This window comes from Streptomyces sp. NPDC097619 (genome assembly GCF_040302735.1).
Classification (GTDB): Bacteria; Actinomycetota; Actinomycetes; order Streptomycetales; family Streptomycetaceae; genus Streptomyces.
This window is the reverse complement of the sequence record NZ_JBEOSD010000014.1, coordinates 1-84,547: the sequence shown is the minus strand read 5'-3', so window position 1 is coordinate 84,547 and position 84,547 is coordinate 1. Positions and strand designations below refer to the sequence as shown.

Sequence of the window (84,547 nt, the reverse complement as noted above, 5' to 3'; positions counted from 1 at the left end):
AGCTCGGCCTCCAAGGTCCTCGAAGAGGAGCCGAGACGAAGCGCGGAACGCGCGCAGTGCCGCGAGGTGCGGTGCCAGGCGTCGCGGGCCAGGCAAGATCCGGAAGACACGGCCTAGCCCGGCCACCGCCGCGCCCCCCGGTGACCCGATCGCCCCACCTGCCCGACCCACCCCTCCCGCACCACCCGTACGGCCACCCGGAACGAGGAGTCCATGCGCACACCCCGCACCCCCCAGGACGCCCCGGCGTCCCGGCTGCCCGCGCCCCCGGCGCGCGGTCGCCGCGCGCACGCCGGACCGCCCGCCGACGAGTACGCCGGCTACGCGGGTCGCCCCGGGGACCGCGCGGGGGAGGGCCCCCGGCGGCCCGGACTCCGCCCCGCCACGGTCCGCGCGAAGATCATCTCGCTGCTGATGGTCCCCGTGGTCTCCTTGCTCGCCCTGTGGGCCCTGGCCGCCGTGGGCACCGCCCAGGACGTCTCCCGCCTCAGCCGCCTCCAGCGCGTGGACGAGCAGATCCGCATCCCCGTCGGCCGGGCCGTCACCGAGCTCCAGGCCGAACGCCGGGCCGCCGTGCGCTACCTGGCCGCGCCCGGCGCGGTGCCGGCGGCCGCCCTGACCGAACGCGGCCGTCGCACCGACACCGCCGTCGCCGCCCTGCGCCTGGGACCCCGGCACACCGTGGCCGACTCCGGGGACCAGCCCCCGGCCGTCGCCCGGAGCCTGCGCGCCTTCGTCGCGGCGGCCGAGGCCCTGGCCGCCGACCGGGCGGCGCTCACCGCCCGCGAGACCGGCGCGGACACCGCCTTCGACTCCTACACGGAGGTCATCGGCACCGCCTTCGCCGTGCAGGGCACCCTCGCGGAGGGCGGCGCCGGCACCGCGGGAACGGCCGCGGGCGCGGCCCGCGACACCGGCTCCCGCGTGCTGCTGGAGTTCGCCCGCGCCACCGAACAGCTCTCCCGGGAGGAGGCCCTCCTCGCGGGGGCCGACGCCGCGGCCGACGCTCCCGGCGGACCGGGGACCCTGCCCGCGGAAACGGTCCGCCGCTTCACCGCCGCCGCCGAGAGCCGCCGCACCCTCACCGAGGCCGCCGCCCCGGACCTCCCCGCCGTCCAGCGCGCCCAGTGGGAGCGCACGGCCAGGAGCAGTGGCTACGCCGCCCTGACCGCCGCCGAGGACGCCCTGCTCGCGCCGGCCCCGGAAAGGGCCCCCGAACCGGCCCCCGCGGCCGGGAACGGAGCGACGACGGGCACCGGCTCCGGCACGGACTCCTCCGACCGGGGGACCGGGACCGACGCCGGCACGGACGGGGACCGCGCGCGGGGGCGGACCGTCCCCGCCGGTTGGGAGGCCGCGGTCGGTGAGGTCGCCGCCGCGATGCGCGCGGTGGAGACCGGCGCCCACCAGGGCGCCGCCCACCGCGTCGACCCGCTGGTCAGCGGGGTGCTGAGCGCCTCCGGCGGGGCCGTCCTGCTGGGCCTGCTGGCCGTCGCCGCCTCGCTGGTCATCTCGGTGCGGATCGGCCGCGGGCTCGTCGTGGAGCTGGTCGCCCTCCGCAACGACGCCCTCGACATCGCCCGCCGCAAACTCCCCTACGCCATGGACCGGCTCCGCGCCGGACAGGAGATCGACGTGGCCGCCGAGGCCCCCGTCGGGCCCCGGCCCGAGGACGAGATCGCGGAGGTGGCCGAGGCCCTCGCCACCGTGCACCGGGCCGCCCTCGACGCCGCCGTGGAACGAGCCGAACTGGCCGGCGGGATCTCCGGGGTGTTCGTGAACCTCGCCCGCCGCAGCCAGGTCCTCGTCCACCGGCAGCTCACCCTCCTCGACTCCATGGAGCGGCGGGCCGACGACCCGGGCGAACTCGGCGACCTGTTCCGCCTCGACCACCTCACCACCCGGATGCGGAGGCACGCCGAGAGCCTGATCATCCTCTCCGGCGCCGCACCGGGCCGGGCCTGGCGCACCCCGGTCCCGCTCACCAACGTCGTGCGCGCCGCGGTCTCCGAGATCGAGGACTACCCGCGCGTGGAGGTGCACCGCCTTCCGGAGGCCGCCGTGATCGGCGGGGCCGTGGCGGACCTCACCCACCTCCTCGCCGAACTCATCGAGAACGCCGCCCAGTTCTCGCCCCCGCACACCAAGGTGCGGGTCAGCGGCGAGCAGGTGGGCACCGGCTACGTCCTGGAGGTGGAGGACCGCGGACTCGGCATGGGCCGCGACACCCTCGCCGAGGCGAACCGGCGCATCGAACAGTCCGAGGGCCTCGACCTCTTCGACAGCGACCGGCTCGGCCTGTTCGTGGTCAGCCGTCTCTCGGCCCGCCACGGCATCCGGGTCCACCTCCGGACCTCGCCCTACGGGGGCACCACGGCCGTGGTCCTGCTGCCCGCCGCGCTCCTCCAAGGCGCCCTGCCGGTCGCAACCCCAACGGCGGGGGCCGCCGGTGACCCGCGGGACGGGAGCCACCGGGGCGCGGACGCGCAGGAGCGCTCCGGGGACGGCCGGTCCGGGGGTGTCGACGACCCGGTCGCCGCTCGCCCGGTGCCGCAGACGGTGGCCTCCGGGGTCCGCGGCGGTGGAGCGGACGCCGACGTGCCCGGTCCCCCGTTCCCCGGCGCCGACCGGCGCCCGGTCCGGCCCGCCGACCGGTACCCGGCCGGGGAAGGGCACGGGACCCGGGGCGGCGGTCACGGCGGGGCGGGCCCGGCCCCCCACGGGCCCACGGGCCCCGCACACCCCGCCGGGACGGGCCCCGAGTCCGCCCGCCCGGACCCGCTGCGCCCGGACCACGGGCCGCGCCCCGATCGCCCGGTGCCCGTGGGAACCCTCCGGGACGGAGTCCCGCACCGCGCCGAGGGCCGGGACCGGGACGGCGACCGGATGCCCGGCGCCGGACCGGCGGGCGGATCCACCGCCCGCGACGCGGCCCGCTCCCCGCGCGCGGCGGGCCCCGCCGGCCACGAACAGGGCACCACCGACCGTGCGGGTTCCACCGGGGCGGCCGATTCCCCCGCCGCCGGTGCCGCCGGTGTCGCCGGGGAATCGCGTCCGGCCACCGTGGCCACCCTCCGGCCCCGCGGCGCGCAGGGTCCCCGCACGGGTCGCACCGGTCCGCCGCCCGCCGCCGGCCCGCAGCGGTCCGGACCCGGTGGGGCCGGGCCGGGCCTGCCCGACCCGATGGGGCCGCTGCCCGCCGGGGTCACCGCCCTGCCCCGGCGGGTCCGGCAGGCCAGCCTCGTGCCGCAACTGCGCGAGTACCACGGCCCGGACGGACCCGGCCCCCGCTCACCCCGGACCCCCGCCGACCGCAGCCCCGAGGACGCCCGGGACCGGATGGCCGCCTACCGCGACGGCTGGGCGCGGGGCACCGCCGAGGACACCCACCCCACCGCCACCACCCGAGGAGAAGACTCGTGATCGAACACCAGAGAAGCGGTTCCGGAGACCCGCGGACCGCCGGTGGACCCGGAGGGGCGCAGCAGGGACCGCTCGGCGCGGCCGGCCGTTCCGGGGAACTGGACTGGCTCCTGGACGACATGGTGGCCCGGGTCCGCGAGGTCCGGCACACCGTGGTCCTGTCCAACGACGGCCTCGCCGTGGGTGCCTCCAGCGCCCTCAGCCGGGAGGACGCCGAGCACCTCGCCGCCGTGGCCTCCGGGTTCCACAGCCTGGCCAAGGGGGCCGGACGGCACTTCCGGACCGGTTCCGTCCGCCAGACCATGGTGGAGATGGACGAGGGCTTCCTCTTCGTCGCCGCCGCCGGGGACGGCTCCTGCCTCGCGGTGCTCAGCACGGCGGCGGCCGACATCGGACTGATCGCCTACGAGATGGCCCGCCTGGTCAAACGGGTCGGCGAACACCTCTACACCCCGCCCCGGTTCGCGGGCGGCCGTCCCCCCGCCGCGGGCTGAGGACGGGACGGCCCATGACCGGCCACGGCCCCCTCGCGGACGGCCCGCGACCCGGCACGGCGCCCGCCCCGGACCGGGCCGCCGCCCCGACCCCGTCATCGCACTGGTACGACGCCGAAGCGGGTCCCCTCGTGCGGCCCTACGCGATGACGGGCGGCCGGACCAGACCCGGACCGAGCGGGGTCCGGTTCGACCTGATCGCCCTCGTCGCGGTGGACCCGGCGGGGGCCGGGGCGGCCGGCGAGTCCCTGATGGGTCCGGAACACCGGGCCCTGCTGGCGCTGTGCCGGGCCGAGACCCAGTCGGTGGCCGAGCTCGCCGCGGACGCCGACCTGCCGATCGGAGTGGTCCGGGTGCTCCTCGGGGACCTGCTGGAGGGTGGACACGTCCGGGTGAGCCGCCCGGTGCCGCCCGCCCAACTGCCGGACGAACGGATTCTGCGGGAAGTCATCGAAGGATTGAGGGCGTTGTGACGGACAGGGAACAGGACCGCACCGGGGAGGACGAGGAGCTCGCGGCCCTCGCCCTGAAGATCCTGGTGGCCGGGGGGTTCGGGGTGGGCAAGACCACCCTGGTCGGCGCGGTGAGCGAGATCCGCCCGCTGCGCACCGAGGAACTCCTCAGCGAGGCGGGGGAGTCGGTGGACGACACCGGGGGAGTGGACCAGAAGACCACGACCACGGTCGCCATGGACTTCGGGCGCATCACCATCAGGGAAGGACTCTCCCTCTACCTCTTCGGGACCCCGGGGCAGGACCGCTTCTGGTTCCTGTGGGACGAGCTCTCCCAGGGCGCGCTGGGCGCGGTGGTGCTCGCCGACACCCGGCGCCTGGAGGACTGCTTCCCCGCGGTGGACTACTTCGAGCACCGGGAGATCCCGTTCGTGGTCGCGGTCAACTGCTTCACGGGGGCCCGCACCTTCGGGGCGCACGAGGTGTCCAAGGCCCTGGACCTGGAGCAGGGCACCCCCGTGGTCCTCTGCGACGCCCGCGACAAGGACTCCGGCAAGGAGGTGCTGATCCGGCTCGTGGAGTACGCGGGCCGGGTGCACGCCGCACGACTGCTGCACGCGGTGGCCCCGCGGGCCGAACAGGTCTGAGCGGCCCGGCCGGACCCGGCCCGCGGTCGGGCCCGGATCCCGACCGGGCCCCGCGGTCAGTCCGCGATGTCCGCGTGGGCGATCACCTTCTCGATCCGGACCCGTACCAGCAGCTCGCCGGGGACGGCGTTGCGGCGCCCGAACGCCTCCGCGTTCTCCTCGCCCATGTAGCGCCCGCCGATCCTGGTGGCCCAGCGCAGCAGCTCCGCCGGATCCTCGTCGATCTCGGCGCGGCCCTCGATGACCACGAACGAGAACGGCGGGCGGTCGTCGTCCACGCACAGCGCCACCCGGCCGTCACGGGCCAGATTCCGCCCCTTGACAGTGTCCTTCCCGGTGTTGAAGACAAAGGAGTCCCCGTCCAGAACGAACCAGACGGGAGCGATGTGCGGGCTCCCGTCGGCACGGACCGTGGAGAGTTTCCCGGTTCGGGTGGAATGCGAGACGAACTCCCGCCATTCCTCTTGAGTCATTCTCTTCGCCATGGGGACATCCTCCTTGCCCGAAAGCCGCTGGTGGGGAAGGCTTGCGGGACGAGCACGCGGGGGCGGGGGCGACCGCGCGGACGGGGAGGCTACGTTCATGGCGCTGGACAGGCAACTCGACTGGCTGCTGGACGACTTGACCAGGCGCGTCCATCAGGTGCGGCATGCGGTGGTGCTGTCGAACGACGGTCTGGTGACCGGTTCCAGCGGCGGCCTCGAACGGGCCGACGCCGAACACCTCGCGGCGGTCTCCGCGGGCCTCCAGAGCCTGGCCAGGGGTTCGGGGATGCACTTCGGGGCCGGTCGGGTCCGGCAGACGATGATCGAGTTCGACGAGGGGATGCTCTTCGTCATGGCCGCCGGCGAGGGCAGCTCCCTGTGCGTGCTCAGCGCCGCGGAGGCCGACATCGGCCAGGTCGGGTACGAGATGACCCTGTTGGTGAACCGCGTCGGCGAGCACCTGAGCGTGGCGGAACGGGCCCGCGCCACGGAGGGCGGCCTCGGCGGACGGGGCGACTTCGGGTAGTTGTCCACAGGCCGGGCGGGCCGTCGTCGCTTTCGGTTACGTTCTGTCGCACCGAGTCACCGTGGCTCGGGGTCCGGGGCCGTCGTGCCCGGGGCCGTGCGACCCGTGGAGTCCGTCATGACCGCGTACCCGTTCCGCCCCGTCCACCCCCTCGTGCGCGCGGCGTGGTCCGCTCCGGCCGCACCCGCACCCGCACCCATCACCGGCGCCGCGTACGGGTCCGTCCCCGCGGCGATCGCGGAGCGGACCTGCACCGGATCCCGGGCCGCCGCCGAGCTCGCGCTGCGCCGCGGCGAGTTCGAGACGGCCGTGCAGCTGGGGCTGGTGCGGACCGCGGCCCGCGGGCCCGACGGGGTCCGCCACTACGCCCGGGCCGAGCTGGACCGGATCAGGGCCCGACCCGGATTCCCCGAGACGCTGCGGGGCAGGGTCCGCACGGTGGGCGCCGCCCCGGGCGCCGCGCTCCTCGGCATCAGCCCCGGCCGGTTCGCCCGGCTCGCCCGCTGCGGGTACCTCACCCCGGTCGCGTACCGGGTCAACCGCTACCGGGCCGTGGTCTGGTGTTACCTGGAACGGGAGGTCCGGGCGCTTGCCGAGCGGCACCCGGTGCTGCTCAGCGGCCGGGCGTCCGAGCGGGACCGGGACCGGATCGCCGCCGGCACGGACCTGCGGGCCAGGAACTGGCGAGGCAGGCACGCCGGCATGCTGCTGGGACAGCGCACCGATCCGTGGGAGCGGGCCGCCGTCCCCGCCTGGCTGCTCGGACCGGCAGCGCTCGCCGCCGCCGTACCCGACCCGGCCGTGCGCAGGCTCCTCGAAGCCCTCGCCCCGGCCCCGCCGTTCGGGCACCCCCGCACCGGCGAGGCCGCCCGCACCGCCGACCCGCTGCTGCGCGCCGCGGAGCCCGACGAGATCGCCTGGTACCGGGCCGGCCTCGGACTGGCCCTCGCCGAGGCCCGGACGGCCCCGACCGCACCGCTCCGGTCAGTCGAAGGAGACCGGGGACAGCGGGCCCACGTACACCCAGGCCCCGTCCTCCCGCACGAACCGGCTGTCCTCGTGGAGTGAACCGGCGTGCCCGCCCTCGCGGTAGTGCGCCCGGAACTCCACCGAGCCCTCGGTGTCGAAGAGACCGCCGCGCCCGGTTCCCAACACCTCCAGCTTCACCCAGCGCTGCTCCGGATCCAGGTCCAGGGAGCGCGGCCGGGTCCCGGCGGCCCAGGAGCGCAACAGGTAGGCGGTGTCCCCGACGGCGAAGGCGCTGAAGCGGGAGCGCATCAGCAGCTCGGCGGTCGGCGCCTGCTGCCCGCCGGAGTGGAAACGGCCGCAGCAGACCTCGTAGGGGGCGGGCAGCCCGCAGGGGCAGGGGAACGGGGCGGAGCTCATCGGAGCCGGGTCATCCCTTCGTCGGTTCGGCGGCGGCGTACGGGCGGAACAGGCCCTCCTGGACCACGGACACCAAGAGGCGGCCCTCCAGGTCGTAGATGCGGCCGCGGGCCAGGCCCCGGCCGCCGTGCGCGATCGGGGACTCCTGGTCGTACAGGAACCACTCGTCGGCCCGGAAGGGCCGGTGGAACCACATGGCGTGGTCCAGGGAGGCCATGTCGAAACCGCGCACCCCCCACAGCGGCTCCACGGGGATGCGCACGGCATCGAGGAGGGTCATGTCACTGGCGTAGGTGAGCGCGCAGGTGTGCACCAACGGGTCGTCGCCCAGCGGGCCGACGGCACGCATCCACACCGCGCTCCGCGGATCGGCGTCCTTCAGCTCCTCCGGGGTCCACCGGAGCCGGTCCACGTAACGGATGTCGAAGGGCTGCCGGCGGGCCATCCGCTCCAGCGCCTCGGGCAGCGCGCCCAGGTGCTCGCGGATCTCGTCGGCGACCTTCGGGAGGCCCTCCGGGTGAGGGAAGTCCTGCCGGGGAGGCAGCTGGTGCTCGATGCTGCCCTCCTCCGGCTGATGGAAGGAGGCGGTGAGGTTGAAGATGGTCTTGCCCTGCTGGACCGCGGTGACCCGCCGGGTGGTGAAGGACCGCCCGTCGCGGACCCGCTCCACCTGGTACACGATCGGCACGCCCGGGATGCCCGGGCGCAGGAAGTACGCGTGCAGGGAGTGGACCGGCCGGTCCCCTTCCGTGGTGCGGCCCGCGGCCACCAGGGCCTGGCCCGCGACCTGCCCGCCGAAGACCCGCTGGAGGGATTCCAGCGGACTGCGGCCCCGGAAGATGTTGACCTCGATCTGCTCCAGGTCGAGCAGGTCGACCAGTCTCTCGGCCGGGTTCGTCGTCATCCCGTCTCCTCCGCTCTCACAGCTGTCCGACCGAGGTGACCCGCACCACGGCGCGGCCCTCCTCGTCGGAGGCGGCCAGGTCGACCTCGGCGCTGATGCCCCAGTCATGGTCGCCGTTCGGGTCGGCGAAGGTCTGGCGGACGCGCCACAGCCCGTGCTCGGCGTCCTCCTCGATCATGAGCAGCTTGGGACCGCGGGCGTCGGGGCCGGTGCCCAGGTCCTCGTACTCGTCCCAGTAGGCGTCCATGGCCTCGCCCCACCGGTCCGCGTCCCAGCCGGACTCCCCGTCCAGCTCGCCCAGCTCCCCGACGTGGTCCAGGGCCGCCAGCTCGACCCGACGGAACATGGCGTTGCGGACCAGCACCCGGAAGGCGCGGGCGTTGGCCGTGACCGGCTTGACCTGGTCGGCCTTCTCCACCGCCTGCTCGGCGGTCTCCTCCTCGGGGTTCGCCAGCTGCTCCCACTCGTCGAGCAGGCTGGAGTCCACCTGCCGGACCATCTCGCCGAGCCAGGCGATCAGGTCCTCCAGGTCCTCCGACTTCAGGTCGTCGGGGATGGTGTGGTCCAGGGCCTTGTAGGCGCTCGCCAGGTACCGCAGGACGATGCCCTCGGTACGGGCCAGTTCGTAGTGGGAGGTGAACTCCGTGAAGGTCAGGGCCCGCTCGTACATGTCACGGATGATCGACTTCGGGGAGACCGGGTGGTCGCCCACCCACGGGTGGCTCTTGCGGTACACGTCGTAGGCGTGCAGCAGGAGCTCTTCCAGCGGCTTCGGGTAGGTGACGTCCTGGAGCCGCTCCATGCGCTCCTCGTACTCGATCCCGTCGGCCTTCATCGCGCCGACGGCCTCGCCGCGGGCCTTGTTCTGCTGGGCCGCGAGGATCTGCCGCGGGTCGTCCAGGGTGGACTCCACCACGGAGACCATGTCCAGGGCGTAGGACGGCGACTCCGGGTCCAGCAGCTCGAAGGAGGCCAGGGCGAAGGTGGACAGCGGCTGGTTCAGCGCGAAGTCCTGCTGGAGGTCCACGGTCAGCCGGATCGTGCGGCCCTCGGCGTCGGGGGCGTCGAGCTGCTCCACGACCCCGCCGTCCAGCAGCGAACGGTAGATCGCGATGGCGCGGCGGATGTGCCGGAGCTGGTTCTTGCGCGGCTCGTGGTTGTCCTCCAACAGTCGGCGCATGGCCTCGAAGGCGTTTCCGGGCCGCGCGATCACCGACAGGAGCATGATGTTGGTGACCTTGAAGCGGGAGGTCAGCGGTTCGGGGTCGGCGGCGATCAGCTTCTCGAAGGTGGCGTCGCTCCAGGCCACGAAGCCCTCGGGGGCCTTCTTGCGGACCACCTTGCGGCGCTTCTTCGGGTCGTCCCCGGCCTTGGCCAGCGCCTTCTCGTTCTCGATGACGTGCTCGGGGGCCTGCGCCACCACGAACCCGGCCGTGTCGAACCCGGCCCGGCCCGCCCGGCCCGCGATCTGGTGGAACTCCCGCGCCCGCAGGGTCCGGACGCGGTTGCCGTCGTACTTGGTGAGCGCCGTGAAGAGCACCGTCCGGATCGGCACGTTCACGCCCACGCCCAGGGTGTCCGTGCCGCAGATGACCTTCAGCAGACCGGCCTGGGCCAGCTTCTCCACCAGCCGCCGGTACTTCGGGAGCATGCCCGCGTGGTGCACGCCGATGCCGTGCTTCACGTACCGGGACAGGTTCCGGCCGAACTTGGTGGTGAAGCGGAAGTTGCCGATCAGCTCGCTGATCCGGTCCTTCTCCTCCCGCGAGCACATGTTGATGCTCATCAGGGACTGCGCCCGCTCCACCGCCTGCGCCTGGGTGAAGTGCACGATGTACACCGGCGCCTGACGGGTGTCCAAGAGCTCCGTGATGGTGTCCGTGATCGGCGTGGTCACGTACTCGTAGGACAGCGGCACGGGCCGGGTGGCGGAGCGCACCACCGAGGTCGGACGGCCGGTCCGCCGGGTCAGGTCCTCCTCGAAGCGCTTCACGTCGCCGAGGGTGGCCGACATGAGGACGAACTGCGCCTGTGGCAGTTCCAGCAGCGGGATCTGCCAGGCCCAGCCCCGGTCCGGCTCGGCGTAGAAGTGGAACTCGTCCATCACGACCTGGCCGATGTCGGCGTGCCGGCCGTCGCGCAGGGCGATGGAGGCCAGCACCTCGGCGGTGCAGCAGATGATGGGCGCGTCGGCGTTCACGGAGGCGTCGCCGGTGAGCATGCCGACGTTCTCGGTTCCGAAGAGCTTGCACAGGTCGAAGAACTTCTCCGACACCAGCGCCTTGATGGGCGCCGTGTAGAAGGTGACCTTGTCCTGGGCGAGGGCCGTGAAGTGCGCCCCGGCCGCCACCAGGCTCTTCCCGGAGCCCGTGGGGGTGGACAGGATCACGTTGGCCCCGGAGACCACCTCGATCAGGGCCTCTTCCTGAGCCGGGTACAGGGAGATGCCCTGGTCCTCGGCCCACGAGGAGAAAGCCTCGAAGAGGGCGTCGGGGTCGGCGGTCGGCGGCAGCTGATCAATGAGGGTCACGCCCCCCATCTTGCCTGGCTTCCGTACGGAAGAGGCAACCGGCGGGGTCGTACGAAGATCACCGGCGGTACGCTGTGCCGTCGAACGGGCCCGACCGAATCCGTCGACGGGGCCCGGACACCACAGACCTGGGGCGGGAACGAGCATGATGGGACCGGCACACTCCCTGTCCGGCGCGGCTGCCTGGCTGGGGGTGGGCGCTGCCATGGCCGCCGCCGACCGCCCGATGCCCTGGCCGGTCCTCGTCGTCGGAGCACTGATCTGCGCGGGCGCCGCGCTCGCTCCGGACCTCGACCACAAGTCGGCGACGATCTCCCGCGCCTTCGGCCCCGTCTCCCGGGTGCTCTGCGAGGTCGTCGACAAGGTCTCCTACGCCGTCTACAAGGCCACCCGCACCACCCGTGACCCGCGCCGGTCCGGCGGCCACCGCACCCTCACCCACACCTGGCTCTGGGCCGTCCTGATCGGAGCCGGGGCCTCGGCCCTGGCCGTGACGGCCGGCCGCTGGGGGGTGCTCGCCCTGCTCTTCGTGCACCTGGTGCTGGCCGTGGAGGGCCTGCTGTGGAAGGCCGCCCGGATGTCCAGCGACATCCTGGTGTGGCTGCTCGGCGCCACCAGCGCCTGGATCCTCGCCGGGGTCCTCGACAAGCCGGGCAACGGCGCCGACTGGCTGTTCACCGCCCCCGGCCAGGAGTACCTGTGGCTGGGCCTGCCCATCGTGCTCGGCGCCCTCGTCCACGACATCGGCGACGCCCTGACCGTGTCCGGCTGCCCGGTCCTGTGGCCGATCCCCATCGCGGGCAAGCGCTGGTACCCCCTCGGCCCGCCCAAGGCCATGCGGTTCCGGGCGGGCAGCTGGGTGGAGCTGAAGGTGCTGATGCCGGTGTTCATGGTCCTGGGCGGCGTCGGCGGAGCCTCCGCCCTCGGCTACCTCTCCTAGCGTCCGGCGCTCAGCGCCCGAAAGCGGGCCCGGCCACCGGCCCCGTCCCCGCCCGAGAGGGACGGGGGCGGGGCCGATACCGGGGGGGGCGGGGCCGGTGCGGGCGGGGATCAGCCGTGCCAGGACCGCCACAGCGCCGCGTACGGGCCGTCCGCGGCGACCAGCTCCTCGTGGCTGCCCAGCTCGCTGATCCGCCCCTCCTCCACCACCGCGATGACGTCGGCGTCGTGAGCCGTGTGCAGCCGGTGGGCGATCGCGATCACCGTCCGCCCGTCCAGCACCCGCGCCAGCGACCGCTCCAGGTGCCGGGCCGCCCGCGGGTCCAGCAGCGAGGTTGCCTCGTCCAGCACCAGCGTGTGCGGATCCGCCAGCACCAACCGCGCCAGCGCGATCTGCTGCGCCTGCGCCGGGGTCAGGGCCGTACCGCCCGAACCCACCTCGGTGTCCAGACCCTCCGGCAGGGCCCGCGCCCAGCCCTCCGCGTCCACCGCGCCCAGCGAGGCCCACAGCTCGGCGTCCTCGGCACCGGCCCGGGCCAGCCGCAGGTTGTCCCGCAGACTGCCCACGAACACGTGGTGCTCCTGGTTCACCAGCGCCACGTGCGCCCGGACCCCCTCCGCCGGCATCTCCGACAGCCGCGCCCCGCCCAGCGTGATCTCGCCCGACCGCGGGGCGTAGATCCCCGCCAGCAGCCGGCCGAGCGTGGACTTCCCCGCGCCCGACGGACCCACCAGGGCCATCCGGGTCCCCGGCGGCACCTCCATCGAGACCCGGTGCAGCACGTCCACGCCCTCCCGGTACCCGAAGCGGACCTCCTCGGCCCGGACCTCACGGCCCGCCGGGGCGACCGCCGGGTCACCGGCGTCCGGCTCGATGTCCCGCACGCCCACCAGCCGAGCGATCGACACCTGAGCGATCTGGAGCTCGTCGTACCAGCGCAGGATCAGCCCGATCGGGTCCACCATCATCTGCGCCAACAGGGCCCCGGTGGTCAGCTGCCCCACCGTCATCCAGCCCCGGATCACGCAGTACCCCCCGATCATCAGCACCGCGCCGAGGATGGTCACGTAGGTGACGTTGATGACGGGGAACAGCACCGACCGCAGGAACAGCGTGTACCGCTCCCAGGCCGTCCACTCCCGGATCCGCCGCTCCGACAGCGCGATCCGGCGGCGGCCCAGCCGGTGCGCCTCCACCGTGCGGCCCGCGTCCACCGTCTCGGTCAGGGCCGCCGCGACCGCCGCGTACCCCGCCGCCTCCGACCGGTAGGCCGAGGGGGCCCGCCGGAAGTACCAGCGGCAGCCCCACACCAGCACCGGCAGCGCCACCAGCGCGGCCAGAGCCAGCGGCGGGGCCGTCACCGCGAGCGCCCCGAAGAGCAGCCCGGCCCAGACCACGCCGATGGCCAGCTGCGGCACGGCCTCCCGCATGGCGTTGGCCAGCCGGTCCACGTCGGTGGTGATCCGCGACAGCAGGTCACCCGTACCGGCCCGTTCCAGCACCCCCGGGGGCAGCGCCACCGACCGGACGAGGAAGTCCTCGCGCAGGTCGGCCAGCATCTCCTCGCCGAGCATCGCCCCGCGCAGCCGCGTCATCCGCGTGAACACCGCCTGCGCGACGACCGCCACCGCGAACAGCAGGGCCACCCGACCCAGGTGCAGCTCCCGGACCCCCGCCGCCAGGTCGTCCACCACCCGACCCAGCAGGTACGGGCCCACCATCGAGGCCACCACGGCCACCGCGTTCGCCGACACCAGGAGCACGAAGGCCCTGCGGTGCCGCCGCATCAGACCGCGCACGTACGTCCGTACCGTCGCCGGTGCCCCCACCGGCAGGGTGGCCGCCGTTTCGGGGGCCGCCGGGTCGTACTGCGGCGGCGCCACGCCGATCATGCCGACTCCTCGATGTCAGAGAGTTCCTGAAGGTCCTTCACCGCGGTGCCCGCCGCCGACCGCGGGCCCGTGCGGGCCACCCGCTGCTCCTCGTCGGTCTCGCGGGTCACCACCGCCCGGTAGCGGGGCTCCCCGGCCAACAGCTCCCGGTGGGTGCCCTCCGCGACCGCCCGGCCCCCGTGCACCAGCACCACCCGGTCCGCGCGGTCCAGGAGCAGCGGCGACGAGGACAGCACCACGGTGGTGCGGCCCTTGCGCAGGGCCGCCACGCCCTCCGCGATCCGTGCCTCCGTGTGCGAGTCCACCGCGGAGGTCGGCTCGTCCAGCACCAGCACCTCCGGGTCCGTCACCAGCGAGCGGGCCAGGGCCAGGCGCTGCCGCTGGCCGCCCGACAGGGACCGGCCCCGCTCGGTGATCCGCGCGTCCATCACGTCCTCGACCCCCTCCGGCGCCGCCTGCGCGAGGGCGTCCAGGACGTCCCCGCACCGGGCCGCGTCCAGGGCCCGCTCCGGCGGTACCGCACCCGAGGCGGGCACGTCGAACAGCTCGCGCAGGGTGCCCGACAGCAGCACCGGGTCCTTGTCCTGCACCAGCACCCAGGTCCGGGCCGTCTCCAGCGGCAGCTCGCCCAGCGGGACCCCGCCCAGCAGGGCCGACGGGCCGTCCGGCTCCTCCGGAGGATGACCGCCCAGCCGGTCGGCCAACCGCCCGGCCAGGTCCGGGTCCCCGCACACCACGGCCGTGAACCGGCCCGCGGGGGCCGAAAGACCCGACTCGGGGTCGTACAGGTCCCCGCCCGCGGGCACCACCGGCACCGCCCCGGCCGGCTCCGCGGACACGGATCCGCCCCCGGTTCCGGCCGCCGGCTCCTCGGTGCGGGTCAGCGCGAGCACCCGGGCGGCCCGCTGCGCGGACGGCCGCGAGAAGGAATACGCCATCGCGATCTCCTCCACCCGCTGGAGCGGGTACATGAGCAGCGCCACCGTGCTGAACACGGTGACCAGCTCCCCGACCGAGACCCGGCCGTCCAGCGCCAACCGCGCCCCGTACACCACCACGGCCAGCATGAGCAGCGCGGGCAGCAGCACCTGCACGGCCGAGATCAGCGCCCACATCCGGGCACTGTGCACGGCCGCCTGCCGCACCTCCTGGGAGGCCGCGCGGTAGCGGCCCAGGAACAGCTCCTCGCCGCCGATGCCGCGCAGCACCCGCAGGCCCGCCACGGTGTCCGAGGCCAGCTCGGTGGCCCGGCCGGCCTTCTCCCGCTGCACGTCGGCCCGGCGGGTGGCCCGGGGCAGCAGCGGCAGCACCGCCAGCGCCAGCACCGGCACCCCGACGGCCACGACCACGCCCAGCGAGGGCGCGAAGAAGAGCAGGCCCGCGCACACGGCGAGGATGGTCACCGCGGCCGCCAGGAACCGGGACACGGCCTCCACGAACCAGCCGATCTTCTCCACGTCGCCCGTGGAGACGGCCACCACCTCGCCCGCGGCCACCCGCCGGGTCAGCGCGGCGCCCAGTTCGGCGGTCTTCCCGGCCAGCAGCTGCTGGACCCGGGCCGCCGCGGTGATCCAGTTGGTGACGGCGGTTCGGTGCAGCATGGTGTCACCGAGGGTGATCGCCACGCCCAGCAGCAGCACCAGGGCGCCGACCCGGGCCAGCCGGCCGCCGTCGCCGTCCACCACCGCTTCCACGCCCAGGCCCACCGCCAGCGGCAGACCGGCCACACCCGCGTGGTGCAGCAGTCCCCAGGCCAGGCTCTTGAGTTGACCGCCCAGCTGGTTGCGGCCCAGCCACCAGAGGAACCGGGGGCCCGAACGCACATCGGGCACTCCGGGATCCGGATACGGAAGATCGCTGATCTGCATGACGTCCCATGACTCGATGAGGGGTCCGAACCGAGTCAGGTTCGCCTTCCGGATCCGCCCGGTGCAATCGAATTTCCACGGTGATGTCCTGGTTGGGGCCCCCGCATCCGCTCCCTGCCCGGCTGTCCCTCAGGCCCCGTACGGGTCCCGGCGGGAGTGCGTGCGGCGCGCGTTCACGGGCGGGTCGCGCGTTCCAGTTCGAGGAGCACCGAGCGGTAGCCGCGTCCGGTGGCACGGTCCATGCCGACCTCGCACATGCGGTTCGCGGACAGGTGCGCGTCGAAGGGGCGGGCCCGCACCTCGGCCGCCTCCCGGGCCGTGGCCGAGGCGGTGAGCTCCGGATGCAGCATTCCCCGGTCCCCGGCGAAGGCGCAGCAACCCGCCTCCTGGGGCACGACGACCTCTTCCGCGCAGGCCGCGGCCACCTCCCGCAGCTGTTCCTCCACGCCGAGGTGCCGCATGGAGCAGGTGGGGTGCAGGACGGCGGAGCCCACCCGCCGCCGCACCTCCAGCCGGGGCAGCAGTTCCTCGGCGGCCCACACCACCGAGTCCACCACGGTCAGTTCGGCGTGCAGGGCGCGGTTGTCCGCCGACAGGTAGGGCACCACCTCGTGGGCGATGCCCAGGGTGCAGGAAGAGGCGTCGACGACGAGCGGCAGCCGGCCGCCCGCGGTCCAGCCCCAGGCGGCCTCCACGATCCGGTCGGCCATCAGGCGGGTGCCGGCCTCGTACCCCTTGGAGTGCCAGATGGTGGAGCAGCAGGTGCCGGTGAGGTCCGGCGGGATCCACACGGGGCGACCGGCCCGTGCCGACACGGCCACCACGGCCTCGGCGAGCGAGGGGCCCGCCTCCTCGCCGCCGGCTTCCGGACCGGGACCGCCGAAGATGCGGTTCACGCAGGCCGGGTAGTACACGGCGTGCGCCCCGGTCCGCTCGGTGGGGGGCAGTGCGCGGGACGCGGCCCCCGGGATCTGGGGCAGCCACTGGGGGACCAGGTCGGGCCGCACGAGCTTGCGGGCGGCGGCCGTCACGGCGCTCAGCGGGGCGTCGCCGAGCCGGGCCGTCAGGGTGTCCGCGGCGGCCACGGCCAGCCGGGCCGAGGTCTCCACCGCCTTGAAGTGCCGTGCCGTCAGCGCGGCCGTCCGTTCCTCGCGGTCGCTGTGCCGGCGGTGCCGGAACTCCTTCATCAGGGCACCGGTGTCGATGCCGACGGGGCAGGCCAGCTTGCAGGTGGAGTCCCCGGCGCAGGTGTCGACGGCGTCGTACCCGTACGCCTCCAACAGCCGGTCCAGGACGGGGGAGCCGGGGTTCTGGCGGAGCATCTCCCGGCGGAGCACGATCCGCTGCCGCGGGGTGGTCGTCAGGTCCTCGCTGGGGCAGGTCGGCTCGCAGAACCCGCACTCGATGCAGGGGTCGGCCAGGGCCTCCACCCGGGGGATGGTCTTCAGCCCGCGCAGGTGCGCCCGCGGGTCCCGGTCCAGCACGATCCGCGGGGCGAGTACCCCGTGCGGGTCGATGATGCCCTTGGTGCGCCACATCAGTTCGGTGGCCCGGGGCCCCCACTCCAGCTCCAGGAAGGGGGCGATGTTGCGGCCGGTGGCGTGCTCGGCCTTGAGGGACCCGTCGAAGCGCTCGACGGTCAGGCGGCAGAACTCCGCCATGAACGCGTCGTACCGGGCCACGTCGGCGGGCCGGGCCGCGTCGAAGGCCAGCAGGAAGTGCAGGTTGCCGTGGGCGGCGTGGCCCGCGACGGCCGCGTCGAACCCGTGCCGGGCCTGGAGTTCCAGGAGGGCCCCGCAGGCTTCCGCGAGCCGGGCGGGGGGCACCGCGAAGTCCTCGGTGATCAGGGTGGTTCCGGGTTCCCGGGCCCCGCCCACGGCCGTCACGAACGCCTTGCGGGTCTTCCAGTAGCCGGCGACCACGGCCGGGTCGGAGGTGAAGGCGTTGGTGACGGAGGGTACCGGCGCCACGAGCTCCAGCCCCTCGACGACCTCGGCGGCCCGTTGTTCGTACGCGCGCAGGGCGGCCTCGTCCGGGGCCCGGAACTCCACGAGCAGGGCGGTGGTGTCGCGGGGCAGTCCGGCCCAGTCGGCGGGCACGCCGGGCACGCTCACCGAGGCGCGCAGCGTGTTGCCGTCCATCAGCTCGACGGCCAGGGCCCCCGCCTCGTTGAAGAGGGGGACGGCCGCCGCGGCGGCGGGCAGGGAGGGGAAGAACAGCAGGCCGGTCCGGACCAGCCGGTCCAGGGGCAGCGTGTCGAAGACGACCTCGGACAGGAAGCCGAGGGTGCCCTCGGAGCCCACCATCAGCCCGCGCAGGATCTCTACCGGGGTGACCCCGTCCAGATAGGCGTCGAGGCGGTAGCCGTTGGTGTTCTTGATCTCGTACTTGCTCCGGATCCGGGCGGTCAGCTCCGGGTCCGCCTCGATCTCCGCCTTCACCGCGAGCAGGCCCTCGCACAGGGCCGGTTCGGCCCGGGCCAGTTCCTCGTCGGCGAGCGGGTCGGCGGTGTCCACGACGGTGCCGCTCGGCAGTACGAAGGTCAGCGAGGAGACGGTGCGGTAGGAGTTGCGGGTGGTGCCCGCGGTCATGCCGGAGGCGTTGTTGGCGACGACCCCGCCGATGGTGCAGGCCACGGCGCTGGCCGGGTCGGGGCCCAGGACGCGGCCGTGCGGGGCGAGGGCGGTGTTGGCGCGGAAGACCGTGGTGCCGGGCCGGATCCGGGCCCGCAGCCCGCCGTCCTCCACCTCCACGCCGGACCAGTGCCGCCGCACGTCCACGAGGATGTCCTCGCCCTGGGCCTGTCCGTTGAGGGAGGTCCCGGCCGCCCGGAAGACCACCTCGCGCTGCCGGCCCTGGGCGTAGGAGAGCACCGCCGAGACGTCGTCGAGGTCCTCGGCGACCACCACCACCTGCGGCACGAAGCGGTACGGGGAGGCGTCCGAGGCGTACCGGACCAGGTCGGAGACCTTCCACAGGACCTTCTCGGGCCCCAGCAGCGCGGTCAGCTCGGTGCGCAGCTCCTCGGGGGTGCCGCCGGCCAGCCACTCGGGCACCCGGTCGGGCGAAGGGCCCGCCACGGACCGCGGACGCAGCGCTCCGGGCTTCGGCTCCAGCAGCGGCATGGCGGCCCTCACCTTCTCAGCAGCGGGGCCCGGACCCTTCGGCCAGAGCCGTCAGCAGCCCGCCGAGCAGTTCGCGTTGGTCGGCGGTCAACGGTGCCAGGATCTCCTCTGCGGCCTCCCGGCGCGCGCTGCGCAGCTGCCTCAGCGTGGCGCGGCCGGTGTCGGTGAGCTCCACCCGGACCACCCGGCGGTTGGCCGCGTCGGGGGCGCGCCGCACGCAGTCCGCCGCCTCCAGCCCGTCGACCAGGCTCGTCACCGCGCGGGGCACCACCTCCAGGCGGGCCGCCAGATCGGCCATCCGCGGGGGCTCCGGGCAGTGCGCCACCGTGCGGAGCAGGCGGGACTGTGCGGGAGTGATCCCGAGGGGTTCCAGCTGTCGCTTCTGGATGCGGTGCAGGCGGCGGGTGACCCGCAGCAGCTGCTCGGCGAGCAGTCCGCCGTCCGGATCGGCGGGGCCGGGCGGGACCGGGACGGGAGCGGAGGTCATGCGGGAACGATATCAGGACCCCGTTCATTGTGAAGATAGGTAACAATGAACTAAGCTCAGTGATGTCGCGTCCGGGTGCGCGCCGTCACGGCCACCTTCGACACCAGCGACTTCAATACCATCAATACATCGACACCGTCGTCACTGAGGAGGCGCATGCGCCCCGATGGCCCCGTCTGGACCCCGTCGTCCGTTCCCCTCGACCCGAGCCGCCCGGCCCCCGAAGCGCCGCCGCGCGAGCTCCGCCGCATCACGCGGCTGTTCCGCCCCTACCGCGCCCGCTTGGCCCTCGTCGGCCTGCTCGTCGGAGCCTCCTCGCTCGTCGGGGTGGCCTCGCCCTTCCTGTTGAAGGAGATCCTCGACACCGCCATCCCCGAAGGGCGCACCGGGCTGCTGAGCCTGCTCGCCCTGGGGATGATCCTCACGGCGGTGGTCACGAGCGTCTTCGGCGTGCTGCAGACGCTCATCTCGACCACGGTCGGCCAGCGGGTCATGCACGACCTGCGCACCGCCGTGTACGCCCGGCTCCAGCAGATGCCGCTGGCCTTCTTCACGCGTACCCGCACCGGGGAGGTGCAGTCGCGGATCGCCAACGACATAGGCGGCATGCAGGCCACCGTGACCTCCACCGCCACCTCCCTGGTCTCCAACTTCACCGCCGTGGTGGCCACCGTCATCGCCATGCTCGCCCTCGACTGGCGGCTCACCGCGGTCTCCCTGCTCCTGCTGCCCGTGTTCGTGTGGATCAGCAGGCGGGTCGGCGACGAGCGCAAGAAGATCACCACGCAGCGCCAGAAGCAGATGGCGGCCATGGCGGCCACCGTCACCGAATCGCTCTCCGTCAGCGGCATCCTGCTCGGCCGCACCATGGGCCGCGCCGACTCCCTCACCCGCTCCTTCTCCGAGGAGTCCGAGAAGCTGGTCGACCTGGAGGTCCGCTCCAGCATGGCCGGGCGGTGGCGGATGTCCACCATCGGCATCGTGATGGCGGCCATGCCCGCACTGATCTACTGGGCCGCGGGCATCGCCCTCCAGTCCGGGGCCCCGGCCCTCTCGGTGGGCACCCTCGTCGCCTTCGTCACCCTCCAGCAGGGGCTGTTCCGGCCCGCGGTGAGCCTGCTCTCCACCGGCGTGCAGATCCAGAGCTCCCTCGCCCTCTTCGCCCGGGTCTTCGAATACCTCGACCTGCCCGTGGAGATCACCGAGCGCCCCGACCCGGTGCGGCTGGAGCGGGCCAAGGGCGAGGTGCGCTTCGAGAACGTCGACTTCGGCTACGAGCCCGGTCAGCCCCGCCCCACCCTGGACGGCATCGACATCGCCGTCCCCGCGGGCACCTCGCTGGCCGTGGTGGGCGCCACCGGCTCCGGCAAGTCCACCCTCAGCTACCTGGTCCCGCGGCTGTACGACGTCACCGGCGGCCGGGTCACCCTGGACGGCGTGGACGTACGGGACCTCGACTTCGCCTCCCTGGCCCGGTCCGTGGGCGTGGTCTCCCAGGAGACCTACCTCTTCCACGCCTCCGTGTCCGACAACCTGCGCTTCGCCAAGCCCGACGCGACCGACGAGGAGATAGCCGAGGCCGCCCGCGCCGCCCAGATCCACGAGCACATCGCGGCCCTCCCGCAGGGCTACGACACCCTGGTCGGAGAGCGCGGCTACCGCTTCTCCGGAGGCGAGAAGCAGCGCCTGGCCATCGCCCGGACCATCCTGCGCGATCCCCCCGTGCTCATCCTGGACGAGGCCACCAGCGCCCTGGACACCCGCACCGAGCAGGCCGTACAGCAGGCCATCGACGCCCTTTCCCGGGGCCGGACCACCATCACCATCGCGCACCGCCTCTCCACGGTCCGCGAGGCCGACCAGATCGTCGTCCTCGACGCCGGTCGCATCGCCGAACGCGGCACGCACCAAGAGCTCCTCGACGCGGACGGTCGGTACGCGGCCCTCGTCCGACGGGACGCCCGGATGGTCCCCGCCACCGCACCCGCCGCCACCTGAGTACCACCTCCGCGCCCGGCATCCGTGTGATCGTATGACCGGAAAACTGTGGTGGTGACCGAAGAGAGCGATCAGTCCGGTTAGCGTGCCGGTATGCGTCGTGAGTACCGATCCCCGCGCCGCCGCGTCCGGCTCACCCGCCGCGGCCGCCTGGCCGCCTTCCTCGGAGCCGTCCTCGCCCTGACCGTGACGGCCCTGCTCCTGCCGGGCCTCCTCCGGGACGAGACCCCCGAACAGCCCCGCCGCCTGCTCATCCCCGAGGGCTGGCGGGCCGGCCAGGTCTACGAAGCACTCGACCGGGAGCTGAAGCTGGCCCCCGGCACGGCCCGCACCGCCGCCTCCAAGGCCGGCCTGGCCCTGCCCGCCGAAGCCAAGGGCAACCCGGAGGGCTACCTCTTCCCGGCCACCTACCCGGTGACCTCCCGCAGCACGGCCGACGGCCTCCTCGCCTACATGGTGGACACCACGCACCGCCGGCTCGCCGCCCGCCCGCTCTCCGACGCGGCCGCGTCCCTCGGCATGACCCCCTACCAGACCGCGACCCTCGCCAGCATCGTGCAGGCGGAGGCCGACACCCCCGCCGACATGGGGAAGGTGGCCCGGGTCATCCACAACCGGCTCGCCAAGTCCATGCCCCTCCAGATGGACTCGACCCTCCACTACGCCCTCGGCAAGCGCACCGTGGACACCAGCCTGGCCGACACCCGCATCGACCACCCCTTCAACACCTACTCCCGGCAGGGCCTCCCGCCCACCCCCATCGACAGCCCCGGCATGGACGCCCTCCGGGCCTCGGTGGCCCCCACCCCCGGCAACTGGCTCTTCTTCGTCACCGTCAAACCCGGCGACACCCGTTTCTCCGCCACCTACCGGGAACACCTCAAGCACGTGGCCGAGTTCAACCGCCTGCGGGCCGCGGCACGCAAGACCTGACCTGACCTGACCTGACCTGACCGGGCGCCGGGCACGGCCCGGTCAGGCGGCGAGGGCCGTCCGCTCGCGGCCCAGCAGCCGCCCGATCTCCCGCACCGCGGCCCGCCCGGCCCGGTTGGCGCCGACGGTGCTCGCCGAAGGCCCGTACCCCACCAGGTGCAGCCGCTCCTCCCGCACCGCACGCGTGCCCTCCACCCGGATCCCCCCGCCCGGCTCCCGCAGCCGCAGGGGGGCCAGGTGGTCCACGGCCGCCCGGAACCCGGTGGCCCACAGGATCACGTCGACCTCCGCCCGGGTGCCGTCCGGCCACACCACCCCGGTGGGAGTGATCCGCTCGAAGGGCGGGCGCCGGTCCAGTACGCCGCTCTCCAGGCCCCGGCGCACCGCCCCGTCCACCAGCAGTCCCGTCACCGAGACCACGCTGCGCGGCGGCAGGCCCCGCCGCACCCGCTCCTCGACCATGGCCACCGCGGCCCGCCCTTCGGCCTCCCCGAAGGGACCCTCGTGGAACACCGGGGGCGTCCGCGTCACCCACACCGTGGACGCGGCGACGTCGGCCACCTCCAGAAGGTGCTGCACCGCCGAACTCCCCCCGCCCACCACGAGCACCCGCGCCCCGGCGAACCCCTCCGGGCCCGGATAGTCCGCGGTGTGCAACTGCCGGCCGCGGAAGGTCTCCTGACCCGGATAGCGGGGCCAGAACGGGCGGTCCCAGGTCCCGGTGGCGTTGATCACGGCCCGCGCCGCCCAGGTCCCGGCCGAGGACTCCACCCGCAGCCGCCCGTCCCCACCCTCACGGACCGCCCGCACGTCCACCGGCCGCAGCACGCCCAGCCCGAAGGCCCGCTCGTACTCCGCGAAGTAGTCGCCGATCACCTCGCTGGAGGGCCGGTCCGGGTCCGCGCCCGTCAGCTCCATCCCCGGCAGCGCGTGCATCCCGTGCACCTTGCCGTAGGTCAACGAAGGCCAACGGAACTGCCACGCGCCGCCGGGCGCCGGGGCGTGGTCCAACACCACGAAGTCCCGGCCCGGTTCGAAGCCCGTCCGCCGCAAGTGGTAGGCGGCGGACAGCCCCGCCTGGCCGGCGCCGATCACGACCACGTCCACCGCCCGGACGGTCCCGTCCGGTGCCCGCACTCCCAGGAATTCGTTCACGGTTCTACCAACCTGCGGGGGTCGCGGGATCTTCCCGGACCGCCCCGGACCCCCGCCGGACCGTCTGGCAGACTGACCCCGCCAACCAAGGCGGCGCAGGTCAGGAAGCCGGTGTGAACCCGGCACGGTCCCGCCACTGTGACCGGCGGCACGCGGCCCCACCGCGCCCGCCGGGAGTCAGACACTGACGCGCCGCCCTTTCCGCACGAACACCGACCAGGGGACGCGGATCCCCCGGAGAGGCCGTCATGTCGCGATCCCGCGCAACCCTGCGCGCACTGGTGTGCGCCGCCCTCCTCACCCCCCTCGCCGCCTGCGGCGGGGCGGACCCGAAGGAAGCCGCCGGACCCGCGTCCGGCGCCCCCGCCGCCGCGGCCGGATTCCCGTACACCGTGGACAACTGCGGGGTGAGCACCACCTTCAAGGCCCCGCCGGCCCGCGCCGTCACCATGAACCAGCACGCCACCGAGATCCTCCTGGCCCTCGGTCTTCAGGACCGGATCGCGGGCACCGCCTACCTCGACGACGCGATCAAGCCCGAGTACCGGGCCGCCTACGAGGGCACGAAGGTGCTGGCCAAGGAGTACCCCTCCAAGGAGATCCTGCTCGGCGCCGACCCGGACTTCGTCTACGGCGGCTACTCCAGCGCCTTCGACAAGGCCGCCGGCCGCGACCGCCCCGGACTCCAGCGCATCGGCGTCAACACCCGCCTCAGCGTGGAGTACTGCACCAAGGGCAAGGTCGGACTGCCCCAGCTGGAGCAGGAGATCACCGAGGTGGCCCGCACCTTCGGCGTGCCCGACAAGGGAGCCGCGCTGATCGGCCGCGAACGCTCCCGGATAGCCGCCGTCCAGACCCGCCTGAAGCAGGCCCCGCGCCCCGCCGTCTTCGTCTACGACTCCGGTGAGGGCTCCGCGTTCACCTCCGGGGGCGGCGGCATCGGCAACGAGATCGTCTCCCTGGCGGGCGGCCGGAACGTCTTCGCCGACCTCGACGACACCTTCGGGGACGTCGCCTGGGAGCAGGTGATCGCCCGCAAGCCCGAGGTGGTCCTCATCTACGACTACGGCGGCACCACCGTGGCCGCCAAGAAGGCCCGCCTCCTCAAGGACCCGGCCCTCAAGGACGTCCCCGCGATCCGCAACAAGCGCTTCGTGGTGCTGCCGCTGTCCTCCGCCGTCGTCGGCGTCCGCGTGGCCGACGCGGTGGAGAGCCTGGCCGGTCAGCTGCACCCCGACGCCCGGTGACGCGGCGCCTGCCCCGGCTCCCGCTGACCCTGCTCCTGCTCACCACCGCGCTGCTCGCCTCCGCCGTGGCCGGACTGGCCCTCGGGCCGGTCCGGATCCCCTCCGGCGAGGTGCTGCGGATCCTCACCTCGGGGGAGCGGACCGGGGCCTTCGCCGCGATCGTCTGGGACGTGCGGCTGCCCCGGGTGCTGCTCGGCGCCGTGGTCGGCGCGGGGCTGGCGGTCACCGGGGCGGTCCTCCAGGCCCTGGTCCGCAACCAGCTCGCCGACCCGTTCCTGCTCGGGGCCTCCTCGGGGGCCTCGGCGGGAGCCGTGGCCGTGATCGTCCTCGGTCTCGGGGCGGGCCTGGCCACCAGCCTGGTCCTGCCCGCGGCCGCGTTCGTGGGCTCCACGGCCGCCCTGGTCCTGGTGTACGCCCTGGCCCGCCGGGGCGGCGGGATGACCACGGGCCGGCTCATCCTGGCCGGCGTCTCCGTGCAGTACATCCTGTCCGCGGTGACCAGCCTGGTCCTCGTGGTCTCCGCGGAGCCCGAGGCCATGCGCTCGATCATGTTCTGGACCCTGGGCGGGCTGGGCGGGGCGCGCTGGGAGGAGCTGGCCCTGCCGACCGCCGCCCTGCTGGCCGGCACCGCCCTCCTGCTCGCGCTGGCCCGGCCCCTGGACCTGCTCCTCGCCGGTGAGGAAGGCGCCCGCACCCTGGGCCTGGACACCGGCCGCTTCCGGGCCCTGGTGTTCGTGGTGACCTCGCTCGTGGTCGGCGTGCTCGTCGCCTACAGCGGGTCGATCGGCTTCGTCGGGCTGATGGTCCCGCACGCCGCGCGGATGGCCGTCGGCGCCGGGCACCGGGCGCTGCTGCCGGTGGCCGCGCTGGGCGGGGCGCTGTTCCTGACCCTGGCCGATCTGGTGGCCCGTATGGCTGCGGCCCCCGAGGAGCTGCCGGCCGGGGTGGTCACCGCCCTGGTGGGCGGCCCGTTCTTCCTGTGGATGCTGCGGCGGTCCACCCGTACCGAGGGGATCACCGGATGACGAAGGGGACGGAAGCGGGCGCCCGCCCGGGTGGGGCGGTGACCCTGGCCGTGCGCGACCTGCGGTACGAGACCGGGGGGCACACCCTCCTGCACGGGGTGTCCCTGGAGGCCGCCGCCGGGGAGACGGTGGGCCTGGTCGGCCCGAACGGCAGCGGCAAGACCACCCTGCTGCGCTGCGTCTACGGGGCCCTGGCCCCCACGGGCGGCCGGATCCTGCTCGACGGGGCGGAGGCCGCGGGGCTCGGGGTCCGGGAGCGGGCCCGCCGGGTGGCGGCGGTGCCCCAGGACGCCCAGGGCACCCTGGGGCTGACCGTGCGCGAGGTGGTCGCCATGGGGCGCAGCCCGCACAAGCGCTTCTGGGAGCAGGACGGCCCCGCGGACCGCGCGCTGGTGGTCGAGGCCCTGGCCCGGACCGGGGTCGGGGAACTGGCCGACCGGCGCTTCGACGAGCTGTCCGGCGGGGAGCGCCAGCGGGCCCTGGTGGCGCGGGCGCTCGTCCAGGAGCCGGGGCTGCTGGCCCTGGACGAGCCCACGAACCACCTCGACGTCCGACACCAGCTGGAGGTCCTCGGGCTGGTCCGGGGGCTCCCCGCGACCGGACTGCTGGTGCTGCACGACCTGAACCTGGCGGCGGCCCACTGCGACCGGCTGTACGTGCTCGCGGCGGGGCGGATCGTGGCGGGCGGCACCCCTGCGGAGGTGCTCACCGAGGAACTGGTCGAGGAGGTGTACGGGGTCCGGGCCCGGGTGGGGGTGCACCCGGAGACGGGCACGCCCGCGCTGGTCTACCTGCCGCTGCCGGGGGCCGGCACCCGGGAGCCCAGCCAGGCGTAGGCCGCCGCCGCGGTGAAGCCGGCCTGCCCCTCGGGGTACAGCAGCGAGGCCCGGGCGAAGGCCGGGTCGGCGGCGGCCTCGGGGGAGTGCGGGACGGCCACGCAGGCCATGCCCGCCGCCTCGGCGGCCAGCACGCCGGGGGCGGCGTCCTCGAAGACCACGCAGTCGGCCGGCTCGACGCCGAGCTGGCGGGCCGCCTCCAGGAAGACGTCGGGGGCCGGCTTGCCGCGCGGGACCTCCTCGGCGGAGACCACGGTGGGGATCAGGGCGTCCAGCCCGGTGCCGGCGAGCACCGCCTCGATGGCGGCCAGGGAGGAGCCGGAGGCCACGGCCATGGGCACGCCCTCGGCCCGCAGCCGCTCCACCAGGGCCCGCATCTCGGGGTAGACCTCGGTGCGGGTCCGGGCCAGTTCCAGGTAGGCGTCGTTCTGCTGCTCCAGCAGCCGCTCCACGGGGGCGTCGATGCCGTAGCGCTCGCGGAGGACCTCCAGGGTCTCCAGGGTGCCGATGCCGATGAAGGCGGCGTGGTCCTCCCAGGTGAAGCCGGAGACCCCGTGGGCCTCCAGGGTGCGCCGTCCCGACGCGTAGTAGTTCGGCTCGCTGTCCACGAGAGTGCCGTCGAGATCGAATATCACAGAAATCATCCGCTGTGCCCGTCCTGCCGGATCTGTCAGTGTCTGCGCTTCCCCACCGCAAGCATCTCAGGATTTCCGGGCGGTCCGTCCCACGGCCTCCACGAGGGGCAGCAGTCGGTGCGGCACGCGCTCGCGCAGGACCATTTCGGTGCGGGTCCGGACCACTCCGGGCAGCCGGATGAGCTGCTGGATCACGTCTTCGAGGTGGGCGTTGTCCCGGGCGACGACCCGGGTCAGCAGGTCCCCGCCCCCCGTGATCGAGAACGCTTCGACGATCTCCGGGACGCCCGCCAGGGCCTCGCCCACCTCGTCCAGGTGCCCCTGGGTGACCTCGACGTGCACGAAGGCCAGCACCGGGTGCCCGAGGGCGGCGGGGGAGAGGACCGGTCCGGTCCCGGTGATCACCCCGGTGCGCTCCAGTCGGTCCAGCCGCGCCTGCACGGTGCCGCGGGCGATGCCCAGCAGCCGGGCGTACTCCCGCACGCTGGTGCGCGGCCGCTCGATCAGCAGCCGCAGGATCCGGGTGTCGAGCTCGTCCACCGCCATGACCGCCGCCTCCTCCGCGCGGGCTCCGGGCCTGCGCGGAGGAAGCCTAGGCGGCGGCGCGTGCGCCGGCCGGGACCCCGCGCGGCGGAGCCCGGTGGGGGCACCGGACGGGGGATCGGCGGGGAACGGTCCGGGGCCCGGCGCGGGAACCGCTCCGCACCGGGCCCCGGACTGTGTCAGGTCGGGGATCAGCCGTTCTCGGGCAGGTCCGCCTCGGCCGGAGCCGGGGCCGCCGGGGCGAAGCCGTGGCGCAGGCCGGTCCTGGCGGGCTTCGTGCCGCAGAAGGCCGCCTCCAGGGTGCCGCCGAGGGCGGTGTTCGCGGCCCCGCGGTTGGAGGTGTTGGCCATGGCGGCCAGGGTGCGCTTGCCGTCGCGGGTGGTGAAGGCGTAGGTGTAGAAGCCCTGCACGGTGCCGGTGTGGCCGTAGACCTGGGTGCCGCAGGTCAGGTCGTAGCGGCGCAGGCCCAGCCCGTAGAAGCGGGTGTTGGTGGTGTCCGTGGGCGTCATGGTGAGCATGGCGTCCAGCTGGGCGGGCTTGAGCAGACGGCCCCGGACCAGCGCGGAGACGAAGGTGCTGAGGTCGGCCTCGGAGGAGATCATCGCCCCGGCGGACTGCGCCCAGGAGACGGTCTGCTCGGTGGAGTCCACCAGGGGCGCGCCGGCCTCGTCGGGGTGCAGGTAGCCGCGGGCGTGCACGCCCTTGATGGCCGTCTTCGGGTGCACGTAGGAGGTGCTCTTGAGCTTCAGGGGCTTGATGATGCGGCGCTCGTACTCCTTGGCCACCGGACGGCCCGTCAGCTTCTCGATGAGCATGCCGACCACGACGAAGTTGGTGTTGGAGTACTTGTAGGAGACGCCCGGTTCGGTGGTGCGGGGCTCCGCGAGCGAGAGGTCCACCAGCTCCTGGTAGGTGAACACGCGGTTGCGGACGGCCTCGAAGCCGGGGACCGTGTGCTCGAACATGACGTTGGTGTAGTCGGACAGGCCGCTGCGGTGCGTGAGCAGGTGCCGGACGGTGATCCGGTCGTCCGGCAGCAGACCCGGCAGGTAGCGGTTGACCGGCTCGTCCAGGGCGACCTTGCCCTCGCCCGCGAGCTGGAGCAGCACCACGGTGGAGAAGGTCTTGGTGACGCTGCCGATGCGGAACTTGGCCTTCGAGTTCATCGCCGCGCCCGTGGTGCGGTCGGACACGCCCTCCTTGAGGACCTCGACCCCGCCGGGGCCCGTGTAGCGGGCCATGGCGCCGGGCGCGCCGGCGGCCAGGGTGTTCTTCAGGGCGGCGGTGATCCCGGCCAGATCGGGGGCCGGGGCCTGGGCGGCGGGCCGGCCGGCGGGGGCGACCGGGGCGGGGGCGGCGTGGGCGACGGTGACCGGGGCCAGGACGGCCGCCACCGCGAGGGCGGTGGCACCGAGGGTGAGACGACGGTCGGCGGGCAGGCGCACGGAACTCCTCGACAAGTTCGGGTAACGGATCTTCCAGGGACCACCACGCCGTGGTGGTGGTCCGCGGTTGCGGAAGATCCGACCCTATGCAAGATCGCCGACGGGTCCGTGCCCCCGCTCAGGCGTGTTCCTCGCGACCGGCGGCGACCTGACCGGCCGCCCGGTCCAGGCTGAGGATGATCCATTCGGCGAGGTCCCGGCCGGACCGCTCGGCCGCGTCGGCCCAGACGGCCTCCCGGTCCGCGGTGGTGCGCAGCTGGAGCCGGATCTCCTCGGTCCGGGACTCCGCGCTCCCGGCGGCGAGGGAGGCGGCCTTGCGCAGGTGCAGGCGCAGGGCGTTGCGGGACCAGCCCTCACGGGCCGCGCGGTCCAGCCAGGCGGCGCGTTCGGCGGGCTCCAGGGAGGCCACCTCGGCGTGGTGCTGGACGCTCAGCTTGGGGTGGCGGGTGGGGGCGGGGTAGCGGCGGGCGATCCAGGCGTAGTTGCGGAGGGTCTTGTAGTCGAGCCCCGTCTCCTCCATGGCCTGCCGGTAGCGGCCCGGGTACATGTCCTGGCCGAAGATGAGCCAGTCGCCCAGCCACCAGCTGGAGGAGTCCGATATCAGGAACAGGTGCTTGCCGAAGCGTTTCCAGTCGGCCAGGGTGAAGTCCGCCGGCAGCGAGAGCCCGGTACGGCGGGTCAGGGCCGTGTTGCCGAGCACGGGACGGGCCGCGGTGCGGAGTGCGGTGGAACCGGCGGGCTTCTCCATGCGAGGTCACTTCTCTTGGGGGAAGGCGGACGGGGTCGTCAGGGGCCGGTCGGGCGCGGTGGGGCCGCGACGGACCGACGTGCGGCCGGGCGGCCGGGACGTTCCGACCTTGGGGGGAGGGGGGCTCCGGCGGCTGCGCCCCCGGTGGGCCCGGGCCGCCCGGCGGACCGGAACAGGGCGTTCCGGGAGGGGTGCGGGCAGCGGGTGGGCTTCATCGGGCGCGTCCTGCCGGGTGGGGGCGCCGCCGCGGGCGTGCGACGCCGGCCCGTCACCCGGGCGCGGCCGAACCGGTCCGGGGCGGGGGAGCCCCCGCGGCACCTCCGTGCCGTCGCGTCGCCGGGTCCGGGCGCACGGGCGGATCCCGTGGCGCGGACGGCCGTCTCGCGTGGTCCCCTGCGGACCGGCCGCATCCCGGAGGATGGGCAATTACTGTGGTCAGGAAGGAGTTTCGCATCGAAATCGGGCTGTGGTCCAGACTTCTCGGCCGCCATTCATCAGCCCGCCATGAATCCGTGGACCGGTCCCGGGATCCGTTCCTTCTTCCGTCGCATTTCCCGCCGTCCGCGGCGCCGGGCAGGGGATTTGTCGAAACGATCGGCCCGCACTCCATGTTCTCCGCTCCCACGCGTTCCCCGGGGCGGGCGCGGCGGCGGCCCACCCCCTGTCACCGCGCGCCGGGAAGGCCCCGGGGAGCTGCCCGGACGCCAGGAACGGAACCCGACCTGCCGGTCTCGCCTGAGGCGGCTCCTGCGTGACGGATGGCCGGATCCGCCCGGCCCGACGCCCGTCTCGGGCCGCGATTCCGGAACCGTTCGGCGTGTCGACCGCCCTGGTCGGGGGTGTCGCCGGGAGCCTTGTCCGGCCACGGCCGGCTCCGCCCCCCGGCGCCGATCCGCACCGCCGCGGATGTCCCGCCGGCGGGACATCCCGTCGACCCGCCGGACCGCCGCCCACGGCACGGTCATTGGCCGGTTCCCTGTGTTCGTCTCGCCATCTGAACACCCGTTCGGGTGGATCGTGCGGAGGTCGGAGGGGTGGCCGGCCCCGCCCGGACGGGTTCCCGTCCGATCGTCGACACCGGCGCCGCGGGAACCGGAGAGGCGTGCGCCACACGACCGGCCCCACGGGCCGTCAATTCCGGGGTCATATATCCGAATCGGCCCAAAAAAGGCCCGCCGATAATCCCGCCCGGCGCCTTCTCCGACGCTTTCCAAGAAGGCGTCCGTGCGCTAGGGCCGAGCGGCCGCTTATCGCATCGGGAGCGGGTCGACAACCGATGTGGCCTGTTGCATGATCCTGGCGTCGAGCGGCACGGGGGGCCGGGGTGACAGGCCGCTGTCCTCATCTGCGCGAGACGGAATCCGGTTCACAGCCGACACGTCCTCGCCCGGATCGTCCGGGCCGCCCCGCCACGCCCACACCACGCCGGACCTGCCCCCGCAGTCCGGTGCGCGACCCCTCGTGACGGACCGATCCCGTCCTCGTACGCACTTCCCCACGGAGCCATGAGCCCCATGTCCCATGCCCTGCCCCTGCTGTGCCTGCCCTTCGCCGGAGCCGGCGCCAGCTTCTACATGCCCTGGCGCTCCTTCGGCACCGAGGGCGTGGACGTGAAACCGATCCAACTCCCCGGCCGGGAGCGCCTGGTGGACCAGGACCCGTACACCGACGTACACCAGGCCGCCGAGGGGCTGCTGCCCGCCGCCCTCGCCGCCGCCGGCGACGGCCCCGTGGCCGTCTTCGGCCACAGCCTCGGCGCGATCCTCGCCTACGAACTCGCGCTCCGGATCGCCGACCACGGCGCCCACCCGGTGGTGCACCTCTTCGTCAGCGGCTCCCAGGGCCCCTGGAACGGCCGCACCGAGCGCGCCACCGGCCTCGATGACGACGCCTTCCTCGCGCGCGTCCAGGAGTTCGCCGGCTACCGGCACCCCGCCTTCGACATCCCCGAGATGCGCGAACTGCTGCTGCCCGCGCTGCGCGCCGACGTCGAGATGCACGAGGCGTACGTGCCCGCCTCCGACCGCCGGTTGGCCGCCCCCATCACCTCCGTCCGCGGGGTCGACGACCACCTCGTCTCCGCGGAGGCGGCGGGGCGTTGGAGCGAGGCCACCAGTGCGGAGTTCACCGCCGTGGACGTGCCCGGGGACCACATGTACCTCGACGCCGACGGCAAGGCCCTGCTGGAACTCATCGCGTCCCGGCTGCGGTCCGGACGGACGGAGGACTGACGTGAGACTCGCCCGCAAGACCGTGCTCGTCACCGGCGCCGCCCGCGGCCTGGGCCGGGCCTGCGCCCTCCGCTTCGCCGAGGAGGGCGCCGACCTCGCCCTCCTTGACGTGGCCGCCGACCTGCCCGACGTGCCCTACCCGCTGGGCACCGCGGACCAGTTGGAGGCCACCGCCGAACAGTGCCGGGAGCGCGGGGCCGCCGTCCTCACCGCCCGCGCCGACGTCCGCGCGCAGGCGGACCTGGACACCGCCGTGGCCGCGGTGCTCGACCGCTTCGGCCGGATCGACGTCCTCCTCAACAACGCCGGGATCGCCGCCCCTTCGGGCCGGGCCAGCCACGAGATCACCGAGGAGGAGTGGCGGGTCATGCTGGATGTGGACCTGTCCGGCGCCTGGCGGTCCATCAAGGCCGTGGCCCCCGCGATGGCCCGGCAGCGCTCCGGCAGCATCGTCAACGTCTCCTCCACCGCCGGGCTCGTCGGCTACCGCTACTTCGCCGGCTACGTGGCCGCCAAGCACGGGCTGATCGGCCTCACCAAGGCCGCCGCCCTCGACTACGCGGCCCTGCGGATCCGGGTCAACGCCCTCTGCCCCGGCCAGGTCCGCGAGGAGCCGACCCTGGAGGGCCGGATGCTCTCCGAGGTGGCCCGCTCCCTCGGAGTGGCCCCCGAGGACCAGGAGGCCGCCTTCCTGGAATCCCAGCCCATGAACGCCCTGGTCGACCCCGAGGACGTGTCGGCCGCCGCCCTGTACCTGGCCAGTGACGACAGCCGCCAGGTCACCGGCAGCGTCGTCACCGTCGATGGCGGGTTCAGCACGAGGTGACCTCCTCCCGCCCCGCCCCCTCCTCCGCCGACCGCACCAGCCAGGAGACCAGCATGCCCACCGCGACCACCCCGACGGCACCCGCCGCACCGGGGGCCGGTACGGCCGCCTTCCACGCCGGGACCGCCTTCGACCACCGCTCCGGCCGCGGCACCCACAGCCTGCTGCGCCGGCTCCCGGACGGACTCACCGCCCGGGAGGCCGCCGCCCGGTTCGCCGCCGCCCAGGAGTCCGGCACCCTGCCCACCGGGCTCCGGCTCTGGACGGAGCGGCTCACCACCCCCGCCGGGCACCCTTCCTCCGAGGCCCTGCGCGACCGCGAGGCCGGCCGCACCCTCGCCCCCGGCGCCCCGCTGCGCGCCCTGCTCCTCGACTACGCCGACGGCGCCGCGGACCTGGTCCTCGTGGCCCACCGCCGGTCCGCGGACAGCGCCCTGTTGGAAGCCCTCGCCGGGCTCCTCACGGACACCTCCCCCGCAGCAACCGGAACCATCTACTCCGGCCTGGTGGCGGCGCCGTCCGCCCCCCGCCCCGTCATCACCGAGGCCGTCCCGCCCGCCTGGGGCCTCGGCGACCCGACCCGGGCCGCCCGCACCGCAACCGTCGCCCTGGGCCCCGTGGAGATCGCCCCGGAGCCCGCCACCGCCGTCCTCGCCGCCGCGGCCGCCCTCGCGCTCGCCCGCTACGGGGAACCGGGCCGCACCCTCGGGCTGCTCACCGCCGACCCGCTGCACGGCGACCGCTACACCACCCTGAGCCTGGACCCCGGCGAGGACACCCCCGTCGGCGAGCTCCTCGGGAGGGCCGAGGAGGCCCTGGCCGCGCCGACCGCCCCCGGCGCCGAACCGCCCGCCCTCGGCGTGATCGTCCTCGGCGGCGACCGGACCGGCACCGCCTACCGCCCCCACCTCGAAGCGCCGTTCCCGCTCACCGTCACCTGGCGGCCCCTGCCGGACGGCACCTTCACCGGCCTGCTGGAGTACAACGAGGCCGCCGCCCACCCCGAGGTCGCGGCCCGCTTCGCCGCCCACCTCACCCGCACCACCGCCCTGCTCGGCGCCAAACCGGCCGCCACGGAGCTCCTCGCGGGCCGGGTCGAGGCCACCTCCGACGAGGAACGCGCCCACCTGCTCGCCCTCGGTCGCCCCCACCCGCTGCCCGCGCACGAGCCCGCGACCCTGCACGGCGCCTTCGCCCGGACCGCCGCCGCCACCCCCGGAGCCGCCGCGCTGTCCGGCCCCGACGGGCAGCTGACCTACGCCGCCCTCGACGCCGCCGCCGACCGGATCGCCGCGGGTCTCGCCGAACGCGGCATCGGCCCCGGCTCCTTCGTCGGCGTCTGCCTGGAACGCGACACCACCCTCGTCGCCACGCTCCTCGGCATCCTCAAGACGGGCGCCGCCTACGTCCCCATGGACCCGCGCTACCCCGCCGAGCGGCTGCGCTACACCACCGGGGACGCCGGGCTCGGCCTGGTCGTCACCACCCTCGACGTCTTCCCCGCCGCCGACGGTCTCACGATCCTCCGCCCCGAGGCCCTGGCCGCCTCCACCGCGGCGGCCCCCGCCCCCGCCGAGGACCCCGACGCCCCCGCCTACGTCATCTACACCTCGGGCTCCACCGGCCGCCCCAAGGGCGTGGTCGTCCCCCACCGCAACGTGACCGCGCTGGTCGCCGCCACCGCCCCGGACCTCGCCCTCGGCGCCGGGGACGTGTGGACCCTCTTCCACTCCAGCGCCTTCGACTTCTCCGTCTGGGAGATCTGGGGCTGCCTCCTGACCGGCGGCAGGCTCGAAGTCGTGCCCTACTGGGTGTCCCGCTCCCCGGAGGAGTTCCACGCCCTGCTCGCCGACCGCGGGGTCACCGTCCTCAGCCAGACCCCCTCCGCCTTCGCCGCCCTGCGCCGGGTCCACCTCGACGGGACCCGTCCGCTCTCCCTGCGGCTGGTCGTCTTCGGCGGCGAACCGCTCGACACCCGCTCCCTGGAGCTGTGGTTCCGGCGCGAACCGCACGACCGCACCCGCCTGGTCAACATGTTCGGCATCACCGAGACCACCGTGCACGTCACCGCCCGCACCGTGACCCCCGTCGACGTGGCCGCCGGCTCCCGCTCCGTGGGCACCGCCCTGCCCGGCTGGACCCTGTCCGTCCGCGACGCCCACGGCCGAGTCCAGCCCCTGGGCGTGCCCGGCGAGATCCACGTCGGCGGCGCGGGACTGGCCGACCGCTACCTGGGCCGCCCCGAGCTGACCGCGGAACGGTTCGTCACCGACCCCGTCACCGGCGAACGCGTCTACCGCAGCGGCGACCTCGGACGGCTCCGCCCCGACGGCGGCCTCGACCACCTCGGCCGCATCGACGACCAGGTGAAGGTCCGCGGCTTCCGCATCGAACTCGGCGAGATCCGCAGCGTCCTCCTCGACGACCCGCGGGTCACCGACGCCACCGTGGTCCTGCACCGCGGCGACGGCGACGCCGCCGACACCCGGCTCGACGCCTACGTGGTGCTGCGGCCCGGCGGCACGGTCCCCGAGGTCCGCGGCCGACTCCGCGGCCTGCTCCCCGAGCACATGCTGCCCGGCACCCTGACGGCCGTCCCCGAGATCCCGCTGACCGTCAACGGCAAGGCCGACACCGCCCGGCTGCCCCGCCCCGACACCCTCCCCGCGGCCGGCGGCACCCCGACCCCCGCCGCCACGACCGCGACCGAGCGCGACACCGCCGCCGCCGTCGTCCAGGTCACCACCACCCCGGCGGCGACCGAACCGCCCTCGGGCGAGCAGTCCGCCGCCACCGGATCCGCCCCCGGCGCGTCCGTGCCCGCCGAACCGGACCCCGTCCAGGCCCTCACCGAACAGGTGCTCCGCGCCTGGCGGGCCACCCTCGGCCCCGACACCGGCCCCGACGACGACTTCTTCGAACTCGGCGGGAACTCCCTCATGGCCGTCCGGCTCTCCGCCGCCCTGCGCCGTGAGGGCCTGCCCCCGGTGCCGCTGCGCGACCTCTACCTCCAGCCCACCGCCGCCCTCCTGGTCAAGCACCTGACGGACCGGCAGACCGCCACCCCCGGATCGGAGCGCCCGTGACCACCGCAGCGCGCCCCGCCCCGCCCCGCGCGGGAGTCTGCTACGACCTGGGCTCCGCCACCCCCAACGACATCGTGGCCGCCGCGCACCGGCTCTGCGAGGTGGTGTTCGTCGCGGACTTCGACCGGCCCGGAGCCGCCGCCGCCCGCACCGCCCTGCACGAGCTCGCCGAGGTCGTGGACCTCACCGGCCTCGACCCCGACGCCCGGATCACCCGCCTCAAGGAGGCGGACCTCTCCGGTCTGCTCACCTACAGCGAGTACCTCCTCGGCGAGACCGCCCGGCTGGCGGAAGGACTCGGGCTGCCCGGCCACCCCACCGCCCTGGTGCCCGCCCTCGTGGACAAGCTCGTGCAGCGCCGGATCCTCGCCGAGGCCGGGGTCCAGGCCACCCGGTGCACCGTCATCGGCGAGGACCCCGCCGAGGCCCTGGCCCACACCGGGCTGCCCGCCGTGATCAAGCCGAGGATCGGCGCGGGCAGCCTGCACACCACCCGCGTGGACACCGCCGAGGAGTTCCTGGCCACCGCCGCGGCCCGGCCGGACGGGCTGGAGTTCGTCGCCGAACAGCTTCTCGTCGGGGACCCGACCGCCGCCGGCGAGGCGTGGGGGGACTACGTCTCCGTGGAGTCCGTCCACACCCCCAACGGCTCCCGACAGGTCTGCGTCACCGGCAAGTTCCCCCTCGCCGAACCCTTCCGCGAGACCGGCATGCTGCTGCCCCACACCCTCGGCCCGGACACCGAGGCCGCCGTCCTCGCCCTGGAGGCGGCCGCCGTCCGCGCCCTCGGCATCCGGCACGGCCTCACCCACACCGAGATCAAGCTGACCCCCGAAGGCCCCCGGATCATCGAGGTCAACGGCCGCCTCGGCGGCTACGTACCGGAGATCCTCCGCCGCGCCACCGGCATCAACCTGGTGCGCGCCGCCCTGGAGACCGCCCTCGGCACCGAGCCCCGCATCCCGCCCGCCCGCCACCGGGGCGTCACCTACCAGTACTTCCTCGCCCCGCCCCCGGTGGCCGGCACCCTCCTCGACGTCGAGGGACTGGACGAGCTCGCCGCCCTGCCCGGGGTCCGCTCCGTCGAGGCGCACGCCGCGCCCGGCCGCCGCGTGGACTGGCGCGAGGGCACCCAGAGCCACCTCGGCATCGTCTACGGCACGGCCCCCGACCACGAAGCCCTGCGCGCGGTCGCCGCCTCGGCCGCCACCGCCTTCCGCCCCGTCCTCGGCCCGGACGCCTGAGCCCCGCGCACCCAGAGATGGAACCGACGATGAACCCCACCCCGCCCGCACCGGGGCCCGCCGCAGCGCCCGAGTACCCCCGCGACGCCACGCTCCACGGGCTCTTCCTCCGACAGGCCGCCGCCACCCCGGAGGCCGTGGCCGTGGAGGACGCGCACTCCGCGCTGACCTACGCCGCGCTCGCCGACCGCAGCGCCCGCCTGGCCGCCCGCCTGGTCGCCCACGGGGTCCGCCCCGGCGACCTGGTGGCCGTGCGCGCCGAACGCAGCCCCGCCTGGATCACCGCCAACCTCGCCGTGCTCCGCGCCGGAGCCGGCTACCTGCCGGTCGGCCCCGCCGAACCCGAACTGCGGGTCGCCGCCCTGCTCGACGACGCCGGGGTCCGGGTGGTCCTCGGAGACCGGGACGCCCGCCTCCCCGACGGCCGCGTCCTCCTCGCCATCGACGGACCCGCCGACGCCGAAGCCACGCACGGCGCGGAAGCCGCTGAAGGCGCGGACGGCGCCGCGGACGGGGCAGGGGTCCTGCCCGACCCCGAGACCGTCCCCGGCCCCGAGGGCCTGGCCTACGTGATGTACACCTCGGGCAGCACCGGCCACCCCAAGGGCGTCATGGTCGGCCACCGCAACGTGGTCCGGCTGGTCCGCGGCACCGGCCCCGGCCGCGCGTACGTGGACTTCGGCCCGCACACCCGGGTCCTGCAGACCGGCGCCGCCACCTTCGACGCCAGCACCTTCGAGGTGTGGGGCCCCCTCCTCAACGGCGGCACCGTGGTCCTCCCCGAGGAGGACGCCGTCCTGGACGCCGACCGCCTCGCCGCGACCCTGCGCCGCCACGCCGTCACCACCCTCTGGCTGACCTCCCCCCTCTTCAGCCGGCTGGTCCGGCAGGACCCGGCGCTCTTCGCGCCGCTCACCGAACTCCTCGTCGGCGGCGACGTGGTGGTGGGGGAGGACGTGGCCGCAGTGCTGGCCGCCGCCCCCGCACTGCGGGTGGTCAACGGCTACGGCCCCACCGAGAACACCACCTTCTCCACCACGCACGTCATCACCCCCGAGGACACCGGCGGCCCGCTGCCCATCGGCCGCCCCGTCGCCCACTCCACCGCGCAGGTCCTCGACCCCGAAGGCGCGCCCGTCCCCCCGGGCCGCATCGGCGAGCTGTTCGTGGGCGGCGACGGTGTGGCCCTCGGCTACCTCGGCCGGCCCGAACTCACCGAGGCGGCCTTCCGCCCCGACCCCACCCGCCCCGGCGGCCGGCTCTACCGCACCGGCGACCTGGTGCGCGAACGCCCCGACGGCGTCCTGGAGTTCCACGGACGCGCCGACGGACAGGTCAAGATCCGCGGCTACCGCGTCGAACCCGGCGAGATCGAGGCGGTGCTCCGCGCCCACCCCGACGTGGCCGAGGCCGTGGTCGTGCCCCGGGTCCGCCCCGGCGGCGACCCCGCCGACCGCTACCTCGCCGCCTACTACACCGAGGTCGTCCCGACCGACCCCCGCGAACTCCGCGAACACCTCGCCGAGCGGCTGCCCCGGCACCTGCTCCCCGGCCACCTGGTGCCCCTGGACGCCCTCCCGCTCACCGCGCACGGCAAGACCGACCGGGCCGCGCTCCCCGACCCGGCGGACCTCTTCCACCTGCCCGCCGAGCACGTACCGCCCCGCGACACCACCGAGGAACGCCTCGTCGCCCTCTGGGAGGCCGCCCTCCCCGGCGCCACCGTCGGCGTCCTCGACTCCGCCTTCGACCACGGGGTCGACTCCCTGCTGGCCGCCGGACTCGCCACCGCCATCGGTGCCGCCTTCGGGACCCCCGTCACCGTCGCCGACGTCTTCCGCAACCCGACCGTGGAAGAGCTGGCCCTGCTCCTCGCCGAGCGGGCCCCCGGACCCGCCGCGCCGGCCGGTCCGCCCCCGGCCCCGCCCGCCGACCACTACCCGCTGGCCCCCCAGCAGTACCCGCTCTTCGTGGCCCAGAGCCGCGACCCGCGCACCGTCCAGTACAACGTGCCGCTGCTGCTGGAACTGCCCGCCGACACCGACCCGGACCGCCTGGCCGCGGCCTGGCACGCCCTGGTCCGCCGCCACGAGGTGCTGCGCACCTCCTTCCATCTCCTCGACGAACCCGTCCAGCGGGTGGACCCCGGCGCGGGCGGGGAACTCGCCGTCACCACCGGGGAACCGGACCTCGCCGCGCTCGTCCGCCCCTTCGACCTGTCCGTGCCCCCGCTGGCCCGCGCCGTCCTGCACACGCGCGAGGACGCCCCGCCCGTGCTGTTCACCGACCTCCACCACCTGGTGGCGGACGGCCTGTCCCTGGGCCGGCTCTTCGGCGACCTCGACGCCCTCTACCGGGGGGAGGAACTCCCCCCGGTGGCCCTGCCCTACCGCGACTACGCCCACTGGGCCGCGGCCGGCGAGGGCAAGGAACTCGCCGAACGCCAGAGGGGCTTCTGGACCACCGCCTTCGAAGGCCGCCCCGCGCCCGTGGAACTCCCCACGGACCGCCCCCGTCCCGCCGACCGCAGCAACGCCGGGGACCTGCTGCCCTTCTCCCTGGGACCGGAGCGCACCGCGGCCCTGCGGGCCTTCGCGGCCCGTCGGGGCACCACCCTGCTCGCCCCGCTGGCCGCCGCCCACGCCGTCTTCCTGGCCCGCGTCACCGGCCAGTACGACCTCACCACCGGCATCCCCGCGGCCGGGCGCACCGCGGCCGGACTCGACGGGGCCGTCGGCATGTTCGTCAACACCGTCTGCCTGCGGCTGGCCTTCGCCCCCGACACCCCCTTCACGGAGCTGACCGCCCGGGCCGCCGAGGCCTCCCGGGAGGCCCTGGCCCACCAGGACCTGCCGTACGGGGAGTTGGTCCGCGAAGCGGCCGCCGAGCCGGTGCCCGGCCGCAACCCCCTCTTCGACACCCTGCTCGCCCTCCAGGCCGGCGCCCTGCAGACCGCGGAGTTCCTCGGGACCCCCGTGCTGCTGCGGCCCCGCCACACCGGCCAGGGCATGGCCGACCTCAACCTCCAGGTGTTCGAGGAGCCGGAGGACCTGTACTGCGAGTGGGAGTACGCCACCGAACTCTTCGACCGCGCCACCGTCGCCGCCTTCCGCGACACCCTCCTGGACGTCCTCGACCGGGCCCTCGCCGACCCCGCCGCGCCCGTCGGCGCACCGGCCGCCCCCGTCGACACCGGACCGGCCGCCGCGCCGGAACCGACCGGCCTCGACTTCGCCTTCTGACCCGCACGCCGAGGAGCACCCCCGTCATGAGCACCCACCTGACCGTCGGACAGCGCAAGATCGCTGCCGCCCAGCGGCCCGCCGCGGCCGCCTTCTGGGCCCGCTTCCTGGCCGGTTCCCGCGCCACCGGGTTCCCCGCCGACCACCCCGCCGCCGCTCGCACCGGCCGCCCCCGCGCCGCCGCGGAGACCGTCCTCGCCCCGGAGACCGCCGAGCGGCTGTACGCCGTCAGCCGCGGCGAGGACACCGCCCTGCACGCCCTGGCCACCGCCGTCGCCTTCGCCCTGCTCCACACCTACACCGGCGAGGAGGACCTGCTCATCGGCCGGCCGCCCACCGGCCCCGAGCCGCTGGCCCGGGTGCTGCCGATCCGCCTCGCCCACACCGGCGCGGACTCGCTGAAGGACCTCCTGGCACGGCTGCGCGCCGTCCTCCCCGAGGTCCAGGCCCACCAGGACTACCCCGTCGAACTGACCGGCGCCGAGACCGAGGTGGCCGTCGCCCTGGCGGGGCTCCACACGCAGGAGGCCGTGGACGCCCTCGCCGCCGACGTGGTCCTGGTGCTCCGCCGCACGTCCGAGGGCGGCCTCGCCGTCGAGGTCCGCACCGAACCCGACCGCTTCGCCCCGGACAGCGCCGACCGCCTCGCCGCCCACTACGTCCGGCTGCTCACGGCCGCCCTGGCCGCCCCGGACGCGCCCCTGGCCGCGGTGGACCTCGCCGACGCCGCCGACGCCGCCGTCACGGCGGCCGCCAACGCCACCGAGGCGCCCTTCCCCTCCGAGTCGACCCTGCCGCAGCTCTTCGCCCGCGCCGTGGCGGCCGCGCCCGACGCCCCCGCCGTCACCGGCGGCGGTCGCACCCTCACCTTCGCCGAGCTGGACCGGGCCACCGCCCGCCTCGCCCGCACCCTGCGCGCCCGCGGCGTCGGACCGGAATCCCTGGTCGGCGTCCTCGCCGAGCGCTCCCCGGAGATGCTCACCGGCATCCTCGCCGTGCTCCGGGCGGGCGGCGCCTACCTGCCGCTGGACGTGTCCCTGCCCCCGGCCCGCCTGGCCTACATGCTGGAGGACAGCAAGACCGCCCTGGTCCTGGCCCAGCCCGCGCACGCGGACCGGGTCCCGGCCCCCGCCGCCGTCCTGGAACTCACCGGGGAACTCCTCGACCCCACCGCCGGCGAGGAGCCCGCGGAGGGTGAGGACGAGTCCGCCGTACCGGCCGGCTCCGCCGGGGACGCCGCGTACGTCATCTACACCTCGGGCTCCACCGGCGCCCCCAAGGGCGTGGTCGTCGAGCACCGCAGCGTGGTCAACCGGCTGCACTGGATGCAGCGGGCCTACCCGATCGGCCCCGGCGACACCGTCCTCCAGAAGACCCCCGTCTCCTTCGACGTGTCCGTCTGGGAGCTGTTCTGGTGGCACATCGAGGGTGCCCGGGTGGCCCTCCTCGAACCCGGCGGCGAGCGCGAGCCGGAGGCCATCGTCGCCGCCGTCGAACGCCACCGGGTCACCACCCTGCACTTCGTGCCCACCATGCTCGGCGCCTTCCTGGACTACGTGGCCGCCACCGGCGCCGCCGACCGCCTGGGCTCCCTCCGCCAGGTCTTCGCCAGCGGCGAGGCCCTGGGCGTGCACCACGTCCGCCGCTTCGCCGAACTCCTCGGCCACGCCGAGCTGATCAACCTCTACGGGCCCACCGAGGCCACCGTGGACGTCAGCCACCACCGCACCGCCGAGGGCGACGCCCTGGTGCCCATCGGCCTGCCCATCGACAACACCCGCCTGTACGTGCTCGACGCGCGGCGCCGCGAACGCCCCGTGGGCCTGCCGGGCGAGCTGTACATCGCCGGTGACGGCCTGGCCCGCGGCTACCTGCACCGCGCCGAACTCACCGCCGAACGCTTCGTGGAGCAGCCCTTCGGGGAGGCGGGCGAGCGCCGCGCCTACCGCACCGGCGACCTCGTCCGTCGCCTCCCGGACGGCTCCCTCGAATACCTCGGTCGCAACGACTCCCAGGTCAAGCTCCGCGGCTACCGGATCGAACCCGGCGAGATCGAGCGCGCCCTCCTCGACGATCCCCGCGTCGGCGACGCCACCGTGCTCGTGCGCACCGGCACCGACGGCCACCAGCGGCTCCTGGCCTGGGTCACCTCCGCCGGCACCCCCGACGGCCCGCCGGCCGAGGAGGAGCTGCGGACCCGCCTCGCCGCGGTCCTGCCCGGCTACATGGTCCCCGCCCGGATCACCGTCCTGGACGCCTTCCCGCTCTCGCCCAACGGCAAGCTGGACCGCGCCGCCCTTCCCGAGCCGGTCACCGAGGCCGCCGGGTACACGGCCCCCCGCACCCCCACGGAGGAGGCGCTCGCCGCCCTGGTCGCCGAGGTCCTGGGCCGCGAACGGGTGGGCGTGCACGACGGGTTCTTCGCCCTCGGCGGCACCTCCATCCACTTCGTGACCGTCCTGGCCAAGGCCCGCCGCCTGGGCCTGGCCTTCACCTTCCAGCAGCTCTTCGCGCACCCCACGGTCGCCGGGCTGGCCGCCGTGCTCGACGAGGGCGGCACCGAGGACGGCCTCCGCCACGAGTTCGCGCCCTTCGAGCTGATCAGCGCCGAGGAGCGGGAGAGGCTCCCCGAGGACGTCGAGGACGCCTACCCGATGTCCATGCTGTCCGCCGGCACCATCTTCCAGAGCGAGATGACCCGCGGCAGCTCCCAGTACCACGACATCATCGGCTACCTCATCAACGCCCCCTTCGATCCGGCGGCGTTCACCGAGGCCGTGCGCGTGCTCGTCGCACAGAACCCGATCTTCCGCACCAGCTACCGGCTCACCGGCTTCACCGACTACCTCCAGCTCGTCCACAGGAACGTGGACCCGCCGCCGGTGTTCATCGCCGACGTCCGCCACCTCGACGAGGCCGCGCAGGAGGAGTGGTACGAGGAGTGGGAGCGCCAGGAGAAGGCCCACGCCTTCGACTGGGAGCACCCCGGCCTGATCCGCCTCCACGTCCACGTGCTCCGCGACGACCTGTACCGCTACAGCATCAGCCAGCACAACTCGGCCCTGGACGGCTGGAGCATCAACCTGGTGCACACCAAGCTGTTCGAGATCTACCACGCCCTGCGCGCCGAGGGCGCCTGGAACGGCGAGCCCGTCCCCAACCACCTCCGCAACTTCATCGGCCTGGAGCGGCAGTCCCTGGCCTCCGAGACCGACCGGCGGTACTGGCTGGACCTGCTCGAAGACCGCCCCCGGACGGTGGTGCCGCGGCTGCGCCCCCGGGACGAGTCCGCCGCCTTCCACGTGGTCCTCCAGGACGTGCCGCTCCCGCGCGGCCTGTCCGACCGCATCGTGGCCCTCGCCGGCCGCCTCGGCGTCCCCGTCAAGACCGTGCTGCTCGCCGCGCACCTGAAGGTGCACGCCCTGCTCACCGGCGAGTCCGACGTGATCACCGGCTACGAGCACAGCGGCCGCCCCGAGGTCGCCGACGCGGAGAAGGCCTGCGGCCTCTTCCTCAACTCGGTGCCCCTGCGGGTGGACCTCGCCGACGGCAGCTGGGAGGCACTGGTCCGCCAGGTCTACGAGGCCGAGAGCTCCTTCCTGCCGCACCGGCGCTACCCGATGGCCAAGATGAAGCAGGACCTCCAGACCCAGGTCCCCCTCTTCGAGACCGTCTTCAACTTCACGCACTTCTACTCGCTCAAGGCGCTCCGCGCGCTCCCCGAGTTCTCCCTGCTCGACGTGCGCGCCGTGGCCATCACCGAGTTCCCGCTCCGCTCGGAGTTCTCCCGCCACTTCTACACCGACGAGGTGCAGCTCAGCCTGCACTACCACACGGACGCCTTCGACAACGAGCACATCGTCCGCGTCGGCGGCTACTTCCTGGCCGCCCTCGACCAGATGACCGCGGACCCCGCCGCGCAGCACCCCACCGCCACCCTCCTGGACGAGGCCGAACTCGCCCTGCTCGCCGGTTTCGGCACGCGCCCGCAGCCCGCCCTGCCGGGGGTCGCGGACGGCACCACGGTCAGCGTCCTCGACCCCGCCGGGCTGCCCGCCCCCATCGGCGCCCCCGGCGAGCTGGTCCTCACCGCTCCGGACGGCACCCGCACCGCCGCCGGCCGCGGCCGCTGGCTGCCGGACGGCCTGCTGGAGCGCGAGGCCGCCGGGGGAGAGGAGCCGGGAACGGAACACGGCACGGAACCGGCGTCGGAGAAGGGCACGGAGACGCCCGCGGCCCCCGCCGAGGAGGCGGCGCGCGAGTCCGACGGCGCGCTGTCCTCCGCCGCCCTGCGCGTGGCCGCCGTCTGGGGCGAGGTCCTGGGCATCGACCCGGCGGGCATCCGCCCCGAGGACGACTTCTTCGAGCTGGGCGGCAACTCCCTCGCCGCCATGCGCGCCGTGATGATGCTCAACGGCCTCGTCACCCTCAAGGACGTCATGCGCAACTCCCGCCTGGGCGAACAGGCCGCCCTGGCAGAGAAGTCGACCCAGGACGAGGGCAACGGCGTCCTGGTCCGCCTCACTCCCGCCGACGACCGCCCGGCCGCCACCCTGGTCTGCTTCCCCTACGGTGCCGGACACGCGGTGCACTTCCGGCCGGTGGCCGACGCCATGCGCCGGCAGGACCCCGGCTTCGCCGTGCTGGGCGTGGAACTCCCCGGACACGACCCCAAGTCCGCCGCGGACGAGCTGCGTTCCGTCCGCGAGACCGCCACCCTGGTCGTGGAGGAGCTGCTCCGCCAGGAGCGCGGCCGGATCGTGCTGTGGGGCCACTGCGTGGGCTCGGCCCTGGCCCTGGAGACCGCCCGCCTGCTCCGCGCGCGCGGCACCGAGGTCGCCCACCTCTTCATCGGGGCCAAGCTGCTCTACACTCCCGAGGCCATCCGCGAGTCCATCGACTACGTCTCCGGCATGACCTACGAGGACATCCGGCACTGGCTCACCGTGGAGACCGGCTTCACCGGCTTCGACGAACTCGGCGCCTCCTACGCGGACCTGTTGGTGCGCACCTTCCGGCACGACTCCACCAGCGCCAACGCCTGGTACCTGGAGGCCCGGGAGGAGGCGCCGGCGGGCGGCGCGTCGAGCCCGGTGCCCTTCCCCGTCACCGCCGTGTACGCGGCCGACGACCCGGTCACGGAGGGCTTCGCCGACCGCAACGGCGACTGGGCCCCGCTCGCCGGGATCCCGCGGCTCCTGGAGATCCCCGGGGGCGGCCACTACTTCACCCGCACCCGGCCCGCCAAGGTCGTGGAGATCGTCCTGGAGACCCTGGCCGCCGAGCACGGCACCACCGGGGACCGGTCCGCCGCCGACTCCGCCGATTCCGCCGATTCCGCCGACTCCGCCGCCCCGCACACCGCCCCGACGGGAGACCCCCGGTGACCGCCACCGCCGACGCCCCCCTCGCCGGGGCCGCCGCCCCCACGCCCGCCGATCCCACGGTCGTGGACCTGTCCGCCCCGGCCGAGTTCGTCCCCGAGCCGCCGCACCGCGTCTGGGCGGCGCTGCGGGAGCTGCCCGGACTGCACTGGCAGGACCGGCCCGACGCGCCCGGTTTCCACTCCGTGGTCCGCCACGACCACACCCGCACCGTCCTGCGCGACGTGGCCACCTACAGCTCCGAATGGGGCATGACCCTCGACAGCACCCTCGGCACCCGCGACCCCGCCGCCGGGCTGATGATCGAACTCACCGACAAGCCGCGCCACGCCCGCCTGCGCAAGCTCGTCACCGCCGCGATCACCCCGCAGTTCGTGCAGTCGCTGACACCGGTGATCCAGGGCCACGCGGCCCGGCTCGCCGAGGCGGCCGTCCGGCAGGAGGGCCCGGTGGACGCGGTCACGGCCCTCACCGCCCCCATGCCCCGGCTCACCATCGGCTCCATCCTCGGCATTCCCGTCGAGGACCAGGAACGGGTGGCGGCGATGGCCAGCCGGGCCATCACCGGCACCGAGGCGGCGGGCGCGGCGACCCCCACCCTCGCCGAGCGGCGCCGGTGCAGCGAGACCGGGAACAACGACCTGCTGATGTACTTCGTCGAGATCATCGAGGGCGAACCGCACCGCCTCGACCCCGGCGGCATGGTGCGCCGCCTCATGGACATCGAGCTCGACGGCGAACGGCTCACCTCCGACGAGGTGTTGCTCAACTGCCTCAACCTCGCCATCGGCGGCTACGAGACCACCAAGAACGCCGTGGCCTCGGGCCTGTACCGGCTGGCCGGCCTGCCCGGGGCCTGGCAGTGGCTGCGCGAGGACCACGACCGGGTGCCGGCCATGATCGAGGAGATGCTCCGCTTCGACACCCCGGCCATGCACCTGATCCGCACGGTGACCCGGCCCACCGTCCTCGGCGGCACCGAGCTCAAGGAGGGCGACACCGTCTGCGTGTGGCTCTCCGCGGCCAACCGCGACCCCGCGGTGTTCGAGGCCCCGGACGAGTTCCGGATCGACCGCGACCCCAACAACCACCTGGCCTTCACCATCGGCCCGCACTTCTGCCTGGGGGCCGTCCTCGCCCGGCTGGAGATGCGCTCCCTGTTCACCGAGCTCCTGACCCGGGTGGAGTCGCTGGAGGCGCTCTCCGCCCCCGTCCGACGCCCCTCGAACTTCATCGCGGGCATCGACCGCCTCGACCTCCTGCTGCACACGGCCTGACCAGCGGGCGTCCCGGAGCCGCGCTCCGGGACGCCCGGGCCCGTCCACTCCCAACAGAGAGAAGACCCCATGCACATCGAACTCCCCGCCGGCCGGGTGGTCATGGTCGGGTTCGGCAAACTGCTGCTGAACCAGATGGAGCAGTTCCTGCCCGCGAACAGCGTCGTGGTGGTCGAGGACCCCGACATCATCGTCAAGCGCGAGGTACACGCGGCCGCCGCGGAACTGGACTGCGTGGACTCCGTCGTCGCCGCCCCCTACCACCAGGACCTCGCCCTGGTGGCCGCCGTCGAGGAGCACCTGGCGGGCGGGCCCGTCGCCCTCGTCATCGCCGGACTGGAGTACGGCGTGCACGGCGCGGCCGTCCTCGCCGAACGCTTCGGCCGCCCCGGAGCCGGCACCGCCGCCTCCGCCGCGCTCACGGACAAGCTGCGGTTGCGCGCCGCCGCCCAGGCCGCCGGGCTGCGCAACCCCGAGTGGACCGAGGTCCACGGCCCCGAGGACGTGGCGAAGTTCGCCGCGGGCGGGCCGGTCGTCCTCAAGCCCGCCAACCGCCACGCCTCCCTGGGCGTGCAGCTCCTCGAACCCGGCGACGACCTCGCCGCGGCCTGGGAGCTCACCGTGGGCGCCCGCGACGACCTGATGCTCCCCGACCGCGAGCTGGACTGGCGCTACCTGGCCGAACGCCGCCTGTACGGCCACGAGTACAGCGTCGAGGCCCTGGTCCGCGACGGACGGGTGGAGTTCCTCAACGTCACCGACAAGCTCACCGCGGGCGGCCGCTACCCGGTGGAACTCGGCCACGTGGTGCCCGCCGCGATACCCGCGGAGGTCCAGGAGCGGTTCGCGGCGGAGACCGCCCGCTTCGTGGCCGCCATCGGCTACGGCACCGGCATCCTGCACGCCGAGTGGATGCTCGGCGAGGACGGCCCCGTCCTCATCGAGTGCGCCGGCCGCGTCCCCGGCGACTCCATCACCTTCCTCCTCGACGCCGCCTACGGCGGCAACGTCATCCGCACCCTGGTGGAGTTGCTGGCGGGCGGCAGCCCCCGCCTGCCCGGCCCCGCCCCGCTGGCCGCCGCGATCCGCTTCCTGTCCGCGCCCGCCGGCACGGTCGTCGAGGTCACCGGCCTGGACGAGGTGGAACGCACCGCGGGCGTGCTGCGCGCCGGCGTCACCGTCGGCCCCGGCGACCGGGTCGCCGAGCTCCGCTCCTCCTGGGACCGGGTCGGTGAGGTCCTGGTCGTCGCCGCCGGACCGGAGGCCGCCCTGGCCGCCGCCGAGGAGGCCGCCGCCACCCTCCGCATCCACACCGACGGGACCGACGCGAAGGACGGGCAGCGATGAGCGACACCCCCGACACCTCCGGTGCCCCCGAATCCACCGACACCGCCGGAACGCCCGGGACCGGCGGCGGCCCCGCCGGTCGGCTGCGCGCCGCCCTGCTGGGCCCCGCCACCGCCGAGGGCGGCGTCGCCTTCCTTTCCATCGGCCTGATCGACGCCATCGGCACCGGCCTCTACCTGGCGGGTTCGGCGCTCTTCTTCACCACGATCGTCGGGCTCAGCGCGGCCCAGGTCGGCATCGGCCTCTCCGTGGCGGGCGTCCTCGGCCTGGCCGCCCAGCCGGTGATCGGCTGGCTCGCCGACCGCTGGACCCCGCGCACCCTCCTGATCATCCTCAACCTCTACCGGGCCGTCGGCTTCGTCGCGTACGTCTTCGCCGACGACTTCCTCAGCTTCGTGCTGATCGCCGCCTTCCTCGGCGTGGGCGAACAGGCCGTCTTCCCGATCTACCAGGCCCTGGCCGAGGAGATGGCGGGCGCCGAGGGCCGGGTCGCGATGATGGCCCGCATGCGGGTGGTCTTCAACGTGGGCTTCACCCTCGGCGGGCTCCTCGCCAGCATCGCCATCGCCGTGGGCACCCGCACCGCCTTCAGCCTGATCGTCCTCGGCAACGCCGCCTCCTTCGTGCTGGCCGCGGTGCTCCTCGGCCGCATCCGCCTGCGCCACCGCACCGAACCCCCGGCGGCGAAGACCAAGAAGCCCGGCCTCAAGCTGGTGGCCCTGCGCGACACCCGCTACGTGGCCGTGGCCGCCTCCAACGGCGTGCTCGTCCTGCACATGGCCCTCCTCGGCATCGGCGTCCCGCTCTGGGTGAGCGAGCACACCGACGCCCCCAAGGCCCTGGTCGGCCTCCTCCTGGTGGTCAACACGATCCTCGCCGTCGCCTTCCAGGTGCACGCCTCCAAGGGCACCGACACCGTGGCCGGCAGCGTCAAGGCCATGCACAAGGCGGCCCTCGCCCTGATCGCCGCCTCCGCCCTCTTCGCGGTCGCCGGAGCGGACCTGCCGGTCGCCGCGGTCGTCGCCCTGCTCGTGCTCGGCCTCGTGCTGCTCACCGCGGGGGAGCTGTACCAGTCCGCCGGCGGCTGGGGCCTCTCGTACGCCCTGGCACCGGACCGGTCCCGCGCCGAGTACCTGGCCACGTTCAACCTGGGCACCAGCGCCCAGTTCGTCCTCGGCCCCACGATCGTCACCGTCGGGGTGATCGGACACGGCACCACCGGCTGGGCGGTGCTCGCCGGGGCCTTCCTGCTCGCCGGTGCCGCCGTCGGACCGCTGGCCCGCGCCGCCGAGAAGCGGCCCGCCCTGCACACCGACGAAGCGGCCGCCCCGGTCACCGCCGCCTGACCCGCCCGCGACGGACCCGCGCGACGGACCCCGCGGCGGCCCGGTGCTCCACCCGGCCGCCGCACCCGTCGCGGCGCCCGCGCACCGAACACCGCACCGATCGCGGCACGGGACACGACACCGGACGCGACACCGGACGCCCGGCCACGGACGCCCCGGCCACGGACGAGGAGACATGCAGCAGCACCCCCACGGCGGCCCCGCCGCCCCCACCGCGGGCCGCGCCCTGCGCCGCCCCGAACCCCGGCCGGCGGCCGCCCTCCGGCTGGTCTGCCTGCCGCACGCGGGCGGCTCCCACAGCCTCTACCAGGAGTGGGCCGCCCTGCTCCCGCCCGAGGTGGAGCTGATCGCGGCCTGCCCGCCCGGGCGCCTGGACCGGATCGACGACCCCTGGCCCGCCGGCATCCCGGAGCTGGCCGCCGGATTCGCCGACGCCCTCGCCCCGTGGCTGGACCGGCCCTGGGCGGTGTTCGGCCACAGCATGGGCGCCCTCACCGGCTTCGAGCTGGCCCTGCGCGTCCGCCGGCTCGGCCTGCCCGCCCCGGTCCGGCTGTTCGCCTCCGCCTGCCCCGCCCCGCAGTTCTTCGGCGGCCGGTCGGGCCGCGGCCCGCGGACCGACGAGGAGCTGTGCGCCGAACTGAAGGAGCTCGGCGGCATCGACCCCGCCCTCCTCGACCTGCCCGAGCTGCGCGAGCTGGTCCTGCCCGTGGTCCGCGGCGACTACGAGCTCCTCGACCGCTACCGTCCCGAGCCCGGCTCCCTGCTGCCCTGCCCGGTCGGCGTGCTCACCGGCCGGGAGGACACCGGGGTGTCCGCGGCCGCCGCCGAGGGCTGGGCCGCCTGGACCGCCGGACCGAGCGAGGTCACCACCTTCCCCGGCGGCCACTTCTACCTCGACGGGCAGGCCGACCGGGTGCTCGCGCAGGTCCTGCGCGGACTCCCCCTCCCGCACCCCGCCTGAGGGCACGCCCGCCGCGGGACGCGCGGGGGAGCGGACCCCGCGCGGCGCCCGATGCCCGGGCGGCCGGGCCGATGGTCGCCCCGCGGCCCGCTCCCACCCCTCCACGCTGGGCCAATGGCCCACCGCCGGCCCGCGCGGTTGAGCCACCGGCCCGCCCCGTGGTTATCCTTGTGATAACCACGTACTTTCGGCACCGCGCGGGCCGGACGGCAACGAAGCCGTTCCCGGAGCGCGGTGCCTTCGCCGTGTCCGGCCGCCGCCCACCACCCCCGGGCGGCCCGGTGCGGCGAGCACCACCGCAAGGGGGGCGGCGCACGCCGTGAAGAGGATGTTCAGCGCTCCGGATCCGGGGCTCCTCAGACTCAGGAACTCGCTCCGCGCCGTTCTCGGCGTCGGCCTCGCGGTGGCCGTGGCCGAACTGGCCGGGCTCTCCCTGACGGCCTCGATCACCGGCGGCCTCGCCGCCCTCCTGGCCCTCTTCACCGTGCTGGACCCCAGCGTCCGCCGGCAGGCCGTCACCACCGCCCTGCTGCCCGCCGCCGGCTTCCCGGTCCTGGCCCTGGCCACCCTGCTGCACGGGGTCACCGCCGCCCGCGACGCCGCCTTCCTCGCCGTGGTCTTCTGCGGCGTCTACGCCCGCCGCTGGGGGCCCCGCGGGCACGCCCTGGGCATCTTCGGCTTCATGATGTTCTTCGTCACCCAGTTCCTGCACGCGGTCCCCGGCCAGCTGCCGGAGCTGTACGCGGCGGTCGGCCTGGCCCTGCTCGCGGCGGGCGCGGTCCGCTTCCTGCTGTGGCCCATCGAACGCCGCACCCCGCCCGCCCCCGCCCCGCCCGCCCTGCCCGGCACCGGTCTGGCCCGCCCCACCACCCGGCAGGCCGTCCAGGCCACCCTGGCCTGTGCGGCGGCCCTCGCCGTGGGCCAGGCGCTCAGCGACGACCGCTGGTACTGGGCCGTCGGGACCACCTGGTGGGTGTTCGTCAACACCGTCTCCCGGGGCGAGACCCTGGTCCGCGGCTTCCGCCGGGTGCTCGGCACGATCATCGGCATCGGCGCCGGCCTGCTCGTGGCGCTGCCGCTGCAGGGGGCGCCGGCCCCCACGGCCGTCCTCGTCGCGGTCTGCGTGTTCGGGATCTTCTACACGGCGGCCCCCTCCTACTCCTGGATGATGTTCTTCGTCACCGTGATGGCGGGGCTGCTCTACGGGCTCCTCGGCGTCCTCGACGCCCCGCTGCTGCTGCTCCGCCTCGCCGAGACCGGCGTCGGAGCCGTCAGCGCGGCCCTGGCCGTGGTCCTGGTGCTCCCCGTGACCACCCACGCCACCAACGACGCCCTCATCCAACGCGCCCTGCACCGGGTGCACGCCGCCACCGCCGACGCCGCGGCCCGCCTGGCCGGGGACCCGGCGGCCGACCCGGCCCCGCACGCCGCCGCCCTGGAACTGCTGCTCGCCCGGGTGCGGATGGCCCTCGCCCCGTTGGTGCACCCGCTGAGCCCGTTCCGCGCCCGCAAGGTCCGCGCCCGGCAGGTGCTCGCCCTGCTGGACGACTGCGCCCGCGAGGTCCGCGGCCTGGTCTCCGTCGCCGCCGACCCGCTGGCCTCCCACGACGCCCGGCTCGCCGCCGCGTGCTGGCGCGTCGAGGCCGCCGTCGAGGCCCTCACCGCCGGGGAGCGCGGCCTCGCCCCCGCCGGTGCCGATCCGGCCCCGCAGGGCGCGGCCCCCGGGGTCCCGGCCCTGGTCCACCTGCACGGCCTGGAGAAAGCCCTCGCGGAGATCGCCGCGCCCCTGCACGCCGACCCGCGCAGCAAGCTCGTCACGGCCTGACCGACCCGGCCCCCGCCCGGGACCGCAGGTCCGCTCCCGCCTGCCCCTTTACCTCATTTTCGGTTCCGGCGGGCGGGTTCGGTCGTTTCCCTGCGGAGCTCCCCCCGGTGGGCTCGATCATGGTCCACGGGCCTCAGCCGTCCGGGCGGGACACCCGTGCCCGCCCGGTCCGGGCATGGAGAACGGGTCCTTGTTCACAGGACGGGCAAGGGGGTACCGACGGCATGGAAGCACTGCGGCGGCGGCCGACGGCCGCGCGGATCTGGGCCGAGGCCGAGGAGTTCATCCGACTGCACCACCGCGAGAACCCGGACGCCGGTGACGTCGAGGCCCGCCTCTCCGACGTCCGCGACGAGATATGCGTGCTCGGGACCTACCGGCACACCCCCGAGGAGCTGACCCACGGGGCCCGGGTGGCCTGGCGCAACAGCAACCGCTGCATCGGCCGGCTGTACTGGAACGCCCTGCGCGTCCGCGACCTGCGCGGCCTCACCGGCGCCGACGAGATCGCCGCCGCCTGCGCCGACCACCTCCGCGAGGCCGGCAACGGTGGTCGGATCCGCCCCACCATCACCGTCTTCGCCCCCGACATCCCCGGCCGCCCCGGCCCCGTGATCTGGAACGAACAGCTCATCCGCTACGCCGGGTACGGCCGGCGCGGCGGCCGCCGGATCGGGGACCCCCGCAACGAGTCCTTCACCGCCGCCGTCCGCGAACTGGGCTGGCCCGGCGGCCCCGGCACCCCCTTCGACGTGCTCCCCCTGGTGGTCCAGGGTTGCGACGACAAACCCCGCTGGTTCGAGCTGCCCGACGACGCCGTCCTGGAAGTCCCCATCGAACACCCCGAGGGCGACCGCTGGGCCGACTGGGGCCTCCGCTGGCACGCCGTCCCCGCCATCTCCGGCATGACCCTGGAGATCGGCGGGGTCCGCTACCCGGCCGCCCCGTTCAACGGCTGGTACATGGGCACCGAGATCGGCGCCCGCAACCTCGCCGACACCGACCGCTACGACCTGCTCCCCGAGGTCGCCCGCCGCCTCGACCTCGACACCTCCAACGACCGCTCGCTCTGGAAGGACCGCGCCCTGGTCGAGCTGAACCGGGCCGTGCTGGACTCCTTCGACCGGGCCGGGGTCACCATGACCGACCACCACACCGAGGCCCGCCGCTTCATGGCCCACCTGGAACGCGAACGCCGGCACGGCCGCGAGGTCGGCGCCGACTGGGCCTGGATCGTCCCGCCCATGTCCGGATCCGTCACCCCCGTCTTCCACCGCACCTACGACACCACCGAACACAGCCCCTCCTACCTCCACGACCCCCGCGCCGCAGCCCGCGCCCGCGGCGAGGGCATGCGCCCCGCCGAAGCCGCCTGACCGGCCCACCGGCGGGACCGCGCCCCGCCCCGAAGCGCGGCGGGGCGCTCACCGGGCATTGGTCTAGTCCTGCTACCGTCGGCGCACACGGAACCGGCACACCGGCCGGGACGAGAGGGGGAGTTCCGCGTGCGCGCGCACAGCACCGACCGCCACCACGGCGACCACACCGACCCGGGCGACGCCCCGTCGCACGCCTACATCGGCTCCTTCACCTCCGCCGGCGGCCACGGCATCACCACCGCCACGGCCGACCCGGACACCGGGGCCCTCACCGCGCTCGCCACCACCGGCAGCCTGCCCGACCCCTCCTACCTGGCCCTCGACCCCGACGGCGGCCCCCTCTACGCGGTCAGCGAGACCGCCCGGGGCGCCGCCGCGGCCTTCGCCCGCACCCCGGAGGGCCTGCGCCCCCTCGGACCGACCACCCCCGTCGGCGGCGACGGCCCCACCCACCTCTCCGTGGCCGGTCCCTGGCTGCTCACCGCCCACTACGCCTCCGGAGGCGTCTCCACCCTGCCCCGCGCCGCCGACGGCTCCCTCGGCGGCCCGCCCCGGGTCCTCGACCACCACGGCTCCGGCCCCGACCCCGACCGGCAGAAGGGCCCGCACGCCCACCAGATCCTGCCCTCCCCGGACGGCCGCTGGGTGCTCAGCGTCGACCTCGGCACCGACTCCCTGTGGATCGCCGCCCTCGACCCCGGGGACGGCACCCTCACCCCGCACTCCGAGACCGCCCTGCGCCCCGGCACCGGCCCCCGGCACCTGGCCTTCCACCCCGGCGGGCGGCTGCTGTACGTCCTGCACGAGCTGGAGCCCGTCCTCACCGTCTGCCACTGGGACCCCGCCACCGGCACCGCCGTCCCCGCGACGGAGGTCCGGGTCGCCGACCACGGCCCCGACGGTGCCCGCGCCTACCCCTCCGCCCTGGTCGCCGACCCCGCCGGCCGCTTCCTCTGGGCCGCCGTCCGCGGTACCGACACCCTGGTCGTCCTCGCCCTGGACCCCGCGGGCACCGACCCGCGCCCGACCGCGACCGTCGACTGCGGCGGCACCTGGCCCCGGGACCTGGCCCTGGACCCCGCCGGGCGGCGCCTGTACGCGGCGAACGAGCGCTCCGGCGACGTCACGTGGTTCGCGATCGACCCCGCCGACGGCCGCCCGGTCCGCTCCGGCTCCCTGGCCCTGCCCGCCCCCACCTGCGTGGTCCTCGCCCGCCCCTGACCGGCCGGCGCCGGGCCCGCGCGCCCGGCGGAACGCGACGGGGCCCGCCTCCCCTGAGGGAAGCGGGCCCCGTGGTGCGAAGGGGTCCCCGGGATCAGCGCACGCCCGCGGGCTGCGGAATCCCCAGGGCCTCGGCGTACTTGGCCACGGCCAGCTTGCCGACGGCCGGGTAGGCGCCCAGCGACTCGGCGGTGGCGCAGTCCGCCTCCTTGCAGGCGGTGTCCAGCAGCCCCTCGGCCGCCTCCGGACCGACCACGTAGGGCGCCAGGGCCAGCTGCTGGGCGCCCGCCCCGCGCAGCTGCTCGGCGACGGACGCCACCGAACCCTCCTCGTCCAGCGCGGCCGCCATCACCGGTACCGCCAGCCGAGCCGCGAGCAGCATCCCGGTGATCCCGGCGGTCTGCACCGCCTCGGCCCCGCCGACCGTGCCCAGGATGATGCCGTCCGCCGCGGTGGCCACGGTGAACAGGCGCGCGCGGTCCGCGCGGGCCAGCCCGGCCTCGGAGAGCCGCACGTGCAGGGCCTCCGCCAGCAGCGGGTGCGGGCCGAGCACGTCGGCCAGCTCGACCGCCGCGGAGCTCTCCATCAGAGCCTGCCGGATCCGGCGCAGCAGGTCACCGTCGGGACCGGCCAGCAGCGGCACCACGACGGCGTCGGGACCCTGAGGCGCGGGGACCTCCAGCCCGGCGGCGCGGGCGAACTCGGCCCGCGCGGTGCGCTCGGCGGCGACCGCCCCGAGCACCTCGGACAGGGCCGGGAACTCCGCGGGGGTCCCCTCGGAAGCGGCGGCGCCCTCCAGGTAGCCGATCCGGGCGTCCAGGCCCGGCAGCTCGGAACGGGCGATGCTCAGGGTCTCCTCCGCGAGCGAACGGGAGGCGGCCGACGGGACCCCGGGCACGGCCAGGACGAGCGCGGGGGCGCCCTCGGGCGCCACGGCGGGCTCGGGGCGGCGGTGCCGTCCGGTCTGGCGGGGTCGCGGCATTCGTACAGGCAGGCCGGCGGGCCCAGTGGGGGAGCTCATGGCGCCGCATGCTACTGGTTTTCCCGGACCGGCTGTTCGGGCAGGGGTCACCCGGGCGGCATCTGTCCGTATTTATCCGTTGAATGTCAGATAAAGCGCCGGTCAGGAGGGCGGGCCCGCGGACGGGACCTCAGTTCATCGGCGGAAGGGCCCAGTCCACCGGCTCGGCCCCCTGGCGGACCAGGAGGTCGTTGGTCCGGCTGAACGGCTTCGACCCGAAGAAGCCGCGGTCCGCGGACATGGGGGAGGGGTGCGCGGACTCCACCGCCGGCAGCTGCCCCAGGAGCGGGCGCAGGTTCCGGGCGTCCCGGCCCCACAGCACCGAGACCAGGGGCTTGCCGCGCGCGGCGAGGGCGCGGATGGCCTGCTCCGTGACGGCTTCCCAGCCCTTGCCCCGGTGACCGGCGGTCTTCCGGGGCGCGGTGGTCAGGGCGCGGTTGAGGAGCAGCACGCCCTGCCGGGTCCACGGGGTGAGGTCGCCGTTGGCGGGGCGCGGCACGCCCAGGTCGGCGTACAGCTCCCGGTAGATGTTCTCCAGGCTGCCGGGGATCGGCCGCACCTCGGGGGCGACGGAGAAGGAGAGGCCCATCGCGTGCCCTGGGGTCGGGTAGGGGTCCTGGCCCACGATGAGGACCTTCACCTCGTCGAAGGGCTGTTGGAAGGCGCGCAGGACGTGCGCTCCGGCCGGGAGGTAGGTGCGTCCGGCGGCGATCTCCTGCCGGAGGAAGTCCCCCATGGCGGCGATCTGCCCCGCCACCGGTTCCAGCGCCCGGGCCCAGCCCGCTTCCACGATGTCGTTCAAGGGTCGTGCTGCCACCCCGTCACTCTAGTGGCCGATCACGGCGGCTCGCACGCAGAGGACGTCGGGCAGGTGGGAGGCGAGGAGCCGCCAGGTGTCGCCGTCGTCGTCGCTGCCGTACACCTCGCCGTTGCGGTTGCCGAAGTAGACGCCCGCCGGGTCGTCGTCGTCGGTGCACAGGGCGTCGCGCAGCACGGTGCCGAAGTGTTCGCCGGAGGGCAGTCCGCTGGACAGCGGTTCCCAGGCGGCGCCCGCGTCGCGGGTGCGGAAGACCCGGCAGCGGCGTTCGGCGGGGACGCGGTCGGAGTCGGCGTTGAGGGGGAACACGTAGGCGGTGTCGGGGCGGTGGGGGTGCGCGGCCACCGCGAAGCCGAAGTCGGAGGGGAGTCCGGAGCCGATGTCGGTCCAGCGGGCGCCGGCGTCGTCGCTGCGGTAGACGCCCCAGTGGTTCTGGAGGTAGAGGCGGTCCGCGTCCCCGGCGTCCTGGGCGATCTTGTGGACGCACTGGCCGAACTCCGGGTCGGGGTCGGGGAGGAAGACGGCGGAGACCCCGGAGTTGGACGGGTCCCAGCTGGCCCCGCCGTCGCGGCTGCGGAAGACCCCGGCGGTGGAGACGGCGACGGTGACCAGGTCGGGGTCGGTGGGGTCAGTGATCACGGTGTGCACGGCCTCACCGCCGCCGCCGGGCTCCCAGCGGGACCGGGTGGGGTGCTCCCACAGCGGCCGGACCAGGGTGAAGCTCTCCCCGCGGTCCTCGGACCGGAACAGGGCGGCCGGTTCGGTGCCCGCGTAGACCACGTCGGGGGCGGCCGGTCCGGCGGGGTGCAGCTGCCAGACCCGTTCCAGGGAGGTGCCGGTGTCGGCGGGGAACTTCACCGGGGGCGCGGTCGGTTCGGTCCAGGTGGCGCCGAGGTCGTCGGAGTGGAAGACGGACGGCCCCCAGTGCGCGCTGTCCCCGGAGACGAGCAGCCGGGTCCGCGGGCCGCGGCGGTCGATGGCGACGGCGTAGACCGCCTGGGCGTTGAAGTGGGGTTCCCCGAACTCCCAGCGGCCGCCGGTGCGGCGGCCGAGGAACAGCCCCTTGCGGGTGCCCACGGTGAGCAGTACGTCGGCCATGGCCGGACCTCCGGACCTCGTCGTCCCGCCGTGGTGCCCCTGCGGGGCCCGTGTGCCACGGCTCCTGTTCCCACTGTGCACCCGGGCACCGACAACGGCCGTCCGGCCGCGCCGGGCGCGGGGCGTCGGGAGGTCGTCGTCGGTGCCGGAGGGGGTCCGTCGGGGGACGGCCGGGGTCAGGCCCGCTGGTAGGGGCCGGGGACGCGGATCTCGCCGCCGAGGTCGCGGGCGGCGCGGCGGGCCCAGTGCGGGTCGCGCAGCAGCTCGCGGCCCAGCAGGACGGCGTCGGCCTCGCCGTCGGCGAGGATCTTCTCGGCCTGGACGGGGTCGGTGATCAGGCCGACGGCGGCCACCGGCAGGTCCGTCTCGCGGCGGACCCGGGCGGCGAAGGGCACCTGGTAGCCGGGTCCGACAGGGATGGTGACGCCCGGGGCGTTGCCGCCGGTGGAGACGTCCAGGAGGTCCACTCCGTGGGCGTGGAGGAGGGCGGCGAGGCGGACGGTGTCCTCGGCGGTCCAGCCGTCCTGATCGAGCCAGTCGGTGGCCGAGACGCGGAAGAAGAGGGGCAGCTCCTCGGGCCAGACCGCGCGGACGGCGTCGGTGACCTCCAGGGCGAAGCGGACCCGGTTCTCGAAGGAGCCGCCGTAGGCGTCGGTGCGCCGGTTGCTGTGGGGCGAGAGGAACTCGCCGATGAGGTAGCCGTGGGCGCCGTGGATCTCGACGGCCTGGAAGCCCGCGTCGAGGGCGCGCCGGGCGGCGGCGGCGAAGTCGGTGGTGATCCGGTGGATCTCGTCCACGGTCAGTTCGGTGGGGACGGGGTGGCCCTCGGCGAAGGGCAGCGGGCTGGGGGCGACCGGCTGCCAGCCGTGTTCCTCGGGGCCGATCGGCCGGCCGCCGTGCCACGGCCGTTCGGTGCTCGCCTTCCGGCCGGCGTGACCGAGCTGGATCGCCGGAACGGTGCCCTGTTCGGTGAGGAAGGCGGTGATGCGGCGCAGGGACTCGGTCTGGGTGTCGTTCCACAGGCCGAGGTCGTAGGGGGAGATCCGGCCCTCGGGGGAGACGGCGGTGGCCTCGACCACGATCAGCCCGGTGCCGCCGGCGGCACGGGCGGCGTAGTGGGCGAAGTGCCAGTCCGTGGCGGCGCCGGTGCCGGGGCCGGTGGGGGCCGCGGAGTACTGGCACATCGGGGGCATCCAGACCCGGTTGGGGGCGGTGACGGAGCGGAGGGTGTAGGGCTCGAACAGGGCGCTCATGGGTACTCCGTGGTCTCGTACGGCGACGGGCGCGGCCGGTGGGCGGGCAGGGGGCCGCCGCCGGCGCTGAACCGGTGGACGGCTAAGTTCGAGAGTCATCGTACTACGAGAATCATCGAAGTACGAAAGGTCTCGTACAATGGTGGCGCGGGTCGGCGCGGCCCGGGCCCGCCCGGGAGCCCCGGTGCGGCAGAGTGACCCGCGGGTCCCGAACGATGGAGGCGAAGTGACCGAGCGGCAGCAGGATTCCCGCGCGCTCGCGCACCCCGACGCGGACGGGATCCGCCTCGAAGGCGTCCTGCACGCCCTCTCCGACCCGGTGCGCCTGAACATCGTGCGCACCCTGGCGGCCGACGGCGCCGAAATGGCCTGCTCCGCCTTCGCGTTGCCGGTGTCGAAGTCGACCACCACCCACCACTTCCGCGTGCTGCGCGAGAGCGGGGTGATCCGTCAGGTCTACCGGGGCACGGCGAAGCTCAACCTGGTGCGCCGTACCGAGCTGGACGCCCTCTTTCCCGGCCTCCTCGACGCCGTCCTCGCGGCCGCCGAGGCGGAGGCGGGCCGCAGGCCCTGAACGGGTGCGGCCTCCGGGGCGCGCGGGTCAGCGGCCGCCGGCCGCCGTCAGCAGCCCCGACCAGTCCGGGATCTTCACCGAGCGGCGGCCCAGGGAGCGGCCCAGCTCCGCCTCGGCCCGCTCGATGGACAACCAGCCCCGCCACTCCACCGGCCGCAGTCCCGCGGCCCGCAGCTCCGTCAGCGGGTCGGCGGGCCGCGGGCGGGACACCAGTCGGGCCGCGTCCGCGAGCAGCGAGCCCACCGTCTCCTTCGCGCACGGCCGGTTGGTGCCGATCACGCCGGTCGGGCCGCGCTTGATCCACCCGGCCACGTACTCGCCCTCGGCGGGCACGCCCTCGCGCAGGATCCGCCCGGCGGCGTGCGGGACGGTACAGGTCCGCGGGTCGAAGGGGAGCCCCGGCAGGGCCACGCCCTCGTACCCGATGGAGCGGAGCACCAGCTGAGCCGGGACCTCCTCGAAGACGCCGGTGCCGGTGACCCCGCCGCGGCCGTCCGGAACGGTCCGTTCGAAGCGCACGCCCGTGGCCCTGCCGTCCCGCCCCAGGACCTCCACCGGGCGCAGGTAGAAGCGCAGGCCGATCCGGCGCAGGGCCGGGCCGCCGGGCGCTCCGGCCCAGCCCCGCAGCACCTCGACGTTGCGGCGGACCGGGCCGGGCAGCGGGGCCGAGGGGTCGGCGTAGGCCGGGTCCAGGGCCAGTTCCTCCGGGCGCACCACGGTGGCCACCCCCGACAGCCCGCCCAGCTCGCGCAGCTCCTTGGTGGTGAACTTGGCCTGGGAGGGGCCGCGGCGGGCCACCATGTGCACCTCGCGGACCCCGCTGGCGGTCAGCGCGCCGAGCGCGGTCTGCGGGATGTCGGTGGGCAGCAGGTCCGCGACCCCGCGGGCCAGGATCCGGGCCACGTCCACGGCGACGTTGCCCGCGCCGATCACCACCGCCGAGCCGACGGCGTCCAGCCCGAACCGCTCCTCGGCCGCGTCCGGGTGCGCGCTGTACCAGGAGACGAAGTCGGTGGCGGAGCGCACCCCGGCCAGTTCCTCCCCGGGGATGCCCAGGCGCCGGTCGCGGGCCGCGCCCACGCAGTACACCACCGCGTGGTACAGCTCCAGCAGCCGGTGGGCGGGCAGCTCCGGTCCGCCCGCCTCCACGTGGCCCAGGAAGCGGATCCGCTCGTCCTCCAGGACCGTGCGCAGATTGCCCTGGAGGGACTTGATCTTCTCGTGGTCGGGGGCCACCCCGTACCGCACGAGACCGAACGGGCAGGGCAGCCGGTCGAGCACGTCCACCCGCACGGGGACCTCGCGCTGCTGCGCGAGGTGCTGGGCGGTGTAGACCCCGCTCGGGCCCGAACCGACGACGGCCACACGAAGCACGGTGGTGCTCCTTCCGCAGGGTGACCCCAGGATGCCACCGGGCGCGGGGCCCGTCAGCCCATCGCGCGCATCCGGTGGATCTCGGCCGTCTGCTGGGCGATCACGTCCGTGGCCATCTCCTCCACGGCCACGTTGTTGCCCTGGGCGAGGGCCTCGCCGGCCATGGTCACCGCGCCGGAGTGGTGGGCGATCATGAGCTCCAGGAAGAGCCGGTCGAAGGCCGCCCCGCGGGCCGCGCGCAGCCGGTCGAGCTGCGCGGCGGAGGCCATGCCCGGCATCCCGGCGTGGTCGTGCCCGCCCGCCCCGTGCCCCGGCCCGGTGCCGCCGGGGTGGGCCGACAGCCAGCCCTCCATGGCGCCGATCTCCGGCTGCTGGGCGGCGGTGATCCGCTCGGCGAGTCGCTTGACCGGTTCGGAGGCGGCGCGGGTCGGCGCCAGGGCCGACATGGTCAGGGCCTGGCGGTGGTGCTCGATCATCCGCTCCGCGTAGGCGTGGTCGGCGGCGTTGGGGGAGTCGTCGGGCAGTTCCTTCGCCGCTTCCTCGGGGGTGAGGGTGCGGGCGGGCTCGCCGGGCTTGCCGGGGGCCACCACGCGTGGTCCGGCGGTGCCGGTCGGGCCCGAGGCCCGCTCCTCACCGCCCTCCTGACAGCCGGTCAGGACCAGGGCGAGCAGGGTGGCGGACAGTACGCCCGCCCGCCGGTGACGCTTCGGCAACACGTCCTCCTCGGGTAATCGACGGGGCACCATCCGACCAGACCGGCGGTGAAATCTCTATGCCATGTCCATGGCGAGGGACCATACTTCCGTGGGTCATGGCTTCGTGTTCCGCTCCCACGGGGGCGGACTTCTGGAGGGAACAGTGACTTCGTTGCACACCACCCGCGTGCGGCGCAGAGGCCTGGGGGCGGTCGTGGCGGCGGCCGGACTCCTCGCCGCCTTGTTCACCGCGGCACCCGCGTCCGCGACGCCCGACCCGGGCGACGCCCCGGTCACCGGATCGGTGAGCCGGGAGGCCCGGGACGCGGCCCGCGCCGCGGTGGCCGCCGGGGACATCCCCGGACAGGACCAGATCGTCCACAGTCCGAACCTGCGTCATCTGACGAACGTGCCCAAGGGCGCCCTCAAGGGCGTCAACTCGGACCTGGCCTTCCAGGGCCGGTACGCCTACGCGGGCAACTACGACGGCTTCGTCATCTACGACATCAGCCGACCCAGTGCCCCCAAGGTGGTCTCGGAGGTGCTCTGCCCCGGCGGGCAGAACGACATCTCCGTCTCCGGCGACCTGCTCTTCCTGTCCACGGACTCCTCGCGCAGCGACAACTCCTGCAACAGCACCTCGCAGCCCGCCACGGAGAAGTCCTCGTGGGAGGGCATCAAGGTCTTCGACATCAGCGACAAGCGCAACCCGAAGTACGTGGCCGCGGTCGAGACCGCCTGCGGTTCGCACACCCACACCCTGGTCCCCGGCGACCGGGACATCTACCTCTACGTCTCCTCCTACTCGCCCAGCGAGGCCTTCCCCGACTGCCAGCCGCCGCACGACGGCATCTCCGTGGTGAAGGTGCCGCGCAAGCACCCCGAGCGGTCCGCGCTGGTCGGCTTCCCGGTGCTCTTCCCCGACGGCGGCAACCCGGGCGCGCCCACCAACCCGGGCGTCTCCAAGACCACGGGCTGCCACGACATCACCGTCTTCCCCTCCAAGAAGATCGCCGCGGGCGCCTGCATGGGCGACGGCATCATCTTCGACATCAGCCGTCCCGAGAAGCCCCGCGTGATCGACCGGGTGCAGGACAACGTCAACTTCGCCTTCTGGCACTCGGCCACCTTCAACGAGCGCGGTGACAAGGTCGTCTTCACCGACGAGCTCGGCGGCGGCGTCGGCGCCACCTGCAACGCCGCCACCGGCCCGACCCGAGGGGCGGACGGCATCTACGACCTGAAGGGCCGCGGCGACCACCGCAAGCTGGTCTTCCGCAGCTACTTCAAGATCGACCGCCACCAGGCCGACACCGAGAACTGCGTGGCCCACAACGGCTCGCTGATCCCCGTCGGCGGCGGTCGCGACATCATGGTCCAGGCCTGGTACCAGGGCGGCGTCTCCGTCTGGGACTTCACCGACTCCACCAGGCCCAAGGAGATCGGCTACTTCGAGCGCGGCCCGCTCAGCACCGACACGCTGATCACCGGCGGGTCCTGGTCCGCGTACTACTACAACGGCCACATCTACTCGAACGACATCGCCAAGGGACTCGACGTCCTGAGGATCGACGACCGGCGCACCGACAGCGCGCGCTGGGTGTGGATGGACCGCCTGAACGTCCAGACGCAGCCCGACTACCGCTGAGGGCCCTGAGCCCCGTTCCCCCGCTCCACCGTGCCGCCGGGCGGTCCGCCGCCCGGCGGCACTCCCATGTCCCAGTCCAGCCCGTAGCGCTGGAACAGCTCCGCCCGCAGCCGCTCCACCGGCATCGGCGCCCCCGGCAACAGCACCGCGAACACCGCCCCCATCAACAGCGCCCGCAACAGGGGGTAGTCCGCCTCGACGTCGGCCGCCCCGTAGCGGCGGACCGTCTCCCGGAGCACCTCCGCCAGCCGCTGCTGCTCCGGGCAGCGCACGAAACCGTCGGCGGACAGGATCCCGGCCATGTGGGTCCGCATCAGCACCGGCCGTTCCACGGCCAGCCCCAGCACCGCGTCCACGGCCCGCGCCAGCTGCTCCCGGCCGGCCTCCGGGCCCTCCGGCAGCGGCTCCCGGGCCAGCGCGGCGGCCAACGTGAGGTGCATCAGGCGGTGCACCGCCGACTGCAGCAGCTGCCGCTTCCCCGGGAAGTAGTACGAGACCAGCCCCCGGGCCGCGCCGGCCCGGTCGGCGATGGCGCCGAGGGTCGTCGCGTCGTACCCGTGTTCGCCGACGAGCTCGACCGTGGCCTGCAGGAGCCGCTCCCGGGAACGTCTCCGCAATTCTTCATTGACCGATGCGCTGCGCGGGGACATGCTTACTCCTGCGTTGACTGGCTCCGAGCCAATATACTCAGCGCAGCGCGCCGGGGCCGGGCGACGCGGGGGATCGCCCGGCCCTGACGGCACGTTCCGGCCGTGCGCGGCCCGGAAAGCGGACGTGCCCGCCGCCACCGTCCCGAGCGGGACCGGCCGTTGCCGCGGCCGGCCCTCAGGACGGCCGCGGGGCCCGTGGCGGGCCCGGTTCCCGTTCGCCGGGGAACCGGGCGCAGAGGGCCAGCGCGCAGGAGGCCAGGGCGGCGCCCAGCAACCACCCGCCGAGCACGTCACTGCCCCAGTGCACCCCCAGGTAGAGCCGGGTGACACCGGCCCCCGCCACCGAGACGGCCGCGAGGGCCAGGGCCGCCGGCCCCGGCACCCGACCCGCCGCCCACAGCAGCAGCGCGCAGGCCACGATCGCCGTCATCGCGTGCCCCGAGGGGTAGGCGGCCAGCCGGGCCGAGTCCACCGGGTCCGGCCACACCGGACGCTCCCGCCCGACCAGGGCCTTCAGCCCGCCCTGCGCGGCCATGGCGACGACGAGCGCCCCCACGACGACCAGGGCCCGGCCGCGGGCCCCGCGCCACCACAGCCGGGCGGCCAGCAGCAGGCCGAGCAGGCGCATGGTCCACGGATCCCAGAACCAGTCCGTCAGCACCCGCGCGATCCGGGTGGGCAGCGGGTGGGCCACGGCGTGCCGGTGGAGTCCTTCCGCCAGGGCGCGGTCCGCGGCCAGGAGCGGCGACCACTCGACGGTCACCAGGACGGTGAGCAACGCGCCGACGGCGGCGCACGCCTGGCCCGTCCTGCGGTTCAGTGTTCCGTTGGGCACGTTCATGATCCTGGCATGCCCCGGATCCGGACGATTACGACAACGCGCTCAGACCCGGGACCAATGCCACCGCCACCGGCACCGCCGGTACCAGCAGGGCCGCGGCGGTCAGCAGCAGTCGCCTCCGCGCCGGCAGCCGGGCCGGGGCCGACAGCAACCGCCGAACCCGCTCGGGGACATGGGCCTGCGGGTGGGCGCACGGGCCGAAGGTGCCCCGGTCCTCGTTGAGGCCCACCAGGGCCAGCGCGATCGTCAGCCGCCCGTACCGGCGCGAGGCCGCGTCGTCGGCGGCCAGTTCCACCAGCCGGTGCATCTCCTCGCGGAACGCCTCGAAGACCGGCACCTGCGGGAAGCCGCCCGCCAGTGCCTCCGCGCAGTGCAGCAGCCAGTCGTGCCGGGCCGCCGCGTGCCCCTGCTCGTGCGCGAACACCGCGTCCAGCTGCCGCCCCTTGAGGCGCCGCAGCGCGGCCGTGGTCACCACCAGCTGGGGGGCCGGGCCCGAGAGCCACCAGGCACCGGCCCGCGGGGCCTCCAGCACCACCAGCCGCTCCCCGCCCGGCTCCTCACCGGGCAACAGGGGCGCCCGCTCGCGCAGTTCGGCGTGGCGCAGCCGCAGCCGCCGACGGGCCCGGGCCACCTCGCGGACCAGCATGGCCCCGCTCCAGACCCCGGCGGCGGCCAGGCCGAGGGCGGTCACCGTGGCCCAGGCGCCGCCCGGACCGAGGGCGTACGCCTCGACCACGCCGTGCGGGGCGGTGGCGAACAGCCGCCCTCGGACGGCCTCCCAGGCCGCCGCCGCGCTGAGCACCATCGACAGCGCGAAACTCAGCAGGACCGCGCCGACCACGCACTGCCACAGCCACAGCGCCACCACCGGTTCTCGTTCGGGCCACCGCGCCCGGGCGAGCAGCCGGGGAGCCACGAGAGCGGTCAGGACGCCGAGCAGCAGGAGGGCGGCGGGGACCATCATGAGCGGAAGCCTATGAGCGGCGCGCCGCCCGCCGGTACGGCGCGGGCCCCCAAGTGACCGAGGACACGTCACCTGGCCCGATCCCGGCTCCGGCGGCCCGCTCAGACCGTCAGCAGCATCGCGAACATGGCCAGGGCCATCGCCGGTCGGCAGGCCCGCACCAGCTCCGCCCCGACGCCGTCCCCCCTCCCCGCCCCGTCGGACGCCCCGCTCCCCGCCGGGACGCCGTTCCCGACGGTGGCCGGGAGCAGCAGCCGGCCCGCACGCAGGGCGTAGACGGCGTAATAGAGGAGCAGGGCTCCGGTGAGGAGCGGTACCCCCGAGGCCCCGGCCTGAGGTGCCCCGCCGATCCCGTGCCCACCCGTCCCGTGCCCGCCCGCCAGGGGCATGGCCGACACCATGTAGACCATGGCGAGGCTGCCCACCAGGTGGTGGGCGTGGTGCCCGCGGGAGCGAGGGGAACGGCCCGCGTGCCACAGGGCGTGCAGGGCCGCCCCGGAGCAGACCACGGCCAGCAGCGGACCCCGTTCCGCGGGGCCGGGCAGCGCGGCCGGCAGCGCCATCAGGGCCATGGCGAAGGCCATCACGGCCTCCCCGCCCGCGGCCGGGCCGTCCCGTCCGGGACCGCCGCGCGCCCGGGCCAGACAGGCCAGCCCGCTCACGGTGCACAGCACCACGAGCAGCCAGCCGGGAGTCGCGGGACCGTGCACGGCGGGACCTCCCCGTTCGACGGCGTCTCACCCAGGAATGCCCGCGCCACGCGCGCGTTAGGCTCGGTGCGCGCCCGCACCACCGCGCGCCCCACCCCCGCGCCCGCGTGCGCGGGGCCACCCGAACGGAGAACACCGCCCCATGGAGACCCGTACCCAGGACGGCCTGACCTTCCGGACCGCCGCCGACGCCGACGTACCGGAGCTGGTCCGGCTCGTGGAGTCGGCGTACCGCGGTGACGCGAGCCGGGCCGGCTGGACCACCGAGGCCGATTTCCTGGAGGGGCAGCGCACCGACGAGAAGGGCGTCCGGGAGGTCATCGAGACCCCGGACAGCGTGCTGCTCGTCGTGGAGCGCGAGGGCGAGCTCGTGGCCTGCTGCCAGCTCCAGCACCGCGGGGACCACGCCTACTTCGGGATGTTCGCCGTCCGCCCGGTCCTGCAGGGCGCGGGCCTCGGCAAGGTGATCATCGCCGAGGCCGAGCGCCGGGTCCGGGAGCTGTGGGGCGCCCGGGAGATGCGCATGACCGTGGTGAACGTGCGCGCCGAGCTGATCGCCTGGTACGAGCGGCGCGGCTACCGACTGACCGGTGAGACCAGCCCCTTCCCGTACGGGCAGGAGCGGTTCGGCGTCCCGCTCCGCGACGACCTGGCCTTCGTGCTGCTGGTCAAGGACCTGGACTGAGCCCCTGGGCCCGACCGGATCGAGGGGGGCGGGGGATCGAGGGATCGGGAGCGGGGGAGCGGCTGCCGGTCCGGTCCCGTTCGGTCCGGTTCAGGCCGTGAAGCGCCCGGTCAGGCGGATCTCCGGGAGGTCGGTGGCTGCCCCGTCCAGTTGAAGGGCCCGAGCCAGCCGCAGCTGCTCCTGGGTGCTGACCACCCACCCGGTGACCCGGAGCCCCGCCGCGTGGGCCGCGTCCACCGTCTCCAGGGTGAGCCGGCGCAGGTTCAGGGCCAGCCCGGAGGCCCCGGCGGCCAGGGCCCGGTCCACCACCTCGGGTCCGTACCGGTCCGCCGTGAGGACCGTCCGCACCCCCGGGACCAGCCCCGACAGGTCGGTGAGCACGTCTGCGCGGCCCGACGAGGCGGTGACCCGCCCCGTCAGGCCGTCCCGCAGCAGCACCCGGGCCAGCGCCCGGGCCGTGTCCGCGTCCTTCAGGTCGACCTGGAGCGGGGTCCGCACCGCCGCCGGCACCTCCTCGAAGAGGGGGATCCGCTCGCCCTGTCCGGCGTCCAGCCCGCGCAGCTCGGAGCGGGTGAGGTCCGCGACGGCGCCCGAGCCGTCGGTGGTGCGGTCCACCTCCGCGTCGGCGAGGACGACGAGGGCGCCGTCCTTGCTGAGCCGGAGGTCGAGCCCGATGACGTCCATGCCGGAGCGCTCCGCCCGGACGAAGGACCGCAGGGTGTTCTCCGGCTCCGCGCCCATGACCCCGCGGTGACCGATGGTGAGGAAAGTCAAGGTTCTCTCGCTTCCGTCGACGGCGGCTCCGCGCCCGGCCCGTGACCGGCCGCTCGGGTGAAGAAGGAGCCTAGTCCTCCGGTCGCGGAATGAGACCGGGCGTGCACGCGCTGTTCCCGGCCGCCGTCCGGAACCGCCGGGAATCGGCCGGGCGGCGGCCGTCCGGCTCGTCGCGCGGGGCTCCGGCGGGCCGACCCCGCCCGGCCGGGGAGGTCGTACCCCTTGCCTCTTCACGCTATGACGACTAGTCATATTTCGAATCGGAAGAACGCACACAGACGCCATCCCTGGAGGCAGCGTGGAATTCTCCGTGATCTTCGAAGCGCAACTGGCCGACCCCACCCCGGAACGGGAGCGACAGGTCATCCACGACACCGTGGAACAGGCCGTGTTCGCCGAGCGGATGGGATTCGACCGGATCTGGGCGGTGGAGCACCACGCCCTCACCTGGTACTCCCACCTCTCGGCCCCCGAGGTCCTGCTCAGCTGGATCGCCGCCCGCACCTCCACCATCCGCATCGGCCACGGCGTCGTCTGCATGCCCTTCGGCTTCAACCACCCCGTCCGGGTGGCCGAGCGGGCCGCCATGCTCGACCTGCTCTCCGGCGGCCGGGTGGACCTCGGTGCCGGCCGGGGCGGCACCCGGCAGGAGACCTCGCTCTTCGGGGTGGACCCCGCCCGCACCACCCGCGAGGTCGAGGAGGGGCTGCGGGTCATCGGCCGAGCCTGGCAGGAGGAGCGCCTGGAATACCACGGCGAGTTCCTCGACATCGGCCCCCACCCGGTGCTGCCCCGCCCCGCCCGGCTCCCGCACCCCCCGCTCTTCCTGGCCTGCTCCCGCGAGGACACCCTGGTGCAGGCGGCGCAGCTCGGCGTGGGAGCCCTGGTGATGGGCTTCGCGGGGCCGGAGTCGGTGGCCCGGATGCGCGCCGTGTACGACGGGGCCGTGGCCGCCCGCGACGGCGCCCGCCTCGTCTCCACCGAGGTCAACGACCACTTCGCCGTGCTCTGCCCCACCCTCGTCCTGGACGACCGGGAGGAGGCCCGCCGCACCGGACTGCGCGGCCAGCGCTTCTTCGCCCAGGCCATCGGGCATTGGTACGGGGACACCGGGGTCCCGGACGAGGCCGTGGTCCCGGGGGCGGACGAGGCGGCCGAGCTGCGCCGCGCCGCCGAGCAGGTCGAGGCCCGCCTCCACGAGCAGTCCGTCCCCGTCCGGCCCACCGCCACCGCCACCTTCCACGCCGACCACGCCTACGGCACCGCCGAGGACGCCATCGCCCACGTGCGGCGGCTCGCCGAGGCCGGAGCCGACGAGGTGATCTGCCTGGTCCAGATGGGCACGGTCCCGCAGGCGGCCTGCCTGGAGACCCTGCGGCAGTGGGGCGAGAAGGTCATCCCGCACTTCCGCGGCGAGACCGCCCCGACCGCCACGGCCCCGTGATCGCCCCGGACCGGCTCACCCCGGCGGCCCGCCGGCTGGCCGACGCCCTCGCCGCGGTCTTCCCCGACCTCGGCGGGGCCGTCACCGACGCCGCCGAGGCCCGTCGGATCCTCGCGGCCGCGCCCGGCGAGGCGCGCCCCCCGCTCCCGGTGGGAGCCGTGACCGACCTGTCGGTGCCGGGTCCCGCCGGCGCCCCCGCCGTTCCGGTCCGCGTGTACCGGCCGGGCCCGGGCGGCCCGCCCGGGCCCCGTCCCACCCTCCTCTTCTGTCACGGCGGCGGATTCGTCCTCTGCGACCTCGACACCTACGACCGGACCGTCCGCGCCCTGTGCGCCTCCACCGGGGCGGTGGTCGTGGCCGTCGAGTACCGCAAGGCGCCCGAGCACCCCTTCCCGGCCGCCCCCCTGGACGTGTACGCGGCCCTCTGCTGGACCGCCGCGCACGCCGGGGAGCTGGGCGGGGACCCGGCGGCCCTGGTGGTGGCGGGCGACAGCGCGGGGGCCGCCCTGGCGGTGTCCGCCCTGCTGACGGCGGCCCGGCGGGGCGGCCCCGCGGTGGCCCTCCAGGTGCTGCTGTGTCCGGCCCTGGACGCGGCGCGCGCGGGGGAGTCCCACCGCCGCAACGGGAAGGGGTACTACCTGACCGCCGCCCACCTGCGCTGGTTCTGGGAGCGGTACCTGGGCCCCGACGGCGATCCGGGCGATCCCCTGGCCTCCCCGTCGGCCGCCGGGGAGGCCGCGCTGGCCGCCCTGCCGCCGGCGCACCTGGTGCTCGCCGGGTGCGACCCCCTCCTGGACGACGGGCTGGCCTTCGCCGCGGCCCGGCGCTCCCGGGGCGCGGCCGTCACCGTGGACGCGTACCCGGGGGTGTTCCACGGCTTCACCGCCTTCCCCGAACACCTGCCCGAGGCTCGTACCGCTCTGCGAGGGCTCGCCGAACTCGTCGCCGCAACCGTCTGGCACGGGAAGAATTTCGGTACATCAGGGGGTCGCGCAGGATAATTTATTGATCCCCCTCTTGAGCGGGAGACCTTCGCATGCATACGCTGTCTTGACGTGAGGTTCTCCTGTGGAGGAAGTGACATGACGGAAACTCTTGTGCCGGGCGTCGGCGGTGGCGCCATAACCGCCGAGACGCGGGTGGTGGACCACCCTGCGTGGCCCGTGCTCAAGGCCGCCGTGGAAGAGATCCGCCCCTGGCAGTCCAAGGACGGTTCGATCGACTTCGAGGCAGAGGGCGCTCCCACCCGGGAGACCGCCGCGGCCACCGTCGAGCGGATGGCCGCCGCGGTCGAGGAGCTCTCCCCGCTGCTGCCCCACGCGACGACCTACCACCGCGCCCTCGTCGCCGACCTGCGCAAGTGGGTCGCCGACGGCTTCGGGATCCCGGACTTCCTCGACTCGCTGCTGGCCTTCCAGCCCGCCGCCGAGCGCGCGGACGGCCTCCAGCACCTGGTGGTCTTCCCGATGTACACCCAGAACGGCAACCCCGACCGCAACTTCGAGGCCGTCGCCCTGAAGATGGTGTGGCCCGAGTGGCTGGCCGAGCTGGAGCGCACCCGGTACGACAACCCGCTCTTCCTCGGCATCACCTTCGAGGACTTCACCGCGGGCTACGACACCAACTCCGCCGTGCTCTTCCCGGAGACCATCGCCGTCCGCGAGGCCCCCGAGCGCTTCAGCTGGGGCGGCATCTTCTGCGACCGCGAGGCCGCCCGCTTCCGCAAGGTCACCGAGGCCGCCGTGGAGACCCTTGGCCTGGAGCTGCCCGAGGACATCCGCCTCATGCTCGCCGACCAGGACCGCTGCGAGAAGGCCTTCGTCCTGTGGGACATGGTCCACGACCGCACCCACAGCCACGGCGACCTGCCCTTCGACCCGTTCATGATCAAGCAGCGCCAGCCGTTCTGGATGTACGGCCTGGAGGAGCTGCGCTGCGACCTCACCGCCTTCAAGGAAGCCGTGAAGCTCGACGCCGAGGGCAACGAGCACGGCCGCGACGTCCAGTACGCCGTCCTGTTCGACCGGATGTTCCGCTTCCCGCTCACCGGCGACCGCAACCGCAACTACGACGGTCTCGGCGGCCAGCTGCTCTTCGCGTACCTGCACAAGCACGACGTGATCCGCTGGACCGACAACAAGCTGAAGATCGATTGGGAGCAGGCCCCCCGGATCACCAACCAGCTCTGCGGCGAGATCGAGAAGCTGTACCGCGACGGCATCGACCGCCCGAAGCTGGTCCACTGGTTCAAGGCGTACGAGCTGGTCTCCACCTACCTGGCCCCGCACCCGGGCTCCAAGTGGGCCAAGGGTCCCGACGCCCTGGACCTGTCCCAGCCGCCCCGCAAGCTCGTCGACGACGTGCTTCCGGACGAGTTTCCGCTCAGCATGTTCTTCGAGGCCCTCTCCAAGAAGCTGAAGGGCGTGATCGCCTCCACCAAGGGCATCACGGCGAAGGACGCGGCGGACGCGCAGGTCGCCGCGTGAGCGACGGCGCACAGGAGGCAGCAGTCATGAGCGGCAACGGGAACGGCCCGCTGAGCGGAGCGGTGGTCGCGGTCGCCGGAGCCGGCGGGCCCGCGGGCCGCGCCACCCTGATCCGGCTCGCCGAGGCGGGGGCCACGGTCGTGGCCTCCGACGCGGACCCCGCCCGCCTGGCGGAGGCCGTGGACGCGGCGCGGTACGCCCACGGCGGCGCCACCGTCACCGGCGACACCGTGGACCTCCTCGACCTGGACGCCACCCGCGCCTGGGCCGACCGGACCGAGAAGGAGTTCGGCCGCGTCGACGGCCTCGTCCACCTCGTGGGCGGCTGGCGCGGCAGCCCCTCCTTCACGGAGACCGACCTCGCGGACTGGGAGTTCCTGGAGAAGCTCCTCATCCGCACCGTCCAGCACACCTCGATGGCCTTCCACGACGGCCTCCAGCGCACCGGGAACGGCCGCTACGTGCTGATCAGCCAGTCCGGCGCGCACAAGCCGGTCGCCAACAACGCCGCGTACAACGCCGGCAAGGCGGCCGCCGAGGCGTGGACCCTGGCCATGGCGGACTCCTTCCGCAAGGCCGGGGGCGAGGACGGGCCGAAGGCGGCGGCTACCATCCTGGTGATCAAGGCACTGGTGCACGAGGCCATGCGAGCCGAGCGCCCCACTGCGAAGTTCGCGGGCTTCACCGACGTCACGGAGCTGGCCGAGGCCATCGCCGGAGTGTGGGACCGGCCCGCCACGGAAGTGAACGGACAGCGTCTGTGGCTCACCCCGCAACCCTGAAGACGGACGCGCGCCGCCGGCACGACCCGGCGGTGCGCGGCTTCGCCAGCGACAACTACGCGGGGGTCCACCCGGAGGTCCTGGAGGCCCTCGCCCTCGCCAACGGCGGCCACCAGGTCTCCTACGGCGAGGACGAGTACACCGAGCACCTCCAGAAGATCATCCGCAGCCACTTCGGGCCGTACGCCGAGGCGTACCCGGTCTTCAACGGCACCGGCGCGAACGTCACCGCCCTCCAGGCGATGACGGACCGCTGGGGCGCGGTGATCTGCGCCAAGACCGCCCACATCAACGTGGACGAGGGCGGCGCGCCGGAGCGGATGGCCGGTCTGAAGCTCCTCGCGGTCCCCACCCCGGACGGCAAGCTCACCCCCGAGCTGATCGACCAGGAGGCATGGGGCTTCGAGGACGAGCACCGGGCCATGCCCCAGGTGGTGTCCATCACCCAGAACACCGAGCTGGGCACCGTGTACACCCCGGAGGAGATCGCGGCCATCTGCCGGCACGCGCACTCCCTCGGGATGAAGGTGCACCTCGACGGGGCCCGGATAGCGAACGCCGCCGCGTCCCTGGACGTGCCGATGCGGACCTTCACCAACACCGTGGGCGTGGACGTGCTCTCCTACGGCGGCACCAAGAACGGCATGATGTTCGGCGAGGCCGTCGTCGTGCTGAACCCGGACGCCGCCCGCCAGATGAAGCACGTCCGCAAGATGTCCATGCAGCTGGCCTCGAAGATGCGCTTCGTCTCCGTCCAGCTGGAGGCGCTGCTCGCCAAGGACCTGTGGCTGCGCAACGCCCGGCACGCCAACGACATGGCGGCCCGGCTGGAAGCCGGGGTGCGCGGCGTGGACGGGGTGGAGGTGCTGTACCCGGTGCAGGCCAACGCCGTCTTCGCGCGGCTCCCGCACGAGGTCACCCGCCGCCTGCAGAAGCGTTTCCGCTTCTACTTCTGGGACGAGGCGGCCGGCGACGTCCGCTGGATGTGCGGGTTCGACACCCAGCCCGAGGACGTGGACGGCTTCGTCCAGGCCCTCAAGGAGGAGATGGCCCGCTGAGGCGGACCACCCCGTAGTGCATGGGTATGCCCCCGACCGTAATTCCATTGAATGCGGCCGGGGGCCTTCCTATGCTCCGGGGCATGCAGCTGATCCCGCACGCGACCGACCCGGGCGCCTACACCGCCGCCGACGAGGTGATCGACCACCACCATCCCGTGGTGCGCGCCACGGCGGCCGCCCTCCGCGCCCGCGCCGGCGACGATCTGGCCTACGCCCGCGCGGCCTACCACCACGTCCGGGACCGGATCCCGCACTCCGCGGACACCGGGGACGACCGCGTCACCTGGCGCGCCTCCGACGTGCTCACCCTGGAGACCGGCATCTGCCACGCCAAGTCCCACGCCCTGGCCGCCCTGCTCCGGGCCGAGGGGATCCCCACCGGACTCTGCTACCAGCGGCTCGCCGACGAGGACGGGGGGAACCCGCTGGTCCACGGACTCGTGGCCGTGCTGTTCCCCGGCCGCGCGGACTGGGCCCGGCAGGACCCCCGGGGCAACGTCCCGCCCGGGGTGGACGCGCGGTTCTCCCCGGACACGGAGCGATTGGCGTGGACGGTGCGGCCCGCCGTCGGTGAGGTCGACTACCCGCTGCTGTACGCCACCCCGCCCGTGCCCGTCCTGGACGCGCTGCGGCACTCGGCCGACCGCGAGGAGCTGTGGCGGAGGCTGCCCACGGCGCTCTGAGGGCCCCGGGAAGCCTCCCGGCGCCCTCGGGGCCGTCCGCGGTCCCGGCCGGTGTCGCGCGGCGTCCGTGCGCCCGTGGGGGCGCTCAGCCCTGGTCGCGGACCTCGGCCGGGGTGGGCGCGGTGCCGCCCAGGTGGGCCGGCAGCCACCAGGAGTCCTCCGGGCCCTTCGGGCGGGCCGGGTAGGCGCCCTGGGCGGCGTCCAGCAGCTCCTGGACCCGCTCGCGCAGGCGTCGGGTGATCGCGCCCGCGTACTGGTCGGTGGGGGCCTCCATGGGCTCTCCCACGCGCATGGTCACCGGGATGTGGCTGCGCCGCAGGTCCTTCGGGCGGCCCTTGGTCCACAGCCGCTGGGTGCCCCACAGCGCCATCGGGATCAGCGGCACCCCGGCCTCCTGGGCCATCCGGGCCGCCCCCGACTTGAAGCTCTTGAGCGTGAAGGACTGGGAGATGGTGGCCTCGGGGAAGACCCCGATGATCTCGCCGGAGCGCAGGGAGGTGAGGGCCTGCTGGTAGGCGGCCTCGCCCTGCTTGCGGTCGACCGGGATGTGCTTCATGGCGCGCATCAGCGGGCCCGAGACCTTGTGCCGGAAGACCGAGTCCTTGGCCATGAACCGCACCAGCCGCTTGGAGGGTCGCGCCGTCAGGCCGGTGAAGATGAAGTCGAGGTACCCGATGTGGTTGGAGACGAGCACCGCACCGCCCTGGCGCGGGATGTGCTCCGTGCCCTTCATGTCGATACGGATGTCGAGCGCGCGGAACAGGGTGTGCGCGGCGCCGACGACCGGGGGGTAGACGAGCTCTGCCATGCGGGGAGACCCCTCTCTTTGTGCCTGGGGAGGTTCTCCCGGCGGGAAGTTACGCCATCGTAGGTACGTGGCAAGGGGGATCGTGCCCCATGGCGGCCCCGGTGGCCAGTTCAGCGGGCCGCGCCGGGAGAGATTCTCGTCACGCAGGGAATTCCGGGCACCGGTGGGGTGGTTGCCCGGGGACCGGGCAGTGGGTCCGGCGAGGACGGGAGCAGCGGGTGGCGGGGCAGGGCGCGGAGACCGCGGAGCGGGTGCTGGGCGAGGCCGAACTGGGCGCCGCGCCCGGGGAACGGGCCACCCTGGTGCAGTTCTCCACCGCCTTCTGCCGGCCCTGTCGGGGCACCCGGCGGGTGCTCGCCGAGGTGGCCGCCCTGGTGCCGGGCGTGGCCCACGTGGAGATCGACGCCGAGGCGCGACTGGAGCTGGTCCGCTCGCTGGACGTGCGGCGGACCCCGACGGTGCTGGTGTTGGACGGCGCGGGCCGGGTGGTGCGGCGGGCCGAGGGCATGCCGCGCAAGGTCGACGTGATCGCCGCCCTGGGGGCCGTGCTCTGAGCCCCGCGGCCGCCGTGGCGCCCGGAGGCGACGCGGGGGTGGCCCCGGGAGCTCTGACGGGTCACCGTCAGAGTCCGAACTTCCGTACGGGCGCCGTCCGGGGGCTCCGTGATGCCGCTCGCATCTGCCCGCAGGCGCTTGACGCACCGCCCACCCCTGGACAGGCTGGCCGTATGCGGTCTGATCTCCTTCTTTCCGGACGGGTCCCCGGTGGCCCCGCCGGACACGCGAGCGCGCGCTGTCCGGGCCGTTGAACGGCCCCCGACGCGCAGACGAACCAGTCAGAAGGACACCACTCACGATGACGGCACCGACCGTTTCCCCGGGCGCCGCCCGCCAGGGCTCCGCCGACCTCCTCCGCTCCGTCTTCCGCCGGCACGCCGCCGGGGTCGCCGTGATCACCGCGGCCGGCCCGGAGCGTCCGGTGGGCTTCACCGCCACCTCGCTCAGCTCCGTGGCCGCCGATCCGCCCCTGCTCTCCTTCTCCGTGGGCACCGGGTCCTCCAGCTGGCCGGTCCTGTCCGGCGCGGAGCACGTCGGCGTGCACGTGCTCGGCGAGGACCAGGGCGAGCTGGCCGGGCTGTTCGCCCGTAGCGGAGCCGACCGGTTCGGGCCGGGCACCTCCTGGCGGCCGGGTCCGGAGGGGGTGCCGGTCCTGGACGGAGTACTGGCGTGGCTGGTGTGCCGGGTGGTGGCCAAGGTGCCCGCGGCGGAACACCGGCTGGTCCTCGCGGAAGTGGTCGCGGGCAGTCCGGAAGGCCCGGCCGGGAGCAGCGGACGGCCGCTGCTCTACCACGGGGGGCGGTTCAACGCCCTGCGCGACTGAGCCTTGCCTTACCTGCCCCGCCGGCGGGCACTTTCACCCTGGTCCGGGCGTTGGGAAGGTCACAGTGGGTCCGGCTTGCTTCCTGGCCGGACCTTGGATGTACTGGCGAGTAACATCCTGTTCGGAGCGCGGGCCGCCCCGGTCGGGATGTGCCCGAAGAGGCGCCTATGCTGCCTGCACAAGGCAGCACAAGTAGAGACGATGCAGTAGGAGAGCCGGCGTGAGCTTGAGGATCGTTGTCTGTGTGAAGTACGTGCCCGACGCCACCGGTGACCGGGGCTTCGCCGACGACCTGACGGTCGACCGCGAGGACGTGGACGGCCTGCTGTCGGAGCTCGACGAGTACGCCGTCGAGCAGGCGCTGCAGATCGCCGAGGAGGCCGACGAGGCCGAGGTCACCGTGCTGACGGTCGGCCCCGAGGACGCCAAGGACGCCCTGCGCAAGGCGCTGTCCATGGGTGCCGACAAGGCCGTCCACGTCGAGGACGACGACCTCCACGGCACCGACGTCATGGGCACCTCGCTGGTCCTGGCCAAGGCCCTGGAGAAGGCCGGTTACGACCTGGTCCTCACCGGCATGGCCTCCACCGACGGCACCATGGGCGTGCTCCCGGCCATCCTCGCCGAGCGCCTGGGCGTCCCGCAGGTCACCCTGCTCTCCGAGGTCAAGGTCGAGGACGGCACCGTGACCGGCCGCCGCGACGGCGACGCCGCCAGCGAGCAGCTGACCGCCTCCCTGCCGGCCGTGGTCTCCGTCACCGACCAGTCCGGTGAGGCCCGTTACCCGTCCTTCAAGGGCATCATGGCCGCCAAGAAGAAGCCGGTGGAGTCCTGGGACCTGTCGGACCTCGGCGTGGACGCCGAGGAGGTCGGCCTGGAGGGTGCCTGGACCGCGGTGGACTCCGCCACCGAGCGTCCGGCCCGCACCGCCGGCACGATCGTCAAGGACGAGGGCGAGGGCGGCAAGCAGCTGGCCGAGTTCCTGGCCGGCCAGAAGTTCATCTAAGGCTTCGGCACCCCCACCGCCCCTCGTATCTTCGCAATCGCTGGAGAAGTCCCATGGCTGAAGTTCTCGTCTACGTCGACCACGTGGACGGCGCCGTCCGCAAGCCCACCCTCGAACTGCTCACGCTGGCCCGCCGCGTCGGCGAGCCGGTCGCCGTCGCCCTCGGCGCCGGTGCCGCCGACACCGCGGCCGTGCTCGCCGAGCACGGTGCGGTCAAGGTCCTGACCGCCGACGCCCCCGAGTTCGCCGACTACCTCGTGGTACCGAAGGTGGACGCGCTCCAGGCCGCGTACGAGGCCGTCTCCCCGGCCGCCGTCCTGGTCCCCTCCTCCGCGGAGGGCAAGGAGATCGCCGCCCGCCTCGCGGTCCGCATCGGCTCCGGCATCATCACCGACGCCGTGGACCTGGAGGCCGGTGACGAGGGCCCGGTCGCGACCCAGTCCGCGTTCGCCGCCTCGTACTCCACCAAGTCCCGCGTCTCCAAGGGCACCCCGGTCATCACCGTGAAGCCGAACTCGGCCCCGGTGGAGGCCGCCCCGGCCGCGGGCGCCGTCGAGGCCCTCGCCGTCACCTTCGGTGCCCTGGCCACCGGCACCAAGGTCGTCTCCCGCACCCCGCGCGAGTCCACCGGCCGTCCCGAGCTGACCGAGGCCGCGATCGTGGTCTCCGGCGGCCGTGGCGTCAACGGTGCCGAGAACTTCGGCATCATCGAGGCCCTGGCCGACTCGCTCGGCGCGGCCGTCGGCGCCTCCCGCGCCGCCGTGGACGCCGGTTGGTACCCGCACTCCAACCAGGTCGGCCAGACCGGCAAGTCGGTCTCCCCGCAGCTCTACATCGCCTCCGGCATCTCCGGCGCGATCCAGCACCGGGCCGGCATGCAGACCTCGAAGACCATCGTGGCCGTCAACAAGGACGCCGAGGCCCCGATCTTCGAGCTGGTCGACTACGGCGTGGTCGGCGACCTCTTCGAGGTCGTCCCGCAGCTGACCGCCGAGATCCAGGCCCGCAAGGGCTGATCGGCTGACCTGCGAAGACACTCCGTCCGGGGCCGCGTGGTGATGATCACCACGCGGCCCCGCGCGCGTTCGGGACACCATTGACGACAGGGGAGCCGCTGACTAAGTTCTGCTATGCGGATCAATGCTTCCGTGAAGCGGAAAAGTGAGGAGAGTGCACGATGGGTCAGCAGGAGAAGGTGGCGACGAGCCTCGCCGGCGCGGTCAGCGAGGGCATCAGCGCCTCCCTCGCCCCGGTGGACGCGGAGCTCGCCCGCCGCTACCCCGGCGACCCCGGCACCCGCCAGCCCGTGCACACCGTCTACGTACCCGGGGACGTCTTCACCGCGGACACCGTCCGTGCCTGGGGCGACCAGGCCCTCGCCGCCCTCGACGAGCACGCCCCCGACGCCGCCACCCTCGCCAAGGTCCTCGGCATCAAGGACGAGCTGGCCGGACCCGTCTACGAGCGCGTCCGCGCCAAGCTGACGGAGGAGCCCATCGAGGACCTCCGCATCGACTTCGAGGACGGCTTCGGCGTCCGCTCCGACGAGGAGGAGGACCAGGCCGCCGCCCGCGCCGCCCGCCTGGTCTCCGAGGCGTACTCCAACGGCACCAACGCCCCCTACATGGGCATCCGCATGAAGTGCATGGAGTCCAACGTCCGCGACCGCGGCATCCGCACCACCGACGTCTTCCTCTCCGGCCTCCTCGCCCACGGCGGCCTCCCGGACAACCTCGTCCTCACCCTCCCCAAGGTCACCTACGCCGAGCAGGTCGACGCCTTCGTCCGGCTCCTGGAGTCCTTCGAGGCCACCCGCGGCCTGCGCCCCGGCCGCATCGGCTTCGAGATCCAGATCGAGACCAGCCAGTCCATCCTGGCCTCCGACGGCACCGCCACCGTGGCCCGCATGATCGACGCCGCCAAGGGGCGTGCCACCGGCCTGCACTACGGCACCTTCGACTACAGCGCCTGCGTCGGCGTCTCCGCCGCCTACCAGTCCAGCGACCACCCGGCCGCCGACCACGCCAAGGCGATCATGCAGGTGGCCGCCGCGGGCACCGGCGTCCGCGTCTCCGACGGCTCCACCAACGTCCTCCCGATCGGCACCACCGAGCACGTGCACGAGGCGTGGAAGCTGCACTACGGCCTCACCCGCCGCGCCCTGGCCCGCGCCTACTACCAGGGCTGGGACATGCACCCCGGTCACCTGCCGACCCGCTACGCCGCCGTCTTCGCCTTCTACCGCGAGGGCCTCGACGCCGCCGCGGCCCGCCTGAAGGCGTACGTGGCCCGGATCGAGGGCGACGTGATGGACGAGCCCGCCACCGCCAAGGCCCTGGCCGGCTACCTGGTCCGCGGCCTGGACTGCGGCGCGGTGGGCGCCGACGAGGTCACCGGCCTGACCGGCCTGAGCCGCGCCGAGCTGGACGCCTTCGCGATCCCGCGCCGCTCGGCCACCCTCACCGCCTCGGCCTGACCTCCGACCCGGCCCGCACCGGCTCCCTGCCCGGTGCGGGCCGGCGGCACGTCCGGCGCCGACCGGTCGGGCCCCGCCCGCCGTCGACGGGCCCGCCCCGCCGGGCCGCGCGAGAATGGGGGGACCACCAGGGGGGCCGCCACCGGGAGGTCCCGTGAGCCGGGCAGCGGACACCGAGGTACTCGTGGTGGGCGCCGGGCCCGTCGGTCTGAGCGCCGCCCTCGAACTGCGCCGCCACGGCGTGCGCTGCCGGATCGTGGACCGGCTGGCCGCCCGGCTGCCCTACGCCAAGGCCATCGGCATCCAGCCGCGCACCCTGGAGCTCTGGGACCGCGCCGGACTGGCCCGCACCGTCATGGAGGCCGCCCTCACCCTGCGCGGCCAACTCGTCTACGTGGACGGCGAGGAGCGGGTCCGGGCGGGCTTCGACCTCCCCCCGGACGTGCCGTACCGCTTCGCCGCCCTCCCGCAGTACGCCACCGAGGCCATCCTGGAGGCCCACCTCGCGGGCCTCGGCACCCCCGTGGAACGCGGCACCGACCTGCTCTCCTTCACCCAGGACCCCGACGGCGTCACCGCCCGGCTGCGCTCCGCCGCGGGGGCCGAGGAGGAACTGCGGGTGCGCTACCTGGCCGGCTGCGACGGCGCCCACAGCACCGTCCGCAAGGGCCTCGGACTCGACTTCGGCGGCGGTGCCTTCCCCCAGGAGTACATGCTCGGTGACCTCCTGCTCGACTGGGACCTGCCGCCCGCGTACGCCGTCCGCGCCACCCGCCCCGCCCGGAACGGCGCCCCCGAAGAGGTGCTGGTCTGCGTCCCCCTGCCGGGCGCCGCCCGCTACCGCGTCTCGATGGCGGTCCCCCCGGGGCTCACCGTGGCCCCGTCGGGCGAGGGGACCGGACCGACCTCGGGCGGCGGTACCGCCACCGAAGGCCCCGCCCACGGGCTCGACCCCTCGCGCGCCCCCACCCTCGACGAGCTGCGCGCCGTCGTGGACCGGCTCGCGCCCCGCCCGGCGGAGCTCTCCGGGCTGCGCTGGTCCTCCGTCTTCCGGATCAGCCACCGCATCGCCGACCGGTACGGCGAGGGCCGGGTGTTCGTCGCGGGCGACGCCGCGCACATCCACCCGCCCACCGGCGCCCAGGGCATGAACACCGGCATCCAGGACGCCTGCAACCTCGCCTGGAAGCTGGCCCTGGTGGTCCGCGGCACCGCCGGCCCGGAGCTGCTGGCGAGCTACGACGCCGAACGCCGACCCGTCGGCGAGGAGGTCGTCGGCCGCACCGTCCGGCACGCCCGGGCCGGCGGGGTCGGGGCCGGTCCCGACACCCCCGACCCGCGGACCCTGGCCCTCACCGAGGGGCAGCTGCTCGTCTCCTACCGGAGCGGCCCCCTGGACCCCGGCGGGGAGGTCCCCGACGGCGCCCCGGGGCCCGGCGACCGGGCCCCGGACTGCCCGGGGCTGACCGCCGCCCTGGCCGCGTACCCGCTGCGCCTCCTCGACCTGCTGCGCGACCGCCCCGGGCACGTGCTCCTGCTGTACGCGCCGGACCCGACCGCCGCGGCCGCCGCCCTCGCCGCGGCCGCCGGCGCCGGAATCCAGCTCGGAGGCGACGGGGCGGAGCCCGGTCGGCCTCCGCGGACCGGCCTGCCCGCCGAGGCCGTGACGATCCTCGCCGCGGACCCGGCCGCACACCCTCCGCAGGGCCCGCCCGGAGCCCCGCCCCTGGTCTCCTACCGGGACGCGGCCGGGGAATTCGCCCGGCTCTACCGGCCGGCGGGCCCCACCGGCTTCCTGGTCCGCCCGGACGGCGCGCTCGCGGCCCGCTTCCCGCTCGACCGCACCGCAGAGGGCCTCGGCCGCTACCTGACGGCGCTGTCGGTCCGACCGGGCGCGGGGGAGGGACGGGCGGCGGCCTGACTACGGCGCGGCGGGCGGGAGTTCGCCGGAGCCGCGGGGGACCAGCCGCGTGGGCAGCTCGGTCCGCTCGGGCTCCGGGCGGGCCCCGCCGAGCCGGGTGAACAGCCGGTCGGCGGCCACCCGGCCGAGCGCGGCGGCGTCCTGCGCCACCACCGTGACCCCCGGACGCAGCAGGTCGGCCAGCTCGAAGTCGTCGAAGCCGACCAGCGCCACCGGCCGGGCGGCGGCCAGCACCCGCACGACGGTCACGGTGACGCGGTTGTTCCCCGCGAACAGCGCCGTCACCGGCTCCGCCCCGCCGAGCATCCCCGCCGCGGCCGCCGCGACCCGCTCCGGGGCGGTGGACCCCAGCGACTCCCAGGCCGGGGCCACCGGCAGGCCCGCCTCCGCCATCGCCGCCCGATAGCCCCGCAGCCGCTCGGTGGCGGTGTGGATGCGCGGGTGGTCCCCGATGAAGCCGATCCGGCGGTGGCCGTGCGCGATCAGGTGGGCCACGCCTTCGCGGGCCCCGCCGTAGCTGTCCGACAGGACCACGTCGGCCTCGATCCGACCCGCCGGGCGGTCCACGAAGACGGTGGCCAGGCCCGCCCGGACCTCCGGTTCCAGATAGCGGTGGTCGTCCCCGGCCGGGATCACCACCAGCCCGTCCACGCGCCGCGCGCAGAGCGCCAGGACCAACTCCCGCTCGCGCTCGGGGTCCTCCGCGCTGGAGCCGTTCACCAACAGGGCCCCGTGCGCCCGGGCCACCTCCTCCACGGCCCGGCTCAGCGGTCCGTAGAAGGGGTCGGCCAGGTCCTCCAGGACCAGCCCGATGCTGGCGGTGCGCCCCTTGCGCAGCACCCGGGCGCTGTCGTTGCGCCGGAACCCGAGCGCGGTGATGGACTCCTGGACCCGCCGCTCGGTGTCAGGGGTGACCCCCGGCTCGCCGTTGACGACCCGGGAGACCGTCTTCAGCCCGACCCCGGCGTGCGCGGCCACGTCCTTCATCGTCGGCCGGGTGCCGTAGCGGGGCTCGGGCGGGCGGGGCGCTGTGGGCACGAGGGGGTCCTCCGGGGCGGTCGGGGCGCGGCTCGTACCAGAGTAGGACCTCTGACAACGTTGTCCGGGCGGAGTTGGCCGGTATCCGCGTTTCCGTGACAGGGTGATGCGGGCAAGCCACTGGGGGCTTCGGACGAGGGGGGACCCGTGATTGTCTGGATCAACGGCGCTTTCGGCGCCGGCAAGACCAGTACGGCGCGCGAGCTGGCCGGTCTGATCCCGGACGCCAGTCCGTACGACCCCGAGGTGATCGGCGGGGCGCTGCGCCGGCTGTTGCCGCAGAAGCGGCTGGACGAGGTGGCGGACTACCAGGACCTGCCCGTCTGGCGGCAGCTGGTGGTGGACGGGGCCGCGGCCCTGCTCGCGGACCTGGGCGGCACCCTCGTGGTGCCGATGACCCTGCTGCGGCAGGAGTACCGGGACGAGATCTTCGGCGGGCTGGCCGCTCGGGGCATCTGTGTGCGCCATGTGGTCCTCACTCCTGATGAAACGATCCTGCGAGCGCGGATCGAGGCCCGGACCGAGCTCGGACCCACCGAGGAGGAGAACCGGCTGCGGGTGCGCCAGTGGTCCTTGGACCGGCTCCCCGCGGCCCGCGAGGCGGCGGCGGGATGGTGGGCCCGGGACGCCTACGCGGTGGACAACGGAGCGCTCACCCCGCGGGCCACGGCCGAGCTCATCGCCCGGGCGGTGCGCACCGACGAGGCGGCGGTCTGCCCCATCGTGCAGACCCCGAAGCCCACCGACCGCACCTTGGCGGCCGGGGTGCTCCTCTTCGACGAGGAGGACCGGGTCCTGCTGGTCGACCCGACCTACAAGCCCGGCTGGGAGTTCCCGGGCGGGGTGGTCGAGGCCGGGGAGGCCCCGGCCCGGGCCGGGGTCCGGGAGGTGGCCGAGGAACTGGGGCTGCGGCTGTCCGAGCCGCCGCGGCTGCTCGTGGTCGACTGGGAGCCGCCGGTACGGCCCGCCTTCGGCGGCCTGCGCCTGCTCTTCGACGGGGGCCGCTTGGACCACGCCCGGCAGGCCGCCCTGCGGCTGCCCGGCCCCGAGCTGCGGGAATGGCGGTTCGCCACGGAGGCCCAGGCGGCCGGAATGCTGCCCCCCGTCCGCTACGAACGCCTGCGCTGGGCCCTGCGGGCCCGGGAACGCGGCACGGTGCTCAACTTGGAGGCCGGCGTTCCGGTCGGGTGAACGGGGTGCGGGGGGCGGGGACCGTGCCGATGCCGGTGATCATGGAGGCGCCGACGGGGTGGTCGCTGCCCCAG

Annotated in this window: 67 protein-coding genes and 1 riboswitch; of the genes, 41 read left to right on the top strand and 26 right to left on the bottom strand. The window is 74.6% G+C overall.

Annotated elements, in window-relative coordinates; all coding sequences use genetic code 11:
* Positions 1 to 213: 213 nt before the first annotated feature.
* From ABTZ17_RS06475 to ABTZ17_RS06460, 4 genes are all read left to right on the top strand, one after another.
* Positions 214 to 3,423 (top strand): nitrate- and nitrite sensing domain-containing protein, encoded by a 3,210-nt coding sequence (locus tag ABTZ17_RS06475; protein WP_352194370.1) that lies wholly within the window; start codon positions 214 to 216, stop codon positions 3,421 to 3,423.
* 98 nt (positions 3,424 to 3,521) lie between these two features.
* Positions 3,522 to 3,917 (top strand): roadblock/LC7 domain-containing protein, encoded by a 396-nt coding sequence (locus tag ABTZ17_RS06470; protein ID WP_352194375.1) that lies wholly within the window; start codon positions 3,522 to 3,524, stop codon positions 3,915 to 3,917.
* A 14-nt stretch (positions 3,918 to 3,931) separates the two neighbouring features.
* Positions 3,932 to 4,390 (top strand): DUF742 domain-containing protein, encoded by a 459-nt coding sequence (locus tag ABTZ17_RS06465; RefSeq protein WP_352194369.1) that lies wholly within the window; start codon positions 3,932 to 3,934, stop codon positions 4,388 to 4,390.
* Complete coding sequence (locus ABTZ17_RS06460) at positions 4,387 to 5,016, top strand: GTP-binding protein (protein WP_352194368.1); 630 nt, start codon at positions 4,387 to 4,389, stop codon at positions 5,014 to 5,016. The genes ABTZ17_RS06465 and ABTZ17_RS06460 overlap by 4 nt, the downstream gene beginning before the upstream one ends.
* Before the next feature lie 56 nt (positions 5,017 to 5,072).
* Here ABTZ17_RS06460 and ABTZ17_RS06455 read toward each other — a convergent pair whose 3' ends face one another.
* Positions 5,073 to 5,501, bottom strand: a complete 429-nt coding sequence (locus ABTZ17_RS06455) for a PPOX class F420-dependent oxidoreductase (RefSeq protein ID WP_352194367.1) — start codon at positions 5,499 to 5,501, stop codon at positions 5,073 to 5,075.
* Positions 5,502 to 5,598: 97 nt separating this feature from the next.
* On the opposite strand from ABTZ17_RS06455, the gene ABTZ17_RS06450 reads away from it, so the two are divergent.
* Positions 5,599 to 6,027 (top strand): roadblock/LC7 domain-containing protein, encoded by a 429-nt coding sequence (locus tag ABTZ17_RS06450; RefSeq protein WP_352194366.1) that lies wholly within the window; start codon positions 5,599 to 5,601, stop codon positions 6,025 to 6,027.
* 117 nt (positions 6,028 to 6,144) lie between these two features.
* Positions 6,145 to 7,095, top strand: coding sequence for a DUF6397 family protein (locus tag ABTZ17_RS06445; protein WP_352194365.1), 951 nt, complete (start codon positions 6,145 to 6,147; stop codon positions 7,093 to 7,095).
* On the opposite strand, the gene ABTZ17_RS06440 is transcribed toward ABTZ17_RS06445, so the two are convergent.
* From ABTZ17_RS06440 to ABTZ17_RS06430, 3 genes are read right to left on the bottom strand one after another with little or no spacing between them, the layout of a single operon-like run.
* The gene (locus ABTZ17_RS06440) at positions 7,012 to 7,413 is read right to left on the bottom strand and encodes a YchJ family protein (RefSeq protein ID WP_352194364.1); all 402 of its coding nucleotides are present in this window, start codon (positions 7,411 to 7,413) and stop codon (positions 7,012 to 7,014) included. The genes ABTZ17_RS06445 and ABTZ17_RS06440 overlap by 84 nt on opposite strands.
* Before the next feature lie 10 nt (positions 7,414 to 7,423).
* The gene (locus ABTZ17_RS06435; protein WP_352194363.1) at positions 7,424 to 8,317 is read right to left on the bottom strand and encodes an acyl-CoA thioesterase; all 894 of its coding nucleotides are present in this window, start codon (positions 8,315 to 8,317) and stop codon (positions 7,424 to 7,426) included.
* A gap of 16 nt (positions 8,318 to 8,333) precedes the next feature.
* Positions 8,334 to 10,847, bottom strand: coding sequence for a DEAD/DEAH box helicase (locus tag ABTZ17_RS06430; protein WP_352194362.1), 2,514 nt, complete (start codon positions 10,845 to 10,847; stop codon positions 8,334 to 8,336).
* Between the two features lie 145 nt (positions 10,848 to 10,992).
* Between ABTZ17_RS06430 and ABTZ17_RS06425 the strand changes: the two genes are divergently transcribed.
* Entirely contained in the window at positions 10,993 to 11,787 is a 795-nt protein-coding gene (locus ABTZ17_RS06425; RefSeq protein WP_352194361.1) for a metal-dependent hydrolase, read from the top strand.
* A 110-nt stretch (positions 11,788 to 11,897) separates the two neighbouring features.
* On the opposite strand, the gene ABTZ17_RS06420 is transcribed toward ABTZ17_RS06425, so the two are convergent.
* The 4 genes from ABTZ17_RS06420 to ABTZ17_RS06405 form a co-directional block, all read right to left on the bottom strand.
* Entirely contained in the window at positions 11,898 to 13,679 is a 1,782-nt protein-coding gene (locus ABTZ17_RS06420; protein WP_352194360.1) for an ABC transporter ATP-binding protein, read from the bottom strand.
* Positions 13,676 to 15,547, bottom strand: a complete 1,872-nt coding sequence (locus ABTZ17_RS06415) for an ABC transporter ATP-binding protein (protein WP_352194359.1) — start codon at positions 15,545 to 15,547, stop codon at positions 13,676 to 13,678. Before ABTZ17_RS06415 ends, ABTZ17_RS06420 begins: the two co-directional genes overlap by 4 nt.
* 173 nt (positions 15,548 to 15,720) lie before the next feature.
* Positions 15,721 to 18,672: an FAD-binding and (Fe-S)-binding domain-containing protein gene (locus tag ABTZ17_RS06410; protein ID WP_352194358.1), complete on the bottom strand. Its 2,952-nt coding sequence runs from the start codon at positions 18,670 to 18,672 to the stop codon at positions 15,721 to 15,723.
* Between the two features lie 16 nt (positions 18,673 to 18,688).
* A complete protein-coding gene (locus tag ABTZ17_RS06405; RefSeq protein ID WP_352194357.1) occupies positions 18,689 to 19,159 on the bottom strand; it encodes a MarR family winged helix-turn-helix transcriptional regulator in 471 nt (156 codons plus the stop codon).
* A 156-nt stretch (positions 19,160 to 19,315) separates the two neighbouring features.
* Here ABTZ17_RS06405 and ABTZ17_RS06400 point away from each other — a divergent pair, with 156 nt between their 5' ends.
* Entirely contained in the window at positions 19,316 to 21,157 is a 1,842-nt protein-coding gene (locus ABTZ17_RS06400) for an ABC transporter ATP-binding protein (RefSeq protein ID WP_352194356.1), read from the top strand.
* A 93-nt stretch (positions 21,158 to 21,250) separates the two neighbouring features.
* Complete coding sequence (mltG, locus tag ABTZ17_RS06395) at positions 21,251 to 22,090, top strand: endolytic transglycosylase MltG (RefSeq protein ID WP_352194355.1); 840 nt, start codon at positions 21,251 to 21,253, stop codon at positions 22,088 to 22,090.
* 42 nt (positions 22,091 to 22,132) lie between these two features.
* On the opposite strand, the gene ABTZ17_RS06390 is transcribed toward mltG, so the two are convergent.
* Positions 22,133 to 23,245, bottom strand: a complete 1,113-nt coding sequence (locus tag ABTZ17_RS06390; RefSeq protein WP_352194354.1) for an NAD(P)-binding domain-containing protein — start codon at positions 23,243 to 23,245, stop codon at positions 22,133 to 22,135.
* A 101-nt stretch (positions 23,246 to 23,346) separates the two neighbouring features.
* Positions 23,347 to 23,432, top strand: a riboswitch (cobalamin riboswitch).
* Positions 23,433 to 23,493: 61 nt separating this feature from the next.
* Here ABTZ17_RS06390 and ABTZ17_RS06385 point away from each other — a divergent pair.
* The 3 genes from ABTZ17_RS06385 to ABTZ17_RS06375 are packed head-to-tail and all read left to right on the top strand — an operon-like array spanning position 23,494 to position 26,353.
* Positions 23,494 to 24,492 (top strand): ABC transporter substrate-binding protein, encoded by a 999-nt coding sequence (locus ABTZ17_RS06385; protein WP_352194353.1) that lies wholly within the window; start codon positions 23,494 to 23,496, stop codon positions 24,490 to 24,492.
* The gene (locus ABTZ17_RS06380) at positions 24,489 to 25,517 is read left to right on the top strand and encodes a FecCD family ABC transporter permease (RefSeq protein WP_352194352.1); all 1,029 of its coding nucleotides are present in this window, start codon (positions 24,489 to 24,491) and stop codon (positions 25,515 to 25,517) included. The genes ABTZ17_RS06385 and ABTZ17_RS06380 overlap by 4 nt, the downstream gene beginning before the upstream one ends.
* The gene (locus ABTZ17_RS06375) at positions 25,514 to 26,353 is read left to right on the top strand and encodes an ABC transporter ATP-binding protein (protein ID WP_352194351.1); all 840 of its coding nucleotides are present in this window, start codon (positions 25,514 to 25,516) and stop codon (positions 26,351 to 26,353) included. Before ABTZ17_RS06380 ends, ABTZ17_RS06375 begins: the two co-directional genes overlap by 4 nt.
* Here ABTZ17_RS06375 and ABTZ17_RS06370 read toward each other — a convergent pair.
* The 4 genes from ABTZ17_RS06370 to ABTZ17_RS06355 all read right to left on the bottom strand — a co-directional run bounded on the left by ABTZ17_RS06370 (position 26,305) and on the right by ABTZ17_RS06355 (position 29,724).
* The gene (locus ABTZ17_RS06370) at positions 26,305 to 26,997 is read right to left on the bottom strand and encodes an HAD family hydrolase (RefSeq protein ID WP_352194350.1); all 693 of its coding nucleotides are present in this window, start codon (positions 26,995 to 26,997) and stop codon (positions 26,305 to 26,307) included. The genes ABTZ17_RS06375 and ABTZ17_RS06370 overlap by 49 nt on opposite strands.
* Before the next feature lie 57 nt (positions 26,998 to 27,054).
* A complete protein-coding gene (locus ABTZ17_RS06365; RefSeq protein ID WP_352194349.1) occupies positions 27,055 to 27,534 on the bottom strand; it encodes an Lrp/AsnC family transcriptional regulator in 480 nt (159 codons plus the stop codon).
* A gap of 188 nt (positions 27,535 to 27,722) precedes the next feature.
* Positions 27,723 to 28,976, bottom strand: a complete 1,254-nt coding sequence (locus tag ABTZ17_RS06360) for a serine hydrolase domain-containing protein (protein WP_352194348.1) — start codon at positions 28,974 to 28,976, stop codon at positions 27,723 to 27,725.
* 118 nt (positions 28,977 to 29,094) lie between these two features.
* Positions 29,095 to 29,724, bottom strand: coding sequence for an LmbU family transcriptional regulator (locus tag ABTZ17_RS06355; RefSeq protein ID WP_352194347.1), 630 nt, complete (start codon positions 29,722 to 29,724; stop codon positions 29,095 to 29,097).
* 1,505 nt (positions 29,725 to 31,229) lie between these two features.
* Between ABTZ17_RS06355 and ABTZ17_RS06350 the strand changes: the two genes are divergently transcribed.
* The 13 genes from ABTZ17_RS06350 to ABTZ17_RS06290 all read left to right on the top strand — a co-directional run bounded on the left by ABTZ17_RS06350 (position 31,230) and on the right by ABTZ17_RS06290 (position 55,093).
* A complete protein-coding gene (locus tag ABTZ17_RS06350) occupies positions 31,230 to 31,955 on the top strand; it encodes a thioesterase II family protein (protein ID WP_352194346.1) in 726 nt (241 codons plus the stop codon).
* A gap of 1 nt (position 31,956) precedes the next feature.
* Positions 31,957 to 32,781, top strand: a complete 825-nt coding sequence (locus ABTZ17_RS06345; RefSeq protein ID WP_352194345.1) for an SDR family oxidoreductase — start codon at positions 31,957 to 31,959, stop codon at positions 32,779 to 32,781.
* A complete protein-coding gene (locus tag ABTZ17_RS06340; protein ID WP_352194344.1) occupies positions 32,778 to 35,867 on the top strand; it encodes an amino acid adenylation domain-containing protein in 3,090 nt (1,029 codons plus the stop codon). Before ABTZ17_RS06345 ends, ABTZ17_RS06340 begins: the two co-directional genes overlap by 4 nt.
* Complete coding sequence (locus tag ABTZ17_RS06335) at positions 35,864 to 37,111, top strand: ATP-grasp domain-containing protein (protein ID WP_352194343.1); 1,248 nt, start codon at positions 35,864 to 35,866, stop codon at positions 37,109 to 37,111. Before ABTZ17_RS06340 ends, ABTZ17_RS06335 begins: the two co-directional genes overlap by 4 nt.
* 29 nt (positions 37,112 to 37,140) lie before the next feature.
* Positions 37,141 to 40,353 (top strand): non-ribosomal peptide synthetase, encoded by a 3,213-nt coding sequence (locus tag ABTZ17_RS06330; RefSeq protein WP_352194342.1) that lies wholly within the window; start codon positions 37,141 to 37,143, stop codon positions 40,351 to 40,353.
* Positions 40,354 to 40,379: 26 nt separating this feature from the next.
* Positions 40,380 to 45,740, top strand: coding sequence for a non-ribosomal peptide synthetase (locus ABTZ17_RS06325; protein ID WP_352194341.1), 5,361 nt, complete (start codon positions 40,380 to 40,382; stop codon positions 45,738 to 45,740).
* Positions 45,737 to 47,014: a cytochrome P450 gene (locus ABTZ17_RS06320; RefSeq protein WP_352194340.1), complete on the top strand. Its 1,278-nt coding sequence runs from the start codon at positions 45,737 to 45,739 to the stop codon at positions 47,012 to 47,014. The genes ABTZ17_RS06325 and ABTZ17_RS06320 overlap by 4 nt, the downstream gene beginning before the upstream one ends.
* 69 nt (positions 47,015 to 47,083) lie before the next feature.
* Positions 47,084 to 48,361, top strand: a complete 1,278-nt coding sequence (locus ABTZ17_RS06315) for an ATP-grasp domain-containing protein (protein ID WP_352194339.1) — start codon at positions 47,084 to 47,086, stop codon at positions 48,359 to 48,361.
* Entirely contained in the window at positions 48,358 to 49,707 is a 1,350-nt protein-coding gene (locus ABTZ17_RS06310; protein WP_352194338.1) for an MFS transporter, read from the top strand. Before ABTZ17_RS06315 ends, ABTZ17_RS06310 begins: the two co-directional genes overlap by 4 nt.
* A 175-nt stretch (positions 49,708 to 49,882) precedes the next feature.
* Positions 49,883 to 50,668, top strand: a complete 786-nt coding sequence (locus tag ABTZ17_RS06305; RefSeq protein ID WP_352194337.1) for a thioesterase II family protein — start codon at positions 49,883 to 49,885, stop codon at positions 50,666 to 50,668.
* A 328-nt stretch (positions 50,669 to 50,996) separates the two neighbouring features.
* Positions 50,997 to 52,493, top strand: coding sequence for an FUSC family protein (locus ABTZ17_RS06300; RefSeq protein ID WP_352194374.1), 1,497 nt, complete (start codon positions 50,997 to 50,999; stop codon positions 52,491 to 52,493).
* A 224-nt stretch (positions 52,494 to 52,717) separates the two neighbouring features.
* Positions 52,718 to 53,869: a nitric oxide synthase oxygenase gene (locus ABTZ17_RS06295; protein WP_352194336.1), complete on the top strand. Its 1,152-nt coding sequence runs from the start codon at positions 52,718 to 52,720 to the stop codon at positions 53,867 to 53,869.
* 129 nt (positions 53,870 to 53,998) lie between these two features.
* Positions 53,999 to 55,093 (top strand): lactonase family protein, encoded by a 1,095-nt coding sequence (locus ABTZ17_RS06290; RefSeq protein ID WP_502994608.1) that lies wholly within the window; start codon positions 53,999 to 54,001, stop codon positions 55,091 to 55,093.
* A 94-nt stretch (positions 55,094 to 55,187) separates the two neighbouring features.
* Here the strand turns inward: ABTZ17_RS06290 and ABTZ17_RS06285 are convergent, their stop codons facing one another.
* From ABTZ17_RS06285 to ABTZ17_RS06270, 4 genes are all read right to left on the bottom strand, one after another.
* Entirely contained in the window at positions 55,188 to 56,114 is a 927-nt protein-coding gene (locus ABTZ17_RS06285; protein ID WP_352194335.1) for a sirohydrochlorin chelatase, read from the bottom strand.
* A 130-nt stretch (positions 56,115 to 56,244) separates the two neighbouring features.
* Positions 56,245 to 56,931: a uracil-DNA glycosylase gene (locus ABTZ17_RS06280; RefSeq protein ID WP_352194334.1), complete on the bottom strand. Its 687-nt coding sequence runs from the start codon at positions 56,929 to 56,931 to the stop codon at positions 56,245 to 56,247.
* A 9-nt stretch (positions 56,932 to 56,940) separates the two neighbouring features.
* Entirely contained in the window at positions 56,941 to 58,029 is a 1,089-nt protein-coding gene (locus ABTZ17_RS06275; protein WP_352194333.1) for a WD40/YVTN/BNR-like repeat-containing protein, read from the bottom strand.
* Between the two features lie 176 nt (positions 58,030 to 58,205).
* Positions 58,206 to 59,282: an NADH:flavin oxidoreductase/NADH oxidase gene (locus tag ABTZ17_RS06270; RefSeq protein WP_352194332.1), complete on the bottom strand. Its 1,077-nt coding sequence runs from the start codon at positions 59,280 to 59,282 to the stop codon at positions 58,206 to 58,208.
* Positions 59,283 to 59,508: 226 nt separating this feature from the next.
* Here ABTZ17_RS06270 and ABTZ17_RS06265 point away from each other — a divergent pair, with 226 nt between their 5' ends.
* Positions 59,509 to 59,856, top strand: coding sequence for an ArsR/SmtB family transcription factor (locus tag ABTZ17_RS06265; RefSeq protein WP_352194331.1), 348 nt, complete (start codon positions 59,509 to 59,511; stop codon positions 59,854 to 59,856).
* Positions 59,857 to 59,883: 27 nt separating this feature from the next.
* Here ABTZ17_RS06265 and ABTZ17_RS06260 read toward each other — a convergent pair whose 3' ends face one another.
* Positions 59,884 to 61,230: an FAD-dependent oxidoreductase gene (locus ABTZ17_RS06260; protein WP_352194330.1), complete on the bottom strand. Its 1,347-nt coding sequence runs from the start codon at positions 61,228 to 61,230 to the stop codon at positions 59,884 to 59,886.
* Positions 61,231 to 61,283: 53 nt separating this feature from the next.
* Complete coding sequence (locus ABTZ17_RS06255; RefSeq protein WP_352194329.1) at positions 61,284 to 61,976, bottom strand: DUF305 domain-containing protein; 693 nt, start codon at positions 61,974 to 61,976, stop codon at positions 61,284 to 61,286.
* Positions 61,977 to 62,088: 112 nt separating this feature from the next.
* Between ABTZ17_RS06255 and ABTZ17_RS06250 the strand changes: the two genes are divergently transcribed.
* Entirely contained in the window at positions 62,089 to 63,573 is a 1,485-nt protein-coding gene (locus tag ABTZ17_RS06250; RefSeq protein ID WP_352194328.1) for an LVIVD repeat-containing protein, read from the top strand.
* Here the strand turns inward: ABTZ17_RS06250 and ABTZ17_RS06245 are convergent.
* From ABTZ17_RS06245 to ABTZ17_RS06230, 4 genes are all read right to left on the bottom strand, one after another.
* Positions 63,564 to 64,223, bottom strand: a complete 660-nt coding sequence (locus tag ABTZ17_RS06245) for a TetR/AcrR family transcriptional regulator (protein WP_352194327.1) — start codon at positions 64,221 to 64,223, stop codon at positions 63,564 to 63,566. The two genes, ABTZ17_RS06250 and ABTZ17_RS06245, sit on opposite strands and share 10 nt — an antisense overlap.
* Positions 64,224 to 64,398: 175 nt before the next feature.
* Positions 64,399 to 65,064, bottom strand: coding sequence for a phosphatase PAP2 family protein (locus tag ABTZ17_RS06240; RefSeq protein ID WP_352194326.1), 666 nt, complete (start codon positions 65,062 to 65,064; stop codon positions 64,399 to 64,401).
* A 28-nt stretch (positions 65,065 to 65,092) separates the two neighbouring features.
* On the bottom strand, positions 65,093 to 66,028 hold the full coding sequence (locus ABTZ17_RS06235) for a M56 family metallopeptidase (RefSeq protein WP_352194325.1): 936 nt from the start codon (positions 66,026 to 66,028) through the stop codon (positions 65,093 to 65,095).
* A gap of 101 nt (positions 66,029 to 66,129) precedes the next feature.
* Positions 66,130 to 66,738 (bottom strand): DUF5134 domain-containing protein, encoded by a 609-nt coding sequence (locus tag ABTZ17_RS06230; RefSeq protein ID WP_352194324.1) that lies wholly within the window; start codon positions 66,736 to 66,738, stop codon positions 66,130 to 66,132.
* Between the two features lie 142 nt (positions 66,739 to 66,880).
* Between ABTZ17_RS06230 and ABTZ17_RS06225 the strand changes: the two genes are divergently transcribed.
* Positions 66,881 to 67,423 carry a GNAT family N-acetyltransferase gene (locus ABTZ17_RS06225; protein ID WP_352194323.1) on the top strand — a complete coding sequence of 181 codons (543 nt, stop codon included), beginning with the start codon at positions 66,881 to 66,883 and terminating at the stop codon, positions 67,421 to 67,423.
* 90 nt (positions 67,424 to 67,513) lie between these two features.
* On the opposite strand, the gene ABTZ17_RS06220 is transcribed toward ABTZ17_RS06225, so the two are convergent.
* Positions 67,514 to 68,197, bottom strand: a complete 684-nt coding sequence (locus ABTZ17_RS06220; protein WP_352194322.1) for a glycerophosphodiester phosphodiesterase — start codon at positions 68,195 to 68,197, stop codon at positions 67,514 to 67,516.
* 298 nt (positions 68,198 to 68,495) lie between these two features.
* Here ABTZ17_RS06220 and ABTZ17_RS06215 point away from each other — a divergent pair, with 298 nt between their 5' ends.
* The 6 genes from ABTZ17_RS06215 (at position 68,496) to ABTZ17_RS06190 (ending at position 74,653) form a co-directional block, all read left to right on the top strand.
* On the top strand, positions 68,496 to 69,641 hold the full coding sequence (locus ABTZ17_RS06215; RefSeq protein WP_352194321.1) for an LLM class flavin-dependent oxidoreductase: 1,146 nt from the start codon (positions 68,496 to 68,498) through the stop codon (positions 69,639 to 69,641).
* Positions 69,638 to 70,642 (top strand): alpha/beta hydrolase, encoded by a 1,005-nt coding sequence (locus ABTZ17_RS06210; protein ID WP_352194320.1) that lies wholly within the window; start codon positions 69,638 to 69,640, stop codon positions 70,640 to 70,642. Before ABTZ17_RS06215 ends, ABTZ17_RS06210 begins: the two co-directional genes overlap by 4 nt.
* 81 nt (positions 70,643 to 70,723) lie before the next feature.
* Positions 70,724 to 72,127, top strand: coding sequence for a DUF6421 family protein (locus ABTZ17_RS06205; RefSeq protein ID WP_352194319.1), 1,404 nt, complete (start codon positions 70,724 to 70,726; stop codon positions 72,125 to 72,127).
* A 26-nt stretch (positions 72,128 to 72,153) separates the two neighbouring features.
* Complete coding sequence (locus ABTZ17_RS06200) at positions 72,154 to 72,909, top strand: SDR family NAD(P)-dependent oxidoreductase (RefSeq protein ID WP_352194318.1); 756 nt, start codon at positions 72,154 to 72,156, stop codon at positions 72,907 to 72,909.
* Positions 72,906 to 73,967 carry a threonine aldolase family protein gene (locus ABTZ17_RS06195; RefSeq protein WP_352194372.1) on the top strand — a complete coding sequence of 354 codons (1,062 nt, stop codon included), beginning with the start codon at positions 72,906 to 72,908 and terminating at the stop codon, positions 73,965 to 73,967. The genes ABTZ17_RS06200 and ABTZ17_RS06195 overlap by 4 nt, the downstream gene beginning before the upstream one ends.
* Before the next feature lie 83 nt (positions 73,968 to 74,050).
* The gene (locus ABTZ17_RS06190) at positions 74,051 to 74,653 is read left to right on the top strand and encodes a transglutaminase-like domain-containing protein (RefSeq protein ID WP_352194317.1); all 603 of its coding nucleotides are present in this window, start codon (positions 74,051 to 74,053) and stop codon (positions 74,651 to 74,653) included.
* Between the two features lie 85 nt (positions 74,654 to 74,738).
* Here ABTZ17_RS06190 and ABTZ17_RS06185 read toward each other — a convergent pair whose 3' ends face one another.
* Complete coding sequence (locus ABTZ17_RS06185; RefSeq protein WP_352194316.1) at positions 74,739 to 75,461, bottom strand: lysophospholipid acyltransferase family protein; 723 nt, start codon at positions 75,459 to 75,461, stop codon at positions 74,739 to 74,741.
* A gap of 218 nt (positions 75,462 to 75,679) precedes the next feature.
* Here ABTZ17_RS06185 and ABTZ17_RS06180 point away from each other — a divergent pair, with 218 nt between their 5' ends.
* The 6 genes from ABTZ17_RS06180 to ABTZ17_RS06155 all read left to right on the top strand — a co-directional run bounded on the left by ABTZ17_RS06180 (position 75,680) and on the right by ABTZ17_RS06155 (position 82,244).
* Positions 75,680 to 76,015, top strand: a complete 336-nt coding sequence (locus tag ABTZ17_RS06180; RefSeq protein ID WP_352194315.1) for a thioredoxin family protein — start codon at positions 75,680 to 75,682, stop codon at positions 76,013 to 76,015.
* Positions 76,016 to 76,316: 301 nt separating this feature from the next.
* Positions 76,317 to 76,841, top strand: coding sequence for a flavin reductase family protein (locus ABTZ17_RS06175; RefSeq protein WP_352194314.1), 525 nt, complete (start codon positions 76,317 to 76,319; stop codon positions 76,839 to 76,841).
* Between the two features lie 220 nt (positions 76,842 to 77,061).
* Entirely contained in the window at positions 77,062 to 77,847 is a 786-nt protein-coding gene (locus tag ABTZ17_RS06170) for an electron transfer flavoprotein subunit beta/FixA family protein (RefSeq protein WP_352194313.1), read from the top strand.
* A gap of 53 nt (positions 77,848 to 77,900) precedes the next feature.
* On the top strand, positions 77,901 to 78,863 hold the full coding sequence (locus ABTZ17_RS06165) for an electron transfer flavoprotein subunit alpha/FixB family protein (protein ID WP_352194312.1): 963 nt from the start codon (positions 77,901 to 77,903) through the stop codon (positions 78,861 to 78,863).
* Positions 78,864 to 79,024: 161 nt separating this feature from the next.
* The gene (locus ABTZ17_RS06160) at positions 79,025 to 80,323 is read left to right on the top strand and encodes a DUF6986 family protein (RefSeq protein ID WP_352194311.1); all 1,299 of its coding nucleotides are present in this window, start codon (positions 79,025 to 79,027) and stop codon (positions 80,321 to 80,323) included.
* A 115-nt stretch (positions 80,324 to 80,438) separates the two neighbouring features.
* Positions 80,439 to 82,244, top strand: coding sequence for an FAD-dependent monooxygenase (locus tag ABTZ17_RS06155; protein WP_502994607.1), 1,806 nt, complete (start codon positions 80,439 to 80,441; stop codon positions 82,242 to 82,244).
* Here the strand turns inward: ABTZ17_RS06155 and ABTZ17_RS06150 are convergent, their stop codons facing one another.
* Positions 82,245 to 83,231, bottom strand: a complete 987-nt coding sequence (locus ABTZ17_RS06150; protein WP_352194371.1) for a LacI family DNA-binding transcriptional regulator — start codon at positions 83,229 to 83,231, stop codon at positions 82,245 to 82,247.
* Between the two features lie 198 nt (positions 83,232 to 83,429).
* On the opposite strand from ABTZ17_RS06150, the gene ABTZ17_RS06145 reads away from it, so the two are divergent.
* Complete coding sequence (locus ABTZ17_RS06145; protein ID WP_352194309.1) at positions 83,430 to 84,473, top strand: NUDIX hydrolase; 1,044 nt, start codon at positions 83,430 to 83,432, stop codon at positions 84,471 to 84,473.
* Positions 84,474 to 84,547: the final 74 nt, after the last annotated feature.

Bases quoted from the DNA above. Each gene is read 5' to 3' on its own strand.
- ABTZ17_RS06330 (WP_352194342.1), top strand. From the start codon at position 37,141: ATGAACCCCACCCCGCCCGCACCGGGGCCCGCCGCAGCGCCCGAGTAC.
- ABTZ17_RS06385 (WP_352194353.1), top strand. From the start codon at position 23,494: ATGTCGCGATCCCGCGCAACCCTGCGCGCACTGGTGTGCGCCGCCCTC.
- mltG (WP_352194355.1), top strand. From the start codon at position 21,251: ATGCGTCGTGAGTACCGATCCCCGCGCCGCCGCGTCCGGCTCACCCGC.
- ABTZ17_RS06190 (WP_352194317.1), top strand. From the start codon at position 74,051: ATGCAGCTGATCCCGCACGCGACCGACCCGGGCGCCTACACCGCCGCC.
- ABTZ17_RS06315 (WP_352194339.1), top strand. From the start codon at position 47,084: ATGCACATCGAACTCCCCGCCGGCCGGGTGGTCATGGTCGGGTTCGGC.
- ABTZ17_RS06370 (WP_352194350.1), bottom strand. From the start codon at position 26,997: ATGATTTCTGTGATATTCGATCTCGACGGCACTCTCGTGGACAGCGAG.
- ABTZ17_RS06425 (WP_352194361.1), top strand. From the start codon at position 10,993: ATGATGGGACCGGCACACTCCCTGTCCGGCGCGGCTGCCTGGCTGGGG.
- ABTZ17_RS06155 (WP_502994607.1), top strand. From the start codon at position 80,439: ATGGGGGGACCACCAGGGGGGCCGCCACCGGGAGGTCCCGTGAGCCGG.
- ABTZ17_RS06200 (WP_352194318.1), top strand. From the start codon at position 72,154: ATGAGCGGCAACGGGAACGGCCCGCTGAGCGGAGCGGTGGTCGCGGTC.
- ABTZ17_RS06310 (WP_352194338.1), top strand. From the start codon at position 48,358: ATGAGCGACACCCCCGACACCTCCGGTGCCCCCGAATCCACCGACACC.
- ABTZ17_RS06285 (WP_352194335.1), bottom strand. From the start codon at position 56,114: ATGAGCTCCCCCACTGGGCCCGCCGGCCTGCCTGTACGAATGCCGCGA.
- ABTZ17_RS06375 (WP_352194351.1), top strand. From the start codon at position 25,514: ATGACGAAGGGGACGGAAGCGGGCGCCCGCCCGGGTGGGGCGGTGACC.
- ABTZ17_RS06225 (WP_352194323.1), top strand. From the start codon at position 66,881: ATGGAGACCCGTACCCAGGACGGCCTGACCTTCCGGACCGCCGCCGAC.
- ABTZ17_RS06305 (WP_352194337.1), top strand. From the start codon at position 49,883: ATGCAGCAGCACCCCCACGGCGGCCCCGCCGCCCCCACCGCGGGCCGC.
- ABTZ17_RS06415 (WP_352194359.1), bottom strand. From the start codon at position 15,547: ATGCAGATCAGCGATCTTCCGTATCCGGATCCCGGAGTGCCCGATGTG.
- ABTZ17_RS06405 (WP_352194357.1), bottom strand. From the start codon at position 19,159: ATGACCTCCGCTCCCGTCCCGGTCCCGCCCGGCCCCGCCGATCCGGAC.
- ABTZ17_RS06450 (WP_352194366.1), top strand. From the start codon at position 5,599: ATGGCGCTGGACAGGCAACTCGACTGGCTGCTGGACGACTTGACCAGG.
- ABTZ17_RS06355 (WP_352194347.1), bottom strand. From the start codon at position 29,724: ATGGAGAAGCCCGCCGGTTCCACCGCACTCCGCACCGCGGCCCGTCCC.
- ABTZ17_RS06245 (WP_352194327.1), bottom strand. From the start codon at position 64,223: ATGTCCCCGCGCAGCGCATCGGTCAATGAAGAATTGCGGAGACGTTCC.
- ABTZ17_RS06465 (WP_352194369.1), top strand. From the start codon at position 3,932: ATGACCGGCCACGGCCCCCTCGCGGACGGCCCGCGACCCGGCACGGCG.
- ABTZ17_RS06295 (WP_352194336.1), top strand. From the start codon at position 52,718: ATGGAAGCACTGCGGCGGCGGCCGACGGCCGCGCGGATCTGGGCCGAG.
- ABTZ17_RS06205 (WP_352194319.1), top strand. From the start codon at position 70,724: ATGACGGAAACTCTTGTGCCGGGCGTCGGCGGTGGCGCCATAACCGCC.
- ABTZ17_RS06400 (WP_352194356.1), top strand. From the start codon at position 19,316: ATGCGCCCCGATGGCCCCGTCTGGACCCCGTCGTCCGTTCCCCTCGAC.
- ABTZ17_RS06325 (WP_352194341.1), top strand. From the start codon at position 40,380: ATGAGCACCCACCTGACCGTCGGACAGCGCAAGATCGCTGCCGCCCAG.
- ABTZ17_RS06175 (WP_352194314.1), top strand. From the start codon at position 76,317: ATGACGGCACCGACCGTTTCCCCGGGCGCCGCCCGCCAGGGCTCCGCC.
- ABTZ17_RS06420 (WP_352194360.1), bottom strand. From the start codon at position 13,679: ATGATCGGCGTGGCGCCGCCGCAGTACGACCCGGCGGCCCCCGAAACG.
- ABTZ17_RS06350 (WP_352194346.1), top strand. From the start codon at position 31,230: ATGAGCCCCATGTCCCATGCCCTGCCCCTGCTGTGCCTGCCCTTCGCC.
- ABTZ17_RS06270 (WP_352194332.1), bottom strand. From the start codon at position 59,282: ATGAGCGCCCTGTTCGAGCCCTACACCCTCCGCTCCGTCACCGCCCCC.
- ABTZ17_RS06150 (WP_352194371.1), bottom strand. From the start codon at position 83,231: ATGAAGGACGTGGCCGCGCACGCCGGGGTCGGGCTGAAGACGGTCTCC.
- ABTZ17_RS06365 (WP_352194349.1), bottom strand. From the start codon at position 27,534: ATGGCGGTGGACGAGCTCGACACCCGGATCCTGCGGCTGCTGATCGAG.
- ABTZ17_RS06445 (WP_352194365.1), top strand. From the start codon at position 6,145: ATGACCGCGTACCCGTTCCGCCCCGTCCACCCCCTCGTGCGCGCGGCG.
- ABTZ17_RS06185 (WP_352194316.1), bottom strand. From the start codon at position 75,461: ATGGCAGAGCTCGTCTACCCCCCGGTCGTCGGCGCCGCGCACACCCTG.
- ABTZ17_RS06435 (WP_352194363.1), bottom strand. From the start codon at position 8,317: ATGACGACGAACCCGGCCGAGAGACTGGTCGACCTGCTCGACCTGGAG.
- ABTZ17_RS06165 (WP_352194312.1), top strand. From the start codon at position 77,901: ATGGCTGAAGTTCTCGTCTACGTCGACCACGTGGACGGCGCCGTCCGC.
- ABTZ17_RS06275 (WP_352194333.1), bottom strand. From the start codon at position 58,029: ATGGCCGACGTACTGCTCACCGTGGGCACCCGCAAGGGGCTGTTCCTC.
- ABTZ17_RS06475 (WP_352194370.1), top strand. From the start codon at position 214: ATGCGCACACCCCGCACCCCCCAGGACGCCCCGGCGTCCCGGCTGCCC.
- ABTZ17_RS06160 (WP_352194311.1), top strand. From the start codon at position 79,025: ATGGGTCAGCAGGAGAAGGTGGCGACGAGCCTCGCCGGCGCGGTCAGC.
- ABTZ17_RS06240 (WP_352194326.1), bottom strand. From the start codon at position 65,064: ATGAACGTGCCCAACGGAACACTGAACCGCAGGACGGGCCAGGCGTGC.
- ABTZ17_RS06255 (WP_352194329.1), bottom strand. From the start codon at position 61,976: ATGGTGCCCCGTCGATTACCCGAGGAGGACGTGTTGCCGAAGCGTCAC.
- ABTZ17_RS06300 (WP_352194374.1), top strand. From the start codon at position 50,997: ATGTTCAGCGCTCCGGATCCGGGGCTCCTCAGACTCAGGAACTCGCTC.
- ABTZ17_RS06455 (WP_352194367.1), bottom strand. From the start codon at position 5,501: ATGGCGAAGAGAATGACTCAAGAGGAATGGCGGGAGTTCGTCTCGCAT.
- ABTZ17_RS06235 (WP_352194325.1), bottom strand. From the start codon at position 66,028: ATGATGGTCCCCGCCGCCCTCCTGCTGCTCGGCGTCCTGACCGCTCTC.
- ABTZ17_RS06410 (WP_352194358.1), bottom strand. From the start codon at position 18,672: ATGCCGCTGCTGGAGCCGAAGCCCGGAGCGCTGCGTCCGCGGTCCGTG.
- ABTZ17_RS06440 (WP_352194364.1), bottom strand. From the start codon at position 7,413: ATGAGCTCCGCCCCGTTCCCCTGCCCCTGCGGGCTGCCCGCCCCCTAC.